The sequence below is a fragment of the Leptospiraceae bacterium genome, assembly GCA_024233835.1.
Taxonomy (GTDB): Bacteria; Spirochaetota; Leptospiria; order Leptospirales; family Leptospiraceae; genus JACKPC01.
Window position 1 is genome coordinate 117,296 of sequence record JACKPC010000004.1, and the last position, 115,343, is coordinate 232,638.

The 115,343-nt window shown below is 35.8% G+C and carries 124 protein-coding genes (2 of these 124 running past the window's edge); 20 read left to right on the top strand and 104 right to left on the bottom strand.

The window, feature by feature from the left end; genetic code table 11:
- The 18 genes from H7A25_18390 to H7A25_18475 form a co-directional block, all read right to left on the bottom strand.
- Positions 1-452: the 5' end (the start) of a DEAD/DEAH box helicase family protein gene (locus H7A25_18390; protein MCP5501876.1), read on the bottom strand. The gene continues 2,311 nt to the left of window position 1, outside the view; only the first 452 of its 2,763 coding nucleotides appear in the window; the start codon lies at positions 450-452; its stop codon lies beyond the left edge, outside the window.
- Positions 453-1,463, bottom strand: coding sequence for a hypothetical protein (locus H7A25_18395; GenBank protein MCP5501877.1), 1,011 nt, complete (start codon positions 1,461-1,463; stop codon positions 453-455).
- 1 nt (position 1,464) lies between these two features.
- Positions 1,465-3,588, bottom strand: coding sequence for an ATP-binding protein (locus tag H7A25_18400; protein MCP5501878.1), 2,124 nt, complete (start codon positions 3,586-3,588; stop codon positions 1,465-1,467).
- Positions 3,585-5,369 (bottom strand): AIPR family protein, encoded by a 1,785-nt coding sequence (locus H7A25_18405; protein ID MCP5501879.1) that lies wholly within the window; start codon positions 5,367-5,369, stop codon positions 3,585-3,587. The genes H7A25_18400 and H7A25_18405 overlap by 4 nt, the downstream gene beginning before the upstream one ends.
- Positions 5,370-5,375: 6 nt before the next feature.
- Positions 5,376-8,774, bottom strand: coding sequence for a DUF1156 domain-containing protein (locus tag H7A25_18410; protein ID MCP5501880.1), 3,399 nt, complete (start codon positions 8,772-8,774; stop codon positions 5,376-5,378).
- Between the two features lie 2 nt (positions 8,775-8,776).
- The gene (locus H7A25_18415) at positions 8,777-9,346 is read right to left on the bottom strand and encodes a hypothetical protein (GenBank protein MCP5501881.1); all 570 of its coding nucleotides are present in this window, start codon (positions 9,344-9,346) and stop codon (positions 8,777-8,779) included.
- A gap of 13 nt (positions 9,347-9,359) precedes the next feature.
- On the bottom strand, positions 9,360-9,776 hold the full coding sequence (locus H7A25_18420; GenBank protein ID MCP5501882.1) for a response regulator: 417 nt from the start codon (positions 9,774-9,776) through the stop codon (positions 9,360-9,362).
- The gene (locus H7A25_18425; protein ID MCP5501883.1) at positions 9,776-11,137 is read right to left on the bottom strand and encodes a HAMP domain-containing histidine kinase; all 1,362 of its coding nucleotides are present in this window, start codon (positions 11,135-11,137) and stop codon (positions 9,776-9,778) included. Before H7A25_18425 ends, H7A25_18420 begins: the two co-directional genes overlap by 1 nt.
- A gap of 31 nt (positions 11,138-11,168) precedes the next feature.
- Positions 11,169-11,711 carry a DUF3780 domain-containing protein gene (locus H7A25_18430; GenBank protein ID MCP5501884.1) on the bottom strand — a complete coding sequence of 181 codons (543 nt, stop codon included), beginning with the start codon at positions 11,709-11,711 and terminating at the stop codon, positions 11,169-11,171.
- Positions 11,708-14,797, bottom strand: coding sequence for a DUF499 domain-containing protein (locus H7A25_18435; GenBank protein MCP5501885.1), 3,090 nt, complete (start codon positions 14,795-14,797; stop codon positions 11,708-11,710). Before H7A25_18435 ends, H7A25_18430 begins: the two co-directional genes overlap by 4 nt.
- Positions 14,798-15,047: 250 nt before the next feature.
- Positions 15,048-15,854, bottom strand: a complete 807-nt coding sequence (locus H7A25_18440; protein MCP5501886.1) for a hypothetical protein — start codon at positions 15,852-15,854, stop codon at positions 15,048-15,050.
- A 14-nt stretch (positions 15,855-15,868) separates the two neighbouring features.
- On the bottom strand, positions 15,869-16,114 hold the full coding sequence (locus tag H7A25_18445; GenBank protein MCP5501887.1) for a hypothetical protein: 246 nt from the start codon (positions 16,112-16,114) through the stop codon (positions 15,869-15,871).
- Positions 16,068-16,406, bottom strand: coding sequence for a hypothetical protein (locus H7A25_18450; GenBank protein MCP5501888.1), 339 nt, complete (start codon positions 16,404-16,406; stop codon positions 16,068-16,070). The genes H7A25_18445 and H7A25_18450 overlap by 47 nt, the downstream gene beginning before the upstream one ends.
- 4 nt (positions 16,407-16,410) lie before the next feature.
- The gene (locus H7A25_18455) at positions 16,411-17,427 is read right to left on the bottom strand and encodes a hypothetical protein (GenBank protein MCP5501889.1); all 1,017 of its coding nucleotides are present in this window, start codon (positions 17,425-17,427) and stop codon (positions 16,411-16,413) included.
- A 326-nt stretch (positions 17,428-17,753) separates the two neighbouring features.
- On the bottom strand, positions 17,754-20,951 hold the full coding sequence (locus H7A25_18460) for a strawberry notch C-terminal domain-containing protein (GenBank protein ID MCP5501890.1): 3,198 nt from the start codon (positions 20,949-20,951) through the stop codon (positions 17,754-17,756).
- A 12-nt stretch (positions 20,952-20,963) separates the two neighbouring features.
- Positions 20,964-23,429 carry a hypothetical protein gene (locus tag H7A25_18465; protein MCP5501891.1) on the bottom strand — a complete coding sequence of 822 codons (2,466 nt, stop codon included), beginning with the start codon at positions 23,427-23,429 and terminating at the stop codon, positions 20,964-20,966.
- Between the two features lie 13 nt (positions 23,430-23,442).
- On the bottom strand, positions 23,443-23,652 hold the full coding sequence (locus tag H7A25_18470) for a hypothetical protein (GenBank protein MCP5501892.1): 210 nt from the start codon (positions 23,650-23,652) through the stop codon (positions 23,443-23,445).
- Positions 23,653-23,832 carry a hypothetical protein gene (locus H7A25_18475; protein ID MCP5501893.1) on the bottom strand — a complete coding sequence of 60 codons (180 nt, stop codon included), beginning with the start codon at positions 23,830-23,832 and terminating at the stop codon, positions 23,653-23,655.
- Between the two features lie 35 nt (positions 23,833-23,867).
- On the opposite strand from H7A25_18475, the gene H7A25_18480 reads away from it, so the two are divergent.
- Positions 23,868-24,092 (top strand): hypothetical protein, encoded by a 225-nt coding sequence (locus H7A25_18480; GenBank protein ID MCP5501894.1) that lies wholly within the window; start codon positions 23,868-23,870, stop codon positions 24,090-24,092.
- On the opposite strand, the gene H7A25_18485 is transcribed toward H7A25_18480, so the two are convergent.
- The 12 genes from H7A25_18485 to H7A25_18540 all read right to left on the bottom strand — a co-directional run bounded on the left by H7A25_18485 (position 24,063) and on the right by H7A25_18540 (position 31,633).
- The gene (locus H7A25_18485; GenBank protein ID MCP5501895.1) at positions 24,063-24,623 is read right to left on the bottom strand and encodes a lytic transglycosylase domain-containing protein; all 561 of its coding nucleotides are present in this window, start codon (positions 24,621-24,623) and stop codon (positions 24,063-24,065) included. The genes H7A25_18480 and H7A25_18485 overlap by 30 nt on opposite strands.
- A gap of 1 nt (position 24,624) precedes the next feature.
- Positions 24,625-25,191, bottom strand: coding sequence for a hypothetical protein (locus tag H7A25_18490; protein ID MCP5501896.1), 567 nt, complete (start codon positions 25,189-25,191; stop codon positions 24,625-24,627).
- Positions 25,172-25,696, bottom strand: coding sequence for a hypothetical protein (locus H7A25_18495; GenBank protein MCP5501897.1), 525 nt, complete (start codon positions 25,694-25,696; stop codon positions 25,172-25,174). The genes H7A25_18490 and H7A25_18495 overlap by 20 nt, the downstream gene beginning before the upstream one ends.
- Positions 25,697-25,700: 4 nt before the next feature.
- Positions 25,701-26,342 carry a transglycosylase SLT domain-containing protein gene (locus tag H7A25_18500; protein MCP5501898.1) on the bottom strand — a complete coding sequence of 214 codons (642 nt, stop codon included), beginning with the start codon at positions 26,340-26,342 and terminating at the stop codon, positions 25,701-25,703.
- Entirely contained in the window at positions 26,339-26,716 is a 378-nt protein-coding gene (locus H7A25_18505; GenBank protein MCP5501899.1) for a hypothetical protein, read from the bottom strand. Before H7A25_18505 ends, H7A25_18500 begins: the two co-directional genes overlap by 4 nt.
- Before the next feature lie 11 nt (positions 26,717-26,727).
- Positions 26,728-27,513, bottom strand: a complete 786-nt coding sequence (locus tag H7A25_18510) for a hypothetical protein (GenBank protein MCP5501900.1) — start codon at positions 27,511-27,513, stop codon at positions 26,728-26,730.
- Between the two features lie 8 nt (positions 27,514-27,521).
- A complete protein-coding gene (locus tag H7A25_18515) occupies positions 27,522-28,202 on the bottom strand; it encodes a hypothetical protein (GenBank protein MCP5501901.1) in 681 nt (226 codons plus the stop codon).
- Positions 28,203-28,223: 21 nt separating this feature from the next.
- The gene (locus tag H7A25_18520; protein ID MCP5501902.1) at positions 28,224-29,360 is read right to left on the bottom strand and encodes a hypothetical protein; all 1,137 of its coding nucleotides are present in this window, start codon (positions 29,358-29,360) and stop codon (positions 28,224-28,226) included.
- The gene (locus H7A25_18525) at positions 29,360-29,959 is read right to left on the bottom strand and encodes a hypothetical protein (protein MCP5501903.1); all 600 of its coding nucleotides are present in this window, start codon (positions 29,957-29,959) and stop codon (positions 29,360-29,362) included. Before H7A25_18525 ends, H7A25_18520 begins: the two co-directional genes overlap by 1 nt.
- Positions 29,960-29,962: 3 nt before the next feature.
- Positions 29,963-30,364 (bottom strand): hypothetical protein, encoded by a 402-nt coding sequence (locus H7A25_18530; protein ID MCP5501904.1) that lies wholly within the window; start codon positions 30,362-30,364, stop codon positions 29,963-29,965.
- A 5-nt stretch (positions 30,365-30,369) separates the two neighbouring features.
- Positions 30,370-31,011, bottom strand: coding sequence for a hypothetical protein (locus H7A25_18535; GenBank protein MCP5501905.1), 642 nt, complete (start codon positions 31,009-31,011; stop codon positions 30,370-30,372).
- Positions 31,012-31,072: 61 nt separating this feature from the next.
- The gene (locus tag H7A25_18540) at positions 31,073-31,633 is read right to left on the bottom strand and encodes a hypothetical protein (GenBank protein MCP5501906.1); all 561 of its coding nucleotides are present in this window, start codon (positions 31,631-31,633) and stop codon (positions 31,073-31,075) included.
- A 253-nt stretch (positions 31,634-31,886) separates the two neighbouring features.
- Between H7A25_18540 and H7A25_18545 the strand changes: the two genes are divergently transcribed.
- Positions 31,887-32,210 (top strand): hypothetical protein, encoded by a 324-nt coding sequence (locus H7A25_18545; GenBank protein MCP5501907.1) that lies wholly within the window; start codon positions 31,887-31,889, stop codon positions 32,208-32,210.
- A gap of 5 nt (positions 32,211-32,215) precedes the next feature.
- Here the strand turns inward: H7A25_18545 and H7A25_18550 are convergent, their stop codons facing one another.
- The 16 genes from H7A25_18550 to H7A25_18625 form a co-directional block, all read right to left on the bottom strand.
- On the bottom strand, positions 32,216-32,749 hold the full coding sequence (locus tag H7A25_18550) for a hypothetical protein (GenBank protein ID MCP5501908.1): 534 nt from the start codon (positions 32,747-32,749) through the stop codon (positions 32,216-32,218).
- Entirely contained in the window at positions 32,742-34,070 is a 1,329-nt protein-coding gene (locus H7A25_18555; protein MCP5501909.1) for a hypothetical protein, read from the bottom strand. The genes H7A25_18550 and H7A25_18555 overlap by 8 nt, the downstream gene beginning before the upstream one ends.
- A gap of 195 nt (positions 34,071-34,265) precedes the next feature.
- Positions 34,266-34,607, bottom strand: a complete 342-nt coding sequence (locus H7A25_18560) for a hypothetical protein (protein MCP5501910.1) — start codon at positions 34,605-34,607, stop codon at positions 34,266-34,268.
- 94 nt (positions 34,608-34,701) lie between these two features.
- A complete protein-coding gene (locus H7A25_18565; protein MCP5501911.1) occupies positions 34,702-35,193 on the bottom strand; it encodes a hypothetical protein in 492 nt (163 codons plus the stop codon).
- A gap of 81 nt (positions 35,194-35,274) precedes the next feature.
- Positions 35,275-36,798 carry a ParB N-terminal domain-containing protein gene (locus H7A25_18570; protein MCP5501912.1) on the bottom strand — a complete coding sequence of 508 codons (1,524 nt, stop codon included), beginning with the start codon at positions 36,796-36,798 and terminating at the stop codon, positions 35,275-35,277.
- A gap of 71 nt (positions 36,799-36,869) precedes the next feature.
- Positions 36,870-37,064 (bottom strand): hypothetical protein, encoded by a 195-nt coding sequence (locus H7A25_18575; GenBank protein MCP5501913.1) that lies wholly within the window; start codon positions 37,062-37,064, stop codon positions 36,870-36,872.
- On the bottom strand, positions 37,006-37,434 hold the full coding sequence (locus H7A25_18580; protein MCP5501914.1) for a hypothetical protein: 429 nt from the start codon (positions 37,432-37,434) through the stop codon (positions 37,006-37,008). Before H7A25_18580 ends, H7A25_18575 begins: the two co-directional genes overlap by 59 nt.
- A gap of 153 nt (positions 37,435-37,587) precedes the next feature.
- Positions 37,588-38,871, bottom strand: coding sequence for a hypothetical protein (locus H7A25_18585; protein ID MCP5501915.1), 1,284 nt, complete (start codon positions 38,869-38,871; stop codon positions 37,588-37,590).
- Positions 38,868-39,365 carry a hypothetical protein gene (locus H7A25_18590; protein ID MCP5501916.1) on the bottom strand — a complete coding sequence of 166 codons (498 nt, stop codon included), beginning with the start codon at positions 39,363-39,365 and terminating at the stop codon, positions 38,868-38,870. The genes H7A25_18585 and H7A25_18590 overlap by 4 nt, the downstream gene beginning before the upstream one ends.
- A gap of 100 nt (positions 39,366-39,465) precedes the next feature.
- Complete coding sequence (locus H7A25_18595; protein ID MCP5501917.1) at positions 39,466-39,906, bottom strand: DUF3102 domain-containing protein; 441 nt, start codon at positions 39,904-39,906, stop codon at positions 39,466-39,468.
- A gap of 1 nt (position 39,907) precedes the next feature.
- On the bottom strand, positions 39,908-40,849 hold the full coding sequence (locus H7A25_18600) for a hypothetical protein (GenBank protein ID MCP5501918.1): 942 nt from the start codon (positions 40,847-40,849) through the stop codon (positions 39,908-39,910).
- A 115-nt stretch (positions 40,850-40,964) separates the two neighbouring features.
- On the bottom strand, positions 40,965-41,117 hold the full coding sequence (locus tag H7A25_18605; GenBank protein ID MCP5501919.1) for a hypothetical protein: 153 nt from the start codon (positions 41,115-41,117) through the stop codon (positions 40,965-40,967).
- On the bottom strand, positions 41,104-42,039 hold the full coding sequence (locus H7A25_18610; protein MCP5501920.1) for a site-specific integrase: 936 nt from the start codon (positions 42,037-42,039) through the stop codon (positions 41,104-41,106). Before H7A25_18610 ends, H7A25_18605 begins: the two co-directional genes overlap by 14 nt.
- Before the next feature lie 193 nt (positions 42,040-42,232).
- Positions 42,233-42,472 carry a DUF1059 domain-containing protein gene (locus tag H7A25_18615; protein ID MCP5501921.1) on the bottom strand — a complete coding sequence of 80 codons (240 nt, stop codon included), beginning with the start codon at positions 42,470-42,472 and terminating at the stop codon, positions 42,233-42,235.
- A gap of 113 nt (positions 42,473-42,585) precedes the next feature.
- Complete coding sequence (locus H7A25_18620; protein MCP5501922.1) at positions 42,586-43,332, bottom strand: NYN domain-containing protein; 747 nt, start codon at positions 43,330-43,332, stop codon at positions 42,586-42,588.
- Between the two features lie 199 nt (positions 43,333-43,531).
- Positions 43,532-44,092, bottom strand: a complete 561-nt coding sequence (locus H7A25_18625) for a DUF4386 domain-containing protein (protein MCP5501923.1) — start codon at positions 44,090-44,092, stop codon at positions 43,532-43,534.
- A gap of 442 nt (positions 44,093-44,534) precedes the next feature.
- Between H7A25_18625 and H7A25_18630 the strand changes: the two genes are divergently transcribed.
- Positions 44,535-46,496 carry an SBBP repeat-containing protein gene (locus H7A25_18630; GenBank protein ID MCP5501924.1) on the top strand — a complete coding sequence of 654 codons (1,962 nt, stop codon included), beginning with the start codon at positions 44,535-44,537 and terminating at the stop codon, positions 46,494-46,496.
- Between the two features lie 377 nt (positions 46,497-46,873).
- Here the strand turns inward: H7A25_18630 and H7A25_18635 are convergent, their stop codons facing one another.
- A complete protein-coding gene (locus tag H7A25_18635) occupies positions 46,874-47,608 on the bottom strand; it encodes a hypothetical protein (protein ID MCP5501925.1) in 735 nt (244 codons plus the stop codon).
- 290 nt (positions 47,609-47,898) lie between these two features.
- Between H7A25_18635 and H7A25_18640 the strand changes: the two genes are divergently transcribed.
- Both H7A25_18640 and H7A25_18645 read left to right on the top strand, forming a co-directional pair.
- On the top strand, positions 47,899-49,848 hold the full coding sequence (locus tag H7A25_18640) for a hypothetical protein (GenBank protein MCP5501926.1): 1,950 nt from the start codon (positions 47,899-47,901) through the stop codon (positions 49,846-49,848).
- Between the two features lie 192 nt (positions 49,849-50,040).
- The gene (locus tag H7A25_18645) at positions 50,041-52,416 is read left to right on the top strand and encodes a sensor histidine kinase (protein ID MCP5501927.1); all 2,376 of its coding nucleotides are present in this window, start codon (positions 50,041-50,043) and stop codon (positions 52,414-52,416) included.
- A gap of 5 nt (positions 52,417-52,421) precedes the next feature.
- Here H7A25_18645 and H7A25_18650 read toward each other — a convergent pair whose 3' ends face one another.
- The 9 genes from H7A25_18650 to queG form a co-directional block, all read right to left on the bottom strand.
- On the bottom strand, positions 52,422-53,039 hold the full coding sequence (locus H7A25_18650) for a response regulator transcription factor (protein MCP5501928.1): 618 nt from the start codon (positions 53,037-53,039) through the stop codon (positions 52,422-52,424).
- A 95-nt stretch (positions 53,040-53,134) separates the two neighbouring features.
- On the bottom strand, positions 53,135-54,370 hold the full coding sequence (locus H7A25_18655) for a circularly permuted ATPgrasp domain protein (GenBank protein ID MCP5501929.1): 1,236 nt from the start codon (positions 54,368-54,370) through the stop codon (positions 53,135-53,137).
- Between the two features lie 47 nt (positions 54,371-54,417).
- The gene (gene trxB / locus H7A25_18660; GenBank protein ID MCP5501930.1) at positions 54,418-55,362 is read right to left on the bottom strand and encodes a thioredoxin-disulfide reductase; all 945 of its coding nucleotides are present in this window, start codon (positions 55,360-55,362) and stop codon (positions 54,418-54,420) included.
- A gap of 20 nt (positions 55,363-55,382) precedes the next feature.
- Complete coding sequence (locus H7A25_18665; GenBank protein MCP5501931.1) at positions 55,383-56,789, bottom strand: MBOAT family protein; 1,407 nt, start codon at positions 56,787-56,789, stop codon at positions 55,383-55,385.
- A complete protein-coding gene (locus H7A25_18670; GenBank protein ID MCP5501932.1) occupies positions 56,790-57,938 on the bottom strand; it encodes a hypothetical protein in 1,149 nt (382 codons plus the stop codon).
- Between the two features lie 3 nt (positions 57,939-57,941).
- Positions 57,942-58,520 (bottom strand): hypothetical protein, encoded by a 579-nt coding sequence (locus tag H7A25_18675; GenBank protein ID MCP5501933.1) that lies wholly within the window; start codon positions 58,518-58,520, stop codon positions 57,942-57,944.
- Between the two features lie 4 nt (positions 58,521-58,524).
- Positions 58,525-60,297, bottom strand: coding sequence for a UbiD family decarboxylase (locus H7A25_18680; GenBank protein MCP5501934.1), 1,773 nt, complete (start codon positions 60,295-60,297; stop codon positions 58,525-58,527).
- Positions 60,293-61,372: an A/G-specific adenine glycosylase gene (gene mutY / locus H7A25_18685; GenBank protein ID MCP5501935.1), complete on the bottom strand. Its 1,080-nt coding sequence runs from the start codon at positions 61,370-61,372 to the stop codon at positions 60,293-60,295. Before mutY ends, H7A25_18680 begins: the two co-directional genes overlap by 5 nt.
- Positions 61,369-62,295: a tRNA epoxyqueuosine(34) reductase QueG gene (gene queG / locus H7A25_18690; GenBank protein MCP5501936.1), complete on the bottom strand. Its 927-nt coding sequence runs from the start codon at positions 62,293-62,295 to the stop codon at positions 61,369-61,371. The genes mutY and queG overlap by 4 nt, the downstream gene beginning before the upstream one ends.
- A 109-nt stretch (positions 62,296-62,404) precedes the next feature.
- On the opposite strand from queG, the gene H7A25_18695 reads away from it, so the two are divergent.
- Positions 62,405-62,821 (top strand): hypothetical protein, encoded by a 417-nt coding sequence (locus H7A25_18695; GenBank protein MCP5501937.1) that lies wholly within the window; start codon positions 62,405-62,407, stop codon positions 62,819-62,821.
- On the opposite strand, the gene map is transcribed toward H7A25_18695, so the two are convergent.
- The 3 genes from map to H7A25_18710 form a co-directional block, all read right to left on the bottom strand.
- Entirely contained in the window at positions 62,818-63,573 is a 756-nt protein-coding gene (map, locus tag H7A25_18700; GenBank protein ID MCP5501938.1) for a type I methionyl aminopeptidase, read from the bottom strand. The genes H7A25_18695 and map overlap by 4 nt on opposite strands.
- A gap of 13 nt (positions 63,574-63,586) precedes the next feature.
- Positions 63,587-63,781 (bottom strand): hypothetical protein, encoded by a 195-nt coding sequence (locus H7A25_18705; GenBank protein MCP5501939.1) that lies wholly within the window; start codon positions 63,779-63,781, stop codon positions 63,587-63,589.
- 126 nt (positions 63,782-63,907) lie between these two features.
- Entirely contained in the window at positions 63,908-68,506 is a 4,599-nt protein-coding gene (locus H7A25_18710; GenBank protein MCP5501940.1) for a hypothetical protein, read from the bottom strand.
- An 88-nt stretch (positions 68,507-68,594) separates the two neighbouring features.
- Here H7A25_18710 and H7A25_18715 point away from each other — a divergent pair, with 88 nt between their 5' ends.
- The 3 genes from H7A25_18715 to pbpC are packed head-to-tail and all read left to right on the top strand — an operon-like array spanning position 68,595 to position 72,418.
- On the top strand, positions 68,595-69,389 hold the full coding sequence (locus tag H7A25_18715) for a methyltransferase domain-containing protein (GenBank protein MCP5501941.1): 795 nt from the start codon (positions 68,595-68,597) through the stop codon (positions 69,387-69,389).
- A 43-nt stretch (positions 69,390-69,432) separates the two neighbouring features.
- Positions 69,433-70,341, top strand: coding sequence for an MORN motif-containing protein (locus H7A25_18720; GenBank protein ID MCP5501942.1), 909 nt, complete (start codon positions 69,433-69,435; stop codon positions 70,339-70,341).
- Positions 70,322-72,418 carry a penicillin-binding protein 1C gene (pbpC, locus tag H7A25_18725; protein MCP5501943.1) on the top strand — a complete coding sequence of 699 codons (2,097 nt, stop codon included), beginning with the start codon at positions 70,322-70,324 and terminating at the stop codon, positions 72,416-72,418. Before H7A25_18720 ends, pbpC begins: the two co-directional genes overlap by 20 nt.
- An 11-nt stretch (positions 72,419-72,429) precedes the next feature.
- On the opposite strand, the gene H7A25_18730 is transcribed toward pbpC, so the two are convergent.
- Both H7A25_18730 and H7A25_18735 read right to left on the bottom strand, forming a co-directional pair.
- On the bottom strand, positions 72,430-73,674 hold the full coding sequence (locus H7A25_18730) for a hypothetical protein (protein ID MCP5501944.1): 1,245 nt from the start codon (positions 73,672-73,674) through the stop codon (positions 72,430-72,432).
- Positions 73,671-74,090, bottom strand: a complete 420-nt coding sequence (locus H7A25_18735) for a hypothetical protein (protein MCP5501945.1) — start codon at positions 74,088-74,090, stop codon at positions 73,671-73,673. The genes H7A25_18730 and H7A25_18735 overlap by 4 nt, the downstream gene beginning before the upstream one ends.
- Positions 74,091-74,459: 369 nt before the next feature.
- On the opposite strand from H7A25_18735, the gene H7A25_18740 reads away from it, so the two are divergent.
- Positions 74,460-76,499 (top strand): 1-acyl-sn-glycerol-3-phosphate acyltransferase, encoded by a 2,040-nt coding sequence (locus H7A25_18740; GenBank protein MCP5501946.1) that lies wholly within the window; start codon positions 74,460-74,462, stop codon positions 76,497-76,499.
- Positions 76,500-76,558: 59 nt separating this feature from the next.
- Here H7A25_18740 and rplQ read toward each other — a convergent pair whose 3' ends face one another.
- From rplQ to H7A25_18900, 32 genes are read right to left on the bottom strand one after another with little or no spacing between them, the layout of a single operon-like run.
- Complete coding sequence (gene rplQ / locus H7A25_18745; GenBank protein MCP5501947.1) at positions 76,559-77,035, bottom strand: 50S ribosomal protein L17; 477 nt, start codon at positions 77,033-77,035, stop codon at positions 76,559-76,561.
- 2 nt (positions 77,036-77,037) lie between these two features.
- A complete protein-coding gene (locus tag H7A25_18750) occupies positions 77,038-78,015 on the bottom strand; it encodes a DNA-directed RNA polymerase subunit alpha (protein MCP5501948.1) in 978 nt (325 codons plus the stop codon).
- A gap of 22 nt (positions 78,016-78,037) precedes the next feature.
- Positions 78,038-78,670 carry a 30S ribosomal protein S4 gene (gene rpsD / locus H7A25_18755; GenBank protein ID MCP5501949.1) on the bottom strand — a complete coding sequence of 211 codons (633 nt, stop codon included), beginning with the start codon at positions 78,668-78,670 and terminating at the stop codon, positions 78,038-78,040.
- A gap of 16 nt (positions 78,671-78,686) precedes the next feature.
- Positions 78,687-79,097, bottom strand: a complete 411-nt coding sequence (gene rpsK / locus H7A25_18760) for a 30S ribosomal protein S11 (protein MCP5501950.1) — start codon at positions 79,095-79,097, stop codon at positions 78,687-78,689.
- A gap of 22 nt (positions 79,098-79,119) precedes the next feature.
- Complete coding sequence (gene rpsM, locus H7A25_18765; protein ID MCP5501951.1) at positions 79,120-79,497, bottom strand: 30S ribosomal protein S13; 378 nt, start codon at positions 79,495-79,497, stop codon at positions 79,120-79,122.
- Positions 79,498-79,500: 3 nt separating this feature from the next.
- Positions 79,501-79,614: a 50S ribosomal protein L36 gene (gene rpmJ, locus H7A25_18770; GenBank protein ID MCP5501952.1), complete on the bottom strand. Its 114-nt coding sequence runs from the start codon at positions 79,612-79,614 to the stop codon at positions 79,501-79,503.
- Between the two features lie 8 nt (positions 79,615-79,622).
- Positions 79,623-79,841: a translation initiation factor IF-1 gene (infA, locus tag H7A25_18775; GenBank protein ID MCP5501953.1), complete on the bottom strand. Its 219-nt coding sequence runs from the start codon at positions 79,839-79,841 to the stop codon at positions 79,623-79,625.
- Positions 79,842-79,843: 2 nt separating this feature from the next.
- Positions 79,844-80,407: an adenylate kinase gene (locus tag H7A25_18780; protein ID MCP5501954.1), complete on the bottom strand. Its 564-nt coding sequence runs from the start codon at positions 80,405-80,407 to the stop codon at positions 79,844-79,846.
- A 4-nt stretch (positions 80,408-80,411) separates the two neighbouring features.
- Positions 80,412-81,788 carry a preprotein translocase subunit SecY gene (gene secY, locus H7A25_18785; GenBank protein MCP5501955.1) on the bottom strand — a complete coding sequence of 459 codons (1,377 nt, stop codon included), beginning with the start codon at positions 81,786-81,788 and terminating at the stop codon, positions 80,412-80,414.
- A gap of 6 nt (positions 81,789-81,794) precedes the next feature.
- A complete protein-coding gene (rplO, locus tag H7A25_18790; protein ID MCP5501956.1) occupies positions 81,795-82,349 on the bottom strand; it encodes a 50S ribosomal protein L15 in 555 nt (184 codons plus the stop codon).
- 1 nt (position 82,350) lies between these two features.
- Positions 82,351-82,533, bottom strand: coding sequence for a 50S ribosomal protein L30 (rpmD, locus tag H7A25_18795; protein MCP5501957.1), 183 nt, complete (start codon positions 82,531-82,533; stop codon positions 82,351-82,353).
- A 23-nt stretch (positions 82,534-82,556) separates the two neighbouring features.
- On the bottom strand, positions 82,557-83,066 hold the full coding sequence (rpsE, locus tag H7A25_18800; GenBank protein ID MCP5501958.1) for a 30S ribosomal protein S5: 510 nt from the start codon (positions 83,064-83,066) through the stop codon (positions 82,557-82,559).
- A 1-nt stretch (position 83,067) separates the two neighbouring features.
- Entirely contained in the window at positions 83,068-83,436 is a 369-nt protein-coding gene (locus H7A25_18805; protein MCP5501959.1) for a 50S ribosomal protein L18, read from the bottom strand.
- A 3-nt stretch (positions 83,437-83,439) separates the two neighbouring features.
- Positions 83,440-83,979, bottom strand: coding sequence for a 50S ribosomal protein L6 (gene rplF, locus H7A25_18810; protein MCP5501960.1), 540 nt, complete (start codon positions 83,977-83,979; stop codon positions 83,440-83,442).
- A gap of 19 nt (positions 83,980-83,998) precedes the next feature.
- Entirely contained in the window at positions 83,999-84,397 is a 399-nt protein-coding gene (gene rpsH, locus H7A25_18815) for a 30S ribosomal protein S8 (GenBank protein MCP5501961.1), read from the bottom strand.
- 12 nt (positions 84,398-84,409) lie between these two features.
- Positions 84,410-84,595 (bottom strand): type Z 30S ribosomal protein S14, encoded by a 186-nt coding sequence (locus H7A25_18820; protein MCP5501962.1) that lies wholly within the window; start codon positions 84,593-84,595, stop codon positions 84,410-84,412.
- A gap of 12 nt (positions 84,596-84,607) precedes the next feature.
- A complete protein-coding gene (rplE, locus tag H7A25_18825) occupies positions 84,608-85,153 on the bottom strand; it encodes a 50S ribosomal protein L5 (protein MCP5501963.1) in 546 nt (181 codons plus the stop codon).
- A gap of 2 nt (positions 85,154-85,155) precedes the next feature.
- On the bottom strand, positions 85,156-85,518 hold the full coding sequence (gene rplX, locus H7A25_18830) for a 50S ribosomal protein L24 (protein MCP5501964.1): 363 nt from the start codon (positions 85,516-85,518) through the stop codon (positions 85,156-85,158).
- 1 nt (position 85,519) lies between these two features.
- On the bottom strand, positions 85,520-85,912 hold the full coding sequence (rplN, locus tag H7A25_18835) for a 50S ribosomal protein L14 (GenBank protein ID MCP5501965.1): 393 nt from the start codon (positions 85,910-85,912) through the stop codon (positions 85,520-85,522).
- Between the two features lies 1 nt (position 85,913).
- Positions 85,914-86,174, bottom strand: coding sequence for a 30S ribosomal protein S17 (gene rpsQ, locus H7A25_18840; GenBank protein MCP5501966.1), 261 nt, complete (start codon positions 86,172-86,174; stop codon positions 85,914-85,916).
- Between the two features lie 29 nt (positions 86,175-86,203).
- Entirely contained in the window at positions 86,204-86,407 is a 204-nt protein-coding gene (gene rpmC / locus H7A25_18845; GenBank protein ID MCP5501967.1) for a 50S ribosomal protein L29, read from the bottom strand.
- Positions 86,404-86,817 (bottom strand): 50S ribosomal protein L16, encoded by a 414-nt coding sequence (gene rplP / locus H7A25_18850; protein MCP5501968.1) that lies wholly within the window; start codon positions 86,815-86,817, stop codon positions 86,404-86,406. The genes rpmC and rplP overlap by 4 nt, the downstream gene beginning before the upstream one ends.
- Positions 86,818-86,843: 26 nt before the next feature.
- Positions 86,844-87,521 (bottom strand): 30S ribosomal protein S3, encoded by a 678-nt coding sequence (gene rpsC, locus H7A25_18855; GenBank protein ID MCP5501969.1) that lies wholly within the window; start codon positions 87,519-87,521, stop codon positions 86,844-86,846.
- Positions 87,522-87,538: 17 nt separating this feature from the next.
- Entirely contained in the window at positions 87,539-87,871 is a 333-nt protein-coding gene (rplV, locus tag H7A25_18860; protein ID MCP5501970.1) for a 50S ribosomal protein L22, read from the bottom strand.
- A gap of 19 nt (positions 87,872-87,890) precedes the next feature.
- Positions 87,891-88,169, bottom strand: a complete 279-nt coding sequence (gene rpsS / locus H7A25_18865; GenBank protein ID MCP5501971.1) for a 30S ribosomal protein S19 — start codon at positions 88,167-88,169, stop codon at positions 87,891-87,893.
- 2 nt (positions 88,170-88,171) lie between these two features.
- The gene (gene rplB / locus H7A25_18870) at positions 88,172-89,017 is read right to left on the bottom strand and encodes a 50S ribosomal protein L2 (GenBank protein ID MCP5501972.1); all 846 of its coding nucleotides are present in this window, start codon (positions 89,015-89,017) and stop codon (positions 88,172-88,174) included.
- 5 nt (positions 89,018-89,022) lie between these two features.
- Positions 89,023-89,331, bottom strand: coding sequence for a 50S ribosomal protein L23 (rplW, locus tag H7A25_18875; protein MCP5501973.1), 309 nt, complete (start codon positions 89,329-89,331; stop codon positions 89,023-89,025).
- Entirely contained in the window at positions 89,321-89,968 is a 648-nt protein-coding gene (gene rplD, locus H7A25_18880; GenBank protein MCP5501974.1) for a 50S ribosomal protein L4, read from the bottom strand. Before rplD ends, rplW begins: the two co-directional genes overlap by 11 nt.
- Before the next feature lie 28 nt (positions 89,969-89,996).
- A complete protein-coding gene (gene rplC, locus H7A25_18885; protein MCP5501975.1) occupies positions 89,997-90,620 on the bottom strand; it encodes a 50S ribosomal protein L3 in 624 nt (207 codons plus the stop codon).
- Positions 90,621-90,630: 10 nt separating this feature from the next.
- Positions 90,631-90,939, bottom strand: a complete 309-nt coding sequence (rpsJ, locus tag H7A25_18890; protein MCP5501976.1) for a 30S ribosomal protein S10 — start codon at positions 90,937-90,939, stop codon at positions 90,631-90,633.
- A 7-nt stretch (positions 90,940-90,946) separates the two neighbouring features.
- Complete coding sequence (tuf, locus tag H7A25_18895; protein MCP5501977.1) at positions 90,947-92,164, bottom strand: elongation factor Tu; 1,218 nt, start codon at positions 92,162-92,164, stop codon at positions 90,947-90,949.
- A gap of 51 nt (positions 92,165-92,215) precedes the next feature.
- Positions 92,216-94,081: a GTP-binding protein gene (locus H7A25_18900; protein ID MCP5501978.1), complete on the bottom strand. Its 1,866-nt coding sequence runs from the start codon at positions 94,079-94,081 to the stop codon at positions 92,216-92,218.
- Between the two features lie 210 nt (positions 94,082-94,291).
- On the opposite strand from H7A25_18900, the gene H7A25_18905 reads away from it, so the two are divergent.
- Complete coding sequence (locus H7A25_18905; protein MCP5501979.1) at positions 94,292-95,134, top strand: hypothetical protein; 843 nt, start codon at positions 94,292-94,294, stop codon at positions 95,132-95,134.
- Between the two features lie 164 nt (positions 95,135-95,298).
- Here H7A25_18905 and H7A25_18910 read toward each other — a convergent pair whose 3' ends face one another.
- The 4 genes from H7A25_18910 to H7A25_18925 form a co-directional block, all read right to left on the bottom strand.
- The gene (locus H7A25_18910) at positions 95,299-96,195 is read right to left on the bottom strand and encodes a haloalkane dehalogenase (protein MCP5501980.1); all 897 of its coding nucleotides are present in this window, start codon (positions 96,193-96,195) and stop codon (positions 95,299-95,301) included.
- Positions 96,196-96,204: 9 nt separating this feature from the next.
- A complete protein-coding gene (locus H7A25_18915) occupies positions 96,205-96,654 on the bottom strand; it encodes a PaaI family thioesterase (GenBank protein MCP5501981.1) in 450 nt (149 codons plus the stop codon).
- 60 nt (positions 96,655-96,714) lie between these two features.
- Entirely contained in the window at positions 96,715-97,122 is a 408-nt protein-coding gene (locus H7A25_18920; protein MCP5501982.1) for a MarR family transcriptional regulator, read from the bottom strand.
- A gap of 136 nt (positions 97,123-97,258) precedes the next feature.
- Positions 97,259-98,182 carry a branched-chain amino acid transaminase gene (locus tag H7A25_18925; GenBank protein MCP5501983.1) on the bottom strand — a complete coding sequence of 308 codons (924 nt, stop codon included), beginning with the start codon at positions 98,180-98,182 and terminating at the stop codon, positions 97,259-97,261.
- A 157-nt stretch (positions 98,183-98,339) separates the two neighbouring features.
- Here H7A25_18925 and H7A25_18930 point away from each other — a divergent pair, with 157 nt between their 5' ends.
- The 6 genes from H7A25_18930 to H7A25_18955 all read left to right on the top strand — a co-directional run bounded on the left by H7A25_18930 (position 98,340) and on the right by H7A25_18955 (position 103,461).
- The gene (locus H7A25_18930; protein MCP5501984.1) at positions 98,340-99,083 is read left to right on the top strand and encodes a response regulator; all 744 of its coding nucleotides are present in this window, start codon (positions 98,340-98,342) and stop codon (positions 99,081-99,083) included.
- Positions 99,084-99,089: 6 nt separating this feature from the next.
- A complete protein-coding gene (locus tag H7A25_18935; GenBank protein MCP5501985.1) occupies positions 99,090-99,854 on the top strand; it encodes a response regulator in 765 nt (254 codons plus the stop codon).
- Between the two features lie 29 nt (positions 99,855-99,883).
- Positions 99,884-101,320, top strand: a complete 1,437-nt coding sequence (locus tag H7A25_18940) for a (2Fe-2S)-binding protein (protein ID MCP5501986.1) — start codon at positions 99,884-99,886, stop codon at positions 101,318-101,320.
- Entirely contained in the window at positions 101,307-101,831 is a 525-nt protein-coding gene (locus H7A25_18945) for an NADH-quinone oxidoreductase subunit I (protein ID MCP5501987.1), read from the top strand. Before H7A25_18940 ends, H7A25_18945 begins: the two co-directional genes overlap by 14 nt.
- Positions 101,832-101,886: 55 nt before the next feature.
- The gene (locus H7A25_18950; protein MCP5501988.1) at positions 101,887-102,789 is read left to right on the top strand and encodes a hypothetical protein; all 903 of its coding nucleotides are present in this window, start codon (positions 101,887-101,889) and stop codon (positions 102,787-102,789) included.
- Between the two features lie 174 nt (positions 102,790-102,963).
- Entirely contained in the window at positions 102,964-103,461 is a 498-nt protein-coding gene (locus H7A25_18955; GenBank protein MCP5501989.1) for a rhomboid family intramembrane serine protease, read from the top strand.
- A gap of 7 nt (positions 103,462-103,468) precedes the next feature.
- On the opposite strand, the gene H7A25_18960 is transcribed toward H7A25_18955, so the two are convergent.
- Positions 103,469-103,942: an ankyrin repeat domain-containing protein gene (locus H7A25_18960; protein ID MCP5501990.1), complete on the bottom strand. Its 474-nt coding sequence runs from the start codon at positions 103,940-103,942 to the stop codon at positions 103,469-103,471.
- 329 nt (positions 103,943-104,271) lie between these two features.
- Here H7A25_18960 and H7A25_18965 point away from each other — a divergent pair, with 329 nt between their 5' ends.
- The 3 genes from H7A25_18965 to H7A25_18975 all read left to right on the top strand — a co-directional run bounded on the left by H7A25_18965 (position 104,272) and on the right by H7A25_18975 (position 107,507).
- Positions 104,272-105,714 (top strand): M20/M25/M40 family metallo-hydrolase, encoded by a 1,443-nt coding sequence (locus H7A25_18965; GenBank protein ID MCP5501991.1) that lies wholly within the window; start codon positions 104,272-104,274, stop codon positions 105,712-105,714.
- A 12-nt stretch (positions 105,715-105,726) separates the two neighbouring features.
- Positions 105,727-105,879 (top strand): hypothetical protein, encoded by a 153-nt coding sequence (locus tag H7A25_18970; protein ID MCP5501992.1) that lies wholly within the window; start codon positions 105,727-105,729, stop codon positions 105,877-105,879.
- A 98-nt stretch (positions 105,880-105,977) separates the two neighbouring features.
- Positions 105,978-107,507: an ATP-binding protein gene (locus H7A25_18975; GenBank protein MCP5501993.1), complete on the top strand. Its 1,530-nt coding sequence runs from the start codon at positions 105,978-105,980 to the stop codon at positions 107,505-107,507.
- A gap of 17 nt (positions 107,508-107,524) precedes the next feature.
- Here the strand turns inward: H7A25_18975 and H7A25_18980 are convergent, their stop codons facing one another.
- The 6 genes from H7A25_18980 to H7A25_19005 all read right to left on the bottom strand — a co-directional run.
- Entirely contained in the window at positions 107,525-108,988 is a 1,464-nt protein-coding gene (locus H7A25_18980) for a hypothetical protein (GenBank protein MCP5501994.1), read from the bottom strand.
- Between the two features lie 15 nt (positions 108,989-109,003).
- Positions 109,004-110,803: a hypothetical protein gene (locus H7A25_18985; GenBank protein ID MCP5501995.1), complete on the bottom strand. Its 1,800-nt coding sequence runs from the start codon at positions 110,801-110,803 to the stop codon at positions 109,004-109,006.
- Entirely contained in the window at positions 110,775-112,664 is a 1,890-nt protein-coding gene (locus tag H7A25_18990) for a HAMP domain-containing protein (GenBank protein MCP5501996.1), read from the bottom strand. Before H7A25_18990 ends, H7A25_18985 begins: the two co-directional genes overlap by 29 nt.
- Entirely contained in the window at positions 112,657-113,592 is a 936-nt protein-coding gene (locus H7A25_18995; protein ID MCP5501997.1) for a cyclic nucleotide-binding domain-containing protein, read from the bottom strand. The genes H7A25_18990 and H7A25_18995 overlap by 8 nt, the downstream gene beginning before the upstream one ends.
- Positions 113,593-113,656: 64 nt before the next feature.
- Positions 113,657-115,219, bottom strand: a complete 1,563-nt coding sequence (locus tag H7A25_19000) for a hypothetical protein (protein ID MCP5501998.1) — start codon at positions 115,217-115,219, stop codon at positions 113,657-113,659.
- A protein-coding gene (locus H7A25_19005; GenBank protein ID MCP5501999.1) for a class I SAM-dependent methyltransferase crosses the window boundary here: on the bottom strand, positions 115,212-115,343 show its 3' portion. It continues 1,299 nt past the right edge of the window; only the last 132 of its 1,431 coding nucleotides appear in the window; its start codon lies beyond the right edge, outside the window; its stop codon occupies positions 115,212-115,214. The genes H7A25_19000 and H7A25_19005 overlap by 8 nt, the downstream gene beginning before the upstream one ends.

Here is a 115,343-nt window from a genome sequence, read left to right on the forward strand (position 1 = left end):
GTTTTTGTTCCATTTTTATAGGTTATCACTCCTGCTTTGCCATGAATTAAACCAAAGAAATCATCAGGTAAAATTCGGATCTCTAAAAACTTCTCTCCGGTTTGTTTGTCTTTTTTATCTAATAAATAGTATAGAGTTTCCAAAAGAGTTCCGGGTATATTTATTTTCTCCGGTTCCATTGCACACCATTCCTTCCAGATTTCTGCTTTAAAAGCAGATTCTGAAATTTTCTGATTTTCGGAAATATGGCTGAAAACGATTTGGGAGTTACACACCATTCGACATCTTTTTAATGATCCCAAAGATTCACCGGCGATTTGTAAAATGGAAGGACTAAAATATCCAGCGATCCTGTCGTAATAGTCTGCGTGCTTTAGTTTTTCATTTAAAAAACTTTGTCCTAAGAACTTCTTTTCGAGTTTGGCTATGCGTGAGGAGTATCTATTCAGCATTTAACTTAGCATATCCTGAAAAAAGTTTTCTATTTTTTTTACTACAATATTGGATTTCAATTCATCATCAGGAATCAAGTCACTTCTTTCTATTGCTACATGAACTGCGACTCCCGCATTTTTGGTTTGTCCTGCAACTCCCAGGATTGCTTTATCTTCATCATATTTATCTTTTGCTGGCTTGTATTTTTGGATTAATTCTTTAGATTCTTTTAATAATTCCGGATATTTATTATTTACCATAGGTAGCAATATATCCTCAAGATCTCCGGATTCTTGTTCCGGTTTTGTAAAAACAAAAATACCAATACTCCTTCCATCAATAGAATTTTTTTGGGAAGGCTTAAAAGAATCATCTAAGTTAAATTCATCTTTATAACATTCTATAAATTCTTTTAATCTATCATCAACCGTGTCATCGTCTGCATCAAAAAAGAATGCAAAATGAAAAGGTATATTGATTGTTTGAGGTTTATTTTTAATGAGTCGAGCCTGAGATTCGTAGTCTAAGAAAGTATCTAATAAATAAATCAGTCTTTTGTGCTTTGCTTTTGATTCTATCAAGGTTTTTATTTCTGGATTTAAATTTGGGATTTTTTCCTGAATTTTATTGAATAACCTTTCTTTAGTTTTATATCTGAGCCCTTTAATATTCTCTTTATTTTCATTTGATAACTCAGTTATTTCAGAAATTTTTTCTATTAATTGAGAACTTATTTCATAATCATTTTTCTTTTTGTTTATTATCTCAGTAATCCCGGTCATTGCATATATTGCAATCATCTGTTCTTCTTTTTCAAAGATATAAGGAATATCAGGCATAATTTTATCAGCCAGTTTTAACTCAGAAATATCTAATTGGTTTAAGTCATTTTGTATGTACTTGAATACCGGAGGCAAATCATTGATTTTGCCTTTATAGTCTTTAAAATCAAGATTATTTTTTAGTATTTTGGATAAAAACGCTCTATCATGGGGACCTTCACAAAAACAGATTAAAACTTTTTTCATGTTACTCCCCCCTCAAATCAAAATTAAATTTTTCTATGAACTTTTGAAAATCTCTACCGGAAACCCTATCTGCATTTAATTGATCCTTTTCATCTTGGTATAAAGCATAACCTACTATATCATCATTATTATAATAATTTAATAGAAAAGCGTCTATGCACTCCCGACTATGAGAAGTGGCAAATACCTGAACATTATATTTTTCTGCTAGCTTTTGTAAAAATAAAGTATATTGTTTTAATAGTCTATAGTGAATTCCGTTTTCTAACTCATCAATTAAGACTACTCCATTTTTAGAGTTAGAAAACAAGATACTGGTATAAAAGATAAATTGCATTCCAGAACCAAACATTGAAAGATCAATAGTTTCTTTTTTCTTTATAACATTAAACCTTTGAAGTTTTGGAGAGTAGCGAATATCTTCAACTTCAGAATCAATATTTTCTTTGATAAAGTCTATTACTTCAATTATAAAGCTTTCATTTGAAGGATAATATTTTTTTACAAAATTTTCTAAGTTCATATTAAATGGAGTTGAATAAGATATATTACATATTTTATAAGCATCTTCATAAAAAACTTTTGTTTCAAAGGGTTTAAATAACTGGATTTTTGAAGAAAGCTCTTCCTCATTTTCTCTTTTAGCTTTTAAAAAAATACTGGAAATATAAGACTTTTTATCAATTTCTGGATCTTTCTCTTGTTCTTGAGAAGTAGTTAATAAATAGTCGTCACCAGAGTAATTACCACTGATTGTAAGATTATGTGTGTTTTCAGAAATCCATTCACTATATGGATTATTGTAGATCTTTCCCCTGTTGCTTAAACTTTCTAAAAATTCAAATGGTTCATTTAAATTGGCAAGATAATAAATAGCTTCCAGGATACTTGTCTTACCTCTATTATTTGCACCGGCAAAAATATTAATTCTGCCCGGATTTTCAATTTTTAAATTTTTTAAAAGTTTATAGTCACTAATATGTATGTTAGTAAAATGAGATTTAGGTTTTAAAGGATTTAGAATAACAGCTTTTTGCTTGTAAGTGTTTTGTTCTTCACTGATTGTATACGAAATTTCTCTTGCTGTTCTCTCAATTTCAATAATATCTACTAAATCATTTTTCTCTAAATAAACAGAGAAGTTTTTAATACTTTCAATGTATGCCGTTGCTTTTTTAAGATTATCTTTTACATTTTCCCTCGCTGCATGTTTTGAATTATGAAGGGCTTTTTCCAAATCGTTTGAGTCTTCTAAAATATCTAATGCATTAGGATCTACAATAATTTTATTTAATTTTCCAATATCTCCAGCATCTTTTAGAATGGGATCTCTATCTACAGAGCTAATCCAGGAAAAAATCTTTTCAATATTTGTTTTATTATAATGTATTAAATCACACGCTTCTTCATTTTCAAATTCCAGACTTAACCATTCTCTTAAATCGGGTTTAGATGTAATTTCTCGAAAAATAGTATATTTCACATCTTCAATACTATCATTAAAATATTCGCTTTTTCTAAATAATTTTATCAAAGCAAGAGTTCTTAGTGAACGTCTAACTTCATGTTTGGTAATGTCAGCAAGCCTTTCAACTATATATTCCTGACTTTTATTAAGATCTTTTATTAATGAATAAAAGTATTCTGCACGATTTACGGATGGCCAATTTTTTTTTCCAGTTATATGATCAAGACCGGCAAGAATGAGATGTTCTTCCAATTCTTCATATGGATAAATTACAACAGGAACACCGTTGAATACCTCCGGATCTAATTTTCCTAATTCGGGAAATTCATCTTTTGATTTTTTTTCTAAGTATTTTAATGTTGCAACTCTTCTATTTCCCTCAATGACTAAATACTTTTCATCATTGATTTTTTTTACATAAATTTGATTTACATTTATAAAACCATTGGCTTTGAAACTAATTAGAAGATCACTTATTCCCTGCTCTTTATCAATTAGTAGGTTTAAAATTTTATTCTGAATTCTATCTGAAAACTCTTCGCCGGATTTTAGGTTATTTAATGCTTGTGCTTTTTCTTTAAAGCGAAAGTTCTTATGATCTAAAAATAGATTTTTTAATGGAACATAAATTTGTTCTATTTTATTGTCGTATATCATTTTCCTTCCATATCCTTTAACTTCAACTTATCTGGCAACAATACTTTGAGTCTCATAAATTCTTTATTTAAAAACCAGTCATCATCTTGAATTTCTTCTAATTTATAATTTTCGTGAATATAGTTTTGCATAAATTTTGTTACTTCACTTAGCTCTGTATAATCTTCTTTTTGAAAACATTTATAAATATAATCTATTGTATCAATTTCATTGATTTGAGGAAATTTTAAAGAAAGGTATTTTTCAAAAACAATTTTAAATAAACCCAAAATACTGAGTTGGAGGTTATCATAAAAACCACTCTTAGGTAATAATTTTTCAATATAAAAATATATATGTTCGGCAATCAGTAAATCTTTGTATTCTGTTTCCTTATTGAAAATCATTTCATACCAACCAAACTTATCATCTTCTTTCTTGGATAAAAATAGAGCATCATACCTCTTAATAGCTTCGTCCTTAAAAGCCTGCTTTGCGATAAAGGGAATTTGATAAAAAAAACTTATATATATTCCTGCCATTAATTTATTATCTAAAACAGTAACATCTTCCGGAACTTCAACGAATTCATCCCTTCTTTTTTGGTACCAAAATTGTGTATTATAAGACTCTTCTTGCAAACGAATTTGCACCGGGTCATTTGCCCAGAAGTCCCTGTCACTCATAGGGTTTTGAGCGTTGGTATATTTGGTAACTTTTCTATCAAAGTCTTCACCGGCAGATTTGTATAAGCGAAACGTAAGAAGAACTTCTTCGTCTATTTTTTGACGTTCTGTAGTTGAAGCTTCGCTATAAGCTTTATAAACAGCGTGGACAGTTTGTGCACCGTTAATAATTTGTAGACCTGTAATTTCAATTTCTTTGGCTTGTTTACTCAGCTCAGGAATCAGGCTGGAAATTGCTGTGATTCCGTTATTATAATACCAGAAGTATGCAGGTTCTTTGAGTAAAGTTTCCTGCATTCTCTTGTTTATATCTGAGTCTTTGATAGGATTTCTAACATTTTCTATAAACAGGCTATAGCCGTATTTATTAAATAACTCATAAACCAATTTGGGTCTAACGAGAAAAATGTAAGCATCAAATGGCTTTTTTATCTGTATCTGATTGTTATTTGTTCCGAGTCGTTCTAATTGGATTGTAATTTTATCATTGATAGGATTTGTTCTTCTTTTTAATAGATCCAACCTTTCTAACTTCTTATATCTTACATCTATGAAATCTTTTTTGATATGGTGTATATCAAAAACTCTAACAAACATATTGGGGTTTGCTTTTTCAAAACCACTTAGATTTTCTTCTACATCGGGATTATTCTTACTGAGGGTTATAAATAAAAACTCTACCTTTCCGTTTTTATCCAGATGGTTTTGTAAACCTTTGATTCTTTCATTGAATCTTTCATTTTTAGATTCTGTTTTAGAACCCCGTAAAATAGTATCAAAATCGTTCAGAGTTTTTTTTATCTCATCTGAACTAATCATTTTATTACAATTCGATTCAGAATTCCATTTAGATTGTACTACATAATAAACGGTTTCATTCTGGTAATCTACTTTGGGAAAGATAATGTCACAGGAAAAGTCACCGGGACCATCTACTATTTCTTCTCTAACTCTTGGAATTTTCCCGTAGAACTCTAAAAACCAGATCATAAAAGCATAGGCTTTTTTTTGTTCTTCTTGCTTCAGTTTAGTTCGAAAGTTTTCTTCCTCTTTGTATTTCTCTATTATAGCATCAAATTCTTGATTGATAATTTTATAAAAGTTTTCGTTTATCATCTCTTTCTACTCCAACTCACTCTCAATCATCGCTTTAACCTGAGTGGCTTTTTCGCTGTAAACCTCCCAGTGGGGCAGGCTATACTTGAACCTTTCCAGATATTCTAAGATTGCTTTAACCAGTGTTTTTTTCTGGCTGAAATTTTCCAGTTCTACTTTAAGCCAGTTGACTCCGGCTCTGGGTGATTCCTCCTTTACAGTCAAAAGGAGTGCATACAAACAATGGCGGGTGGAGGTTATGGCAAAGCCTTCTCCGGAGAGTTGGCTTGTGCCGAATTCTTCCGGTGTTTTGAGTTTTACCTGGTTGGCATGGGAACTTCCGAGTAAGTCCTTATATTCCCTGAGTCCGTAGCCGCGGGCAAGCTCCTGATAAGCACCGAGTTTATTTTCCCCTTTGGCTTCCATATCGAGTCCTTTAAGAAAGAAACGCTCTTCACCGCTGAGATCAAGCCAGTTGGCTTTATCGATTCCTGTGGGAATGAGATATGAGGCTGCAATCTTTTTGGCGTTTTCTATTGTTTTTTCCAGCTCGGAAACTTCACCTTTCTTTTTGGTTTTAGAAAGTTCCCTTTGAACGTCTATGTCTTCGATTTTTTTATATCCGGTGAGAATCCGCAGGGATGCTGCATAAGCGGCAAGCTGGTAATCTGTGTCGGAAAAGTTAGGTTCCTCTTTGTCTTCGACTTTGTGCATGGAGTCGATTTGTATTTTGACTTCGTCTTCGATGAGCTGGTTGAGTTCGTCTAAGAAAGCGGTTTCTTCGGAAGTGTTCTTACGAAGAACCAAAAGCACAGTCCCCTGAACATAATTACCTTCTTTGAGAGCCGATGTAGTTTCCGTAGCTATCGTCCACGCTGCTGTTACCTTCAATCCACTTGCCCAGAGAATCAAGGCTAAATCTGCCCAGACACTCGCATCCTGATGCGTAAACATCACCACCTGCATTCCGTTATCCGGCATATTATTTTTTAAGTTAGAGTAAGCCTCCACCATAGAAATCCGAAAACTTTCCCCCTGACCCTTAATCGCCAGAGCACGCTTGGAATCCGTATACCAATCAGGAAACAACTTCGGCAAATGCTTCTCATACCAGGCAAGGAAGAACTCTGTTAGCTCATGATAGTTGACAGCGTCGGCATAAGGTGGGTCTGTTATCCAAATATTATTATAAAAAGTATTATCACTAATGCTTTTAACAGAAACATTACATGATGATGAGAAAACAGAGTGTTCATTTCCAATTGGAAAATTAATAGAAGTAGATAATGATAATAAAGAAGCAGCTGGGAAATTAAGCATAGTATTTAATGCCTGGTTAAGGAAAGTCATTGCTGTTTTTTCCCTTGTATGATGAGGATCCCAAATACATAAACTACTATTCCAATTTGTTGCTCTACCAATAATTAATTGAATTAATACTACAATTTCTTGTTTTTTAAAATTATTAACACAACTCATAATTAACCCATTTACCAGCAACTGTCTCGGATTGAATAATTGGTGCCAGTGGGTCCAGCCTTTTTCGCGTTGAAGTCTTGAGGTTTCGTCACCCGGCTCTATTTTCTTAGAAGGAATATAACCTTTTTCTTGCCAGTCGGAAAAGCGTTCTTTTATGAGTTGGTAGGCTTTCTTTTCTCGTTCTATGTCTTCAGGGGTGGGGGTGGTATAGTAGCGGTAGTCTGAAGATTTCGCATTAGATTCTAATAATAGTGCAATGGCTTCTTCGGGTGTTTTATCGGTAATTAAATCCTCACTTCCTTCTTTAGGTTTTGCTTTCTGAATTGTAAAATCCAATAAAGCTAACTCGTCTGTCCCATAGCTAAGTTTAACCTGTAATACAATACCATAAACATTTTTTTCAAAATATAAATATTCTTCTCCATCCTCACGAAGCTCAAAATGCTTACAGGATTCGAGAGTATAAAAAGCTAACACCAAATTTTCTGTAGTAATAGCTATTTCTTTTGATTTATCAGAAATAAGCTCTTTAATTTTCTCTGTATCAATCGAAAAAAGAAAATTATCAGATACGACTTTCAGACTAGTTGCCATTTTTTTTAACAACTCTTTTTTGGGTTCCAAATAAATCTTCTTATAGATGGAAAAATCGGTATCTTTTGCAAACTTGCAAAAATCCCAAATCCTTTCTGATAAAGACTTCACTACATAACGAATACAATACAACCTTTCCTGAAACACATCGTCAGGACGTGGAATTATATCATCATTCTCCCAGAGACGTAAACCGCCTTTGTTTTCTCTTCGCACCAGATCCATAGGAATCCGATTGGGATTTTTTGGATGAATAACATAGCCCTTTACAACAGTTCCCTGCTTGGCTGCTTTCATTTCCGCAGGAGTAGCATCCATTTTTACCTGAATCTCATAACGCTTGTTTTTCTCGTCTGGAACAAGAATTGCCACCGTCTTTGTCTTTTCTCCAATTACCCAGCTCGGAGCCAGTGGCACTTTCCAGCCTGTTTCGGGGTCTTCCACTTCCACACAATAGAGGTAAGCATCCGCACGATGGAAAAATTCGTTGTGCTCAATGCCCCATTCTGTTACCTGTTTGTCTACAGCCTCATAGATTTCTTTTTGTGCTTCTTTGACCTGTGTAGCAACTTCTTCTCCACCACCAACAATATTCAAAGCTGCCCAGGTCAACAGTGCTGCCACCGGATTCAAATCACTGGCATAAACATCACAACCCATTCTTGCTGCTTCAAAAGGAATGCTACCACCACCACAAAACGCATCGCCCACACGCGGAATAGAACCAAATTGCTTTTTGCCAAGCTCTTGTGTAAGTTCTACAATTGAATTCGCATTGGTTCCGAGATGTTTATTAATCTCTTTCCATGATTCTTTGGAAGGACCTTCGATTTGTTCGGGTCTTGCACAATAATTTAGCTTTTCATCATAATAGAGACAGTCAAAAGCAAAGCGTTCCAGACTTAGCTTTTCTTTTTTATCCAGCGATTTAATCCATCGATACGAACCATTTTTCTCAGTAATATAACGACTTAAAAAAGCCTCCCGTGATACTTCTTTAAAGGTAGGAAACACATCGGAATAATTATCTATTTTAATAAAAACTCTACCTTCGTGAAATTCATCAGTTAGAATATTATAAACTTCTTTAGCACTTAAAGGTTTATTTTTCCTCTCCCAGAGACCATCTTCATCCATCGTGAGAATTTTTAAGAAAATTTCTCTATCTCGAACCGGATTATTAGAAGTAGGCATCAAAAGACCTAAAAGGGTAGCTCGCACAAGAATCAAAGGCTTACGTCCCCACCACTTGCCAAGACCTGTCAAAGTCTGGCTGTAGTTTGCCATACGCTCTTTGTAGGATTCTTTGGAAACCCGTGAAACGGGGAATTGTGTTTCGATAAATGAGTTCATGGTTAGATCGTTGTTCCCTTTAGGGAGTCATAGATTGTTAAATTTTCTTGCTTTAGAACATTCTGCAATTTTTTATCTGAAGTAACAATTGTCCAATCATCATCTATTTTTGCTTCTAAGAAAGAGGCTGTTACCAAAGAGTCCAATGATTGAAAATCATACTGACCGGCATATTTTGTTAAAAGGTTACGGCTTTTAGTAATGGTGCTTGTATCTATTTTTATTATATTCGTTTTTATAAATCCTCTACCTGCTTCCATATCATGAATAAGCTTCGCGTATTGTTGTAATAAAGGATTTGAAATCTTTTTTTTAGCTAACTCAAACCATTCTTGACCACATTCTATGCTTCCATCACTTTTTAATTTACGAGTGCAGATATTTTTTTGTAAGGAAGAGCCTCTTCCATTTTTTCCTAATACAGAATATATTTCCAGAGAAGTAATTTCAGAGATTGTAAAGGTGTAATTTCCATTCTCATCTTTTAACATAGGCTCAAGCGGTATATTCTTCGATTTGCTTATACTATCTAATAAATACCAGAGAGAATTTGTATCTAAAAAGTAATTCATTTCTTTAACCTTCTTAGTTCAATATTCTATTTAAAATTTCTTTTGTTTCTTCTGGAGACAAAGGCATTAGTTTTGCTCTTATGAAGTCCACAAATTCCCATAAGTCTGAATCTGCACCTTTTTTATAAAAACCAGTAGTATGTAAGTTTATTAACTTAGCCATAATTGGTGGTTCATCATAATTCGTATAAACTACGACTTCTATATATGGATCCATTTCTCTGATTTTTTTCAAAACTTCATCACCTGTAAGTTCCGGTAATTTTAGATCTAAGATTACTAAATCGTATTTATTGTTTTGGAAATATTCAACTCCCCTTTGACCATCACTGGCAATATCCGAGTCAATTTCTTTATCTTTTAGAGCCTTTTGTAATATCTCTCCTGTTTTTTCTTCATCTTCTACGATTAAAACTTTATAGTTTTCCATTATAATTCCTCTTGATTCTTTGGTATTGTAATTTTAAAAAGAGCACCATTTTTATAATTTGCATCCAACGAGATATTTCCATTCATGATTTTCAATAAGTTAAAGACTATATATAAACCCAAACCTTCTCCTTTACTTTTCTTTTTCGTGGTATGATAAGGAATAAAGATTTTCTCTCTTTTATCTTCAGGTATACCGATTCCATTATCTCTAAAAAAAATAGAAATATCTGTAACCAATAGTTTTATTGATATATGTATTTCTCTATTCGGAATATCTTTCTCAATTAAGGCATCTATCGAGTTTAAAATAAGATTGTTGATAATCTGTTCAAATTTAATTTGATCCTGGTAGAGAGAAATTTCATCAGGATTAGAGTGTATTTCATATATAATATGATTTGCTTCCATTGTCTCTTTATAAGCATTGAATCTTTTTTTGATAACATCCACAATATTAAAAGTTGTTTTGGTCGCTTTTGAAGATGTTATTGGGGCAATCGTTTTTACCAGTTGGTTAAGCCTTGATGTTTCCTCCAATACTAAATCAAAAATTTTTATTACTTCTTCTTTTGCGATTGGATCCTGCAATGTTTTCTTATAATATTGAAGCCTCCAATTGATGTTTGTAATAGGTTGACCGAATTCGTGCGTGATTCCGTTGATAAGTTCTGAAAGAAGAGCTTTTCTGGTCTCTTCTTCATTTTTACGAAATAACTCAATGAATCTATCATAAACTTCTTTTTCAATTTGTTTATCAATTGTAGTTTGACTTACATCTTGTAGTTTTAACCTTTTGTCTAATTTATTCTTTATGCGATTTGCATCATCAATTAAACCATACTTTAAATAAAACTTTAACAAAGTTTCTTGGATAGGTTTACTGTTTCCATATCTTTCTTCAGTTACACTTAAAATGTGCTTAAGTTTTTCTTCCTCACCTCTATTTTCAAAATAATAGATAGCTTCAAAAGCTATAAAATGATCCATTTTGGATAAAAGTTTAGAGTTAATTAAATTATCAGCTATAGAGTAATCATTTAATTTCCTGCAATTCCTTAAAAGCCCGCTAATGGCAAATTTAGGCACAGGCTCTATATTCTCAATAACTGATTTTGCAAAGTTTATTCCTTCATCAAGAGATATAGTCGAATATATACTGAAGACAATTGAAAGTAAATGTGTTTTAGAAAAATCTTTTGTTCTCAAATGTCTTGGACTAAACAAGTTATTTAGTAATGACAATAGTTCATCAGTTAAAGAGCTTTCAATCATATCATTTGCAAGTTCTTTAATTTTCTTACTGGACTCTGAATCGATTTTTCCAGTGAGTAAAATTTCTAGTTCTTGTATATCATTCATTTTCTTCATTAGTGGGTTATGATTTTACTCTTTATTCCGACACCGGATTTTCTGTTAGAGCGTATCTCACCGCTTTTCGCCAGCCTCTACTCCTATCCTTGACAGCCTGTCCACTTGCGGCATTGGTCATAGTAAAAAGCCACCAGCGTTCTTCCGGTTGCAAGCCCTGCCAATTTCTAATAGCAATAGGGATTAAATCCAACTCTACTTCTTCTATCGCCCAGCAGAGTAAAATCACTTCTTTACCAAGGAGTCTTGGAAGAGCATTAATACCGGCTTTAAATCTTGATTTTTTTAATCCTGCTCGCTTTAAGCTCTGGTTCAATGTGAAACAAACTGGTTCTTCAATTTCCTTCCATTTGTCATAGGGAAGCACTACTTTCATTTTTGGATCTTCCGGTTTTAAGGTGTATTCCAATTTTCTTCTTTCTTCATTCTCAAATACTTCAAAATGTTCGCTAATATACACAAAAGGACCACGACGATTCCCTAAATTGATAGCAAAATGGTGTGTTATTTCTTCTATCCTGGCACCAAATTTTAAAAAGGATAATGCTGATGCTTCTTGTTTCATTGTTGGATTTCCTCTGCTTTGTATTCTGCCTTTTCGCTATTCACCCAGTCCAGAAAAGATTGTCCATCTTTAAACTTCATATGAAATACATCGAGCGAAACCTTACTAAATCCTCCATTCAGCGATTCTCTAAGGGCATTCACTACCTTTTCCAGCTTTTCTCCGGATATAAAACTTCTTTTACCATAATTTATATCAATCCAATCATCAGAATTTTCTGTACTAATATAAATTTCCACTCTGGAAACTAAAATACTCTCTTTTTTTAGCTTATCGATATAAGCAAAAACTTCAGATGTTTCAGTAAAAGAATATTTCTTATCCCATAGTAGTTCTTTTGTTTTATCAATTTCAAACTCATCCTGATTGGTAGCCGGATCTAAGCGAACAGATAGGTTATTTGATAAAATTCCATCTTTTTTTGCTATAGCCAGCAAAAGACAACTGGATTCAATTTTGAAAGGTTCAGAATATGTTGTGCCTAATTCAAGTGGATTCGAACCATCTAAAGTATAAGTAATTTCTGAAGATGATGGTATTGATTCTAATTCTACTGATAATAAACCACCGGTTTGAATTTTTTTATACTTCAACTTCAATTCGTTTTGCCAGTGTTCTACCTTTCCCTGGGGATGTTTGCCATAAGAGTCAATACATAAGAAATACACATTCATTTCTGATGTAGGAAATGCAGTGAAGTCTATTATTTGACTGGATGAGCTTGTTGGTTCTTTATTGTATTCATAATAAACTTTATCACCATTTTCAGGTTTTAGTTTCAAGGTACATGCACCTGTTTTTTCATCTCTTCTTACTTGTTCAACAATAACTCGAGTTTCTGGTGGAGGAAACGGTCCTTTATCTAAGTATTTCCCCTGCAATCTCCATTTGTCCTGGCGAAGCATTTTATCTTTAAGCTTGTCAAGAGTATCATCCTTATGCCATTGCCAGCCTGTTTGTGTGGCTGCCCGATTTTTTATTTCCTTCCATTCCATTTGCTGATGGGTAAAAAGTCTTGTCTCACATTTTTTTCTAAATGTATCACTATCAATATCATTGGTAAATTTTTGCTTTTCTAAAAGAACAGAACGGATTTGCTCCTCGCCATTATACTGGTTTTCAGAAAATTGCATGGTAATGTCCGCATTACGTAAACCGGTTGAAAAAGGGAAAATCAACAAGGTAAAGGTTTCTCTTGTTGCACTATAGAAATTAGCATAAAACTTGTCTTTTAATTCGAAAGCATCTTTATATTGGGGATCTGTTTTAGGAATGCTTTCTCTATCCATATCATCAATCACTTCATGAATTGCTTTGACTCTTGCTGCTTGTTTTAATAAAGAATCCATTCCGGATTTTTCACCTGTAAGGAATAACACTCTATTTTTAAATAACTGATTTTCATAAAACTCATTAATGTCAGGATGATTTCCACCTTCCGGTTTGGGTTCACAAATAAGTAATGATACTTTTTCAGAGTTTAGTTGAATACTGGTTAAATCTTTTAATTCATGAATTTCTTGATAAACATCACCAACTTCTGGATTGAATAGTTTTTTTAACATTTTCCGTAGTTCTTTTCGGTTTGTTTCCGGATTATAGCTCTGTATTCTTGTATTGATACCTGCCAGAATGTTCTGAGTATCTTTGAATAAAAACCTTCCTTCCCTGTCTAAATGTAAATACCAGCAATTCGTTCTTAGTGCCGAAAGAACTGAGTTTTTTATAAATGTGATGTCTCTTTCAGGTTCACATAGATAAAGCAAAACTTCATATTCATGTAATCCACGAACAGCATTTGGAATATTTGCAAGTGAAGAAATAAATATGATTGTTGCAGTATCTTTATGATCTTTTCTATCCTTACCGGAGTCCAATTCTTCTGCTTGAGAATTTCCTTTTGCTGCAATATCTTTACTAATCGCATTATTCAAAGATTCATTAATGTTAACTACCTGATTATATATAACATCATCATTGAGATCAAAATGTTGAGGAGAAAGTAAATATATTTTTTCATTTTTTCTTTTTTCGCTAAAAATAGAAGCAACAACAGAACGTAATAATTTTATTAATCCTCTTGTCTGGTTAAAGCCTGAGTTTTCTTTAAACCTTGCATATAGATCCTTAACAGATGGATGAAATGGATAAGACTGTTCCACATGAGCAGAGAATTCATGGTATGGTCTGGTAAGATACTCCATCTGATATGCTTTTTGAATTTCCTTCCCATAAGCATTCGCAATTTCTTTTATTTCTGCAATGTCTGGAATTGTTTGAAAAAGTTTTTTTCGTAGAATATGATAGATTTCATCTGTGTTGAGTTTTACAGGTTCTAAATTTAATGCCGTTCTACCAACTTCTTTGGAAATATTTGCAATTGCAGAATTGAGCTTTTCAGAACCACCCTCATAAGATGCTTTTAAATCGGAAATTACAATCAATACATTGGATAACTCGGACTTAGTAACTGCTACCAGAAGGTTTGCAATAGCAGCAGTTGTTACTACTCCTAAATCAGAGTTTCCAATTACTTTCGATGCTGCTGTTTCAAAATAGGGGGGTAACTCATCGAGTAATATTAGAAGTGGTTTTTCATCCTGTAAGAGCTTTGTCCAGGTTGCTTCTCCGGGAGCCTGTAAGGGAGAATAATAGTCATTAAGCTCTTCAAATTTCCCTAATTGTCTGGCAATTTCACCCCAGATTCCATATTTAGCATCGGTTTCCCTACCGGAAAATGCTACAACACGAACATCATCTTTATATTCTATAGTTTTGCTATTAACTGTTATATTCTTTCTTAATTCCGGATTTTTAGCAAGTAGACCCAGAGCAATCATATTATGCGTCTTACCACCACCCATGGCCTGAGTTAGTTTAATTAAGCCAACATCACTCTTTTTTTGAAACCTTTCTATAGCATTTTGTAATAATATTTCCATGCCACTTGTTATATAATTCTCTTCAAAAAAGGTTTTTGTATCAATTTTGTTCTCAATTAAATCTCTTAGATTTAGAACATCTTCACGATTACTAGAATGAAAAACTGTTTTTCTTGGGGTGCATAGGTGTTGGATTGTATTCATATATTGATTTTCCAGTATTTTAGTCTGATTAATACTTTTCTTTATATTTTATTTGTATGAGAAAGAGCTCTAAAAAACAAGTATTAAATGCAAGAAAATTTTTCTAAATTTCTTAAAATATGTAATTATGATCAAAAACTATACCTTTTCTTGAAAACTTCCCTATATAATTTACAAATTGCCTTTTAATCCTACCTTCCCCGCAGGTGCTCAATACCAAGCCTTCCGGAAGTAAATATCCTCATACAATTCAAAAAATCACACCCGCATAGGCAATGTATTTTCTATTTATGAAGTTTTCCTTCAGTGCTTCTTTGTCCATAATAGAAAAATTCACCGATTGGTGTGTGGTATCGATGAGCTTGATATGCTGTCTGTCTATGGCCATACAGGAGATAGAATGCGGACCCCGTTTCGTTTTCAAATCCCTGTATTTCCGCAGATGAATCACACGACCTTTGTATTGATTGGCAAAATCAATTAGCTTTTCTCCTGGCTGTGAGATTTCATCGTAGGAATAGTTTTCGCCCAGGAAAAAATCAAAGAAGGGCTTTGTATTTACCGAGGTAGTTGTGTATTGATTATCGATAAATAACGTGAGTTTGTTTTTAATTACGGTTCTGTAAAGCTCCGGAATCGAAAGAACCTCCTTTCCCTTCAAAGCATAGTGATTATTAAGAAGGAAAAACAGGGTTAGCAGCTTGCAGGCTGTATCAGCAATATAATTATTTTGCGAATACGTATATACCTTTAAATCAAAAGCTTTATCTTTGGAAGTTAATGTTCCTGTCTTAATTTCCTCTCCAACTTTCCAGCAAATAGAATGAAAGTCAAAGCGGGTATCATGCAAATTTGGTCTTTTGGTCTTTGCCAGATTTTGAAACGCTTCAGTGGAAGCAAGGTAGCAAAGACCATTGGCGGATGTATACATATCCGGATTCTTTGAACTCAAATCAAAAACCGGTAATGTGAGAGAGGGTTCCGTCTCCCCCTTTGGTTTGGATGAGAAGAAGTCTATGAGTTCCTGTAAAGTGGTTTCGTTCGATAGTTGCAACATTATAAAATCCTTTATTAATTTACTGGTTTTGCATTATCACAGGCTGTAATATCTTCCATTTCTGATTTTGATACTACTTCTACAGGGTGTTTCTTCGTCCCGGGTAGATTATCAGAAATGAGATCAATTATATTCTTACTATGCTGTATTGCCTTTCTGTAATTCTTCTCCGAGTAGGCTTTTTTAGCCTCCTCATAATCATGTAAAAATAGTTCAAGACTTATGAATACTTTCTGAATGTCTTCTTGGTTCAGTGCCATTGATTGCCTCTTTCCATGAATTAAAATTATTCACTATATCATCCAGAGTGGAATTGATTTTTGCAAACTCTTCGGTCTTTGCAAAGCTTTTCCCTATATAAGAATTGAGAAACATTTTATGCTGGGATATAAAGATGTTCGCAAAGTTTTCAGAGTTCTGAAGAAGGAAACAGGAATTGGGTATCAATTCATCGTTCACTTTTTTAATAAATTCTCTGAACTGGCTTTTTAATAATGTATTTTCTCTCTTTAAATTTTCTAACTCTTCTTTTATTTCAGTAAGTTCTTCCATCCTGTTATCCTATCTTTAGATTATTTGCATGTTTTTGAATTTCTTCAAACTCTTCATTGGGTAAAGTTTTAGATTCTCCTTTGAAAGCAAAGCTTCGAGCAATGCTTATACCTGCATCGAGAATATCCGGCATTTTTTCAGAAACCGTTTTCTTAAAAGAGTAATCAAACTCGCTATCCACTTTCCCTGCCTTGAATTTCTTTTTAATATCTTCAAGCTCTATCTGGTATTTCAAATTACGATTTTCATCTTTTAAATCTTCGATTTCTTCCTGCTTCTTTTCCAATTCAAGTTTTAGATTCTTGGTGGAAATATCGGTCTTTTCTGAAAGCACAAGTTTCATGTTCAATTCCTGAATCTTATCTCGAAGTTCTTCTCGTTTCTCTTCTGAATACTTAGAACTTTCTTTCAGTTCTTTTTTTAATTCTTCATTTTCTCTTTCCAGTTTTTCAATATTTTTCAGTAAGGTTTCTCTGTCTCTTTCACTGAATAAGTTTTCCCTGCTTTCCTGTCTGGGGTTTAAGGATTGAAAGAGTTGCATCTGTTCTTTCTGTGCAGAAAGAGATTGTTCCAGAAGCTTATTAATATCTACAGAAAAAGAATAAGCCTCTGAGCTTTTCGGACTTTCGTTTCGTATTGTTGGAACTTCTTCAAACTCTTCTTCCGGTTCTTCATCCTCTTCCGCTTCATTATCGCTGTATTGATAAAAGTGGCCATCCCTAATGTTTTCCTGAATCTTATCTACAGAGCCATCTTCATTCACAACGGTAGCAATACCTATGAGTTCATATTTAATGTCTGTATACTCTGCTTCCGGAAAATCAGATATGAGTTTTTTAAAATTCATATCTTCGAGGTCTTCTTCACGATAGGTAATCCTTCGAAGATTGGAAGATACGATCAAGCGGATGCTTTCTTCTTTTTCCAGATCCTCATTTTTAGATTTCCTTCTGGATATATTAGACATTATACCTGCAAAAGTATTGCCTGCTTCACTTCTCTTACTTGCTTCTACTCCCATATTATCTCCTTCAAAAAATTATAATCGCAAAATATACGCAAACTCACATGTAAATTTACACAGGATTTGCAGCCAGTTTGCAAAGATTTTACTCCAATTTTACGTTGTAAAGTCCGGTGAAAGGATAAAATAAGAGAAAAGAAACATACGAAATTTATACTTTTCAACCGGAATCAACAAACACCAACGTAGTATTTTACGTTTTTAAATCATTACAGTACCCTTATTTTACGTTTTCAACAGGTACTGAAAACTTCACTTTCATTTTTCAACATACATCGACATAGAGTTTTACATTTTTCGACAATCAATCTTCCATATATTTTTCATTCATCTGCTTTTTTACTTGCTTTACTAACTTTGAAGACAGCCTGGGTGGGCATTCCAAGTTCTATCAATCTTTCAATTACAGAGCGTAAATGTTTACTCTCGAAATAGGTATAAAAGTTTGTATTCGTATTCGGAGACACAAAACCATCAGAGTTGGAAAGACTATTTAAAACTTCATCCTGGTAAAAACGGGAAAACTTATTGGCTCTCGGAATAGTCACGAATATAGTATCATCATTGGTTTTTGTAAAATAAATACTTCCGAGAGTTAAAGGCTTATTCTTATCCAGAATAAAACTTATAATATCATCCACACTGAAGTTTATGAGTTCAAAATCAAAACTTTGAGGTACAAGGATTCCCTGCTCGGCTCTTCCATCATCAAGAGTAAAGGTAATATATTTTCCTACCTCAAACTCTCCAATCGCTTTGAGTAGATTCCCGGTTAGAACTTTTCGGTTATTGCCCTTATCCATATATTCAAAAAACTTATCTTCAAAGTCCGGATAATCGTATTGATTCATTTTTTGCAGGGTTTCCTGACCGGCAATTAACCTGAGATAGTTATTCGTGTTTAGAGTTGCGGTTCCTACAAAATGGAAAGCAAGAGCCGACGGATTGGCCGGAAATTGTTTTTCTTTGGGTGAATAGTCTATATGCAAACATCGTAAATATTCAATCTGGTTTGTATCCTTATCAATTAGAATATAGTTAAAACCCGGTCGGAACCTGTTCAGAACATCTCTGTAGATTTCAAAATTAATTTTATGTCTTTCGCTTTCCTTAATTTCCTGATTATTACTGTAGTATTTTTGAATATTACTCTGCACCCTATTCAATAATTTGTCTTTATCAAATGCGACATCAGTTCGCAATTCCTCCTGGTACTTCTTTTTGTCATAAGGGATGGTATAGACTCCCATAAAGACGGGATGATTCAGAACATTCGGGTCATCGGCATCACCTTCAATGATTGTTTTTGAATCAATAAGTCTTGCATTCCAGTTTAAGGTTTTATTATCCAGAGATTTGCCGGAAGCTTCAAACTCGGCAAGCAAGAGCTGGTATCTGTCTTCTAAATCAGAGTAAATTTCTTCCTGCTGTTTTACAGTAAGTATGGGAAGCCTGCCGGTAAATTTCAAAAATTGATTTGTTAGAACTTCTTTCTCGGTTCCGAGCTTCAGAGGATTTCCAAGAAGATTGTTAAGATGAGTATTTTCTACATCATCAGCAAAATCTTTAGTAGCCTTATCTCCTATTTTATTGGCCATGTCGGTAACTCCAAGTAAAGCCTGATCTTCCTTGTCTATATCTCCCTTCGTATTGGCATTTAAAGAAGAGAGTTTCTTTCTAAGCATTACAGCAAACCGTTTTGCTGTAGGAATGGGAAGATTCAGCATAATATATTCCGGAAGCTTTACCTGGCCGGTCCGGTGAATACGTCCCATCATTTGCACATAAACATTGATGTCCCAGTGAGGTTGAGCCATAAGCATAACTCTCTGCTTTTTATTTGCAAAAGTTTCGGAAGCATGAAGAGAAATGCCCGTCGCTCCGGAGACATTGATGATAAGAACATCCAGATCTTCATTGTTAAATTGCTTTGTGATTTTTTCGGTTCTCTCTCGTTTACGTTTTACATAGTATCCTTTATCGTTAATGTGCATTTGACGGCCTGTAATTTCATCCGCCTCTATTCCCGATCTGATAAGCTCATTCTTTACTGTATCAATTACAGAAAGCTTATCATCTAATTCTGTGGTTTTTATATCTTTTAAAATCTCATGGTAGAAATCATAGGCAGATACGGCTTTTGTAAACTTTCTAACAAATCGAAAAACATCTTCTTTTAAGTGACTTGGAAGAATGAAAGCTCTGAGTTCATCTTCTGTTATTCGCTTCTTCTCAATTCCTTTGCGAGTTTTCACATTATAATCGGGAAGCTTCTTCCATGTTTTGATAAACACGAGATTAAAAGAATCATCTGCTTTGTCATTATGAGCATACAGATCACTGAAGAAGGAATCGTTTGTAGACATCAAACCTATTACGACTTTCTTATTTTCTTTTTTTACCAGCTCTTTCGTTTTTTTAATGATAGATTTCGTTTTTAATACGAGATCAATCTGGCTTACCATATTGGTAATTCTTGAGGAGAAAGGGTTGGATGTTGCCCTTGCCATTTGCGTGTCTCCACCCGAACTTACAGTTCCCGTATCATCCTCTTTCATGCCTTCATTGATTCCCCCAATGATTCTTTGCTTAACAAAAATATCAAAGAGTAAAATCTTTTGCAGGATTTTAGAAATCTTAGTCCACTCGCTATTTACTCTTTCTTCTTCCCCCGCTAAAATCTGGTTAGTAAAAAGAGTATCAATCTTTACACCTTCAAAGGAAGTTTCTCTTCGTAAAAGCTGTCCTTCCTGCACCAGCACATTAGAAAGAATAGATTGTCCGATAGTTCCTGTTTTCTTTAAAATGTTTACAAGCTCCTTTGTAGAAAAAAGGTTCATTACAGTTTTCGGATGATACAAAAGCATATTGTCCGGACGCTTTGCCCAGGTAGCGGAAAGGAAAACGCAGTTTAAGGAATCTTCTATTAATTCCCGGAAGAAGAAAAAAGAGTTACTCATGTTTCCCGCAGCATTATGAGCTTCATCTAAGATTAAAATTGCATCTTTAGCTAAATCTAATAAGAGTCTTTTTTGCCAGTAATGCTTGTCACCGGGTTTATAAGGTTTTTGTATATGTGAATTAAATTCAGGGAATTCACGCTGAAATTTTTTTGTATTGAATATATCAATTTCTTTTTCTTGATCATTATTTGTATTCAGGTTGGCTTCTTTGATGGCACTGTAAATTTCCATAAACCGTCTTCCACCGAAGCCTCTGTTCACCTGTGAGTAAGTGCAGAATAAGACCGGCTCTTTACTGTAATGGGATGTCTTTGAATTATTTGCAAAGTTTACATTGTTATACTGGATTCCTTTTTTATTGATTTCAAATATTTTGAGCTTTTGACTGGATAGAAAGCCAATGCCTTCTAAGTCACGAACCATATCTGAAAAAAGAGTATTCTTTTCAGTAAAGAACATTACCTTTTTATTATTTAATAAAGCATAGCGTATGATGGAAGCTGCAATCCTTCCTTTTCCTACTCCAGTTTGATCCGCTATAATTACCGAGTTTCTCAAAAATATTCTCCTCTAAGCTGCATTTATGTTTCTGATTTTTTCTGAATAACCGCAGTGATTATAAATAAATAAGGCTATTGCATCCTGCTGAACTTCTGTTAGGGCTTTGCGTAACTCTTTTGCATTTTTATAACTCAATTCTTTAACCAGAAATTCAGAGACTGTAGTATCAATAGCCGTTCTAAGTTTTGTATGGATTTCTGTGGTTGAATTAAGATAAGCCGATGGAATGAGTTTATCGCTTCTTATTCCATCAGCAGAAATATAGGGAAGCTGCTTTTCTTTTAAGGAAACAGGCTCTCTATTATATCCGATAGGAGTAGATCGTTCTCTCTGTGTCTTTTCAGAAGTGCCTGCATTTCCAGAAGGTTCAGTTTCTTTCCATGATGGATGAGAGTCATCGCTGCCGATGTTGGTTCCTCCGAGTCCAGACTCACCGGAATCCCCAGATCCTCCATCGTCCTGTCCATCACCTCGTCGAACTGATCCAGTCCCGTCTCCATCTCGTACTGGTATCTCTCTATCAGGTTCTCTATCATCGTCTGAAACTTCATCTCTATCGTCTGTTGTATCTGGTTCATGGTATCCTCTTTTGTAATGTGGGTTTCTATCATCGTCTATATCACGTATGGGAATCTCAGTATAATGAAAATCTAATTCAAGAAAATTGAATTTTCCGAGTGCCGGATCATCGAACAAAGAAAATAATTGTTCGGGTGTATAATAGCCATGTTCAAATTCTCCATCCTCCGGAATGGAACCATAGAGCATTAACTCTTTATGCTTCTTGTCATAATCAATGAGATATAATTCAACGGCAGGTCTTGCAAAGAAGCGAAGAAAAGCAGGTCTATTTGATAGTTCTTTGTAATTATTATCTCTCTGACTTTTATTGTATTTTGGAATTCTTTCATCCAGTATATAAGAAAACTCTTTTACTTTATCAACAAAGAATGCAAAGTCTTCTGATTTCTCTTTCTGTAATTGTTTTATAAAATCTTTTTGTTCCGGAGGTATAATATTCCATCCTGAGAAAGAAGAGAGTTTTATTTTATATATATTTTCTTCTTCGGAAAGTTCAGTTGAACTTTCCTTTTCAGATTGTAACTCTTCCTCATCTTCTGAAAGTTCAGTTGAACTTTCAGGAATATCGCCATCTAAGGTTTTATACGGGTAGTGTGCAATTCTCCCTCGTAAAGTGGCAAAAGCTGCCAGCACATCTTCCCAGTTTTTACAGCGAAGAATAGTCCCGTCTCCAATTCTTAAATCAGCAATCGAGGAAGCATGTTTAAAAGGTTTCTTATATCGAAAGCCTTTGAAATCATTTCGTTTGAATGCAAGGATTACATGAATAGGATAATTGGCTCCCTGTTTATTATAGATTTTCCCATCGATTTCTATATTAGCTAATACAGAACAATTTGTATAAAGCCAGTCATAGAAAGTTTTATGTTCGTATTTTAGTTTTGTTCCGGAGATACTATCTTTTTCTAAAACCCAGTTTCCGTGAATCATCACAAGAAAAGAACCATCGGCCATATTGTTCGTAATGTTGTGATAGGCAATCGCCTGTTCTATTTTTGGAAGAACTTTTTTATCTATCTTTACCTTATCTTTATATCTTCCAAAGGGAGGATTCGAAACATATACAGCCTGTCTTTCATCAACTAAAAGCTTGAGTGCATCTTCATTGGTAACGGTTTGAATCCAGGGAGAATTTTTCAGATGTGTAGTTCTATACCCTGTATCAATTTCATTCGCCCAGACTTTTACATTTTTCTCGGTTCCGGAAACAAGCATTCCATTTCCCGCACTAGGCTCTAATAGTTTAAAACCACTTTCTGTATCTAAAACATCATGTATGAGACAGTTGATTAGAAAAGCAAGGGGTAAGGGGGTTGAATACTGCTGTAGTTTTGTAGACTCTGCGGTTCTTGCTGTAAGTGGGGGCTGATTTTCATAAGCCTTTAAAGCTTTGTTTCTGAAGAGTTCTAAGATTGAGCTTTCACCTTTATTATAATACTCAAAAGTTATATCACGCAAATAGTTTACAAGAGCATACTCAAATACTTCCTGAATGTATTTAATATTGATAGGACTATTTTTACTAAAATAGCTTTTAGAGATTTCTATAATCTGTTTGTTCTTCAGTTTTATGTTTTCAGATACACTTTTTTCTATCAGGTCTATGAAATCTTTAAGAAGCCACGCAGGAAACCTTGTTTCATTGTTATTATCAAGACTCTCATCAACAATAGGAGGGGACTTAATTTTTTCTCTCTCAGGTTTAGGTTTTCGATGAGTGCTTCTTTCTGGTTTCTTCCTATCAGTTTTTTTAGGTTTTTTATCTTTAACTGTTGTTGCTACAGGTTTTTTTACGTTTGGTTCATCTTCATACTTATAAATTGTAAAACCATTGTTCAGCCTATCGTTATTTTTAAAAACATCTGTAGAATATCTGAAATCGAAAAAAGCCATATGTTTAACCTTCTTATTTGTTCCTGCTTCTTTTTGTCTGCTGTGTTTTGTTATAGTCTTTTATCCAGGTTCTAAATTTGGTTGAAGACTCAAAGCTGTAACTGATTCCAGCATGTTTGAACATCAGGACATAGTTTAGATCCTTGCAATGAATCTGGCTTTTAGAAATAACAGGATGTTCCTGAAACTCATCGATAATGGAATTAATCTGTGGTTCTGTCATCTAAGTAAGCTCCTGAATAAGATATTTATCCCGGTTGGAAACTTTTATTGTATCCAGAGAATACAGAGCAATTCCCACACACGGGCTATTTTCCAATCCACATACCTTATATTTTCTCTTTGCCGTTTTCCTTTTCTTGTTTTTTCTGCTTCGTTTTTTTCCCTGTGTTCTTTTTTTCATTGCAATAAAATCCTTAAATAGTAAATATTTTATTTATGCCTGTTTCAGAAGAATCAAAGACCTATCATAATAATTACCTGAGAGTTCAATGCTATATCACCGACAGAGAAAGTGCGGAGATATGGAGAGCCATAGAGAAACAACTTACAGAAAAGAATATTGAAGTATTCGGGAAATCCGAAAAAATCACATCTTTGAAAGTCATTACATTTCTTTTGAATCATTATAGCTTAAACTCCTCTTCCGGTAAGACTGTTTAATTCCGAGTTCCATCTAGTATAGTAAGCTCTTGCCTTATCTATATAGTTACCACTCTTCACGTTACCGGCTCCCACATTGTAAGCCATTACTCCTTTCTTAATATCACCACCGAAGAAATCATAGTTTTCTTTTAAGAGTCTGCCCCCGAACTTAATCGAGACTTCCGGAATCCAGAGATCATCGGGCTTATGTATAGAGTTAAAATATTTAGAATTCAGATAGCTGAATGTGTTTTCTGTGATTCCAAGAATCCCTCTCTTTCTTCCGGTACCTAAAATTTTATTCACGACAAAAGAAGAACGGCCATAATCGGACTCCACACCGATTAAAGCTTTTAACCAGAGCCAGTTTGAAAGACCGAAGCTTGCCGAGACCAGTTTTATAGTTTTATCCCACTTATCTTTATATGAAGGATCGGGTCTAATTACATCATCCGGTTCCTCAACCGGCTTTGCATTCAGGAGACCAAAACCGAGAGCGATTAATATAAAGGCAGGTACCAGCGATTTCTTCTTTTTTCTTTTAGCCATGTCATTCTCCTTTTACCTTCTTTAGGGCTTCTGTCTTCTTACGAACTGTTTTTGCATCTTTATAAATCGTGTAGGAAACATATAAACCGAGTCCGATAGCAGACCACATTACAAGATTCATCGAGTTACCAAGAATCTTTTCTATCTTATCGAGTGTAGATTTTGAATTACTGCTAACTTCTATGCCTTCTTCTGAAGGAGAAAGAATCGCATCATAAGTTTTTAAATTCATTCCAGCAAATGCTCTGGGATTATTTAATATAAAAAGATTATCAAACTTCTTTGTATTCGGATCTTGAGATATTACTTTCTGGTTAATCTTTGGAATCCCTTCTGAACAGTAAGGAGATCTTCCTGTTAAAAAGGAGAGCCTTCTTTTTGCTTCGTTATGAACAAAGCGATGATAGGCATAGAGTTTATCCGGGATTTTAATTTTTATATCTGCGGGAACAAGGCTATAATCCAGAAAGTGTCGTATTAGTACATTTGAATCCTCTGATTTGAGCATGTATCCGGCAGGGCATACATCTCCCTGCAAGAATGAAGTTTTAAGCCTTATTCTTTGCATAATAATATATCCCCCCTACGAGTAAAATAAACGGGATAAATCCGGACCCGGCTTTTCTGATTATGATCCTGTATGTGTCTGTAACTCCGATGTGCAAGTGTGTCGTGTGTTCATTTTCTAATTTCACATCGCTTCTTTGCAGGTTTACTCTGTTTGTGACTCCTTTTTTATATAGCCATGAAGGCGAATAAACTGCCGAGTCATACCCTTTCATTTTTTCTATAAGCTTCTTAGTAAAATCTTTCTCCCTTGTTTTATTGTATAAAGAATCTCTTATGTGAAAATCTATCACGTTTCCATTTTTTAAGATGACTCTATCTATATCGATAGCCTTTCCTGCCTGATGATTACTATTCGCATTCGTTGTTCTATACAAACTATTCACATGAACCGTTTTGACATTCAAAGAAGATAAAGCATTATCCAGAATACGCTTGAATCCTTTATCCCAGTTCCAGTTTATCGACCAGGAGACTCCGGGAGTTTTGATGTATTCCGGCGACATCGTTTTACACGACTCCTGCATAAATCACTTTATAGCGATTGATATATTCCCATGTAGCAAAATCCCAATTGCCAGCTTTCGCTTTTTCAGAATCACCATTTTTATAGTAAGCGAGAAACTTGTTTAAGTCTTTACCTACATAGTTATAATAGAAAGATAAAAGCTTTGCAGCAAAGCGAACATTCTTTTCCGGCTCCCACATTTCCGAGAAGTCATTCACTTCTGAGCCGAGTTTATCCCGAACCCAGTTGAACTCTACTTCTTTAAGAGGGATAAGTCCGAGTCGACGTGGTGGAAGTGGAATTTTATTTTTGTAATGGGAAGCCATTCCAAAGTTAGTTTCCTGACCGGCTAAAGCTTTTAAAATTTTCCAATCTATCCCGTATAACTTTCCATAATCCTGATACAAGCCATCGTATCTATCTCGTTCTTCGGTAGAACCAGGGATGGGTAAGGGCTTTGGCTCTTCCCTTTTTTTAGTATCTTCTTTACCATCATCGGGTTTTGGAGGAATGATTAAGTCATTCGGATCAAAGTCTTCCTTGCCCGGATCTTTTTTGGTATTGTCAGAAGAAAAATATAAATAGCCCGCAAATAATAATACCAGTGCAGTTCCTATAATTTTTCTGTTTGTCTTTTTCTTCATTTTCTTAAATCCTCATTCGGGTTAAACTCTAAAGGTTCAACTGAACTTTTAGAGTTTCTGGATTCGATACCGAGTTTCTTTTCTATGTAGGGAACAATGAGATAGAGTAATTCGGTGGCGATTTTCAAAAGCTTTCCGGCATAGATAGAGATGAGCATAATAGCAAAAGCGGAAAAGATTGTAAGATGATAGCCGGGAATTTCATCAATAGGCGAATTTACAATGTTTAACTTTATGTATTTCACATCTTTCGTAAATGCCTCTTTAAAAATCACCGGTATTGTAATAATCGAGCATACAAATATTGTATAAAAACTAAATGTCTTTTCCGAATCTGTGAATGTGTTTTTAATAATCTCAAGAAAAGTTTTCATGCTGATTACTCCTAAATTTTAGTATATAAGCTCATTTTTTTAAACGTAATATTTTTCAATCTTCCGTTCATTGTATTCCAATCCAGTATGTGCTTTTTCTTATGCCCGATTATCAGGACTTTCATAAACTTGAAAATTCCCATTATATCATAGTAGGCACAATTATCCGTATAAAAAAGAGTATCATCTATATACGATTCTAATTGCACCCGCATGTATTGCGTTTTTTCCAGATATAATCTGGCTAAATATCGGGAATCGATAAGATTGCATTTTCCATCTCTATCCAGATAACGCATAAGCTTGTAATAGATTTTCCTTCGAGTAACCAGAAACATATTAAGGAATTTCTCAAGCTCATACTTGGATCTCAAATTCCAGGATGTTTTAAAGAAGGAATAAAAATTCCGGTATCTTCTAAATACCTTCAGATCTTCATAATCCCGGATTCCGTATAACTCGAAAAGATAACCCTGAAATAGATTAAAATATTCTAAAGATTCAATAATATGAATCTGTCTGAGTAGTTCGATCTTTGCAACATTACCCATTCCTACATACGCATCATTATCACGAGGTAAGCGTTCTATTTCCTGAAAAACTCCATGATTAAAGACTTTTTGAAAGTTTACAAAAAACTTATACACAGAATAGATCTTGGTCTGCTTCAGTCTGAAATAGGCTTTGATAGATGCAAAAAATATAAACACAATTCCACTCGAACCGGATAATATAGCTATTATGTTCTCAATGAAAATATTGATTAAGTATTTTGTTATTAAATAGCTAAGATCCATGTTAACCTTTAAGGTTGCTGCCTTCTTCCTGACCAGGTTAAGCGGTAAATTTTTCCGTTTGCGGGGGCTTCTGAAAAATCAAGTCTTACCAGATTGTAAGAATTTAGCCAGTCATAGGTAATATCTACCATAACAACTTTATTGCTGTCATTATCAAAAACCTGAAAAATTGGAGCTAAAATCTGAAAACCGAGGTCTATAGTAAAAGATGAATTTACTCCATCACCTGTAACGAGACGCATACCGCAACTCATGGTTGCTCCAATCAGTATTTTCTTAAAACTTGGTGCATCAACTCCTATAGTACCGTTCTTTGGCATGTCTGATCTATAGCAGTCTCCTGTTTGCAAATCCAGTATCTGGCAATCTACCATTTCTTTCCACACGTCTGCATCTGAACTTCTGATTAAACCTATACCGGAAGAATCGATCTCATAAATTCCGTTTTCTGTTGGAATGCTTTGCCCATTTACCAGAATACGATCACCGGGTTCAAGACCTGCACCTGAAGCGGAGAATTTTGAAATGTTGAAATCTGCATTCAGTGCCAGCTTTGTGGGGGCTTTAATTTTTATATTTTCCAGAGCTGCCTGAAATTGCTGAAAGGACACCACATCACCCGAATCCTGTCCATCTGCAATTCCAGTAATACGATTGCCCGACATGTTTATATCGTTTTTAAAATCCATAATATCTATCTTCCTTATTTATTATATTAAAACTATCCCTGTCTGTTTTGATGAAAAATCGACTTTCACATTGTTTTTATCAACATGTTCTACATCCGTTAGAACTATTTTATTATTTATTAATACTTCTATATGAGGATAATACCCCAGTTTATGATTAATTGTTATTGAAGACATATTCGAAAAAGGGTATTCCGCAGGTTTCGCAGATCCCCCTGAAGGTGGAGTCCCTTCTATATCAGAATAATTATGCTTGTGATTATATAGTGAATATCCCGGAGGTTTGTTTTCAACTAGGACCGGATTTTGTGGATCGGTAGTATCTATTTTTATCCCGGTATTGGGTAGAGCTTTGATACTGGATAGCTTTTCAGCTAATTGATTTTCTAATAAATGAAATTTTTCATTTAGATCATCTACTTCATCGAGAGAAGTAAAGTAATAATATTGATAGGCGAATACTCGTCTTCCATTCAATTCAGAAGTATCTAAATACGGAACAGGGTTTAAAGCCTTATTCAACCTGTCCGATAAATCTGTAATTGCCTGTGTTACTTCCCCAAATGAAGTTTGAACATCACTCGAAATACTTTCACCGAGTTCTAAAGCTGATTTCTCTATTTCCCCCTTTACTTTTGTTCCCGGAGGATTAGTTGTAAAAGAATGTATTACTTCTTCAATAGATGAAAAATGATAATAGGTTTGTCTTAATACAGAATTATATTTTGTCCCGATGTTGTAGCTGTAATGATAATCTGCTTCATTTAATCCAATTCTTTGTTCTTCGTTTATCTCTCCAATAAACCCGTATCCGGGTTCAAGAGAAAGTCCAATATCAGGAGAATGCAGATTTCTTTCATTGTCCTGTTCTACTGTATAGCCAAAAATCTTACTTACTATTCCTGGAATAAACGCTGTGAATGTAAGTTCTCTCGCCATTGGTTCAATGTTATACAGAGTAAGCGAGACTGTTATATACTCCCCAAAAAGGGCATCTATAATCGCTTTATCATATAAGTTAGAGTTATGCTGTATGTTCTCTATTACAGGTAGAAGTCCATCCATATATTTTGTGAACTCTTCTACTGTCATATTTGGAGGAGGGGGAGGAAAGATTAAATCCCAGTATTCAATTAAGAGCGAAGGATCTATGGCCATTATATTCCTCCATACAATTCAAACTGAATGGTTCCTGAGCCGTAAAACTCTGTTTGTAAAAGAGAGGCACAATACGGAATTATGTATAGAAAATCAGAAGCACTATCATTTTTTAGCTCAATATCACCCACTTCTGAGTTTACCTGTGATACCGGGAATTGAAATTTTTTTATAGATGCAATTTTAAAAAAGACACAATCAGAATAAAAGTCCTCAAGAGATTTGATATATACTTCATAGTTAATAAATCGTATGGGAAGCTCTGATTCTATTGCAGGTGCATAAACCAGATCTTCAGGACTTGAAGGAGTAATAAGTTCATAACCGGATGGATTAATTCTTAAATACTGATTAAAAAAGATTTTTTCAACTTCATTTCCGAAAACAAAGGAGAGTTTCGGAACAACATCGGCAGCTTTTTTCTTCCAGATAGTTTCTGTAAACTGTCTGATATTTTTTATCGTGATAATATCATGTTTGGCTATATTGACTTTTTGAACCGAAAAGCCTTCCGAATACAGTTCAGGATCACCGGTAGTTTCACTTACTTTATAACTCTGTGAATAAGAAAAAGGTAAGGATACATACCGACGTTCCATTTATTAATCTCCCAGTAATGGACTTTCCCATTCCACTGACATAAATATTTTACCCGGAGGAAGATTAATCGGGCAGGCAGAGACAAAAAAAGAAATCCCCTGGGACTTTGGAATAATTATATTAGATTTTACTTCAATAATCCGTTCCCTTGATAATCCCATAGGATTTCCTTCAGCCCCTAAAATTAGATTTCCAAGACAGAGATTCAAATCATTACTGCTCTTTGCCCGAATAAACTGAAATTTCAATAATTCAATTCCGGGCACACTCGAATCATATCGTATAGAGATAGTCTTTAGAGAAAGATCACCTTCACTTGTATTGGATAAAACAATAATCTCACCGCTCTGTGTTATGTTCAAAGCGAGATTTGTATCACTCTGTCTCAGATAAACATCCGGCATAGTTTCTAATTATCCTCTTCAAGAATTTCCAGATAGAGTGCCATAAGGAAATCCTGAACTACATTAGAGAGCTGGGGAGAACCATTGGGAAGTTTACCGAGGATTTCTATAGTAGAAGTTTTTTCGGCTTCCATGTTCAAAATCATCGGACGGGTTTCTCCATTCCCAATAACCGCAGCCGGAATCACCGTATCCACAACATTGCCTTTTTGAAAAGCAGGAATGATTTCGGGTAAGGGTCTGTGGATTTCAGAGAGAAGAATGTCCTTACGCTTCCGGTTATCTTTTTGCAGGGTCAATTCAAAGGAGTTGATAATGCGACCGATTTCATAATAAGTATCATACGCATTTGTCCCGGCCTGATAGGGAATCGGTTTTAAATCCGGGGCTGAAATCTCAGCAAACACATTGGAGATTAATCCCGTTGGAGTTGAGATTATCGCTCCTTTATTGTAGTTTGCATAGTCCGAAGCTCCCGGCTTTTCTGCATCCGCAAAAAACTTGAAATCCCTGGAATTGTTTGCCGGATCAAGTTTCATAATGGAACGAACAATTCTTGATCTATATTTTTTTCCTGTTTTCTGTGAAAGGGCAAGTGCAGCCTGTCTTCTCATCATATCGAAAGTTTGCTTATCTCTTCCGCTCATATATATTTCCTCATTTATTAAGATTGCTTTTTATATTCCTGAAAGTTCAGTTGAACTTTTACTAATTCAGATATTCACCACCGGATAAATCAAACTCGCCGGACAAATCGAACTCCCCAAACATCTCTCTTCCCGCTCCGGAATAATCCAGACTTGCAATCGGGATATTGTTTCCTGCTGTTCTTCTTCCTGCGGGTGAAGGTAAATGTCCTGATACCTGTGCAGCCTGAATTTGTTCATAAATGGAACGCTCAACCGCTCTATTTACCTGTTGTTTATATTGTTCCGGAGTTAGTTCAATCACATCCGAACCAAGCAGGTCTTTCATCTTCTCCGGGAGTTTTTCATTGATTGCAGGAATTTTTAATGTCTTTACCAGTGCACAGGTTCCGGAACCTATTATTACTCCGGAAGCAATGGCATTGGATGGAAAACTGTTATGAAAATATACACTTCCCAGTGTTACACCTGCTGCTATTGTGGCAGCGATGATTTCCTTCTGTTCTAATGAAATCTTTTCACCGGCCATTTCAGATAAATACGATACTCCAAGATAACCGGCAATTGCAGAACCTCCCTGTATTGCAATTTCTTTTAAGGGTAATTTACTCATGATTCCCATATTCACTTTCTCCTTTATGAATTAGCGACCTTTGATATAGTCTAAATAATTACTGAATTTTTCTTTAACAGTTCCGGATTTCGCTATGCGAATATTATAGTTTGACCTTTTGATCCCGGATTCTTCTTTCTCCACTTTCCTCTCCCATGCTCTTTTTGCTTTAAGATACTTCTTATATTCTTTTTCATATCGGAGATGTTCTTTTAAGCCTGCGTTCTTACAGGGTTTCTTTGGTTCTTTAGGAGCCTTACCTTTGATTCTTGTCGAACAGGTTTTTCTTTTAGATGTAGTGCTTCCTGTCCTTCGCTTTCTTCTTCTTGATGAAGTAGTTGTAGCCGTTCTTCTATTCCTTCTCCTTGTAGAAGTAGATTTACTTGTAGTAGTATTCCTTTTTTTCTTTCTTGCTGTAGAAGAGGATTTGGCTGCACTACGTTTTCTTTTCCTTGTAGAAGTAGTTGCTGCGGTTCTTTTTTTCTTTCTCGTTGTGGAAGATTTCGCTGTCGTACTTCTTCTTTTTCTCGCAGTGGAAGTCTTTTTCTTAGAAGTTCTTTTCTTTCTGTTTTTCGTAACCATTTAATTCTCCTATCTCCTTTTCCGTGAGGATGATTTCATCATGAACACAGCGATAACAACTCCTCCCGCAATCGCATATATTAGATAATTATTATCATTAGATTTGGTTTTAAGACTCACCGGATTTGCAGTTAAAGCACCAATATTTCTCGGAATGTAGGATGAACTTCTTGCACTCGGTCTCGGAGGAAGTTGTATTCTCGGTATTGATAAAGATGTTTTTTGAGGTGTAAAATTCAGGCTTGGTTTTTTGTTCAGGATTGAGGACAATTTATCTTTTATTATATTCGATGTATCAATAGGAGGCTGCCTATTGACCGGTTGTTGTTGTGAATTAACTAAACTTAAACCAGTTCTTGCAATTTGTCCCGCTCCCGGCATAAGTGCATCTAAGCCAAAACTGGCAAGATTTAATAGCCCGGATGTCCCTCCGGATTGATATGTATTGGCTCCGGTCGAAAATAGATTCGCTACGCTGGACAGATCAAAACCCAATTCCTCTGCTTCTTTTCTATTTTTGCATTTTATTATAATCTTAGACATTGGCTAATTGCTCCTGAAGGTCTTTATAAGCCTGCTCATATTGTCCTTGTAGTTGTTCCATATTGGATGTATACTGTGAATCGAGTTTCTCAAACTCGGCTGTAAATAATGGTTCAAGCTGTTGATACTGCTCAAGTAAGGCATCGTAATACGCATCTAATTCCGCTGCCTGTTCTTCTGTTTCTGGGGTGGGTAAATTTTCAAGCTCTGTCAAAATCGATGTAGACTGACTATTATATTCAGCTTGCAGAGCTTCTATTGCTTCTGTATGATCTGCTGTAAGTGTGTTTTTTTGTTCTTCAAAATCTCGGTCTAACTCTTCAAGTGATTCATTTGCCTGTTGCTGTATTTGTTCTGCATCCTGTTCTACCTGCTCATAATCTCCCTCAGCTCCATTCTGATCATATTGCCCTGCCTGTCCGCCACCTGGGCCTAGAATCCCTGTGACTGCATTCAAGGTACTATCCCACATCTGGTTCTGATATTCCATGTATTGCTGAACTGCCTTGCCCGCATTGTCTCCAAATTTCGCAAGACCTTTACCGGCATCGTTGAAAATTTTAGCAGTCCCTTTACCGAAGTTGGTTATGCCCTTTCCTATTCCGGAAAAATCAATTTTAGGAAGTTTGATTTTTGGCAGTTTAAACTTTGGGAGCTTTATCTTGGGTAGTTTTATTTTGGGAAGTTTAATCTTCGGTAATTTAATCTTAGGAAGCTTGATTTTCGGAAGTTTAATCTTAGGAAGCTTAGGCATTTTGATTTTAGGTAGCTTTGGCATTGTAAGTTTAGGCAGTTTGAATTTTGGCATTTTAAAACCTTTAAACATTTTACCCAGATTAAAGCCATTCAGAAGAATCGGATTATAATCAATTTCAGCCAGGGGGACAATACCATTTATTGTGCTTCTAAAGATATGTCCATCTTCAGATATGAGTAAGTCACTATCTCCCGAAAGACTGTTAGTATTTCCTGCCAGTCGAGATTGAAGCCCGGCAAGCTCCGGATTATCATCAAGTAAATCAGATAGAGAATACAGGTTTATATACTCAGTATCTGAGCCTAAAAGTTCACTTGAACTTTCAAAAGCTATTTCTCCTTCTAATTCTGCAATAGGAGCAAAACCGGCTTCAGTTCTCTTTACTAATATACCTGCATTAGAAACATATAACTCGTCATCTCCCGAAAGGGTGATTCCATATCCGGATAGACAGGAATGTATTCCGGCTAAAGGAAGAACATCACTAAGATCTTCGAGGGAATATAAATAATCATAATCTTCTGAAGCTTCCTCATCACCTTCTAATGTAACCAATGCAACCACAAAAGAATTATAACATAATGCTTCGATTCTTTACATCTATTTTTTGTTATAAAGGGAAACTTAATATAATTGTATACAATTATATCTATTTATCTATAATTATAGATAAATTCAAATTGTTTATTAATAGTCTTATTGGATAGGTAGGGTAGGGATTTTAAGTGTTATAAAGAATCTTTTTCTTCTTCGATATTGTCACCCATAAAAAAGCTCTCTTTCAAGATCTGGATTTTCAGCTTTACATTGCTGTATGAATTCACGAAGTTTCTTAGACTCATTTTCTCCGATTCCAAGATCTATTTCTTCAGACTCTAATTTCTTTATGAATTCACGAAACTCTTTTAATTCTTCTTCTCCGGGTTCATATTCTGTTACTGTATATTCTTCATTTCTGGATTCGGAATCATCATCAAACTGGTGTTCCATAGCATGTCTCATATATTTAAGTAAGTCACCCTCAAATTCTGAAAGTAAAAGCCTCTGGCATTCTCTTTTTTGTCTTATCCCTTCATATAAAAATTCATCTAATTCATCCATTTTTAAATTCTCCAATTAGAAGCCTGATTAATATTTACTTATTTTAGACTTTTCCGGATTCTTGAATGCTATAAAATTTAAAGAAAATATAAGTTCAAACCAGTCTTTCATATTCATAGCCCGGTTTGAAGAGTTCAAGTCCATAAACATTTCTTGGATAAGTAGGATCAAGTGCTATCCAATCGGTAATGTTAGGAATTCTGTAAGAAGCAAATACATGATGCGGCCTGTCATTTCTGCCGGTTACTCTGATTTTAGTTTGAAAAGGTTTTTTGGTGTCACCTGATAGCTGATGATTTTTAAGTTTAAAATAAGAAAGCACAATAACCGTTCTGTCATCACAATCAAACGGTATCCCCTGACCGGCAAACTCAAGGAGTATTTTAGGTCGAGATACATGTTCGATCCCTTCCGGGTCTTTTTCGTAGGGAATGGATTGGATTGTATTAAATAATTCCTGCGGAGATAGTTCTTTAAAATTTATCTTTAATTTATTAGGAAGTAAAAGATCAGTCCAATACTTATCGCTTAATTCTACTATTTTTCCAACAGTCTCTTTAAAAGAATGTAAGGGTTTTTTACTCAAGCGGATACGCATTGAACAATGTCTTACCATAGAATAAAACATTGTTCAAGAAACTTATTTATAGATAATTGTATTATTTTTCTATGTTCCAAAAAGCTCCAGTGAATCAACATTGCTGTAATATCCATACACGGATTTAAACTCTTTGCTCAGACTGTTTAATTGCTTTTTTAAAACTTTCTCTTCCTTTTCTTTCTCCAGTAGAATTTCATCATACGCATCCTTTACACTGCCGGTTACGAGTAGCTTCAGAAAAAAACGATCCGGCATTTCCTTTTCAAACCCTGCTTCTGATTTCAAAAACTTGATTAATTGCAGTACTTTGTCTTTTTTAGTTATATACGTTTTCTTATATATCTCAGGTAGGATATTCTTAAAGCCTAGCTGCAAGGCTAACATTACATCTTTACTCCTATCAACATACATCATCGGATTTGGAGATGAAATTGTCGTCGAATAATATCTACAGGAATAAGCGATTTCTCCATTTTTGAAATTAGCTTTTTCCAGCATATATCCTTTACTTTCGTATACTATAGACGGATTAATTACGATTCCATTCTGATTAATATAGTATCCATTATTTTCCTCATACTGAGAAAAAACGATTTTATTGTCTTTCTTAATGCTAACAACCTCATCCATCTTGATTTCACATTTCAGGTATTCTAAAAACTTATGATCTCCGTACCAGTGCTTTTCCGGATCTTTAAAATCATATTTAGAAATGGGAACATCCTCGCAATACAGAGCATTCTCTGTGATTATCTCCATTTTTTTGTTAAATCTTTCCTGATAGAAATATTTGATTTCTATCTCGTGTATATATTTCTTTCCTCTATAATATGTATAAAAATCCTCTATCAATTCCTTATCTTTTTTAATATCATATCCTAAAGCATCGCAGATTACTTTTATATCCTTTCCGGGTATTTTTTCAAATACGACATCCATGTCGCATTCTTCTTTTTTCAGAGGTTCATCTATTTTTTCTTCAGAAGGCACAGGCTCTAGCCTGGTTACATTTTCGATAATCTCTAATTCTTTTTTTTGTGAATCTGTATTTTCTGTAAGTTCACTTGAACTTTTCACTTTTCCGTTACAGGCTGCTTTTGCCATCTCAGCCAGATCTCGTTTTATAGTTCCTTCTTTTATAAATGTAACACTGGATAAGTATTTTGCTTTATTTACTCCCCTTTTCTTTTTTGAGAACATATCGCTTCCGAGTATCTTTGCATACATTTCTTTTCTCTCATCCGGTGAAGGAGTCTTTCGGTTCAGGTTATCTCCGTTTAAAATCGCCATCTCTTCATCCAGGCTAATCTCTGAAATAACTTCCCGGCAGGGAACTTTTTCAAAGCCAAGTTCTTTTGCAATTCGATAGCGGTCGTGTCCCTGTATGATATAGTTTACGCCTTCCCGAAACTTAAACACCAGGGGATTTATGATTCCATTGATGCTTATATCTTCCTTTAAAGATTCATACTTATCCGGATCTTTGACAGACAGACTATCGAAAAAATTATAAGGATTTTCTTTAAGCATAGAAAGATCCAAATCCACTATGACTTTCGATATTTCCAATTTTAGTAAGTTACGATCCATGTTTTCCTCCATGTTCTATGACTCTTATATATTATTTTTATTTAAACCTATAACTGCTTTTAAGAGTTCTCTTATCTCTGTTTTTCTCTTCTTGTTTCCTGTATTTCTTTTGCCCTGGCTTTTCGTATTTCCCTGTCTTTCTCGCTTAGATTGGATTTAAAGGAGTATCTTCCATATTCATATTCTTTCTCTTTCTTCTTTGAATACCTATATAAATAATATAGAATATATAAGAATAATGCTATCGATACAATTATATAAAGCATCCTCTAAACTCCCTGTTAAAATAACTTCCTTCCAGTATTGCATGAGAAGATACACAAAGCTATAAGACAGAAATGAAATTTGAAGAATTCCGCTTGTAAGTATAAAATCCATTACTATAAACTTCTTACTCAGTATTCTTCCTTCTGTGTATTTTTTAAGTCTGGATTGAATGATTCTGTAATTCTCTTCTGTCTTATTTTTTGAAAGCCTCTGCATAAACTTGTTTTTCTCTTTTTCGGTTATGGCTCTGCACCTGCGTTTGAAACGAATAATAGACAGAGTTTTTGAATAAGTTAATATTATAGCTGCCTTATCACTGAAGAAGTTCTTCGATTTATATTCCTGCTTTCTGAGTTCCTTAGTTGCCATTTCAGTTAAAAATCCTCCTGTGTGATTAAAATTTCCGGAATCGAGCTAACAATTTTCAGTTCTCTCCTACACATGCACAGATCCAGGCAGGCTTCTAAGCACCAATCCAGGCATGTGTATGGAGAGAAAGCACATATATACGCAGGTATTTTATTATCCGGTTTGTTTTTTCTTTCTGTTATTCCTTTTCGTTTTTTTAGGTAACTCTGCGAATATAAGGTTATTTAAGATCCCAAACTTTGAGGCCTGTTGCTTTAATGACTGCTCATCTAATTTATAAAAATTAGAAAGTTCTCTGAAGTTTAAAATCTTCCTTGGCTGAATGGCTTCTTCAGGTTTTCTTGTTTCCAGAGGGATTTCTTTTTTAATTATTTTTACTGTCTCAATTTCCTTCTCAGATAATTGATTTAGCTTTATATCCCCTGATAAAAACTTTTCCGGTAAACCGGCTTTTCGGAAAGCATCGAGCAGTAGCAATCTATGCCGATTTCTGATTTCTTTATTGACGGGTTTTAATTTGGCAATCTCTATTTGATACCTATCATGTTGTTCTTGCAGCTTAGGTAACTGTTTCTTTGCATCGCTAAACACCTTTATCAATTGTTTTTTCCGTTTACCCGGAAGAACATGCCACTTAACTTTATACTTTTCAAGATAGTCGATTTGTAATTTTATCGATACAGCTATGGCTCCAACGTATGGAATTAAACCAATCAAAGCTCTCATGACTGCGTTATAGTTCCCATTATCAGAATTCAGATATTGCTCTATTCCTGATATGGCTATAACTGCAAGTGTCATCAGATGAATCACAAAGCTGGTCTTTTTCATGAAATTCAAATACATCAGGATTGCTGTTGATTCCATCAAAGTAGCTAAGCCAAGCCCAATCCAGAATCCATTTCCAAGATTCATCTTATTAGCCAGATGTGTGAATACTCCCTGATGCAAAGCAATAGATATTGATAAAGCAACAACCAGAACTATAGTAAACATAAAGTTTTTCCTGATCTGGTCTTTGAAAAACTCGAACTTATCTCCGATTATTTCAAACCATGAAAGTTTCTTTGCTTTGGCAATTTTCCGTTTATTCTTCCTCGCTGCTATCACTCGCTTTGCTTCAAGGTCATCGAGTTCTTTCAAAAGCTTTTGCTTTTTTGCCTGTTTCTCAAGTTCTGTGAGCTGCGGATCTTCATCTATTTCAAGAAGTCCCTGAAGTCTGGCATTCCTTAAATCACGCTTTAAATTTACCTTGTCCTCGGCTTCTTCATATATAGCAGAAATCTTTACCCGTTCTGCTAAATTTTTTAAGCGTTCTTCTGCTGTCTTTTTTTTATCCTCATTTGTCTTTGGCTTCTCAATGGTTGCTGTTGAATTTCCATTTCCTTGAGTTGGTCTTTGCTCATGATGGTTCTGCTTTTTATTCCTCTTTCTCATCCTTCTGTCTCCTTTATAGTTTCCTTTTCTTCTATTAAAAGAGTGCGGGGAGTAATGTCTTTCTCCTGCACTGATTTGTCCTGATGGCTATTTACTCTGTATCCATATACCGGAAAAGTCTGTGGATGCTTCGAAAGGATATAATATTCATTCACTATCTCTGGTTTGTTTTCATAATGCAGATAAACTACAGTACAGGTTGCGATTACAATAAAGAGTAATACAGCAAACTCAAACATAGAGATAAAAGGAACATCAGGTGCTTGAATCTTATTCCTTTTCTGCTCCGGAACTGGAATTAAAAGTTCAACTGAACTTTTACTTTTGCAGCAAAGTACAGGTGTTCCATTTACCGGATCAGGGCAAAGTGCTAACTTTCCTTCATGGCATATCTCAGCAAATGCAGGAAAAGCATGGAATAAAAGCAGTGAAGTAAATAATATTTTTACTACTTGACTTCTACTGCCAGTCTGCATAATTATTTTAAGACTCATAGGTATCTCCTTTGGGTTTTACTTAACATTCCCCTGCCTGTCCTTCCGGTTTGGTCACTTGTGAAAGGCCAGTCAGGGGTCTTATCATTCGGATTTATTTTCATAGTTTATCCTCCGCTAAACTTAAATCTAATAGTTTTGCTGACATTTTTGCTTGTGATTCTGTAATTCGTTCACGTTCAATTTTTATAAATTTTATAAGCTGAGTTTTTTCCGCTTTGTTAAGTTTCTCACCTGTTAAAACTCTTTTCAAAAGAACTTTCCCGACTTTAAATTCTTCTTTTTTAGCTTCTTTTCTACTTTCCAATTCCGGTTCATTTACAAATTTTATATATCTTTGAGCCTGGCGAATTCCGAAATTCAAGCCACTATTCTCAATCCATTCTATAAATTTTCCGTGTTCTAAACTCTCCTTTATCTCTAGTAAAATTTTCCCAATATACATTTTATCTTTTGTTACACTTGCATGTAAGCCATTGAGTTTATTAACCAGCTCTTTATCGTTCCATACTTTTCTTACATCTACTTGCTTAATCCCCATCTCATTTGTCCTTTTTGATTATTTCCAGACTGCATTCATTATTTGTTAAACTCTTAAATGTCTCTTTTATCTTAGTTCCTGCCGGACCGTTAATTGCCTTGTAAAAAGGTTTATCTATAGTTATAAACAAAACGGAGTTTTCATATTTAACTATACTACATTTATCTTTTGCTATAGCGGTAATAGTCTTTAGGGGTGTGCTTTCTTTTGATTCAAGGATAGTATTGCAGGTTCTATTCCAGAGTTCTTTAACCTCTTCGCTTACTTCTGCTATACTGGCTGCTCCGGCAGGGGTATCTTTTTGTTCCGGAGGAATTATTGTATAACCTTTTAATTCTAACCTTTCAACAAATTCCTTTTCATCTAAATTTGATTCTAAATCAAACTTCATACCCGATCTCTCAAAAATATATTTAGTGTATGGTTCAGGGTTGTATAAGTAAGAATTCTTAGTAGAATCTTTTATTAGATTTGAATATACTTTTAAGAAACCTAAGTTTTTTAATTCTTCTAAGTGCAGATAAATTTTTGACTTTTTAAATACATTTCCCGTCCCTTGCATTATCTCATCAATTTTTAGATGAGACATTTTTTTAAATTCATAAGCGTATTGATTTGAATGCTCTAAGTTTAACAACTTCCAGTTTTCTTCTTTTCTGTATTTATCGATATTTAATAAATCAGCTTTCTTATAATCAATAATACCGTTAAAATTTAATTCTTTAAGGTTAATGTAAAGCTTTGCTTTTTCATGCAGTTTCTTTAGTGATATAATTTTTCTTGAATTATGCTCATACCAGTAACTAAAAAAAGCGAGAAATACTGAGTATAGAAAAGGTTCTTCTATATTATAAGTACTGCGTAAAAAGTCCCAGTAAAGATAATCAATCTTTAAAAAAGCTAATTCCTTACCTTCTAAATTACCAAAATTCGATAATTGCATTTATTTTTCCTTTGTCAAAATTTTAAAAATTTTTAAGTTTTTCTTGACCTTCTTCGCAATTACCGGAATGCTGTTAAACGAGATTTTATTTTTTACATTCCGGTGGTTTTGCAGTTTAGGCTGTTAAAACTACCTTGTTTTTTCTCACTTCATCTAATAAAATTAGAAGAGGTAAAAACTTTTCTTTGAACTCTTTCAATAAACAGCTTTTGCATTTATTATATTGATAAAGTTCACCCACGCTATTACATTCTTTACATTGTTCCATTTCTCCTTTCTCCTATAATTACTTTAGCTAATAAAACTAATGCTTCTGATGGGTTAATTGAAAGGGCTTGCTTTGCATCAATATCTGTGTGCGTATAAACCTTTGAGAATGTATCAGGAGAATTTCCTAATAACTTTGCACCATTTACTGTATCTAAAGTTTTGTTGTAATAAGCAGTTGCCCAGGTATGACGGAATAGATAGGGATAAAACTGTTTCCCTAAGATAAAACTACAGGCATTTGAAATATTCGTTTCTATCCATCTGACTGAATAGCCTTTACGATCTCCAGATTTTTTCCGAATTGGCGACTCAAATAAAAACTCTTTACCGTTAAAGTATTGCCTATTGATTTGATATAATTCGACCGGCATTATTATGAATCTTTTAGATCCATTTTTCTTTGAGTAGACTTCTACTTTATAAAATTCTAAACTTTCTTTGTTGTTACTAGTTTCTTTAATTTTTACACAATCCGAAAGTTTGATTTTTACAAGTTCACCAGGTCGTATGGGTAAAAATCTAAGGTTGATTGCAAGTAACGCAGTTAAGTAATTTCCTTTTTTTATAAGCTTTCTTATAAGAAAATTAAATTGCTCATCTGTGACTAATTGATATTTAGAAACCTCAGTCTGTGAAGCTTTCAGCTTTATATGCTTGAACAGTGTTTCCCATGCTAGTATTTCCGTAATCCTGTTTTCGTTTATAAGCTGTAAGCGAATAGCTGAAAGTAGAGATGTTTTCAGATTTTTGATATATTTAACCTTATGTAAAGGTTTCTTATATTCAAAATATTGTCTGACCGCTATAGGAGTTATCTCCGAAATATTATTCTCAGATAAGTATCTCAGGAATAGCCGATTATTGCTATCCTGTTTATAATTACCTAATTCGGGAAGGTTGTTTAGTTCTATTTTTTTCATGCAAATCATATAATTACATGAAAAATCTTGTAAATAAATTTCCTTATCTTATTTTTGGGACATAAACACTTCGTCGTGTCCAGTCATCCCGATACCACCTCTTTCCTAAACCTACCTTCAAAAGCGTGCTACTTCAATTTTTCAAAGCAGCACAAGAAAGAACATCTTATAAGCAGCATAAACTCAGCTTATTCTATTCGTTTTCAGGTAATGCTTCAAATTCTTTTCTTCTATTTTCAAACCACTCCTGCATTTTTTCAGGAACCTGCATAAGTTTTTTCATTTCAGCCATAGCTTTTAGATGAGCTTCATCACCTTTTTGAAACATCTCTGCACCATGATTTTTGCTCATCTCTGCAATCTCTTCAAAAGAGTTTGCCTGAAATATTTTATCACATGCTCCGCCTAATTGTTTACATGTCATTGTTTTCATATTAACCTCCAAATACATTGTTTTATAATTTATAAAATAATACTTTTTTTATTTAATATAATAACTTATACATGAATATATTATTTTAGAAAATAAAATTGAAAACCATAAAATCATGCAATTCTTTTCCTGACAAAAACGTGTTTAACACTTTTATTATTGGTTTTTCTCTCTTCAACTTCAAATTGAGGTAAACTCTTTATTAAAGGAGTTAGCTTATCAAAACCAAAGTTTCTCGGATCAAAATCCGGTCTTTTCTTAGTAAGCTGATTGCCAATATCACCCAGGAATGACCAACCATAATCATCAGCCAAATCCTCCACGGTTGAAAAAATTAAGTTAAGTATTTCTTCATTAATCTTTTCAAACTCATGAGATTTCTCCGGAGCTGCTACTTTACTATTTCCATCAAGATTACTGTGGATGATCTCAATATAAGTAAATTTATCACAAGCAACAATAAAAGCTTGTGGAGTTTTCTTCTCTCCAAATCCGTATACCTTCATCCCGGACTCTCTTAGTCTTGTTACAAGTCGTGTAAAATCACTATCACTTGAAAGAATACAAAATCCTTGCACTTTTTCAGAATATAAAATATCCATAGCATCAATAATCATTGCAGAATCTGAGGAGTTCTTCCCTGAAGTATAACTATATTGTTGAATTGGAATTATCGCATTTGTAAGCATTACATTTTTCCAGCCAGAAACATTTGGTTTAGTCCAATCAGCATATATTCTTTTTATTGTTGGAGTTCCATATTTGGTTATTTCATCGAGAATTCCTTTAATATTACTATAAGGAACATTCTCCGCATCAATTAACACGGCTAATTTTATTTCATTACTGTTTTCAGACATACTATCATTCTCCCTTTATTGTAATTGATAATAATATAATTAAAAGACTTACTTTTTCATTTATTCTTTCCTACATTTTAATTTTTCAAATAATCATTTAACATCCTGGTGTATGAGAATCCTTCCATCCTTGTTTAGATTAAACCGCATAGTCTCTGTTTCGCAAAGTATCTGAGATATATCTTTGTTCTGTTTAGTTTCATACTTCTTGATGTTTATTAAATCCCTTAGTAATTAACCAAAAGGCTAAAAATAGTTCATTCAAAATCATAGGAGCTAAAGATATATTTAAAACTTGATTTTCTATCCCAAATAGTTTAATTATTGTAACCATAAAAAGTATAATTGTAGCTACGGTTCCCCAAATAGAAATAAATTTGGGTAACATTTCTGAAGTGTAGAGTAAGAAATAAAAGAATAGAGCTCCAAAAATGAAAAAGTAAATATGGATATATTGATAAATGAAAGGTCTGTAATGAATGAATGTCGGTACTAATAGGAATATTCCAGTGATAATCATTAATAATCCTTCAATACATCTTAAAGTCACATACAATATATTAATGATTTGCTTATTTTCTTTTTTAAATAAAGGATACATCAGCAAGGAAATTAAAATTACAGCCAAACCACTTAAGATATCCGCAATAGCTCCTAATTCTATATTTTTAGAAATGTCATAGGTAAGCATGCTGTATGCAACAAGTATAAGAATTCCTACAATGATTGCAATGGTTCTATTGGATTTCCAGTTTTTCATTTAAACTCCTTTTATTTAATTTAATTAAAAATTGCATTTTAGTATTCTATTTGTTCATAATTTATTCCAATACGAATTTTCACAAACCAAAACTAAAAATACAATCAAATTCATACAGATATATTATTGCGAAAATTTTAATTTTGCTTTAGGAGCTGATAAGAAAGCGACCAGGAATTTTTTTGGAATCCTTCAGGCTTAAAAAATAACAGGATATTTTGCCCTGATGAGATGTATATTCCTCTCCCTGCTGTTAGATGGCAAGCTTATGAAATAGCTTTTCTTTTGGATGTTGTTGGAAGCTTCTTCGCGATGATGAAGCCTTTTTTTGCATTTTTTTTGAAAAACTGTAAATTTTTTAGTCAAGAAATTTCTTTTTCAGGGTATTCCCTGAAAACCGCTTCTTCCTGAACCCGTCAATAGGTTTTAGGAGAGAAATAGTATGGAGTTAAAAAGAATTCATATTGGATTTTTATTCAGTATTCTGGTATTTGCAGGTTGTTTAAAAGATGTGCCTACCAGGCCCAGTAACGAACTGGAAGCCCTTTACAAATGCAAGGCAGGTGTAGACACTCAATCCTGCGAAAAAGAGACACCCTGGTGGTTATTTGGTTTATATCAATCCCAGCAGTCTACTGTAAGCGAATCTACATATAACAACGGAAGTTCCATTACCCTGACAGCAGGTACTGCTGTAAAACTGAACCCGCCGAGTCATATAGATGGTTCCAAGTATACAGTGAGTCCCGCATTACCCACCGGTTTAGATCTGGATGGAAATACCGGTGTTATCAGCGGCACACCAACAGTCACAGTGGCCAGTACACAGTATACAGTCACACAGACAAAGCCGGATAGTACAAGTGCAACATTTACTTTCACTATTGTAGTGAATGCCAGTGGTTCAGGTGGAACAGGAACGGGAACCGGAACAACAACAGCAAGCTATGCAATTAGCGGAACGATTTCCGGACTTACAGCCAGTGGACTTGTTTTGCAGAATAATTCGGCGGATGACCTGACAGTGGCTGCCAATGCCACTACATTTAGCTTTGCTACAAAAGTAAGCGGTGCATACTCTGTCACAGTAAAAACGCAACCCTCGGGTCTGATATGCACAGTAAGCAATGGTAGCGGAACTGCTACAGCAGATGTAAGTAATGTAAGTATTACCTGTGCGTCTTCTTCGTGGACAAAACAAATAGGAGTAGCTTCAAAGTTTACTACCGGAGCTAGAATTACCTTAGACTCCAATGGTAATATTTATATGACAGGAAATACAAGTGGTGCCCTGGATGGAAATACCCTGACGGGTTCACAGGATGTATTTGTTATTAAATATGACAGTAGTGGAACCAAACAATGGACTAAGCTTATGGGATCTGTATCGCAATTTACCGCAGGAACTGGAATAGCCACTGATAGTACCGGAAATGTATATGTAACCGGAAATACAACCGGTGCTCTGGACGGAAACACCCAGACGGGAATAAGGGATGTATTTGTCATTAAGTATGACAGTAGTGGAACCAAACAATGGACAAAGCAGATGGGGGTAGCTACAAAAAATACTCAGGGGCAAAGCCTGACTATTGATTCCAGCGGTAATATATATGTAACAGGAGAAACTGGTGGTGCCCTGGATAGCCAAACTTTGAATGGTAATCAGGATGGCTTTATCATTAAATACGATAGCAGTGGAACCAAACAATGGACAAAACTATTCGGTGTAGCCGCAAAAAATATCGGTCCATTTGGAATTTCTGCTGATTCCGGTGGAAATGTGTATGTGACAGGAACTAGCGACGGTACTCTGGACGGAGAAACTCTAACAGGAACAATGGATGTTTTCGTTACCAAATACAATAGTAGCGGAACCCGGCAATGGACCAAACAAATGGGGATTACAATGGCGACGATTAATGGTAGAGATGTTTCGGTAGATTCCAGTAGCAATGTCTATGTAACAGGATATACCGAAGGTGGCGATCTGGACGGGAATACCCATATTGGAACAAGAGACGCTTTTATCATCAAGTATGATAGTAGTGGAACCAAACAGTGGACAAAACTATTTGGTGTAGCCACAAAAGACACTTACGGTATGAGAGCAGCTACAGATTCCAGTGGCAATATCTATATCAGCGGAAATACAACCGGGGGTCTGGATGGAAATAGCCTGACAGGTACAGGTGATGCCTTTGTTGCCAAATACAATAGCAGCGGAATAAAACAATGGATAAAGCAAATGGGAGTGGCTTCTGCCAATACCCAGGCAAACGGAATCGCTGTTACTTCTGACGGTAGCAGTGTTTATACAGGCGGATACACTCAAGGCGGTCTCGACGGTAATACTCTAAGCGGAACAACGGATGCGTTTCTAACCAATAAACTAAAACAGTAAAATAAATTTGTGCGAGGATGATATAGTATATTATCCTCGGGATTATCTCTCTTTTACCGCCTCTCTACCTTACCGCTAAATTCCTATCCTGTAAGGCAGAGGGGTCGTTTTTTATATTTACATTCTTTCAGGTTATCCCTAAAACCCGGCTACTTCATTTCTTCTTCATTGTATCTCCCCGGCATGTTTTCGTGAAGAAACCCATTCTCTCAGAAGCAAAAATCTACGGACAAGAAAAATAGTATCATCAAAATATTAGTAATATCATTAATTCTAATGATGGGATTTTTTTCTACAATTCCCAAAACAAAAAGATATGTATCAGAAAACAATGAAGAGTTTGCAGCAAACGACTCCCTGCGAAAAAAGCTAAATATTTAATTTTCTATCCGTAGTATTTTTTTTTGGAAAGCACAATATTCTGGATACTTTGTTGCATACTGAATCCAAACTAAGTCTCCTTTTTCTAAAGATTTTATATTGCTATTAAAAATACTTTCACTATTTGTACATTCTAGCTCCTTACCATTTTTCTCAGTATATCGGTAAGTGATAAGAAAATCTCGGTTACTACCTTTTTCTTTTTTTATGATTTCTCCTTTAGTGACAAATCTATATTTCTCAATCATAGCACTTGCATAAGATCTACCTTGAGGAACAATCCTAAAAAAGACTACAGTAATTATAAAAACATAAAGAATACCTGTCATAATCTCTGAAACCAAATTTTCCGGAAAAAAATTTTTCACTAAATAATTTGTAGCAAATGTCCAAAAGCTAATAAAAACTATTGATAAAAAAAACAACTCTATATTCATTTTAAAAAGAATAATTGTAATGAGTACATGGGCAAATAAAACAAATGGAATATAGAAAATTGTAAATAAAACTACACCTATTTCTTTATTATCAACTTTTGTAAAAGCAAAGGAACCGCCTGCAAAAAACAAGAGTAAACTTATGTAATAGAAAATACTATCTTCCCAGAGGTAGATTATTCCGTATCCAAAAAACTCTTTTACTTTAGACGCGAAAAAAAGCATAATCAACGCAACTGAAAAAAATATAATCATATTTCTTACATTGCTATTTTTAGAAGAATCTATTGCCAAAATTATTCCCTTCCTTCATTATTCTTATAGATATCATAAACCTGGCCTACCGCTAAATGCCGGAAAAACCGATTGTATAAATCAACGGCTCTGTTCCAGTGGAATTGCGATTATCACGATCCAATTGTATAAGAAGCGGGATGAGTTGTAAAGAAAGATTTTAGCTTCCCTTTTTTGAATTTTTTTCCAAAAACTATAATTTTTCAGTCAAGAAATTTCTTTTTCAGGGTATTCCCTGAAAACCGCCTATTCCTGAACCCGTCAATAGGTGTTAGGAGAATAAACAAAAGATGAAACTCATATTTAAAACTCTACTGATACTCGGTCTTTTCTGGTTCAGTGTAAATTGTAAGAAAGATAAGGATGACAACATATTTTTATTGGGTGTTGCGGTATTAGCTTCCCAACCACAAACCTCAGGAACAAATACGGATACCGGCACCGGAACCGGCACCGGAACCGGCACAGCTACAGGAACAGGAACAGCTACAGGAACGGGAACCGGCACAGAAGCTACTTATAGCATCGGTGGCACAATCACCAGTCTAACTGCAACCGGTCTTGTACTACAAAACAACGGTGCAGATGACCTTACAGTAGCAGCCAACGCTAGCACATTTAGCTTTACTACCAAAGTAAGCGGTGCTTACGCGGTGACAGTAAAAACGCAACCAACCGGACAAACTTGCACTGTAAGTAGTGGTAGCGGAACAGCCAGTGCTGATGTGAGTAATGTAAGTATAATATGTACGACTAACACCTATACAATCGGTGGCACAATCACCAGTCTAACTGCAACCGGTCTTGTACTACAAAACAACGGTGCAGATGACCTTACAGTAGCAGCCAACGCTAGCACATTTAGCTTTACTACCAAAGTAAGCGGTGCTTACGCGGTGACAGTAAAAACGCAACCAACCGGACAAACTTGCACTGTAAGTAGTGGTAGTGGAACAGCCAGTGCTGATGTGAGTAATGTAAGTGTAAGCTGCATGAATGCCTATACCATCGGTGGAAATATTACCGGGCTAACTATAAACGGACTTGTACTACAAAACAACTCGGCGGATGACCTGACAGTGGCTGCCAATGCCACTACATTTAGCTTTACCAGCAAAGTAAGCGGTGCTTACGCTGTGACAGTAAAAACGCAACCGGTAGGTTTTTTCTGTGCAGTAAACAATGGAAGCGGAACGGCCAGTGCTGATGTAAGCAATGTAGGAATCAACTGCCGTTGTATATATGATACAGCCTGTACAGCCTTGACCTTAAGCGCTTCAGTAACAACCTTAGCCGGAAGTGGCGCCACCGCCAGTACAGACGGAACAGGAACTGCAGCAGCCTTTAGCAGGCCAGCCGGTATAGCAACAGATGGAACAAACCTTTACGTTCCGGATCAAAATAGTAATAAGATACGTAAGATAGTCATTGCCAGTGGAGTTGTAACAACTTTAGCCGGTAGTGGAACGGCTGCCAGTACAGATGGAACGGGAACTGCTGCTTCTTTTAATGGCCCAATCAGAATAACAACGGATGGAACGAATCTTTATGTAACAGATGCGGGAGGTAACAAGATACGTAAGGTAGTAATAGACAGTGGAGTTGTAACAACCCTGGCCGGTAGCGGAACTGCCGGTAGTACAGACGGAACGGGAACTGCAGCTTCCTTTAATAGTCCGGTCGGTATAGCAACAGATGGTGCTAACCTTTATGTGGCTGATTTTGGTAGTCGCAAAATACGTAAGATAGTTATCTCCAGTGGAGTTGTCACGACCCTGGCCGGTAGTGGAACTGCCGGTAGTACAGATGCAACCGGAACCGCAGCTTCCTTTAACCAGCCAAATGGAGTAACAACAGACGGAGTTAACCTTTATGTTACAGATTATGGTGCTCACAAGATACGTAAGATAGTCATAGCCAGTGGAGTTGTAACAACCTTAGCCGGTAGTGGAACTATCGGTAGTACAGATGCAACAGGAACTGCAGCTTCTTTTAAAAATCCAGCCGGAATAACGATGGATGGAACAAACCTTTATGTGGCTGATAGCGGCAATCACAAGATACGTAAGATAGTTATCTCCAGTGGAGTTGTCACAACCCTGGCTGGTAGCGGAACGGGGGCAAGTACAGATGGAACAGGAACGGCAGCTGCTTTTTATGATCCGGTCGGAATCACAACAGACGGCACAAAGCTTTATGTCGCTGACTATAGTAGTAACAAAATAAGAAAAATTGAATAGGAACAAACCTCTACGTTACTGATTCTAATGGTGATAAGATAAGACAAATCAAATAAGCTAAATTTTATCCGGTGATAGGCTTTTTAAAAGCGTATCATCGGATAAAACAGGCTTTACTTGTAGAGTTTATAAATATTGATGGATATACTTAAAAAGACTATACTTATATTTCGAATAAAATACAAAAGCACTATGCTGAAATATCTTCTATTCATAATGATTACTCTGCTTTCCCAATGTGCGAAAGTGAATTCACCTAAAATTTCAGCAGGAGTCTTAGATCTATCCAAATGGGATTTTACTCAGAATACTTTACTTAGCTTAGATGGAGACTGGGAGTTTTATTGGGAAGAGTTTATAGAGTCCGGGGAACCCGAAGAAGAGTTAAAAAAGAAAAGAACAGCTTATCTCAAGCCCGGGAATCGTTGGCTTGACCAATACATTCAGGGTAAGAATTTAAGCGGAACAGGTTACGCCAGCTACAGAATCAAATTTATTTTCCCGGAATATATGTTGGGAAAAATGATGGGAATTCGCTTCAAAACAACAGGAGGTTCCGCCTATAAGATATTCATTAATAAAGAAGTAATAGAAGAATTAGGTAAAGTAGGAAAGAGTAAACAATCTATGAATCCTACCCGTAGAACTGCAAATGTATATTTTAAAGTTGAACATACAGAAACTATTTTACTTATCCATATATCCAACTTCTATCACGCAGATGGAGCCTTCTGGTACAGTCCGGAACTGGGCACAGCTTCTAAACTTCATTTCTTTTCCAAACGAAAGCAGGCCTTGGACTCTTTTCTCTTAGGTTCTATAATTATCATGGGTCTATATCACCTTTCCCTCTACTGGTATAGAAAAAAAGATAAGGTAGCTTTAATTTTTGGATTGTTCTGTATCACAATTTCCATTTATAATATATCGGTAAACGAAGTTTTTATTTATTACTTATTACCTGAGCTTCCTCATAAACTGACTTATATCTTACTTTCTATATATTGCATTATGATACCCTTATATTTAACCTTTCTAAATAATCTATTTATAAATACTTTTTCAAATAGAGTAATACAAATTACCTGGGGAATTTTTATTCTTTCCTATACATTTATACTATTCAGCCCTACAGAAATCGGTTCAAGCATAGAAAGAAAACTCCGTTACCTGGTTGTTTTTTCAGCTTTATATGCTTTTTGGGGAATATTCAAAATTAGCATAAAAAGAAATACTTCAAAATTACTTTTAGTACCAAATTTTCTTATCATTGGCAGTATTGTAAATGATGTTCTGTCCATCTATGAGATCATTCATACACCTCTCATATTTAGTTATGCTATTTTTTTATTTATTATTGCCCAATCCATACTCCTATCCCGACATTTTTCTATGGCATTTCATAATGTTGAGCTCCTTTCCGATAAATTACAAAAAATAAATGAAGAACTCGAGTACCTGGTAGAAAAGAGAACTCTTCAATACAAACAGGAAAAGCAAAAAGCCGAAGATGAAAATGCCTGGAAAGATAGGTTTATTGCACTTGTATCTCATGACTTACGCTCCCCCCTAACCGTGATTTTAAATATACATGAATTTCTATTAAATACAGAAACAGGAGTTTCTAAGGAGATTAAAGATTCCTTAATTACTGCCAAGAGAATTATCATTAACTCCCTATCTATGATAAAACATTTACTAAATCTAAGTCGCTTTCAGACAGATTATCATAAAATAGAATATAAGGATATTGAACTAAATGAAGTATGTGAAAGAGTAATTGAGCATTTTTCCTTTGAATCTTTAAAAAAAAATCTATCTATTCAAGCTGATATTGAAGAAAACATTCTTTTAACGGTAGATGAAGCCATCTTCATGGAAATATTACGAAATCTAATTATGAATGCAATAAAATACTCCCATAAGAACGGAGAAATCTGGTTAGAATATGCGGAAGATGAGATATACCAAAAAGTAATAGTTAAAGACTCAGGCCTTGGAATCCATCCAAAGGTTCTAAACTCCTTATTCACCAAACAAGTTCTGGTCAAAGAAGGAACGAAGGGAGAAAAGGGATTTGGTGTTGGTCTAAATCTCTGCCAGGAATTGATTGCCTTACACGCAGGAAAGATAGAGGTTGAATCTATTGAAGGACTGGGAAGTAGCTTTACTATAAATATTCCGAGCAATCGTAATACTGTTCTAATCATAGGAGTATCGATACAGGAAAAAATGTTAAGAAGTCTAAGAGAAGATAAACTATTACCCATCTATGTAAATAATATAGAAGCTTCATATAAAACCTTAGAAGAGATAGAATTTAAAGTAATCCTAATTTATTTGGATTATCCGGAAAATATATTAAAACCATTACTGCAAAAATTAACATCGGATTTCTTATATTCCGCTAAACCTGTTCTTTTTATTGGTTCTTCAGAACAGATTATAAAAAATCAAGAATTTCTATCTCAATACTTTCCAAGTAAAGAGAAAGTTTATTACCTGGAAAGAAAAGAATCAGAAAAAAAGCTCGGAGAGTATACAAGGACAATACTTAAAACAGATTGATCCTTTTACATAAAGTATTTATTCTTCATTTTAAAAACCAACTCGGCGGTAGTTTTCGAATCAAACATTTTCCTGATTTTCTTCAACCTGTATTCTATAACTTTTCCTGAAAGATTTAATGTATTTCCAATTTCTTTTAGTGACTTACCCTGAGTAAGTAAATTTATAATTTCATGCTCTACCGGATTTAAACATTCAGTATTTTGGGTAAAACGCAAATACTTATTTATTTCGGGAGAAACATAAAATTCACCGTTCATCACTCGAAGAAAAATTTCGGGAAGAAAAGCATTCGGTTCCGTTTTGAGTATATACGCATTGATGCCAAGCTTATAGGCATCTTTAAAGTAAGCTTCTCCTTCATGCTGCGTAAAAACTGCGATCTTCACATCCGGTAATTTAGTTTTTATTTCATCGATAATGTAGAAACCATTTTTATCCGGCATAGTAATGTCGGTTACCAGCAGATCAATCGAATGGATTGTTAAATATCCCTTTAATTCTTGATAACTGGTGAAAAAAGTGATATTCTGAAAAAAAGAATATTTTTTAAGGACTGTCTGTATACCCAGAAGCAAAATAGAGTGATCATCAATAAAGGCAATATTATACTTACCATTCATATTATTAGCTTCCAGTACGTGGTTCCAGATTAATAATTATGAATATAGAGTCAAGTTGTTTTGAGTATTAAATTATTCTCTCCTAAAATAAACATTTAACTTAAAATATAAACCGGAGCAAAACCACCATTTACTGTGCGAAAATTTGTCGTCTGCCCCCTATAGTATCGGACGGCAAGACCTAAAATATTTCCCTCGTAAGTATAAACTCTTACATCATATTTCAAAGAATCACCTTCTGCAATTTGTCTGAGAGATGGAGGAATATAATCCTGGGCAATATACTCTGCTTCTAATATTTCAGAAAAAGTTTTCTTCGTTAGCTTATCTCCCCTGTAAGCTCCCCTACCTGCGTAACCGCTGATCGGCTTAAAAAATAAATTTTTACGTCTACTCCAGAGTTCATCTGCATTTTCCGGTCTTACGATAAGTGTAAAAGGAACAACCTGTTCTAATATGTCTATAGCAGTTTTCGTTATATTTAAAGAAGAAATAAACTCAGAATCCCGAAGTAATGCCAGATTAGTTTTCTTGGCATAAATAGTATGGTGATAAGGATTCGGACTTATACAGACATTCTGAGATAAAAATGCTTTTCTTAAAATACTATGATTCTCTTTCTCAAAGTAAAAATCTGTAGAACGGTTATAAACAAAATCTATTTGTATATCCTTAAAAAACAGTTTTTTTTCTCTCCAGCCTAAGTCTTCCGGTTCTGCTATAAACACCTCGATTCCATCAGACTCAAGCAAAGCCTTATATAACAAAAACTCTGAATACAAAAACTGTTCTTTCGGTTTTTCATCTACAATTAAAAGTTTTTTTAACTCTCTTTCCGGAAAACAGGTTTTATACTCATCTCGAAACATAGAAAGAAACGCTTTTTCTGAATAAAAATCTCGGTTTTGATGCAAAGATGTAAAGGACTCTTTACAACACTGAAAAATATTTTGAGATAGAGCCATATTTAGCATAGCTCCACCCGCATTAGTGTTAATCTCAATCAACTTGGGAAAGTCATCCAAGAGATGAAAATCATAACAGCAGAGGATACCCTTTTCCCTTACGGTTATAGTAGAATATTCAGACTTTCCTACTTTTTCTAAATATAAGGGATTTTTTAGTAAACTCTCATAGATTAAGATAAAGCCCTGAATTTTTTCCAAACTCTTTTCTGAGATAAAAAAAGGATAATCACTAAAAAGAGAAGAAGAATGATTCTTTATAGGGTTGAAATTTTCATCAATCTTCTTATAAAAGTATTCATGAAGGCTATCCCAATTTAAAGCCTTGCAATGACAAATCTCATTTAAGGTATTTGCAAGATTCATAATATTCCACAGGACGGGTCTATAACCCGTCTCTGCATAAGTTTGATTTATTCCCTGTTTTCCAACCAGCGTTCTGCATCAATTGCTGCCATACAACCCGAACCGGCAGCACTTATAGCCTGACGATACACCTTATCCTGAACATCCCCCGCAGCAAAAACTCCTTCGATACTGGTACGGGTAGTTCCGGGTTTTGTTTGAATGTATCCGGTTTCATCAAGCTCCAATATCCCCTCGAAAATTTCTGTATTGGGTTTATGGCCTATAGCATAAAATAAACCCCCTACAGCTAATTCTTTCACTGAATTATCTACCACATTTTTTAGAACAAGAGAAGTTAAAGATTTTCCATCTCCTTTAGCTTCTTCGACTACCGTATTCCAGATAATTTCAATCTTGGGATGATTCATAGCTTTATCCTGCATAATCTTGGAAGCACGAAGTTTATCCCGTCTGTGAACTAAATAAACTTTAGATGCAAATTTGGTCAAATGTGTAGCTTCCTCTACCGCTGAATCCCCTCCACCGATCACTACGAGTTCTTTATTTCTATACATAGGCAATGCTCCATCGCAAACCGCACAAGCAGAAATTCCCCTCTGCCAGTATGTATCTTCACCCGCAATATGCATCCTCCTCGCTGTAGCACCGGTTGCAATAATTACAGCCTCAGCTTCTCTTTCTTCCTCGTCTGTATAGATCTTAAATGGATGCTTCGTAAAATCTACCTTTGTAACGGTTTGAGTCAGTATAGTTGTCCCATATTTCTCTGATTGCTTACGAAAAAGCTGGGTCAATTCGGTTCCATCGATTCCATCGGGAAAACCGGGAAAGTTTTCAACTTCTGTAGTAGTTGTTAACTGTCCGCCTGCTGCAATTCCACCCGCCATAAAACCTTCATACATAATGGGGGAGAGATTTGCTCTCGCTGTATAAATTGCTGCGGTATGCCCGGCTGGGCCTGAACCGATAATTACAACCTTATCTGCCATTTTAGTACCTTCCTATATTCTTAAAATTGAAAATAATAAAACTGTGGACTAACAGTAACCGAGTATATTAAAAAACACAAAATAAGCACAGTCAAAACAGTCACATTCTTTAGTGTTTCATAAAAAAAAGTTTTTGGAATTGTAAAACTACTTTCTTCGAATATTTCATAAATGATTAATAAGGCTACCGGTATAAGCACCGCGTAAGGTAGCGAAACCATTTTTCCATCTGCAAAAGTAAAAGCTTTTTGCAAAGAAATCATTACACTTCCCATATCCTTAGAACGAAAAAATAAAGCTCCGAGAGAAAAAAGGGAAAAGGTATATAAAATTCCTATAGGTCTCGGTATACGCTGAAAAAAAACAGACCAACCTTTTCCTATAAAAAATCTTTCTATAGCAAGAAAAACTGCGTGAAGTAGTCCCCAAAAGAAAAATGTCCAGGCCGCTCCATGCCAGATTCCTCCGATAACCATAGTTATCATAAGGTTATAATAATTACGAAATTGACTTACCCTGTTCCCTCCAAGCGAAATGTAGATATAATCTTTCAACCAACTCGATAGAGAAATATGCCAGCGTGTCCATATTTCGGTATTACTGGCTGCTAAAAAAGGTCTTCGAAAGTTTTCCGGAATGTAAAATCCCAATATTTTTCCTGTTCCTATAGCAATATCAGAATAGCCCGAAAAATCACAATAAATTTGTATCGAAAATAAAGCCATAGCTAATATATTGGAAATTCCATTGAATGAAGCCGGATCGGCATAAACCGGATCGATTAAACCGGATAAAGGATCAGCAACTATTGTTTTCTTAAAAAAACCCAGTGCCATGATTTCCATACCAGTTATAAAATTCTCCCGTTTAAATTCTTTCCTTCCTAAAAACTGCGGAATAAGTACAGATGCACGGATAATCGGTCCGGCAACTAATTGAGGAAAAAACACAAGAAAGAGAGTGAACTTAAAGAAATTCTTTTCAGATGGGATCTGCCTTCTATATACATCCACTGCGTATGCAATTGCCTGAAAGGTATAAAAAGAGATACCCAGGGGCAATACGAGGTTTAAGGCTTGAAAACTATTCGAAGGTCTTAAGCCAAATAGATACAAACTATCATAGTAAATAGATCGAAGAAAGTCTGTGTATTTAAAAAAGAGCAAAAGGGATAAATTAGAAACTAAGCATATAATCAGCCAGAATCTCCTCTGGTGAAGTTTATCCGCTTTTTCAATTTTTAGAGAAGTATAATATGTAAAGAAAAGCGAACTTAACAATAAAGGTAAAAAAGCAAGTTTTAATGCCGAATAAAAATATAGGGAGGAAACTAATAGGATAATCTTTTGCTCCCTTTCTTTTGCTCGAAAATAGAGCAAAAAAACAATGGGTAAGAATATTAGAAAATGCAGCGAATTAAATAACATTTATGGTAACACTTCCCTGGTTTTATTAAGCAATAATTTATAAATCCATTCATGTCCGAGTTTGGTATAATGCTCATCTCCGTAAATATAATAAGGCCTGGCATTCCTTCTTCCCTCTTTATCTAACATTAGATGCGTATATTCGTTTAAATCTATTATATCTACACCTCTTTTTAGCAATTCCTCTTTTAAGGAAAGTAAATAAGCATATCTATCATGATACTTACCCTGTTGCGAACAGGTTGCTGTCTGATTTCCAATAGAGGTAAGAGGCATCACCAGTTTTATTTTGTGTTTTTTCGTAACATCTATAATAGCGTCTATTGATTGCAAAATATAGTCCGGAATAGGGAACTTTGTAGGCGTATTTTTACATTCTCCTTCTGGAAGTTCTACTGGTGTATTTTGTAATTCTTGAATACTTATATTCTTCTTCATAAGAAACTCAGAAAAGAAAGAGTAATCCTTCCAGCTAAATAAGGTTTTTTTTATATTTAAAATTGGTTCAAGAACATTAGTCAGGAACCGATAACGTAATTGCTCCTGACTCAACTTCAAAGCCAGTAATAAGTAACTATTCTTCGTCATAAAAAATTGATATTTAAACATATTATAATGTTTTTTAGATTGAGTTCTTTTTTGAAAATCCAGTTCATCAATATCATCTCCGGGACTCGGCAAATAATATAGTAATTTGACATTTAACAGTGGAAGCTGTTTTTTTAACTTCAAAGCAATAGCACTCGGACCATAAGCATCTACAGCCAAATTTACAGACTGGTATTTTATTCCATTAGAATCCTTGTATGAATTTAGTTTCTGACAAAATGTATCTTCATCATCGACACCAAAACCCATAGTGATAGAATCTCCGATACAGGCAATTTGAGGCAAGGTATTATCTACTTCTTCGATTCCTCGAAGTCCCATTTTATTAATGCTCACCTTCATCGTAAAGTAGTCCATAAAATGTTTTACTCTTACACTAACTCCCGGTTCAAAATCTACAAAATATTCCGGATCAAACCTGTGATAAGCTTTTTGAATCCAATAATATTGCAGGGCTTCCGGCTGTATTAGTCTCAAAGAAAATTCTGTAAGAAAACAGGCAAGTAGTAATAGTAATATGATATAGGCTGCTTTTCTCATCTGTTACTTCCCTTCCTTTCTCTTTTTTGCCAGGGATAGGGCTTTATCCGATAAATTCTGTGATTGTAAACATAATAAATATGGTCGTGGAAAAATTTTAAAATATAGATTTTCTTTTTCCTCCATGAACACTTTCATCTGTTTAGCATTCTTGGATCCCGGCTCAGAAATGCAGTCCATAAGCTCAGTTATCATAGTAGCTTCATCCTGACTTAAACTTTTTCTTGCATCATAAAGCATTTTCTTCACTTTTTCAGTTTCTCCAAGGATAAGATAAAGGTCAAATAATTTTGCAAGTATCTCTTTATCATCAGAATTTTCATGCCTTGCCTTTTCAAGGTAAGAAATAGCCACCTGCAAAGAATCTATACTTTCAGAAAGAATAAAACCCAGCTTTTTATTTGCTGAAAAAGATGAATCATTTATTTTTAAAATTCGGGTATAATAATAAAAAGCTTCTTCCTTCTTCCCTTCCTTTTCTAATTCCAGGGCATTCTTTTCCAGGGCTTTTTCTCTTCCACAATAGCTGAGCGAGCTAAAAAGTAAAATAAACACTAATAACTTAAATTTTTTCTGAGGCATATACTTAACCTATTGAATCAATAATTTTCCCAAATCGTTCTTCCACCTTTTTCACAATTCCCAAGTCTTCCCGGAGAACTTTTGGATACCAGTCTTTTAACCTGCAATCCACAACAATAGGGGCTTTATACGAAAGATGGTTTCGAATCACTTCATAACGAGCATACACATCCCCGGCCGGCTCAAACCTGGTGAAAATAGTCCATAAAAAACTATGTGACGAATTACAGGCTTCTTCTACATCATCTACAAGAAATACAAAAATAAACCCCTCTATACATTTTTCTTCTAACAGCTTATCGGCCATCAAATCTCCTTTCTTGTAGATCTCTGATGAAACGCATAAAACACCGGGACAAAAAACTTTAGCTCTTTTAAAAACATTAGATTGAAAATTACCCAAAAACTCCTCTTTTAATACATTACGTTTTTCTCCAACTCCCAAAAGAAGCATTTTACTTCCGCTATTAACAGCCGGGCCGGTATAGTCAAGTGTATCCTGAGAAATATTAGCAAATATATGAATGTCTGTTGATACATTGATTCGTTCTAATACAGTAATAAAGGCTTTTTTGAAATCTTTCAATTCCACATTTACGTTAGTAACCATTAAGCATTTTGAAAGTGATAAATGTCCTTCGCCTAAAATTCTTAAGGCTGCGGTAAATGCTTCTTTAGGATAGCGCTCTTTTACTACAGCAGCAGCAAGGGTATGAACCCCGGACTCCTCATAGGCCCATACAGATAAAACTTTTGGCATCACAAGAGGAAACATGGGGGAGAGCAAATCCTGTAAATATTCAGCTATATAATGGTCTTCCTGGGGAGGACGACCGACCACTGTTGCAGGCCAGATTGCATTTTTTCTGTGGTATATATTTTTTACCTTAAATACGGGGTAATCATGCCGGAGAGCATAATAGCCGTAATGGTCTCCAAATGGCCCTTCGGGTCGCAATTCATCGGGTGGAATCTCTCCCACCAACATGAAATCAGCATCTGATACAATAGGTAGAGAAGATATAGCCAAATCTTTTGTAGTTTTTAACTTTTCTCCCAGTAAAAGAGAAGCAATTAGAAGTTCACTTAATTCTTCCGGAAGGGGGGCTACCGCGGCTATAGTTAGGGCCGGAGGTCCTCCTACATAAATATGACAGGGCAAACTTTCCTTCTTTTGTTTGGCTTCATAATGATGAAAACCTCCTCCGCGATGAATTTGGATATGCATACCGGTTGTGAGTTCATCATGAAACTGAATCCTATACATACCCAAATTTCCCTTACCATTATTCGGGCTCTGGGTATACACTAAAGGAAGTGTTACAAAACGTCCTCCATCTTCAGGCCAGGAACGAAGAGCCGGGAGCTTAAAAACATTGGGGGGATCTATTTTGCTTTGTAAAATTTCCGAAGAGATAGGCGAAATTTTCTTTGTTCCTACCCGCAAGCCTTGCAGCGCCAGATTACGCGCATTCCATAACTTCTTAAAACTGGGTGGCATAATTTCAGAAGCGAGTCTTGCCAGTTCTTGAACCAGTTCTATAGGTTTTCGTCCAAAAGCCAGTTCAATCCGTTTTTCTGAGCCATATAAATTTGTAGCCACCGGAAATTCAGAACCTTTCACCTTTAAAAAAAAGAGAGCCGGTCCTTTCTTTGCCACTACCCTTCTCTGTATTTCAGCAATTTCCAAATCCGGATCCACTTCCTCTTCAATTACAAGAAGTTCTTTTTCTTTGTGTAAGACTTTGATAAAGTCTCCGGTAGAACGTAACTTAATCATTTGCACTCACTCCTTTTCCCTGGAGTTTTATTATTTTTTTGGCTATTGATGAAGGAAATTCATTTATAAGATCTTTTTTATCTATCCATTTATAATCTATGCTTTTTAATAATTCTTTCATAAACTGAATACTGCTTGCCTGAGTAGTATAAACTTCTGTTTGAATATCATATTTAGTAATGGAATGTTTAAAAAAACCTTTCATTTTATGAAAAGAGAAACTCTTCAGTAATTGCCTGCAGGTTTCTGTATTCCGATAAGCTTCACCTTCTTTCTGATTTTGAGCTAAGAAAGGTAGAGAATAAATAGTTTTAAAAAACATTCGTTCTCCCTCTTTTAAGAGTAATAGTTTATTCGAATATTCTATTATATAAAATTTTAAAACCAGAGCTATTTTTTCTTTCTCTTTTTTCGTTACAGGTAGAAGATGAGCTTTGCTCTCTTTTTTTGCCAGACAATCCCGTTTTAAAGGGCAGTGCTCGCAAGTCGGAGTTTGCGTACAGACAAGAGCACCGAGTTCCATCATTGCCTGATTGTGATCCCCCGATTTAGCCTGGTTTAAAAAACTATCAGCCAGTTCTTGCAATTCTTTATGAGATTTTGGTAAAGTAATATCTTTTTCATAAAGAAAAAAACGAGACAGAACCCGCTTTACATTTCCATCTAACACAGCATAAGGCTTATCTAATGCAATGGATAATACAGCTCTGGCTGTATAAGGACCGATGCCCGGAATTTTCAGGGCTTCACTTAAAGTTTCAGGAAAAACTCCTCCGCAATCTTTTTGTATATACCTGGCAGCCTTATGAAGATTTAAAGCCCGGCTGTAGTAGCCCAGACCTTTCCAGTATTGCAAAACTTCCTCTTCTTTGGAGTTCGCTAAAGTTTGTATAGAAGGAAAACGCTGCATAAAGTTTTGATAGGAAGGTAACATATGGGCTACACGGGTTTGCTGTAACATAATCTCACTTACCCATATGCGGTACACTTCAGGGTTTTTTCTGAAAGGAAGTTCTCTTCGGTTTTCATAAAACCATTGTAATAATTTATCCTGTATGATCTCTTGTTTCATTCTGATTTCAGATTTCTTAGAAATTGCTTATATGAAATTCTTTGCATGGCTGAGGTCCGGACCAGGTTTAAAAATTCTTCTTCAGTAAGCTTTTTTAGTTTTTCACGGCTCATCGTTTTCCATTCTGATTTGACGTAAAAATCCTTTTCTTCTGTAAACAATTTACTTCCTCTTTTTTCCCGGTTCCAGGGACAAACTTCCTGACAAATATCACAACCATATACCCAACCGGATAAATCTTTTTTTGTTTCCTTTGAAAATTCTTCTTCTTTATTTTCGATAGTCAAATAAGAGATACATTTCCTGGCATCTATTTTATATTCTTCTAATGCACCAGTCGGACAGGCATCCACACACTTGCGACAGGTTCCACACCTATCAGGATGTAATTGATTTGTTTTTTCAAGTTCCACTTCAGAAAGAATTACACTCAAAAAGAAAAAAGAACCTCTATCCGAATGAATCAGGTTGGTATTCTTACCAATCCAACCGAGTCCCGCTTCCCTGCCTAAAATTTTTTCTGCAACAGGTAAGCTATCAACGCCCTGTCTGAATTTTTTTTCAGGAAATCTTTCTCGTAGAAATTGAAGAATAGGAAGAGATTTTTGTTTGATTATAGTATGGTAATCTTTTCCCAGAGCATAGGAAGAAATTTTAAAATCCAGCGTTTGTTTTATACGAGAATACTGAACGTCTCTATATAAAATTCCGAGGACAATCACCGAGGCCACTTCAAAGCCGAGAGATTCAAAATTAAGTCGTAAATGCTTATTTTTCTCAAACCAGGACATAGAACCATAACGTTTTTCTTCAATCCAGAGATTAATATTCTCCTTATCTTTTTCAGGTATCACAGCAGGGGCAATACCAAAAAGTTGAAAGCCCCGGGATCTGGCTAATTCTTTTAAAGTGTTTATTTCCATAAAAACATCAATACCGAGAATTACTAATTATCCGGTTTCTATTCATAATAAATAGCTTGTCAAAGCCCGAAAAACCTGCAAGAATAATAAACTAAAGAAAAGGCAGAAAATGGACTCTTCAGAACTCGAACAATTCCTAAAGAACTTAAAGTATAGCGAACTCGATACCGAAGGATTTCTTCTACAATTAGAAAAGAAAATCATAGAACACCAGAACATTTTGCATAAACTATTTCAAATGGTTTCAAAACATTTACCCGGCTCAAAAGAAACTTCTTTCGAAGAAGGAGCTCTTGCAGCTTTACTTGGATGCTTGCAGGGTTTCGCAGAAAGAGAACTAGATCCATTAACAAAACAGCATATCTCCATTTTCCGAGAAGTATTAGGGGAGATTCATGAAGTCTATACAGACATACAATACAAAATTCCGGACAGAGAAACCTGGCTACAAGAATGCTATGACTATGGAATCAAATCAGTATACTACCTTGATTGGAAACTATACCTCAGCCAAATTTTATACTAAGAACTGAGAGTTAAGACCTCATAACCGGATTCAGTCACCAGAACCGTATGTTCAAACTGAGCCGAAAATTTTCCATCTTTTGTACGGACAGTCCACTTATCCTGCTTATCAAAATCAACCTGCCAGGTACCCAAATTTACCATCGGTTCAATGGTAAAAGTCATGCCAGGACTGAGTTTCGGTAAAAGTCCTTTTTGCTTAAAATGGGGAATCTGAGGGTCTTCATGGAACTTACGTCCAATCCCGTGCCCCATTAAATCTCTTACAATCCCATAGCCTTTCGGGGTAAGATATTCATCAATTGCATTAGATATATCGTTAATACGATTACCGGGTTTTACCTGCTCTATTCCCAACCACATTGCTTTTTTTGTATCTTCGACAAGAAGTCTTATTTCATCCGGAACTTCCCCAATAATAAAAGTTTTAGAAGTATCTCCATGATAACCATTCACAATAGGAGTAACATCAACATTAATGATATCACCCTCTTTTACGACTTCTTCTTTTTTGGGAATTCCATGACAGACAACATTATTAATGGAAGTGCAAATTGCTTTAGGAAAACCCCGGTAATTCAGGGGAGCGGAACGAGCACCCCGCTTGGTTGTATACTGATGGCAAAGGTCGTTTAATTCCTGGGTTGAAATACCGGGTTTTACAAAAGGTTCAATATATTCCAAAAGCTGTGCAGCAAACTTTCCCGCTGCACGCATTCTTTCAATTTCAGCTTTATTTTTTATGTGAATCAAAATCCTACTTCAATTACAGATCAGCAGCTTTAACAGTACTTCTTTTATTTGCTTTTGTTCTTTCAAGGGCTTCATCGATAAGTTTGTATACTTTTTCGTTTAAGCCTTCTATTGCTTCAGCCGAAGTCATAAAGTCTTTTGACTTTATATAAGCTTTTACTTTACTTGCAACCAGTAGTGCATCTCTCTCAGTTTTTTCTTTAGCCATTTAAATTCCTCACTCTTCTTAATGATTCCTGCTACTTAATGCAGCCATTAGAGTTAAACTACGAACCAACCTAAAAACAGGTATATATTTAGAAAACCAAAATTTCTGTTTAAAAGGCCTTATTCCTTAAAAGGAAGCAGATTTCTTACTATTATTTATAATAGCTTCCACTAAAGAACGCTCTAAATTTAACTTTTCTGCTATAGTATCGGTATTCCAACCGAAGTTTTCATATAAATTTAAGACTGTATTACGTTTTCGCCTCATAAGTTCACCATTTTCTTTTGGATTTACTCTCGGACGCGATACAGGACGTGTACTGGCCGAAGAGCCGGTTTCAATCACTGTATCCACTACTTCCAGAAAATTACCCAATTTATCAAACCTATCATCAGCTTCTGTAATTAAATGCTCCAGTCCTTCTTTTATACCTTCTGTTTCGGATTTCAGTTCACTTATACGTCTATGCAAACTTGAAATCTGCTTATGCCTTGCAGCTAAATCCTCAACCAAATTCTCAACTTTATTAAATTTGGATTCTAAGGATTTAATATCTACATTCCTTAAATTCAAATCACCAGTTTTAGCATCCAAAACTTCCAGGGTTTCCTGCAATTCATCTTCCCTGGCCCTGAGCATATCCAGATCTTTAAGAGCCATAGATACTTTTTCCCGGATATAATCCGCATTTTCACTATGTTCAGCAAGCGTAATCGCCAGGTTTTCTATTTTATCATTGGCCGCTTCGGCTTCATTCAGCTTACTCTCCAGACGCTTTTGAATATTTTCAATGTTTTGAAGTTTACCATCCAGCATATTCAAAATGCCGATCTTATCCTTAATTTCATCGGTTCTCTGGTTAATTAAGATACAGACCTCGTTTGCTTTGTTTAATTCCCTTTCCAGCACTTCGATCTTATTCTTCTGACTATCCAGAAGCTTAATTTCATCTTCCATATTTGTCTTGGTTGTTTTGATAAACTCGACATTACGAAGATAAATATTAACTTCTTCTTTTTCAGTCTTCATACGTTCAATAAGAGTAATCATATCTTCAATTTTTCTATCCGATTCCTGAATCACTCTTTCTGTATTGTCAATTATATCCGTATAACCTTCGAGGTTATGAACTTTCTCGGCTATTGTATCTACAGAACGCTTCATGCGATTGCTTTCCTGAGAAAGTTCACGGAAAAGTTCCTGCTTAATCGTTTTAACCCTTTCCAAATCTGTATCGAGAGTACTTCGAATTTTCAAAAATTCTTCTTTTGTTCTATCGAATTCATTCTTCATCCTGGAGTAATCATCTCTGTGTCCTTCCATAAACGAAGAGTTCATTTTCTCAATTTCCCGGAAGTTTTTCTGCATTAGAGAATTAAAATTATCCAATTGTCTTTCACTGTCTTCCCTTGCTTCATTCAGAGTATCTTCCAAATTTGACTTAACATCGTGTATATAACTTCCAATTCTCATTTCGAGCTGGTCAAGTTGAAGTTGCCCCTTATCCAGAAGTACAGTTAGCTGTCTGGAAATCCTTTCATCAAGAGTAGAATTAAACTTTTGCATCTTTTCTTCTTGCTTTTCTAACAGTTCATCTCCTGACTCTTTGAGTTCGGAAAGAAGCTCTTCTGTTTCTTTTTTCAATCTACCGAGACGTACTTCTGTTTCCTGTATAAACTTCTCATTAATGGTAGATGTAAAGCGACTAAATTTCGTTTCCTGCTCGGAAATAATATGCTCTCCTGCCCGCTTGATTCCTTCCAAGAGTTGAATTCCTTCTTCTCTCGCCTTATCCAGCTTAGAATGAATGTCTTTTGTAAAGCGATCATCAATGATACCGGAAAGCTTATTAATCTTTTCCTCATGCTTTTCAATAATTCCGTTTCCGGACTTATGAATATTATCAACCAGAGATTCTACATCGTGTTTCGCTTTCTCAAAACGAAGAATTAACTCTTTATATAATTTTTCTTCAACTATAGTTTTAAAATTAGCGATTTCATCCTCATGCTTTTGCCTCAATTCAAAGCCGGAACGAGAAACCTCCTCAATCAAGAACTCCGAGTCAGCTTTCACATCCTCAAAGCGATCCTTAAGTTCCCGGAAAAGTTTTTCATCAATTTCGTCCTGCAAACGGCCCACACTATTTTCGAACTTCTCAAAGACATCTTTGTTCTTATTTTCAATATCCGAAAGAAGTTCTTTAGACTCAGAACGTAGTTTTTCCAGCTTGAATTGCAGATCTTTAAAAAGCTTCTCATCGAGAGTAAGGGTAAACTGACTCAACTTTTCAGAATGCTTTTCAATAATCTCGTTTCCACCCTTATGGATCCGCTCATAAATTTGTTCTGCTTCATCTTTCACTCGGCTGAGCTTGGTAAACATTTCATTATATAACCTCTCATCTACCGAGTTCTGGAATTTTAAAAGTCTATCTTCCTGCTTTTGTATTAAACCCATACCGGTTTTCTGAATTTCCTGTAGGGTCCCTTCCGCTTCTTTTCTTACCTTATCTAACCTTTCTTTTAAATCCTTACTCAGCCTATCTGCATATTCAGAAAGAATTCCTTCCTGCTTCTCATAAAGGCCAAGTCCTGCTTTCTGGATTCGATTCATAATATCTTCCGCGTCAAGTTGCGTTTTCTTCAAGCGGGACTGAACATCTTCCACCACATTTGTTCCTTTCGAAGCAATATGATCCAGATTTTTTTGTAGCTGTATTTCCATCTGGTTTTTTACATTCTGGAATTCGGCACGGAAAGTATTTGCCAGTTCATTTCCTTCCAGATGTATATCCTTTAACCTTTCCACCAGATTATCGATGTCTCGATTCGTGCGGGTTTTAATTTTATCCAGCTGTATAGACCAGGCTCCCGCCATCTCATCAATCTTCTCATCGATCTTGAGTTTCTCCCTATCGAGACTGGCTGCGAGCTGACTTACATCCACTTCCACCTGGCCGATGATGTCTCTTGCACTCTCCATTAAAGCTTTTTTCAAATCAACAAAATGCTCATCTACAGACTGCATTTTATCAACCACATTATGATTCAGCTTTTCTATCTTTTCTTCAATTCTACCTAACTCAACAACAAACTCACTCTTCTTCTTGTTATGAAGGTTTTGTAGACTATCTTCCAACTTATCTTTCAGTTGATAAAAATCGTTTAACTTCTGATCAACACGAACCTTTTCTTCATCGAGACTTCGGGCAACTTTTCCCACATCTGTCTCAACCTGATTCATAATATCCCTGGCACTTTCATTCAGAGCATTTTTTAGATCAGAGAAATAATCATCAACCGATTTCATACGCTCTACAGTTGTCTTGTCCAGGATACTGACCTTATCTTCCAGTCTTGAAATTTCCTGACTTACGCTTACTTTTTCAGAATCGTAAAAAGCTTTCAAAGAACCTTCTAATTCTGTTTGAATTTTGAAGAATTTTTCTTTTGTAGAGGTTTCCGAACTATGGAAGACTTTCTCCAACTCGGTCTGGAAACTTTTCAGAGATACTTTTACCGAATCCCTGGTCTCTTCGGTTTCTGTTTGTAAGATGTCGCTAATTCGCTTAAATTCTTCTTCGAGAATTTCCATGTCCCTGATTAATTCAGACTTCTTAGTATCGGCTTGCTTGATAAGCTTATTTTCAGCCTCTAAATATTTCTCCTGGAAAACAATGATGGACTCGCCTATATTTTCCGCCTGTCTTCTGGTCTCGTTTAAAATTTCATCTCTGCGGGTAAGCGTCTCCAGGTTCATATTTTGAATTTCTTCTCTAATTCCGTCCATTTCCGCCTGTAGACCTTTCATGTAGGATTCCCTGGATCCATTCACCTGAGTAATAATTTGTTCAAACTTATCCCGGAATTTTTTATCGAATTGAACTAATTTCTCTTCAAAGCCCTGCCCTACATCTTCAAGTTTTTCTTCAAATTGTAGGTCTAATTTTTCTACCCTATCGGATATGGACTCGGTAATATCTTTAAAACGATTAATCCGACCATCCATAGCTCTTTCCGACTCCCTAACCTGTTCGAAGAAAGTATCCATCTTATCATTTACAATTTCAACTTTCCCTATGGTTTCTTCAATCAGACGGTCTACATTTTCATGTAATTTGTCCTCATAAGAAGTGGCGATTATCTGCAAAGATTCATCCACCCTATCGGATTTCGATTCTAATAGGGATTCAATTTCTACGATTTTATTGGCTAAAGAATCTACCAGGTCACGGGTTTTAAGGTTAATGTCATCTGTATATTTCTGGGACATAAGCGACATATCTTTTCGCAATTTCCCGATTTCGGACTCTACCCTATCAATTTCCTCCCGATGTGCCTGTAGAACGTGCAAACCTTCCTGCACATATTCTGATTCTTTACGAATTTCCGAGGTAAGTTTTACTACCTGGTTTAGGTCACCCGAAAGAGAATCCAGATACTCCTTATTCGCTTTTATGGATTCTACGAGAAGACGGGTATCCGAGAATTTTTCGTTCATCTCAGAAATTAACTTTTTCGCCTGCTTATTCAGGATTTCAAGGTCGATATTTGCATCCTTTACCGCTTGAACTCCATTCAGAGCAACCTGGTTAATTTCTTCGCTGAGTTTATGAGTAAATCGTTTAATCTGACTCAGGCGATAATTCGATCTGTCCAAACGACGCAAAAAAATGATGACAAGTACACTGGCTATGAAAGGTATGATTAATTCTATTCCCATGTTCGATTCTTTAATTAAAATTATGTCCCATTAGAATTATAGAGTCTTATTAGCGGCTGAAAAAAATACAAGAATTTTTTTTTAAAATATGAATTTAATTACTCCCTACAGCCATTTTTCTAAAATTTATGATAGTGTAATGAGCCATATCGACTTTCAAAGCTGGGCAAATTTCATTTTAGAAGCCAGTTATGGAGACAGACCTCATGACCTGAACTCTATTCTGGATCTGGGCTGTGGAACCGGAATCCTGCTTTCTCACTTTCCTAAAAATCTTTCTCTAAAAGTTGGTTTGGATATATCTTCAGAAATGCTTAAGATTGCCCGGAAAAATCTTCCTGATGCAACATTTTTCAGGGGAAACCTGATTAATTTTCAGTTTCCTGACCAATTCGATCTAATAACTTCTACCCATGACAGCTTAAATTACATTCCCAGCGAGGAAGAACTGGAGCAACATTTCTTTTCTGTCTTTCAAAACCTGAAACCGGGAGGATACTATTTTTTTGACCTGAGTAGTGAATATAATCTCATAAAAAATTTTCATGGCAATACCTTCCGGGAAACACATGGAAAAACGGAACTCATCTGGGAAAACCTGTATGACCCCAAAAAAAAAGAGATTCTTTCCAGCCTCCTCTTCCGCAAAAAAAACAAGAAAGGGGATATAATTGAAAGTCTCGAACACCATACCCAGAAATACTATTCCCCCGAACTCATCCAGACCCTTTGTCAGAGATCCGGTCTTTCCATACTGAAAACCGGATATGACTACAAGAAATGGAATAAAAGCTGGAAATGTTCCTTAATTAATTTCCTGTGTATAAAGAAAAGCTTTCCAACAAAAATGGGGATAAGAAAAGATAAACACTTCCTTCAATAATTTTTCACATTTTTATTTGTAATTTTATCAAGGAGAAAAAATCATGATATTTATTAAGATCTCAGTTTTCAGGATTTTCATGAAGCCAAAAATATTCATTTCTATTCTCATTTTTCTTGTCTCCTGTTCCACCCAGGTTCAGAATTCCAAACCCACCAAAACCGGTTGTGTTTCCGGGGATTGCCAGAATGGTTCCGGATCCATGATATTTCCTACAGGTGAAAAATACGTGGGAGATTTCAAAGAGGGCAACTTTCACGGAAAAGGTAATCTTGTTTTTCCGGAAGGAGAACGCTACGAAGGAGATTTTATCGAAAATAATTTCCATGGAAAAGGTCTATTAATCCTGCAAGATGGAGAAAAATACCGGGGGGATTTTCGATTTAATAAATTTAATGGAAGGGGAAAGCTCTTTCTACCCTCCGGAGAGGTTTATGAGGGAGAATTCAAAAATAATAACTTCGAAGGCAGTGGCAAATTAACCTTCCCCAATGGAGATATCTACGAAGGAGAATTTCAAGAAAATAAATTCCATGGTCTCGGCACCTATACCTATAAAAATGGAGATGTTTATAACGGACATTTTAAAAATGATAAGCGAGATGGTCAGGGCACTATGACCTTCAAATCCGGTGATAAATACATCGGAAGTTTCCAACAAAACCAATTCCATGGAAAGGGAATTTATATTAAAAATAATGGATTCACTTACAATGGAGATTTTAAAGAGGATCTGTACGATGGAGAAGGTTCTATTGTTTTTAAAGATGGGAAAAAATACCAGGGTTCTTTCCGAAAAGGGCTTTTTCATGGACAGGGAACCCTTATTGATACAGATGGCTCCAAATATGTTGGAACTTTCAAAGAAGGAGAAACAGCAAAAGGAAAATGGACTTTCTTTGAGGGTAATAAAGCCATAAACGTAGAGGTAGATGATATACAGGCTAACTAGAGACAAAAGCATCGGGAGGAAAAAACTTACCTCCCTTATCTTTCTTTTCTTCCTTTTTCCTATATCCCTTTTTTCTGAAGAAATCCCCTCCTTTGATAGTATTCGTAAAAGTTATCTGAATAGTGATTTAAGTTTATATGATTATAACGGTTTCAAACTCCATACAATTCGCATCAACCCCCAAAAAAGACAGTTAAACTGGATACCTGTAGAAAAAATTCCTTCTCACCTTACTGCAATACTCATTCTGGCGGAAGATAAACGCTTTCATGAGCATGAAGGTGTCGATTATATTGCCCTGCTTTCCGCTTTTAAAGATATGCTACTCTTACGAAACAAACGTGGAGCCAGTACCATCACCATGCAATTGGTTTCTTTTTTATTTCCTTCTCTTATTTCCGGTTCATCGGGAAGAAGCATCTCTCAGAAGCTGAAACAAATAAGTCTTGCGAAAGCCCTGGAAGAGAGATGGTCCAAGCGTGGTATTTTGGAAGCCTATTTAAATTTGGCCAGTTACAGAGGGGAATTGAAAGGTATAGACGCCGCTGCGAGAGGCCTTTTTCGAAAAGATTCCTCTTCTTTAAATCAATTAGAATCTATTATTCTGATCTCTTTATTGAAAAATCCTCAAGCCTCTCGAAAAAGAATTACACAGAGAGCCTGCTATATTGCTTCCAAATTAGAACAGGCTCCTTCCTGTGCAAAGCTTCAAGAGAAAGTTCATAAAATTAAAAAGAACTATTATATTCCACAGGAAGAATTTTTTATTCCGCATTTAGCAGAAAGAGTCAGGCAGGAACACAAAAAGTTTTTATCCCAAAAAAGGAAACTCTATTTAAGTGTAGACAGAAAAATTCAAATTTATGCATTAGAATTAGTTAAACAACACATGTTCTTTGTAAAAGAAAAAAATGTAAACGACGCCGCTCTATTAGTCCTGGAAAATTCAAGTGGGAAAATACTGGCCTATGTGGGAGGAAGCGGAGAATTTTCTGAAGCAAAATATGTAGATAACATTCTAACCAGAAGACAGGCAGGTTCAACTCTTAAGCCTTTTCTTTATGCCCTTGCTTTTGAAAAAAATATTCTGACACCAGAAAGTATATTAAATGATACACCAACCGAATTTCAAACGGAAAGAGGAGTCTATAAACCCGGTAACTACCAGAATTCCTTTTTCGGAAAAGTCTCTGTAAAAAAAGCACTTGCCTCTTCCTTAAACATACCGGCAGTAAAAACTTTAAGTCTTGTAGGAGAAAGAGATTTTAACATAACTTTAAAATCTTTAGGATTTTCTAATTTAGAAAATCCTGAATTTTATGGTTTGTCTGCTGCCCTGGGTTCTCCAGATATAAGTCTGGAAGAGCTTACAAATGCTTATAGAGTCCTTGCCAACCGGGGGAAATATTCGCCGGTTCATTATCTTCGAGAATCAAAACAGGAAAAATATAGCATGGTATTTTCTGTTCAAAGCAGCGAACTTATTTCAGAAATATTATCCAGCAGAGAAAATAGGGCATTAACATTTGGTTTGGAAAACCCTCTTTCCACCCGTTTTTGGAGCGCTGTAAAAACCGGAACCAGTAAAGATATGAGAGACAATTGGTGCATCGGCTATACAAAAGATTATACAGTTGGTGTATGGGTAGGAAACTCTTCCGGAAAACCAATGTGGAATGTAAGCGGAGTAACAGGTGCAGCTCCTCTCTGGATAGATATGGTCAACTGGTTAAGTTCCCGGAAACATCCCAATTCTCTCTCTGAAAATACAACTATAAATTCTACAAACGAGAACGAACAAAAAAAAGCTATTCCAAAAATTCCCTTTCAAAATGGAATTGAAACACCGGTAGATAATACTATTATTGCCATCGATCCGGATATACCGGATGAAAACCAGAGAGTTTTCTTTAAAAGTGTTTTTCCGGATCCTTCTTCCTACTGGTATTTAAATGGCAAAAAACTTGGAGATGCCTCCTCTACCTATTTCTGGAAACCCGAGCGAGGTTCTTTTACCCTTGAACTCTACACAAAAGATAAACAGCTTTTATCCAGGGTAAGTTTTTCGGTAAGGTAGGGAGAGATAATTTATAACTTTGATTGTGTATTATTTGTCATGTGTGATAACGAATTAATATGTAAAAGTAAATACATTACTAATAAAGTTGGAAAAGTTTGCAAATTTATTCGTATGTAAGCTGTATTCAAATGCCAATCTATGTTGAAAGGGGTTAAAACCATAGAGAGATAATAAAAACTCAGTATTCCAACAAGAGGGAAAATATAAGACAAAAATAGTTTTTTTTCTACCCGGATTTTAATAGGTAAAAAGATAAACGCAAAAAAAGTAATAAGAAAAAACAGACCTAAATAGGAGAAGACCTTCATATGCCTTTCCCAATCAAGAAAATTACGAAAAACAGTTACTGGATCTAATTTATAAGTGGTGAATTGTTGGGTAGAATATTTGTAATAAATAAACAGAATAGCTCCAAAAACAGTAATAACTAAAGAAATCAAATGGATATTCCTAATTCGAATCTTTAGTTCACTAAAAAATTGTTTAACTATAAATACAATTAACAGTATTATTGAAAAAACACCACCTTCTAACTTCGTATTTATTAAGAAAACAATACTTAACAAAAATAAAGATAAACCTTCTTTTATTTTAAACTCAAAATAAAAATATATAGCAAGAAAGGAATGTAATAACAATTGACTTACTATTAAATCAGCACACTGATCACTTGCAATATTAATATATAAGGGATGAGCTAAAGATAATAATAGTATATAGTGTTTCAATAATGTAGTATTACTCACTCGATTTGCAATGCTACTAACGATAATAAAAAGAAATAAATAGTATGAATATCCTAAAAAAATAGGAACGAAAGGAGTCCAATGTCCTAAAAAAATAGTAAAAAAAGATATTTGAAGAGGTAGTATTATTGGATACTGAGGATTTAACCAATAATCTCTATACAAAGCAAAATCATATCCCCTCAAAAAAGAAAGAGATAGATCCTTTGCTTTTGCATTCCATGCAGCCCAAGCATCCCACATTCCCTCCGGCTCATAATAAAATCGAAACCAAAACAACAACGAACCTAAGCCAAAATACAATAATGCAAACTTATCAATTTTAATATTTATATCTTTTTCAATTTTCCAGTTTTTTAATATAAAATAATTAACAAGAACTATTAAACAAAAACTTATAAACCTGAATTTACTTATTGATGAAGGTTGTAAAGTAACTAATAATCCGAAGGTAATAATCGGCAACAACATCATATTCAATGTAAATATTAGTAAGATTTTAATCATTTTACAAAAACTGAAAAGAAACCATCACTATATTTTTCAATTCCATTTTTTTTAAACCTTGAGTAGTGTTCACTATTTTTCTCTACAATCGTATAGTAATACTGTTTTTCATTTATTCCAGTAATAGAAATATCAATTTTACATGGTGCAAATGCAAACCTTGATTTTTCTTTCAACTCAGCAAGCTTTACCGGATCATTATTATATTTATGAAGATTGTAGATGAACAATATACTATGATTACAATTAAGTTTTTCGGAAAGAGCTTCAATAGAAGAAATGAATGTGGTAGTTTCCAAAAAAGACATTTTTCTTTTTTCCTTAATCAATAGTATTGCCTTAAACGAATAACGATAAAGAATTAAAAAAGCTACTAAAAATGATATAAAAAAAAACCATTCAATTCTCTTTTTCATTCAGAAACCTTTCTCAGGATGAACCTTAAAAATCAACTTATTTATTGCAATTACCTAACCTCGATTTTAAATTGAGTTAGTCTCCATGCTATCGAAAAAAGAAGAATAAAAAACTCCAGCAATTAAAACTGATATTTTTCCTTCGGTTCCAGCACTGAGTTTATGAAACGCATACGAATTTTTTTTAGATTACCCTATGGTTAGTGGATATATAGGTATACCTTTTCAAATAACAGCTTTCAGAAAAACCGAAAAGAGTCCCCATCTTGAAAAAAAATGCTGGAAATGCACATAATTTTTCAGAAGATATAATTTGCATAAGGGTAAAATACAGAAAGTATCCTTAAAACACAATAAGAAGGTTGGAGAATGACCGAAAAAGAAGCAACTCTCGGAAGATGGCAAAAAGAATTTTTTGAAAATATTCATACTTTCATAAAAAGTGGTATTTCATACGACAAAGCAAAAAGTATTCTGGAGAAGTTTTTATACCTGTCCAGCACCACCTCAAAACCGGAAGTAATGAACATTTTCAAGCACCCGGAGCAGTTAGATGAAATAGGTGTACATACAAAAAGCAAAGAAGATTTACGCCAGTTCATGATGCAGTTTTTAACACCCATCATGAAAAATTTCAAGGTGGAAGGAACAGAAAACCTGAAATTGGTGAAAAAGATAATGGGAAAAGTTCCGGTTACCCTGATTTCTAACCATTTAAGTCACCTCGATGCTCCGGCAATTTTTCAACTCCTCTATAACTCCGGACACCACGGAAAAGATGTAGCGAATAATATTGTATTTATCGCCGGAAGACTGGCTTTTGAACCGGATTTTACTCGACTCGGTCTTTACATGTTCGATACACTTCTTGTTTGTTCAAAACGGGATATGGCTGATAATCCCAGTCTTTCCGACCTCATGACCAAGATAAACATGAGAGCTTTCCGTGCCTCCCAGAAGCTTCAACAAAGCGGACATATCCTTTCTATTTTTCCGGAAGGCACTCGCTCCAGAGATGGTAGACTCATGCCCTTCGTTGACACGGTATACCACTATGTAGCCAATAAGGTAGTTCTTCCCATATCCCTGGAAGGAACAGATAAAATTCTTCCTACCAGCGGTTTTCTTTTTAATCCGGCTAAAGGGAAATTAGTTATTGGAAAACCGGTTTTAGTGGGAGAACTTAGTCCTAAATTAAAAGAACACCTTCCTAAAGACTTTGATGAGATTCCATTCCCGAGTTCAGGAGATAAAAAACAGTTTCTGATTGATAATCTCGCTCTCCTGGTAGGCTCCAATCTGAGTAAACACAAACATGGAACTTATAGGAACCTGTATAGCGGTGACAAACATAAAACATCGGAAAATGTTCTAATCCAGGTACCGGAAAAACCCAAAGAAAGAGTAGTAGCCATTGGTTCCAGTAACATGTCTATTGCCATTTCCACGGTAATGTCTAATAAAAATGCAACGATTACCATATACGATCCGAATGAAGACTATATAAAAAAATGCTCAGAAGAAAGACGGGATATTGAGCATTATCCCATTTTCAAGTTACCACCTAATATACTTTTCAGCTCCGATCCCTCCGTGATTGATACAGCAAGTATTCTTATCCAGGGAACCAATCCCTGGGAAATGGATAGGGTTTATCCACAGATCAAAGACAGGGTAAAAAAAAGTGAAGCTCCGATCGTAAATATCATCAAAGGTTTTACCAGAACCGGAAATGGCTTAATCATAGATGAGCTTATTAAAGACTATGGTATTTCCGAAGAAAGATTAATAGCCGCCGCAGGAGCTGGCTATCCTGACCAAATCATGGAACGAAAAATTTCCGGTTTTGAAGTAGCTGCAACAAATACAGAAAATATTCCAAGACTAATGAGATTACTTTCGACCAGCTACATTTTTATTCGACCGGCCATGGTGGAAACAGACATTCGTGGTGTTATCCTCGGTGGTTCTTTAAAAACAATTTATGCCCTGTCTATGGGAATCGTTGAAGGAATCTATAAAGAAAATCTGGGTGGAAATGTGGATAATACTCTCTTTCATCTATCCAATCGATTTTTCAAAGAGCTAGTCAAAGTCGGAGTAAAACTGGGAGGGAATGAAAAGACGTTTACCGGGCTTTCCGGTTTAACCGATTTTATGCTGGCCTGTTTTGGTACTGATAACAGGGACAGGAAATATGGTTATGATCTGGCGACAGGTTATGAAGTAGGATATGAACCAGAAAAGAAATCCAGAGGTGTCTACAGCCTGGAAGCTATTGAAAAAATGATAAAACTTGATTTTGATGAACTTCCAATTCTTACCGGAACCTATGAATTAGTAATCGAGCACAAGCCATTTGAAGAAGTAGTAGCAAAATTACAAAGCAAATTGACGAGAATTTACTAGAAACAAAAAAAAGCCGGTAGAACTACCGGCTTCTCGATTACAGGAAAAGATGGAAAAATTTACTTTGCAGCTGCGGCGACTTTCTTCTTCTTTTTATCTTCTTTTTCCAGTTGAATTTTCTTTTGTTCTTCTTCCTTTAAAACTTCAGGTGTTTTTCTATCTACAAGCTCTAAAAGACAAACTTCAGAATTATCAGAAGGACGATTAACCAGTTTTAAAATCCGGGTATATCCCCCATTTCTGGATTCATATCTCTTGGCTAAATCTTCAAATAACTTTACTACGATATCCCTATCACCAATAAGTTTCATAACTTCGCGTTTGTTATGAAGTGCTTTTTCAGGCGAAATTCCTTCTATGAGGTTTTTCTTTCCTCTTGTAATTAATTTTTCTGCCAGAGAGCGCAGAACCTTGGCTCTGGCAATAGTAGTCTCAATTCTTTCATATCTGAAAAGACTGGTTACCATATTTTTTAACATGGCTTTTCTGTGAGCACTATTTTTATTTAGCTTTTTAAGTTTAATTCTCTTGTTCATTATTAAAAATCCCTCATACCAAATGAAAGGCCTAATACAGCCAGTTTACTTTTAAGTTCATTTAAACACTGATCACTATAATGTCTGGACTTCGTCATTTCTTCTTCAGTACGCTTAACCAGATCACCTACAAAATCAATTTCAAGACTTCTCAAAACATTTAATGTTCTGACAGACAGATCCAACTCCTCTACGTGACGAGAAAGAGATTGTTTAAGTTTCTGATCAGCTTCATCCATTTCATCAACTTCTTCTTCAACTTCTTCTTCAAAATTGATGAAGATAGTTAGATGATCTTTTACAATCTTAGCTGCCTGAGCCAGAGCATCTTCAGGAGAAATAGATCCATCTGTCCATATCTCCAGACTCAGCTTTTCAAAATCCGATCTTTGGGCTACCCTTGCTTCTGTTACATCAAAAATAACCTTTTGAACCGGGGAATAGAGAGAGTCTATCGGAATGGTCCCTAATACTTCAATATCTTTCTTTTTTTCTTCTGAAGGATGGTATCCGCGTCCTCTCTGGATCTCGATATCAATCACCAGATTTGCATCTTCATTCAGGGTTGCAATTACCAGATCCGGATTCATAATTTCAATGGATGAATCAACCGCTAAATCGCCGGCTGTAAACTGACCTGCCTGATTCAGCTCAAGATGTATTACTTTATTTTGCTCTCTATCTTCAGGTTCATACTTGATACGAACCTGTTTTAAGTTTAAAATAATCCTGGATACATCTTCCGTAACCCCTGTGATATAGGAAAACTCGTGAGTAATGCCTTCAATACGAATAGCTGAAATCGCAGAACCTTCAATAGAAGACATCAGGGTTCGGCGCAGAGCATTTCCGATGGTAGTAGCAAAACCTCTTTCAAAAGGTTCTGCTATAAACTTTCCATAATTTGGAGTACTAACTTCGGTTTGATACTCAATTTTTTTGGGCCTTTTAAAGCCTTTTAACAGGTTTTTATGTGACAAGGTCGCTTCCCCTATGAATTGATTATTTAGAATACAGCTCTACAATGATCTGTTCTTTAATTGGCATATCCACATGCTCTCTTTGAGGAAGAGAACTAACTTCACCTTTAAAATTTGTGAAATCCGGAACAACCCATGAAGGAGCCTTATTCATAGATTGAGCCAATTTAATATTTTCATCAAATCCGGGAGATTTGGAAAGATTTGCATCAAAGCTTACCACGTCTCCAAGTTTTACCAGATAAGAAGCAATATTTACTCTTTTACCATTTACCAGCACATGTCCATGACCGATATATGTTCTGGCCTGAGCTCTGGATGAAGCAAAACCCATTCTATAGATAGCATTGTCCAGACGTCTTTCTAAAGTCTGCAGTAAAAGTTCACCGGTTATTCCCTGAGCATGACTGGCTTTCTCGTAATAAAGTCTGAATTGTTTTTCCAGCACTCCATAAATTCTCTTAACTTTTTGTTTTTCTCTAAGCTGAATAGAATAATCAGTTACTTTCCCTTTTCTTTTAGGAGGAAGGCCGGGGGGAGTCTTTCTTTTTTCAAATGAACATTTATCTTTGTTCATGCAACGACTGCCCTTTAAATAAAGTTTCAGTCCTTCTCTTCTGCACAATTTACAAACAGGTCCTCTATATCTAGCCATTTTACTCTCCTAGTCCTTACACTCTTCTTCTTTTTCTCGGTCTACATCCATTATGAGGAAGCGGAGTGACATCTTTTATCATCTTTACAGCCAGTCCTTTTCCTGCCAGAGCCCTGATAGCAGATTCCCTGCCAATTCCAGGACCAGATACGAGAATATCTACCTCTTTTAGACCTGCAACTTCGATTGCTTTATCCGCTGCATTTCCCGCTGCAATCTGAGCTGCATAAGGAGTTGACTTTTTAGAACCTCTGAAGTTCATCAAGCCTGCGGAGGACCATGAAATAACATTGCCAGCCATATCAGTGACTGTTACAATTGTATTGTTAAAAGAAGCTTGAATATACACCTTACCACGGGGTACATTCTTCTTTTCCTTCTTTTTTACTTTTTTACTATCTTTCTTGCCTTTCTTATCTTTTTCCATTCACTCTACCAAAAGAACCTAATTATTTCGTTGCTTTCTTCTTGTTAGCTACAGTTTTTCTCACACCTTTGCGAGTTCTGGCATTTGTCTTAGTACGTTGACCGTTAACCGGAAGTCCTCTACGATGCCTTAATCCTCTATAGCAACCGATATCCATGAGACGTTTTATGTTAAGGTTTATTTCAGAACGAAGATCACCTTCAACAACAACCTGCTCTTCAATCACTTTCCTGATAGCCGCTTCTTGTGACTCATCGAGATTCTTAACTCGAATACTCTCATCTACACCGGCTTCTTTAAGAATCTTTTTTGATGTAGCCAGGCCAATACCGAAGATGTATGTAAGCCCAATTACTATTCTTTTTTCCTTTGGTATGTCTATACCAGCAAACCTTGCCATATCTTATCTCTGCCTTTGCTTGTGTTTTGGATTGGTGCAAATTACTCGAACAACTCCTTTGCGACGAATAATCTTGCAACTGCTACAAATTTTCTTTACTGAAGTCCTAACTTTCATCTTAATCCCTATTTTTTCCTGTATGTAATCCGACCTTTGGTCAAATCATATGGAGACAACTCCACAGTAACTTTATCACCAGGCAAGATACGAATGTAGTGCATCCTCATTTTGCCTGATATATGAGCAAGAATCTTGTGTCCATTTTCCAACTCTACTCTAAACATAGCATTTGGTAATGGCTCCACTACTGTTCCATCAACTACAATCGCTTCTTCTTTTGCCAAGCTTAGTTTAATTCCTTTTTAATTTTATTCGTTATTTCATCTATCGTTCCATGCCCATCTATCGCAGCAAGGAGTCCTTTAGATTTATAATATTCCAGCAAGGGAAGAGTTTTATCATTATAGTTCTTTAAGCGCGTTTTAATTGTCTCTTCATTATCATCTGCGCGACCTTCTATTTGAGCTCTTTCTAAAAGGCGTTTAACTAATTCATCATCAGGAACTGCAAGATTCACCACTGAATCTAAACGAAAGGATAACTCTACTAATATCTTATCCAACTCTTCAGCTTGAGGAATAGTTCTGGGAAATCCATCTAAAAGAAATCCATTCTTGCAATCAGCCTGCTTTAGCCTGTCTTTTATAATTCCAATTACCACTTCATCCGGAACCAGGTTTCCTGCATCCATAAACTTCTTAGCACTCAAACCTAACTCAGTCTGGTTTTTAATAGCTTCTCTTAATATGTCACCAGTTGAAATCTGTGGAATTTTATATTCCTGACAAATCCTTTTTGCCTGTGTTCCCTTACCTGCCCCGGGAGGACCCATAAATATCAGTTTTTTCATTGGCTTACTTTCCTCTGATTTTTGATTTCTTCATGAACCCTGAATAATTTCTCATGATAAGCTGTGCTTCGATTTGCTTTAAAGTTTCCAGAGCCACACCCACCATAATCAACAAAGAAGTACCACCAAAAGTGTAAACGAGTGCCCCTCCTCCTGTATTAGCTCCCAAATTCAAGAGTTTAATTAGAAGGTAAGGAGCGAGAGCAAGACCTGCTAAGAAGATAGAACCCGGCAAGGTTATCCGATTTAGCAATTTCTCGATATATTCCTTTGTGTGAGTTCCTGGACGAATTCCGGGGATAAACCCACCATATTTCTTCAAATTATCAGCCACCTCAGAAGGATTAAACTGGATAGCCGTATAAAAATAAGCAAAGAAAACAATTAAGCTTGTATAAACCATGTAATAAAACAGGGATCTATACCAATGAGCTGAGAAAGGGTTAAAAAAGTCAAGCAAAATTCCCCAACCCTGCCATTGAACGCTCTTTGTAGAAAGCCATTGCACTATAGTCTGTGGGAAGAGTATCAAACTGGAAGCAAAAATGATTGGCATTACGTTTGCACTATTCACTTTAAAAGGTATACTCTGGCTTCTGGCCTGTACCATCCTTCTTCCTACCATCTGCTTACCGTATTGAACCGGAACTTTTCGAACACCCTGAGTAAGAACAACTGTTAAAGATATTAAAAGAACAAACGCAAAAAACAAGATTAAAACAGACAGAGGATCCACTTTATCAGTAGTAAAAAGCTGATAAATCGAATCCGGCATTCTTCCTATAATACCTGCAAAGATTAAAAGAGAAATTCCGTTCCCAATTCCTCTCTCGGTGATCTGTTCACCCATCCACATTAAAAGCATGGTTCCTGTGGTTATGGTTAAAATGCCAAGAGCGACAAAAAATGTCTCTACAGAGGGGCTAATAAGTCCTGGATACTTCGCCGGAGCAGTAGCTGTATCTGTAGACCAACTTTTTGCCAGATAAATAACGGCCAAACTCTGAAAAACACACAAAGCAAGAGTTCCGAATTTGGTATACTGATTTATCTTTCTCCTACCTTCTTCTCCCTCTTTCTGCATCTTCTGCAAAGATGGAATTAATACCATCACCAGCTGCATAATAATGGAAGAGGAGATATAAGGCATAATCCCCAGGGCAAAAATGGAAAACTTCAATAGGGCACCACCAGCAAAGAGATCAACCATGCCAATAAATCCCTGTCCTCCTTCCGAGGTAATCCCAGCAACCACAAGGCTGTTAATCCCAGGTATAGTAACGTGAGTTCCCATGCGAAATAGCAATAACATGACAAGGGTAAAGATAATTCTTTGCCTGAGTTCCGGAATTCTAAAGATGTTCGAAATTGTTGAAAGCATATTTATCTAAGCTTCTGTCTTTGTAGCTGTGGCTTTTAGTTCTCTAACTTTAAAATCGCCACCGGCTGCTTTTATCTTTTCAAGAGCTGAACTGGAACACTTATCAGCTGAAACATGAATAGTTGAACCTAATTCACCTTTTCCAAGAATTTTTATCAATTTAGAGACATCACGAATTAAACCTTTCTCAAAAAGTAATTCCGGAGTGATTTCTCCACTTAAATTTTTGGAATTTAGATCAGATAAATTTACCGGTTGATAGTATTTGTGATTTTTTGAGGTAAAGCCCCTTTTAGGTAGCCTTCTGTGCAAAGGCATCTGCCCACCTTCAAAACCTCTGGGAATCCCGGTAGCTCTTGCTTTTTGTCCTTTTTGACCACGAGAAGAAGTTTTTCCACATCCCGAACTAGTTCCCCGTCCTACTCGAACTTTATCTTTCTTGGAACCTTCCGGAGAGTGTATATGAAAAAAAAGAGGTTCAGCACTCTTCTTCTTTTCTTTCTCTTTACCAAAAACTTCGGCCTGTTTATTTCTTTCTCTTCTTTCTACTTCTGCTGACATTTCAGCCCGCCTTCTCTACTTTCAATAAGTATTTAACTTGATTAACCATCCCCTTAACCTGGGGATTCATTTTATGCACCCTGGAACTTCCTGTTTTTCTCAAACCCAGAGCAGCCAGAGTTTTTTTATGGATTGGATTTATTCCGATCGAACTTTTAATTTGTGTTATCTTAATTTCTTCCATATATGAATCACCTGTATACTTATCTATTCTTCGTGCCCAAAAAGCTTATTTAAGGAAATGCCCCTCTTTTTAGCAGCAGTTACAGGGGTTTCAAGTTTTTTAAGAGCTTCATAGGTTGCTTTCACAATATTTAAGGGATTTGAAGAACCATATGTTTTAGAGAGAACATCCTGAACGCCAGCTTTTTCTACTACTGAACGAACAGACTCTCCTGCAATAATTCCAGTTCCCGGTGTAGCAGGCTTTAAAAAGACCTTAGCAGATTTGAACTTTCCATGCACTTCATGAGGAATTGTATGTCCTAGAATGTTAATCTGGGTCATATTTTTCTTAGCTGATTCTATAGATTTCCGAATCGCATCCGGAACCTCATTAGCTTTTCCAAAACCGATCCCTACTCTATTTTTTGAATCTCCCACAACAGTTAAAGCATTAAAAGAGAAACGGCGTCCGCCTTTAACTACTTTCGCTACCCTGTCTATCTTTACTACTTTTTCAGAAAACTCTTTTTTCTCTTCTTCAAAAACCGACATATTAGAACTCCAATCCTACTTCTCTGGCTGCATCAGCAAAAGCAGCAATTTTACCATGATAAAGCATACCGGATCTATCCAGCATTACCTGCTTCACACCTTTTTCAATGGCCCTTTGAGCAATTATTTTTCCCATTTCTTCAGCTGCTTTTTTATTTTTTCTGGAGCCACCGGTTTCAGGAAAACTTTTTTCGTAAGATGTAGCATAAGCAAGAGTAACTCCCTGCTTGTCATCTACAACCTGGGCAATCAAATACTTATTAGTTTTGTTAAAAACAAGTCTCGGACGCTCACCAAAAGTTTTTAACTTATTTCTTACCCTGAAGGTTCTTTTTCTTGAGACTTCTTTCTTCTTTTCTCTATTTATCATGGCTTATTTCTTACCTGTTTTACCTGCTTTTCTTCTGATGTATTCATTAGAATACTTTATACCTTTCCCTTTATAAGGTTCTGGCATCCTGAAAGAACGAATATCTGCAGCTACCTGGCCAACCTGTTGTTTATCCGGTCCAAATATACGTATTTTATTAGCATCCTGAACTTCTATTTTGACCCCATCAGGTTCATGAAAAACAACTTCATGAGAGTAACCGAGGTTAAGAACAAGGTCTTTTCCTTTTTTTGCTGCTCTGTATCCAACACCAGTGATTTCAAGACGCTTCTCCCAGCCCTCAGAAACACCTTTAACACAATTATTAAAAAGAGCCCTAACTAATCCGTGTAGAGCTACAGTCTTCTGCTCTTCATTTTTGCGACTGAAGACCACTTTTTTTCCATCGACTTTCACTTCAATTCCTTCATACAAAGGAGTTACCAGGGTTCCTAATGGTCCTTTAACTTCAATAGCGGAAGCAGCCGGTTTTACCTCAACTTTTTCAGGTAATGTAACGGGGTTTTTACCGATTCTTGACATAGCCTTACATCATGTAGAATTAAGAAACTCTACAGATTACCTCCCCACCTATTTTTAATTTCATTGCCTTTTTACTGGTCATAATACCTTTAGAAGTAGATAATATGGAGATACCAAGATTATTTTTAATAGGCTTTACATTATCGGATTTAATATAAATCCTTCTTCCGGGTCTGGAAATTCTTTTAATTTCAGAAATAACCGGTGTTCTGCGTCCTACATATTTTAAAGTTATCTCATAATCAGTAAAGGATTTAACTTCTACAGGTTTATAGTCCTTAATAAACCCCTCATCTTTAAGAATACTCAAGATTTCTTGTTTAATTTTACTTCCACTGATTACACAGGTAGCATGTCCTGCTCTTCCTGCATTACGAATTCTGGTCAACATGTCTGCAATTGGATCTGATAAACTCATTCTTTCCTCTTCCTACCAGGATGCCTTGATTACACCGGGAACTTGCGCGGTGCTGGCAAGTTTTCTAAAACATAACCTGCACATATCAAACCTTCTGAGGTATCCGCGAGGACGGCCACAGAGGGGACACCTGTTGTATTCTCTAACTTTGAATTTTTTAGGTCTGAGATGCTTAGCTCTCATTGACTTCTTAGCCATTCGTTTTCCCTCTTAATTTTTTCTATATGGCATGCCAAGAGAAGCCAGTAAGTCGTATGCTTCCTTGTCTGATGCAGTGCTTGTAACGATGGTAATATTCATACCATGTACTTTAAAAATCTTATCAAACTGAATTTCGGGAAAAATAATCTGTTCTTTGATACTTAAATTATAATTCCCTCTTCCATCAAAACCTTTTGGGCTTACGCCTTTAAAGTCACGAACCCTGGGAAGGGCAATATTGATGAATCTGTCTAAAAACTCATACATAATAGTTCCACGAAGAGTCACCATACATCCAATGTTCATCCCTTCACGAAGCTTAAAGCCAGCTATTGACTTTTTGGCTTTCGTCTTTACAGGTTTTTGACCTGTAATTAAAGCCAGAGTTTCAAGAGCAGAGTCCATTGCCTTCGGGTTTGTGTGTCCCTCTCCAATTCCCACATTAATTATAATTTTCTCAAGGCGGGGAACTTGCATTTTAGACTTAAAAGAATACTTCTTCTCTAATTCAGAGACAACTTCGTCGCGGTATTTCCTCTTTAACCTAGATTCCATTCTTAAATTTCCCTCTCATTAGATTTAGGGCGTGTCACTCTGACTTTACCTTTTGCCATTTCCTTGGAGCCCAGGCGAACACCTTTCTTTTCTTTTGAATCATAGAACTGAACATTAGAAATATGAATCGGACGCTCAATTTCCATAGCTCCACCCTGAGGATTCTCCTGAGTCGGACGAACAAACTTACGAATTCTGTTGATTCCGGTTACGATTACTCGGTCTCTCTTTTTGTCAACAGCGAGTATTTTACCTTTCTTTCCTTTGTCCTTACCTGCAATGCAGATAACCTCATCTTCCGGTTTAAGCTTAATTTTTTTAAACTTCGTGTAAGCTGAACCTCTGTAAGTTAGCTTTTTACCCATCTTATAATACCTCTGGAGCAAGTGAAATGATTTTCATATATTTTTTATCGCGCAGTTCCCGTGCTACAGGCCCAAAAATCCTGGTTCCCTTCGGGTTACCTTTATCGTCAATAATAGCGACAGCGTTATCATCAAAACGAATATATGTTCCATCTTCTCTTCTGATTTCTTTCTTAGTACGAACCACAACCGCACGTTGAACGGCCTTGTTGTGAACCTTTTTCCCTGAACCGTCTCTCAAGCCATATGCTGGCTGTGAAGATTTTACAGCAACGATAATTTCGTCGCCAACAGTTGCATATCTTTTCTTACTCCCACCGAGCACTTTGATACACATAACTTTTTTGACGCCGGAATTATCGGCAACCTGTAGAATAGTTTCCTGCTGAATCATTTTATTTCGCTCTCTCTACAATTTTTAAGAGTGTATGTCTTTTTTCCTTAGAAAGTGGACGAGAATCCTGAGCGATGATAATATCACCTTCTTTGCACTCATTCTTCTCATCATGAACTTTTACCCTTTTACTGTGTCTGGTAATCTTTTTAAACTTAGGATGGTTCCTTCTAGTTTCTACCAGTATAACGACAGTTTTATCCATTTTATCGGATACTACTTTTCCCTGAATTGTTTTCTTCTTATTAGCGGGTTTTTCCATACTTTTTATTCCTCTTCAGGACTCAAGCTTTATTTATTAGCTTTTTTCCTTTCGTTCTTCACAGTTTGGAGTAATGCAATTTTTTTTCTCAAATCCCTCAGGATTTTCGTGTTTTCAAGAGCTCGATTCACAACTACCTCAAAACGTTTTTCCCTGAGTTGTTTATAAGAATCTTCTAATTGTGTTTCTATCTCAGAATCACTCAGTTCATGTGCTTTAATCTTCTTCTTCATACCAGTGTTCTCTTTATAAATTTGGTTTGAATGGGCAACTTGTAAGAAGCAAGATTCAGAGCTGTTTTTGCATCTTCTTCACTTACTCCAGACATTTCAAAAAGAATCCTTCCCGGTCTGATTTCTGCAACCCAGAACTCAGGACTTCCTTTTCCTTTCCCCATCCTGGTTTCAGCAGGTTTCTTAGTAATCGGGATATGAGGAAAAATACGAATCCATAATTTCCCCCCTCTTTTTACCCTTCTATTAATAGAAATACGAGCAGCTTCAATTTGCCTGGCAGTCAGTCTTCCTGAAGTAGTAGCCATTAAGCCATATTCGCCAAATGCTACATAGTTGCCTGTTTCATCATTTCCTTTCAGGCGCCCTCTTTGCCTTTTACGGTATTTAACTCTTTTAGGTGATAACATAATCTATACCAATCCGTTTTCTGTTCTTAGCTGGTTTTTCTTTTTACAGTGTACTTATCTTCCACTTCTTCTTTGGAACTTGGAAAATGATCACCTGAATAAGTCCAAACTTTCACTCCAATTTGTCCAAATGTCGTTTTGGCTTCTTTAAAACCAAGATCTATTTTAGCACGAAGAGTATGAAGTGGAACTCTTCCATCCATATAATTCTCGGTTCTTGCCATATCAGCACCATTCAATCTTCCGGAAATAGAAATTTTGATTCCTTCTACTCCACCACGCATTGCCCTTCTAAGCTCAGACTTCATTACTCGTCTAAAAGGCATACGTTGCTCGATCTGAGTAGCAATGGTTTCGGCAATCGCTTGAGCAACCGTTTCCGGCTTTTTCACTTCTATTATGTTTATGTTAATTGGTTTTTCAGAAAGTGGTTTTATTGAATTTTTCACACTTTCGATGTTCGCACCTTTATGACCAATAACAACACCCGGTTTGGCAGTATGCAAATTTACATTGATTTTTTCCGGAAACCTTTCAACGACTATTTTTACTACTGCAGCACTTTTAAACTTGCTATTTAAGAATTTTTTGATTTTAAGATCTTCATGCAAATTCTTTTTATAGTCTTCTTTGGCGAACCAGATAGAGTCCCAGGTTCTTGTTATTTTAATTCTCAAGCCGATTGGATTTACTTTTTGACCCATGTATATTTCCTGCCTTATTAGTCTGAAAGAACAACTGTGATGTGGCTCAGTTTTTTCTGAATCCTGGAAGCACGTCCTCTTGCTCTGGGACGAAACCTTTTCATAGAAGGGCCTTCGTCCACATAGATCTTTTTAACATAGAGTCTGGCAAGATCCACATTTTCATCCAGGTATTCAGCATTTGCAGCAGCTGAATTTACAAGCTTAAGTATGTCGGCTGCTATTCTTTTTTTAGTAAACTTTAAAATATCAACGGCTTCTAAGTAGTCATATCCCCTGATCTCATTCGCGACGAGTCTTGCTTTTCTTGGAGACACTCTTATATGCCTGGCTATTGCTTTAGCTTCCATATTATCTTCTCATCACTCCCTATTTCTTAAGCTTTTTATCCTGGCTGGTATGGCCTCTATAATTTCTGGTGGGAGCAAATTCTCCCAGCTTATGACCTACCATGTTATCGTTGATATACACAGGTATAAACTTATTTCCATTGTGAATCATCACAGTATGCCCGACCATATCAGGAAAAATTGTACTTCTTCTTGACCAGGTTTTAAAGGGTTTCTTAGTGTTCTCTGCATTGTATTTGGTGATCTTCTTCATCAGGTGATCATCAATAAACGGGCCTTTTTTTAAACTTCTAGCCATAATTAGTTCCCTCTACTCCTATTACGCTTTCTTCCCTGAAGGATGAATTTACTACTGGTTTTTGACTTTTTCCTGGTCTTATAACCTTTTGTCGGAACACCTGTTGGACTCACCGGGTGACGGCCTCCGGAGGTTCTACCTTCCCCACCACCATGCGGGTGATCGATAGGGTTCATTACCACCCCTCTTACTTTCGGACGTCTACCAAGCCAACGACTCTTTCCGGCTTTACCTATACTTACAAGGTTCCAGTCTTTATTTCCAATAACCCCGACAGTTGCATAACATTCTTTACGAATTTTGCGAATTTCACCGGATGGAAGCTTGATACTTACATAATCTCCGTCTCTACCGGAGATAACGGCATATGTTCCGGCAGCTCTGGCAAGCTGTCCTCCCCTACCAATTTGAAGCTCGATATTATGGATGTTAGTTCCCGGAGGGATCATATCCAGAGGCATTGCATTTCCAAGTTTTATCTCTGATTTCAGACCGGATTGAACTACATCACCTACTTTTAAGCCTTCCGGAGATAAAATATAAGAATAAACACCATCGGCATAACAGATTAAAGCCACATTGGCACTTCTGTTCGGATCATATTCGATTGCTTTTACGGTAGCCTGAATATCAGTTTTTCTTCTTTTAAAATCAATAATTCTGTATTTTCTTTTAACTCTTCCACCTCTACGGCGAACAGAGATTTTTCCATCATGGCCTCTACCGGCTTTATAATTTAAAACCTCAACAAGAGACTTATGAGGTTTATCTGCTGTAATCTCAGAAAAATCAAGGGTAGATTTGAATCTGGTAGAAGAAGTAGTTGGTTTAAACTTACGAATACCCATTTACATTATGCTCCTTTGGTAAGTTGCAATTCAGCACCGTTATTGAAAGTTACTATAGCTTTCTTCCAACGCGGGCCTCTCGTTGCAATGTTCCTGAATTTTTTATTCTTACCCCTGCAATTCACTATATTAACAGAGTCAGGTTTTATCTGGAACATTTTAAAAATAGCCTGTTTCACCATAATCTTATTAGCATCAGGATGAATACGAAAGGTATATTTTTTCATTCTCTTCTGGTTTGCTTCACCAATGGCTTCGGTTTGTTGACTTTTTTCAGTCAGCAATGGAGAGATAATCACATTCTCAAGATGCATTTTTATTCACCCCTTTATATTGCTCTATTATTTCATTCAGAGCACCTTCTGTAATAATTATATTATTGTTATATAATAAATCTCTACAGGCTATTCGTTTTGAATTGATATACTTCAAAGTAGGAATGTTTCTTGAGGAAACTTTTAAATGCTTACTTTCTCCGCTTATAACCAGGGCAAAAGCACCAGCATTTACTACTTCAAGATTTTTAAAAACGTTAAAAACTTTTTTTGTACTGAACTCTTCTATTTTCAAATCTTCGATAATTTTAATTCTCGAATCACTTGCTTTTTTATTCAGTATAGAGACAACTGCTTTGCGTTTAACGTTTCTTGATAATTTAATGGAATAGTCTCTTTTCTTAGGGCCGTGTACAATACCACCACCAGTCCAGTGCGGTGCTCTGCTGGAACCCTGTCTGGCACGACCGGTTCCTTTTTGAGCCCAGGGTTTTTTACCCCCACCACTCACTTCACTTCTATCTTTCGTTGAATGGTTTCCGCTTCTTAAATTGGCGTTTTCGGCCTTGATAGCGTCATATATAGCACCTTCACTCACGACGCTATTAAATATCGAAGGTGGAAGTTCTACTTCCCCAATCTGTTTTCCTTCTGCAGAATACTTCAGTGCTTTCATTTTTTCTTATACCCTTGCGTTTCTTTACCTATCCCTGTTTTGTGATAGTCACAATCGATCTATTTTGACCGGGGACAGAACCTGCTACGAGGATGATGTTCTTGTCCTCAATAATTTTCACTACTTTCAGATTACCAACTGTTCTTTTCACTCCCCCCATTCTACCGGGAAGTTTAATTCCTTTAAATACCCTGGATGGAGTTGAACAGGCTCCTATGGAACCCGGGTGTCTCTGGAATCTGGAGCCATGAGATTCGGGACCACCGCTGAATCCATGCTTCTTAACCACACCCTGAAAACCTTTCCCTTTTGTTACACCCGAAACTTTCACCTTATCAGAAATCGAAAATATATCAGAAGCTTTGATAACAGAACCGGCTTCCGGAGCGTTACCTTCAAACTTAAATTCTTTCAAATATCTTTTAGGGCTAATTCCACATTTACTTAAGTGTTGTTTTTCGGGGTAAGTGAGTAAAGATTCTCTCACATCTCCATAAGCAAGTTGTAATGCAGAGTAGCCATCTTTTTCAACAGTTTTAACCTGGGATACAGCACAGGGCCCTACCTCAAGTACAGTAACGGAAACCATTGCTCCGGTCTCATCATAAACGTGAGACATCCCAAGTTTTCTTCCGATTAAACCTTTACTCATCTACCTTACCTCAAGATTTTATGTCAACCGATACGCCTGCAGGTAGTTGCAGCTTCATAAGTGCTTCTACCGTATCTTCGTTTGTATCCAGTATGTCTATGAGCCTCTTATGAGTTCTCATTTCAAATTGCTCTCTTGATTTCTTATTCACATGTGGAGAACGCAAAACAGTAAATCTCTCTATCTTAGTAGGTAGAGGAATAGGACCGGAGACAGTTGCCCCAGTCCTTTTAGCTGTTTGGACGATCTCATGGGTTGATTGGTCAATCAACCTGTGATCAAAAGAACGAAGTTTTACTCTAATTCTTTGTCCTGCCATGCCCGTCTTACTCAATTATATCCGCAACTACACCGGAACCGATGGTTTTTCCACCTTCACGGATAGCGAATTTAAGCCCTTTATCCATTGCTATTTTATGAATTAATTCAACAGTAACAGATACGTTATCTCCAGGCATAACCATTTCTACACCCTGTGGAAGTAATACTTCACCGGTAATGTCAGTAGTTCTAAAATAGAACTGCGGACGATACTTATTAAAGAAAGGTTTATGACGTCCACCCTCTTCTTTAGTAAGAACGTATACCTCAGCAGTAAACTTCTTGTGCGGAGTAATAGAACCTGGCTTCGCCAGAACCTGACCTCTTTCGATATCTTCTTTTTTAACACCACGAAGAAGAGCACCGATGTTATCCCCAGCTTCTGCTTGATCCAGAAGTTTACGGAACATCTCGATACCTGTAACAACAGATTTTGAAGTCTGGTCTTTAATACCAACGATTTCAATTTCTTCGTTCAGTTTTAAGATACCTGTTTCCACACGACCTGTAGCTACAGTTCCACGACCTGTAATAGAGAAAACGTCTTCTACCGGCATAAGGAAAGGTTTATCAGTAATCCTTTTGGGAGTTGGAACATAACTGTCAACAGCTTCCATAAGCTTAATTACTGCTTTCACTCCAAGCTCAGAATCGTCTCCTTCGAGAGCTTTCAGAGCAGAACCATGAATGATAGGAATTTCAGGCTCTCCTGCTTTCGGGAATCCGTAAGACTTTAATAAGTCGCGAATCTCTTCTGTAACGAGTTCGATCATTTCTTCTCTTTCATCGTCACCTAACTGATCTGCTTTGTTTAAGAACACAACGATATACGGAACACCTACCTGTCTTGCAAGAAGGATGTGCTCTTTAGTCTGGGGCATAGCTCCATCGGGTGCAGATACAACAAGTATCGCAGCATCCATCTGAGCAGCTCCGGTAATCATGTTTTTTACATAGTCAGCGTGTCCCGGACAGTCTACGTGTGCGTAGTGCCTGTTAGGAGTTTCATACTCCTGGTGAGAAGTTGCAATGGTAATCCCTCTCTCTCTTTCTTCAGGAGCGTTATCAATCTGGTCATATGCAACAGCTTTGTTTTTACCGCCGTATGCTTTTGCCAGTGTTGTTGTAATAGCAGCTGTCAGAGTGGTCTTTCCATGGTCCACGTGACCTATTGTACCAATATTTAAGTGTGGCTTACTTCTATCAAATTTTTCTTTTGCCATCTAAAAAAAATCTCCTTACATCTAAACAAGAATTCTTAAAGAATCTTTAAATTAAACATAACTAAAGTTCTTTGAATCGAATCGGGTAACCATGGATACAGTTCCCTTACCTTTTGTCATGTTTCTTAGAATGCTTGCGAAGCCAAGCATCTTTTCTGCAGGAGCTTCGCCTTTAATATAGGAAACGTGGTCTGATGCAGAATCCACTTCCGTTATTTTCGCTGAACAAATCTGAACTCCGGCCAACACCTGCCCCAAAAATTCCTCCGGTGCCAGAATTTCAAAAAGAGTAATAGGACCTACCTGAACCGTGCCACTTTTAAGAAGTTGTTTCACACCACTTATCACTGCAATCTTAAGTAAACTCAACCTGTGCTCACTCAGAATTTCCGGTTCTGTATAGGAAATTACTCTCAGTCTAAGTCCTAATATCCCATGGCCATAAAGACCACTGAATAGCCCCTCGTTAAATCCAGCTTCTACAGAAGAACATAGTTCCTCAGAGAGATTTACATCAAAAATAACCGACCTGTTAAAATCAAGTGTTTTTTCAAAAATAACCTCTAAAACTCCACTTTTATCCCTTCCACCGTAAATGGAGTGCTCCAGATTTAAGGATGTTTTTGCAATGTTTTCTATAAGCTCGTATCTGACAACCTTTAAATTGCCATAAGAAAAAGTTTTCCCTACAAATTGACTTAAACGGTTCAAAGAAACCTCTATATGCAACTCTCCACACCCCCATAGCTCCACCTGACCGGTTGCATCCTCTATCTTATAACGCAAACCATGATCTTCCCAAAGCAGACTATCCAGTCCCTCCAAAAGTTTTTCTCTGTATTCTTCTCTCAAAGGCTCCAGAACTACAGCAAACTGTCGGGATTCATCCTCACCTAATAGCTCTTTATTTAAAGTTTCAGGCTTTTTATATAAATAATCCCCGATGCGGGCATGGGACAGATTCTGGCTTATCACGACAGAACCTTCCGGATACTCATCCAGCCAGACTTCCCCCGAAAGTCCCGGCATTCGAATATCCTCCAGAAAAAAAGCGCGTTTATACAAAAAAGCTTCCGATCCCTTTTTTACAGTTTTATACAGTCGAATATAAGAAATCTTCCCGTATTCCGGATGAATCTGCTTTTTAAAAATACATCCGAGCTTATTTTCAGCGTAAAAAACTTCTTTGCACTTCACATATTTTAAGAAGCTTAAAAATTCTCTTATCCCGAGGCCCTGCTTCGCACTTCCTGCAAATACCGGTATGAATTTTGATATATAAAACCCTTCAATCAGGCCCTTATAAGCAAATTCTTCCAATTTTTCTGGGTTTTCGAGGTATTTCTCACTTAGTTCCTCACTCCATTCTAAAAAGGGAATCAGGACACTTTCCGGAGTGTTTTCTTTTCCATAAGTATGATTCATTACATCCCCTTCCTCCGTCCTGTAAAATAGCGATAAAAGAGGTTTTTGAAAAAAAGAACGTATATTATCCGGGATCATTTCGAAGGTGGGAAATAAATCCACCTTATTTATGAATAGAATATAGGGGATTTGGATTGCATTTAATTTTTGCAGAATGAGTTCTGTCTGGGATTTTATACCTGAAATGAGATCGATTAAAACAATGGCCAGATCCACTACCGGCATAGAGTCATCTACCTGCACATGAAAATCAATATGCCCCGGCGTATCTACAAGATTTACATAACTCCCTCCAACAGGAAAACTAACAACCGAGGCCAAAATAGAAATTCCCCTGCGAATTTCTTCGGGAAGAACATCACTTTCCGTTGTTCCATCTTCTATACTTCCCGGTGCATAGATCTGACCGGCTTCGTAGAGAATCCTTTCTGTAAAGGTAGTTTTTCCGGCATCGATATGCGCAAAAATGCCTATGTTTATTACAGATTTCATATAGATTTTAACCGTGGAGATTATGACAGTCCCATACAGGCGAACATTTCTGCATTCTTTTTTTCTAAAGAACTGCATCACTTTTTTTAATTAAGACTAGTAATCTTACTAGTAATTGAAAATTTTCTTCTTGTAAAAGGATATTTATACATTACTTGATAGTTAATCCTTATAGTATATAAGGAATTTAAAAATTAGGAGAACACACTTATGAAAAAATATATTAGATTTTTATTATATTCTATTCAAAATCACAAACGAAAGATCTTGCTTTTAATGATACTTCTATTGTCCTTGCCTACATTTTCAGCCCCACCAGGAAATGAGTATTCTATAAAAATAACAAACCCGGAAACCTTAAAAAAACTTAGCTTCTACAATTATGAAATGAGTATTCGACAGGCATGCGATGCCAGGGTAATTACCGGGATAGAATTAATAGCAGATGGAGAGTCTGTCCATAAAATTACTCATAACGATAGTCGTTCTAGAGTGAAAGTCTCAGGTAATAACCCAGGACCCTATAAAATCATAACGGATCGTTGCCGAAAGCATCCCCAAATTGCACATACTGATAAACGAGATTTACTCAGTAGTGTAGTAATAAGTTTCCATAAAGGTGCAGATGTTTATCCCTGTGGAACTTTCGAAGTTGAAGAAATTATGAGACAGAAAGGATCGGAAGTAAAATATCATGGAAGCACAAAACATTATACAGTAAAAATGGAATACAATCGTAGTTGTGCATCTATGCCAAATGCCACTTCAGGTTCCGTTTGTTTTTACCGCGACAAGAATTTTAAAGGAAAGAGTGACTGCCTTCTTTCAAGAAATGGAGCTAATGTAGAACAACGATCTTTTTCCTTTGAACCAAGTTCGATTGATATCCCTAAAGGTTGCACTGCTTTCGTATGCAATAAAAAAGATTTTGGAGGGATTTGCACAACTTTCAATCCCCAGTCTTCAAGCATGAACCAGTTAAGTAAAAATACACAAAATAATAAAAAGAACTGGAACGATGAAATTAAATCGGCTCGTGTAAGCTGTAGATAGAATAAGAAAATAAAGACAAAATAGGATAAAAAGGTGAAGAAAAAACTTCACCTTTTTATTAAAGATCCCCAACATGTACGCGTTTTTACTACCAGTTCTGATTAGGAATCTCCCCATAGTGAGGATATATAACCTTGTATACTTTACAAAGATATCATAATTTTTTAAGTATTTCTAATAAACTCAACCATAAGCTCAGCCAACTCGTTTCCCTTATCTTCCTGTGAGAAATGGCCGGCATCCTGAATAATGATGTGTTTCATACCTTTCGTACCGGGAACTTTACGTTTAAAAATAATCTCTCCTTTACTGGTAACCGGGTCTTTATTGCTAAATGCTGTAAGAAAAGGTTTCCTCCACTCAGAAAGAACCTTCCATGCTTCCACATTTTTCTTTCCTTCCGGGTCTTCTTCTTCCACAGGAACCAGCACAGGGAATTGTCTGGCTCCCTCCTTATATGCCTCGGAAGGAAAAGGTGCCACATAAGCTTTCATAGCTCCGGAAGATAAGGTCTTCACACATCCTCCCTGAATAATCTTTCCTATTGGTAAACGCTTCACTTTTTGTGAAAAATTTCTCCAATCCAAGAAGCCCTGACTCGGCTTCCCCTCTCCAGTCGGCAAAAATGTATTGGAAGCCATAACGCGCGAGAAGCGCTCTGAATTTAAGGCAACAAGACGTAGGCCCAAAAGCCCACCCCAGTCCTGACAAAAAAGATTGATTCTATCCAGGCTTAACTTATCAATAAAAATTTGTAACCAATCCATATGAGCCTGATAGGTATAATCCTCCCGCCTAAGAGGCTTATCCGATTTACCAAAACCTATTAAATCGGGAGCGATTACTCGGAAACCGGCAGAAGCCAACACAGGAATCATGTGCCTGTATAAGTAAGACCAGGAAGGTTCACCATGTAATAAAAGAACGGTTTCTCCACTCATATTTCCTTCCTCTACATAGTGCATACGCATACCATCCCCACTAACTTCCAGATAATGAGGAGGAAAAGGATAATCTTCCAAATCTTGAAACTCTTGTTCCGGGGTTCTTAAATATTCCATTATATACTCCTATTTTGTATTCAAAATCAACATATTGGTAGTAGCAGTAGCCATGAGTCTTCCTTTTTTATCATAACATTCAGCTGCCATATTCATTGTGCTAAATCCCCTTACAATAAGCTTTCCTTCAATCGTTATAGTTTCTCCTACAGGTATGGGTCGAATATAATTCACACTCATATCCAGAGTTGTAACCGGCCTGGCTGCAATCAAATAGCTTAAAGGACCGAAAACACAATCAAAGGCTGTTGCAATCATCCCTCCCTGCATGTTCATCATAGGATTTGCATACCATTCTTTTACCGGAAATTCCACTTTCAAAGATTTCTTCCTTTCATAAGCAATAAATCTGGCATCCATTTCCCGAAAAATTTTGGGTGGAATTTCAATAAACACTTTTCCTGTAAGCTTGGAAAAATCATCACTCATCTTCTTATTCAACATTTCATGAACATCCACAAGTAACTCCTTATAAACTTGTATACAATTTACTTGTATACAAGATATTTAGCAAAAAATTTAAATCTTTAAAAAGAAATTCCTTATATTCTTTTCTTCTTCCCGGCTAAAAGCTTGCAAAAACTCAATATTGGCTTGATACGTTTCTTGATATAACTTATCTGCCAGTTTCTTACCTTTTTTGCTTAAACAGACCAGAATCGCCCTTCTGTCATCCGGATTCGGTTTTCGTTCAACTATCCCGGAACTCTCAAGCCTGTCTATAATGCCGGTAAGAGTAGCACTATCCAACATAGCTTTTCGACCCAACTCTACAGATGCTATATTATCCTCTTTATTTAAAAAGTTGATAACCATTGCCTGGGGAGGAGTTATTTTATACTTCCGTATCCGTTTATGAAAAAACTTCAAAGCAGAGCGCTGTGCTCTGGTAATTTGAAAAAATATACAATCTTCAGGTCCTAACATTTAAAATACTCGTCTACAAAATACTTGCATACAAGCATTTTAATAAAACAGGAATAAAAATCAAACACTTTTTGGCGAACCCGAAGGTTCGCTTATAATTTTTCTGCTTCTTAAAAAACGTCCGGATAAAATAAACTTAATAAACAGGACTCAACCAGTGGCGATATTTCTCTTCTCGGTTATTGACAATATTAAAAAACAAAGACTGTAGCTCAGAAGTAACTTTTCCGCAGATAGCATCCCCAACTTCCCTCTGGTCAATCTCTTTCACCCAGGCCACCTGCACACCTGTTCCGGAAAGAAAAACCTCATCAGAAGTATATAACTCACTGCGAATAACATCCCGCTCTCTTACTTTAATATTTCTATCTTCAGCTAATTGCATGATAGAACGTCTTGTAATCCCTTCCAACACAGATGCACTCAGACCCGGTGTTACAAGTTCTCCATTTTTAACAAGAAAAAGGTTGGCCGCAGATGCCTCAGAAACCATCCCGCGAGTATCCAAAAAGATAGCATCATCATACCCTTCCTGGGCCGCTTCCGATTTAGCCAGTGCCGAGTTTACATAACCTCCGGAAGCTTTTGAAATAGTAGGTATTAGGTTATCGCTTAATCTTCTCCAGCTCGATACCTTCAGGCGAAGCCCCTTCTGGGTATCCAGGTAATCATCTAACTGGATGATATAAATCGCAATCTCGGTAGGCACAATTTTAAACCTTGGAGACAATTCAAGAGCAGAAGTATACACAATCGGTCGAATATAGATATTTTCCCTACACTCACACTTTCTAACAAGATCCAGGGTTATTTCAACCAGCTCTTCCGGGCTTTTTTTAAAATTTAGCTGCATAATTTTTGTAGAATTAATGAGCCTTTTATAATGTTCCAGGATACGGAAAATGTATAGATTATCATAATCAGGATTGTAATATCCCCTGATTCCACCAAAAACGGCCGTTCCGTATTGAAAAGCATGGGTTTGAATGCTTATTTTAGCGTCTTCAGTCGGAACTATTTTACCCTCAAAATAGGAAAAGCGTTTATATTTATTCTCCATTTCAGAAACTAAGTGTTTTTATAGGGAAAAAAAGAAAAGGACTATTCTATTTAAAAATCTGTATTTTTTATTAGAGGTCTTTTTCTTTTCTAAAAAAAAATCCTCTTGAAATAATTTTTTCTTTCATACTATTATCTTTTTGGGATAAAGAAATCAGATGAAGAAAATATACAGGGTACTTCTTGTAGAAGATGATTTTGCTTCTGCAAAAGTTGTAATACACACTCTTAATAAATATAATTTTGAAGTTACTCACGCTATAGAAGGAAATTCTGCTCTAAATTTTATAGATTCTGAAAGTTACGACTTACTCATTTCAGATATTATGATGCCGGGAATAGACGGTTTCCAAATGTTAGAAAAAGCCGGTGATAAACTAAAGAATACTCCGAAAATCATGCTCACCGCCGTTGGTGATAGGCAGAAAGTTCAAAAGGCAGCACAATTTAATGTTCAGATGTTTCTCCTGAAACCCATTTCTTCCAACAAAATTGTAGAAAAAGTCAGAGAGGTTTTACGGCTTGATGAGAGTGACCTGGTAAATAAAAAATCATTTCCTTTCAAAATGGATGTGAAAGTGATTGATAAAAAAACCTTACAGATTACTCTTTCCGGTGTTCCGGAAGTAGATTTTTCAAAAGAGCTTTTCAGGGAAGTAGAAAGGGTGATACAGGCAGGCAATCATAACCAAATTGAGACTATTCGAATTTTAGTAAATACCGAAGTTGCTCTACACAAGCAAACGGCTACTTATCTCGAATACGCGATAGAACCAATTAAAAAACTAACCTCGGTTAGCCCGGAAAAAATCAACTGTTATGGAGGATTTTTTAGAGAACTCACTGAAGAACTATTTTCCGGCTTGAAAAGTTTAAACCAGTGTAACATACAATATAAATAAGAAACAATGAAAAAGATCTATAAGGTTTTACTCGCAGAAGATGATCCCATTTCCGCTAAACTGGTGAAGCATACCCTCGGAAGATACAATTTCAAGGTTGAGCATGTGGAAGATGGTCGAATGGCACTCGGCAAAGTCAAGCTATACCAGTATGATCTTGCCATAATCGATATCATGATGCCGATTATGGATGGGCAGATGTTTGTAGAAAAAGGCAATGATGAATTAAAAAAAGCCGGAACAAAAGTCATAATGCTTACGGCTTTAAGCAATAAAGAAAATGTTTTAAGAGCTGCTACAAATAATGTAGACCTCTACCTTTTAAAACCCATCACCCAAAAAGTTCTTTTTGAAAAAATTAGGGAAACAATGGGACTGGAAGAAGAAGATTTAATAGATAAGAAAGAATTTCCCTTTCAAGTTCGAATTCAAGGTCGCTCCGAATATGAAATAGAAATTTTATTCAGCGGGATTCCTATTGATGAAATTACCGACGAAGTCTTTAATGCTTATTCTGCCCATTTTAATCACTTTTTTACACAGATTCCGAGCAGTGTAGAGATTAAAGTCCCCGAAGACTTTTACTATTGTTCGGATGCACTAAAATATCTGGAATCGGCAATTGACGAACTGACGAAAAAAGCCCGGCTTAAACTTTCTAATGTGGTTTTTTCAGGTGACTTTTTTGCTTATTATAAAAGAACGGATATAGCGGCATTACCAAACCTTTCAGCCTGTAAAGTTCTTTTCCCAAAGAAGAAGGATTCCTAGCTGGGGTTTAATTCGCGGAGGTTTTAACATTGGTTACTATCAAAATAGATGGTGTAGAATACCAGGTTGATGAAAAAAAGAATTTAATTGATGCGACGAAAGAAGTCGGAGTTGAAATTCCCTACTTTTGTTACCATCCTGCATTACGAATTGTGGGAATGTGCCGGATGTGCCTCATTCAGATTGAAGGTGTTCCCCGTTTACAGGCGGCCTGCAATACACCGGTAAAAGAAGGTCTGTCCATCATTACCAAAAGTGACAGGGTAAAAGAAGCCAGACAGGGTACCATGGAATTTATTCTGGCCAACCACCCTCTGGATTGTCCGGTCTGTGATAAAGCCGGAGAATGCGACCTTCAAGATAATGCTTTTAACTCAGGACAATCTGCTTCTCGTTTTTCCTTTCCCAAAAGGGAAGTTCCACAGGAAGAAATTGGAGATAACCTGATTATTAACCATAATCGCTGTATCATTTGTTACCGTTGTGTGAGGTTTGAAGAAGAAAAAGTAGGAGAATCCAACCTCGGTCTTTTTGAAAGAGGCTATCACTCCCTTATAGGCCTTGCAAAAGAAGAGAAAATAAAGCATAATTATCAGGGTGCCCTTTCCGATCTTTGCCCAACGGGTGCCTTATTAACTAAGAAAAATCTGTTTAAATCCAGAGTCTGGTGGTTTAAAAAAGCTAAATCGGTATGCCACGGTTGCAGCACCGGTTGTAATATTGAAACCAATGTTCGTGATAATAAAATGTATCGTTATATTCCAAGAGAAAACCCGGCAGAAGGTATGTATTTTCTCTGCGATACAGGTCGTTTCGATCTGGATTGGTTAAATGAAAATCGTCTGAATTCTTATTTTGTAAAAGGGGAATCCGGAGAAAGTTCTTATGTGGTTTCTGAGCTTACTGAAAAATTAAAAGCCGCCAAACAGGTTGCTTTAATTGGAGGAGGCCACGAATCGAATGAAAACCTTTTAAAGATAAAAGAAGAACTTCAAAAAATTGCAAAAAATGTGATTCTTGAAGCACGAGTTGATGATTCCCAGTATAAACCTGTAGAGCAGGTAGATTTTCTGCTTACAACTGACAGACACCCCAATACCAGAGGAGCAACAGATGCAGGCTTCATCTATGATAAAGGCCTTGATGGTATCATTCAGGACTTTAACAGCGGTAAAATCGAATTGCTATTTGTCCTAAAGGAAGAAATTCCAGCAGACCTAAAAGGGAAAGGCACTATTGTAGTACTGCATACGAACCTAACAGATTCTGTTAAAAAAGCCCAGTTTGCAGTTCCAATCAAGGCATTTACCGAACAGGCAGGAAGCTTTACCAATAAAAAAGGTTTAAAACAAGATTTCGAAATGGCAATGATTCCTCTACAGGGCCTTCCCTCTTCTTCCGAGTTTTTTACACGTCTAAGAAGAGAAAGCATGATGAAACAGGAGGCTGGCGTTGGCAACGGTTAATGTAGTGAATGTAGCAAAAAAACATCAATTTAAGTGGTACCAGAGAAGTTATTTTTATTCTCTTCTGGTTGGTTTAAATATCACTATAAAACATTTCTTTCGCACCCTTATAGGAAAGGAATATACTCTTGAATATCCGGAGAAAAAAAGAAAATACTCTTCACGTTACAGAGGAATGCATTCTTTAAAAAGGGACGAGAAAGGCAGAGAGCGCTGTACATCCTGTTTTTGTTGTATGTGGATCTGTCCGGCAGATGCCATAACCATTGAAGCCGCCGCCGTTCCCCCGGAAAGACAACACCTTCATCCGGAAGATAAGTATGCAAAACGTTTTGAAATAGATCTTTTACGCTGCATCTTTTGCGGTCTTTGTGAAGAAGCCTGTCCGAAAGGGGCCATTTATCTCGATGGTCCGGGAGAACTTGCAGCCGATAACCGTCAGGATCTCATTCTTACCAAGGAAAGGATGACTGAAAAATTCGGAGGACCTATCATAGGCAGAAGAATATAAATACTAAAGATAAATGATTTTTCAGAAATATCAGTTTTTTCTTAAGGCGGGGTCATTGGGTCTCGCCTTATTTATATTCTGGGCTCTTTCTTTTTCTCCTACTACTCTATACTCCTGGGAAAAAAGGATTTTTGCTACCGACTATGGTGAAATCATCATCGAAAACCTTAAAACAGCTCCATTTCCACATGAGACTCGTGAAAGTGGTTATACCTACAGAGGACAATTTTTCAGCAAAGAAAAGCATTATAACGATAACTCTGTTTTTATATTCATTCCCAAACAAATGGATAAAGTATCTGATATAAACTTTGTCTTCTATTTTCATGGTTGGAATGATAGTCTTGTAATGATTCCTCCCAAGTATAAAATCATCTCCCAGTTTGCTGCCAGTCACCGAGATGCTATCCTCGTCATTCCCCAGGGGCCTCTCAATGCTCCCGATTCTTCAGGAGGAAAATTGGAAGATGTAGATGGTTTTAAGGAATTTGTAGATGAACTCCTTTTGAAACTATATGAAAAGAATAAAATTCAATCCAAAAGAGTAGGTTCCATTGTTTTAAGCGGACACAGTGGAGGATTTCGTGTAATGTCTTATATTTTGTTACATGGAGGCTATGCCAGAAAAATTAAAGAAGTATATCTCTTCGATGGTCTTTATTCCCAATTAGAGAAATTCGTCTATTGGATCAACTATTACGAAGGAAAGTTCATCAATGTTTTTACCCGAAACGAGTATACTCTCGAAAATAGTCTACGATTAATTGAAGATTTTGATGGATGGAATATTCCCTACTTACTAAAAGATGAAGAAGGTCTCACCAAGGAAGACCTTCTTAAAAACCGTGTTTTCTTTATATTTACTGAAAAAGACCATAACGAGGTGATGCATGATAGCTTTAAAAAGTTTCTCTATTATAGTTGCCTGCCAAAATTAAAACCTTCACAGGGTAAGTAAAAAAATAGCTAAGCCCTCTTTTTAGCGAGCCAGCGATGGCCCACCTACGATTAAAAAATAAAACTCCTTTTTCAGCTTTTCAAAAAAAGCTTTTCTTTTCTTATCCCTTAACCTATACCTGAGCTTATGAAAAAAGATCTGCAAATATCTCTCTCTGTTCTGGGCTTGCTCTGGCTGGTATATATAATTGATCTCATTCTTCCCCTGCCTTTAAATAGTCTCGGGATTATACCGAGAACGTTTCGAGGAATCTTTGGAATTCCCTTATCTCCCCTACTCCATTCAGGCCTATCCCATCTCATCTCCAATAGCGTTCCCATCTTTATCCTGAGCCTACTCTTACTTTCTACCTATCGCAAAATGGCTATGAAGGTTTATATCTCCGTTATTTTTCTCGGAGGCTTGTTGGTCTGGATATTCGCAAGGGGAGGAAATCATATTGGAGCCAGCGGATTAATCTATGGACTGGCCGGTTTTCTTGTTACCTGCGGAATTTTATTTAAAAATCTTAGGGCACTTTTCATTGCTCTCATTACCATACTTCTCTATGGAGGTCTAATCTGGGGAGTTTTGCCGGGTGTTTTTAACAGTCACATTTCCTGGGAAGCCCACCTTTTTGGTGCCATAGCAGGAATTTTTACTGCTTATGCTTATAAGAAAAACTTCCTGTAAATAATGCTTAAAATCCCCACTTTTTTTCTTCCACTCGTTCTTTTGGAGCCGGATAATCCACGGCTCCTGCTTGTTTTAGAAGCTGAATAATCTCGACACGATTCTTATCTTTTGCAAACATCAGGGCCGTTTTTTTATAAACATCTTTCTGGTTTACACTGGCTCCTGATTCAATAAGCTTCTTTACTATATCTGTATACCCCTCAAAGGCAGACCACATTAAAACAGTATTACCATATTCATTAGCAGTATCCGGATTGGCTCCATCTTTTAATGCCTGTATAACTCCCTCATAATCAGCAAGCCTTACACTTTGCATTAAAAACTCATCAGCATTAGAGTTGTGAGAAGATTCCTGCTTTTTTTCCGGTATTTTATTTATGGGTCGATCCTCTTCTTTGGGTATATTGACAACTGGCTTTACCTCTTTGGTTTTACAGTAAGAGAAAAATAAAATCAGAAATAAAACAAAATATTTCATTGTGACCTCTTATTCAGGAGTATTATTAAAAAACAAATGTTTTGTAAGCTGTTTTTCCTCAATATTAAAAAAGAAATGAATCAGAGAATACGAGCCGCTCGTATTTGGTGTGTGAGCCGCTCGTATTTGGTGTGTGAGCCGCTCGTATTTGGTGTGTGAGCCGCTCGTATTTGGTGTGTGAGCCGCTCGTATTTGGTGTGTGAGCCACTCGTATTTGCTGTGTGAGCCGCTTGTATTTACTGTGTAATTCTCTGTTGGAATCAAAAAGTAAGTATAAAAGTATATATAAAATCCTTTACATCTCCGTTCAAACAGAAAGCCTGTACGCCATGTTGCGGTATAGTATATATGGAAGCATTCTTCTCCTTTTTATATTCATTCTGTATTTGCTTTTTTCTACAGAAAAAGGTTTAACTATAAAACCCATTCCAGCGGAAAATCGTAGTCTTGACTATGCCAACTTAGCCGAAGAAGCAGCCCTGGATTTACAAAAATACATTCAAATTCAAACTGTTCGCGGACAAGAAAGAGAAGCTGCTCTTTTCCTGAAAGCTATTCTGGAAAAAGAAGGTATCACTGTTCGACTTTTTGAATACCCCAACAAACCGGAACGAGTAAATCTGATAGCAGAAATCAAAGGAACTGAAGAAAAAGGAGGGCTTATTCTATCCAATCACATGGATGTAGTAGAAGCCGTACGTTCTGAATGGTCTTTTGAGCCTTTTGAAGGTTTTCGCCAGGGAGACAGGATCTTTGGTAGGGGAGCTATTGATATGAAGGGACTCGGAATCATGCAATTATATGCTTTTATCCTGGTAAAAAAAATGAATTTACCCCTGAAATATAACCTGATGTTTTTGGCCCTGGCCGACGAAGAAACCCGCTCTCAACACGGAGCCCGCTTTCTATTGAGCGAATATCCGGATCTCTTTAAAGGGTATGAATTCATGCATAATGAAGGAGGAAGTGGAACTAAAGATGTCATCCTAAAAGGAAGTGAAATATTCAATATTCAGTATGCAGAAAAAGGAATCATCTGGTTAGAAGCCTATTCCGAAGGTGAATCCGGTCATGGAAGCACACCTCACCTACAGTATGCAGCAAAAGATATGCTAAACTTTTTAACTGAAATACAGAATGTGGAAACAGAATTTACGATCAGTGATGTAACCGCTTCCTTCTTCTATCAGATGGGAACCATAAGTCCCTTCCCGGCTTCTTTCGTTCTGAAACGAAATCGAAATTTTTTCTTAAAACCTTTACTTGATTCCCAAATTCAAAAAAATCGCCATCTTCAGGCAATGACAAAGAATACCATCAGCATCACCGGAATTAATACATACCCTAAAGGAATCAATGTAATTACTCCCCAGACCAAAGCCATGCTGGATATTCGAATTTTACCGGGAGTAAAACCGGAAGAATATTATAAAAAGCTGGAAAAAATAGCTAAAAAATATAAAATAAGACTTAAGGCATTACACATGGAAGCAGCTACAGTTTCAGCTATTGATTCAAAATTCTTCAAAGTTCTTGCAGAAACAGTCAGCACTGTAGTACCTAAAGTTCTGGTAACACCTTTCATGTCACCGGCCACCACCGATTCCTCATATTTTCGGAATATTGGAATTAAATGCTATGGTTTAATTCCTGCACTTTTAAACGATAAAGAAATAGACGGAATTCATGGAAAAGATGAGAGTATTCGGGTAGAACATCTAAAAACCGGAATCCAAATTCTTTTTGAATCGATTGTAAATTATAATAAATAGGAGTAAAACATCATGGGTACAGAAAAAAACTACGATAAAAACTATCAAGATCAAGAACACTACAAAGCATATCATGAATTTGCTACACAGACCAATATTTTTGTGGTTGAATACAATAGTTTCTGGAAGCAAGTAATAGGAAGCATAACCTCTTTTTTTAAGTAGTCCTAAAGAATTTCTCCTCAGCTAAGAATAGTTAAAACCCATTCTCAGCTGTGTTTCAACTTGACATAATCCGAGAAAAACTGGATTCTAACCAGAGTATGCAACCATTATCCATAGGGGTTCAAACTTTTCGCAAAATGATTGAGGGAAATTTCCTCTATGTAGATAAGACACGTAATATCTATGAACTGGTAAAACACTCCGCAGGAGCTTACTTTCTGTCCCGTCCACGCCGTTTTGGAAAAAGTCTTCTCATCTCTACTCTCGAAGAAATTTTTCTCGGTAACAAAGAGCTTTTCCGGGGACTATGGATATACGAGGCAGAATTCCCATGGAAAAAACACCCCGTTTTACGCTTCGACTTTAGTAAGCAAAAGGCAAAAACTCCGGAAACCATGATTGAGTTCATAGAAAATGAACTCAATGATATAGCTAAGAAATTTTCACTCAAGCTTGAAAAAAAGCAGTATTATGAAAAATTTCAAGAACTCATTACCAGGCTGGCTTCAAAAGAAAAGGTCGTAATTCTCATCGACGAATACGATAAAGCTATCATCGACCACATTGATAATACTCCACTCGCTGTTGAAATGCGGGAAGTTATGAAAGGGTTTTTCACCGTTTTAAAAGGAAATGACGAACACATTCGCTTCTTATTCCTCACAGGAGTCAGCAAGTTCTCAAGGGCAGGTGTTTTTAGCAATTTGAATCATCTCAATGATATTACACTGGATAATGCTTATTCTTCTCTTCTGGGCATTACCAGGAGTGAATTAGAATATTTTTTTTCTATTTACTTGCAGGACTTTTCAAAATGTGAAAATACATCCTTAGAAAAACTTTTGGAAAAAATTCAATACTGGTATAATGGTTATCGATTTTCAAGAAAAGGTGAGAAAGTATATAATCCATTCTCTACACTCTTACTTTTAAATAAAAAAGAATTCCAACATCATTGGTTTGAAACAGGAACACCGGAATTTCTCATTAAGCTTATATTACAAAAAGACTATGATATTATCAAAATTCCTATACAGGTAAGTGAACTCTCCTTTTCCAGTTATGAAGTGGACGACCTCAGTCTTACTCCCTTACTGGTTCAGACTGGCTATTTGACTATTAAAGACTATGATGAAGAAAGAATGTTGTATACTCTCGACTATCCAAACTTTGAAGTAAAGAATGCCTTTCTCGCTTATATCGTTAAAAAGCTACACCGCAAAGAGTTTTCTGAATCCATTCTTTACTCTATTATCGATGCACTGAACGAAGATAATCTCGATGAGTGCATTTCCCTTCTAAGAGAAATCTTCTTTAGTATCAACTACGACATCCAGATACCTCTCGAAAAATACTACCAGACTATCTTCTATCTTATTTTTACCTTACTCGGTTTCAGGATACAAACTGAAGTCAAAACTAATCGTGGCAGAATCGATGCTGTCATCGAAAGCAAATCCATTTATATCTTTGAATTCAAACTCAATGGCACTAAAGAAGAGGCCATACTACAAATAAGAAATAATAAATATTACGAAAAATACTTAAACAAAGGAAAGGACATCTTTCTCATCGGAGCCGAGTTCAAAGACAGAAACATCGGAGAGTATCTCTTAGAGACAGCCTGATCTTTTTCGAAATTCATCTAAAACTTAATTTGATATCCGAGACTAAATTGTCCTTTAGACTTAAAATTTGCAGGCGAATAACTTTCATTTTCATAATTCATAAAGAAAGCCGAATCTTTAAACGAAAAACTTGAACCCGGATGAAATAAATAGGCATCACTCAGGTTCCAGAGATATATCCCCAGACTCAAACCCAATACAGCTTTAGCGGTATTTCTCTGATTCTGAACATCTGCTTTTTTTTGCTGTGTTTGCATATAAAGTAACAAAGCATATTCCCGTATAGGAAGTGGTGGTGGATTAGCTGGAGGAGGTGGACTTATTTGTCTGATACCAGGTGAAGCTTGAGCAGGTAGTGTATTAGGAACCGGTGCTATAATAAAAAATATTTCCATAGTTTCTTCATTCAATAGATTATTATAATCTTTTGATGCTTTAGAATTTATTTGTGTACCATAAACCAGACCCGAAAGAAATAATCCCGAATAGGCCAACAATTTCCAGGATTCATTCTTTGTATATCCCTGCTCCGTTCGATAAAACTGTCCGTAACCCGGAACTAAAGCGGAGCGCCAGAGGACCGAATATAAATCCTTCTCCTTCTGTTTTATAATATACTTTTCCTTATTTGCAGCATCCCGAAAAGAAAGAGTAATGAAATCTTCAATTATAACAGTTTCCATATCCTCCGATTCCAGGCTTAATTGGTATTTTCCTTCTTCTGAATCTTCATAATTCAAAGCTATCGATAAATTCGCCTGATCTTCGTAAGTCACAATTTCAGGGATTATCCTGGAAGTATCTGAAAATATCTTCATGCGAAGATCTTTCCTTAAACATTTTCCTTTTATAATTATTTGTGAACGACTATCTTCGATATAATAGGTTTGTTTAGACCTTTCAAGTTCTGGCTTACACTTAGTTCCGGTGATACTTAAATATTTCGCTATATTCAGAATTTCTTTATCTTCGTTTATAAGCTTTATATTATATTCTCCCGGAATAGAAGAATCAACATTAATTTTTAAGGCATATGTATTAAAATCTATAAAGCGAAACTGTTCTATAGGTATCCTCCCTTTTTCCGATTCAAAAACAATATTCAAATCCTCTGAGAGATTTTTCCCGAATAGAAGTGCCTCTCCGGAGGAATCCTTTTTGATAATAAGCTGAGTTTCAGTTAGAATTGGTGGTTTTTCGGATTTAAATCTAAAACGAACTTTATCAGTCCAGGCAGCTATATTTCCACGACTGTTCACTACAGCCACTCTGAAATAATAATCACCACTATCCAGATCCGGAATATAAGAATTCTCTTTTATTCGTTCTTCTTTTAAAACTTCTCCTTTTAAATTTGATATTTCCAGTTGATAGGCTGTTGCAGTTCCAACTTTTGACCAATTTAGAATCTTAACAGTTTTCTGTGCAGATAAACCTATAGTTAAAAAAAAGCCTATCAGGCAAAACAAGAGGAATTTCATATCTGTCACTCCTTTTTATTGAAGATTGATTGTAGGTAAAAGTTTTTTCTCATAGGTAAAAAAATTTAGCATAGGAGATTCCGCAAGAATTTCATTTTTTTCATTCAGAACAATTATTTTCCACCTGTATTCTCCAGTCTCTCGAATATCATGTTTATATAGATTTGCATTTTCTAATATTTTTTCAAAATAGGGTTTTGTGTCAGTCTGTTTATAAAGCATAAATTTATATTTTCCCATAACTGCCGGATTCTCCCATTTAAAGGAAACAAGATAATCAGGATATAAATTTACTTTTGAAAAATTTGTAGGATAAAATACTTTTATATCCATTCTATCTTTTAAATAAAAAGAAGAAGAAGAAACAATCTCTTTTTCCTTCAAACCCGGTTTTAAAATTCCTTTTAAAGTCCAGTAATATTTTCCGACAGTTGTATTAAAAGAAGGTAAAATATAAGAAAGTTTTGTATTTGCAGTATAAATGTTCTTGGTGAACTCAGGATCCATGCTTATTTGAATAGTATAATATTCTACTCCCGGATGCTTTTTCCAAATAAAGTAATATTGATTCTTCTGTATATCTTTTAAAAGGATTTCTTCATTTGCTACGGGTTGAAAAATTTTTAGTTCCGGAATTTTATCCTGATTTTGAATTCGAAATTGAAGTGGTTCACTTAATAAGGAAAGTCGCTTATTCCAATTTATGACAGAACGCACACGCACATAATATTCACCTTGTTCATTAAAAGAGAAATTGGAAACAGTAAAATCAGTTTCTTTTCGAAAGATCGAAGAATTAAAATTCGGATTCTTTGCTATTTCTAAAGTATAATAATTAGCTAAAGGATCTTCCGTCCATTCCAGAAAATAACTTCCCTGTTTCCCATAAATCGGAAGAGTTTCTCCTACAGACGGTTTTAATATTTTTAAAATTCGTTGAGGCAAAATATAAAAACTGCGTATTTCAGAAAAACGTCCATTTGCTTTATTTAATATTCTCCAGTAATAAATTCCTTCGGTTAAACTAATAGTAAAATTCCTTGATTCTGTCTTTTCTCTATAAATAACTTTTTCAAAAGTAAAAGAATCAGATAATTCTAATATACTTTCAACAAGAGGGTTTTGGTTCTCCCATGCAAATTGAATTAACTGCATTTTAGAAGTACCAGCAATAATCGCCAAATTTTCCGGTGTTAGAAGTTTAATACCGGTATTCAGTTTAGATATAAGTTCATTCTCAAAAACTCCCGTCTCTCCGGAAGTAAAAGTAAGGTTTTTAGTTTGGGTTTTAAATTCTGCTGTTCCTTTTTGCACTGTGAATTCCATTATTCGTTTCCCTATACTTCTAAGGTGCACAATTCCATTTTTTAATAACAAAAATCCTTTTCCTAAAGGTGAATTGATCTGTAAGGGAATATTTATACTTTCCGAATTAATTTTGAAATCACCATAATAAAAATCAATACCTAATCTCTCAGTACTTGCATCTATAGTAAACATAGTATTTTCCTGAACCTCAAGGTTTATACTTTTACCAAGATTTATTAGGAGAAGCGATTTGGAATCGGTTAGAATACTATCTTTATCGAATAAGGGAGAATTTTTTTCCAGTTCCTGCCAGACTACACTTTTAGAAGTTTTACGGCTAACCTTATTATATATAAAATCTACACTACCAACCAGCCTCTCTCCTTGAATTTTTGAAATAAAAGAAAAATCTAAAATAAGTAAAATAGAAAAGACAGTAAGAATAAAAAAAAGCAGAAAGGGAATAAGACTTCTTTTTTTAATCAAGAACATCATATTTTTCTTCATGTCCTTCTTTTAATTTTTCTTTTTCTTTTTCGGATAGTCCTATGGAAGTAATTTTTAATAACACTCTAAGACTATTTAAATCAGAAGGACAATCCGGATCATCCATTCTTCCCAGAACTGCATATACCTGCTGTTCTTTCTCTTTTCCTTTCACCTTCACCGGCTTTAATTTTTCTAGTTTGTAAATGCCTTCTACTTCCTGTTTGGCTTCTTCCGAAATGAGAATGTCGGTATCAAAAGCTTTATTCAAAGACTCCAAGCGGGACGCATAATTAACCGTATCACCAATTAAAGAATACTGCATTCTATCAAAAGAGCCTACCATTCCGGAAATAACCTCTCCATAATTGATACCACAACCAATTTGGATAGGTTCATCTCCTTCTTTCTCTCTATAATTATTATACTGAATAAGTGTTTTTCTCATGGTTAAAGCAGAGTTAATAGCGTTTTCGCAATCATTTCCTGCCGTATAGGTAGCTCCCCAGGCCGCATAAATTCCATCTCCCATTAAATCCACCACAATACCGTGATGTGACCCGATGCAAGATACCATTAGCGAAAGATAACCATTTAAAAATAAAATCAGTTCTTCCGGAGAAATTTTTTCCGCAATAGCTGTAAATCCTCTAACATCAGAAAAGAAAATAGCTGCTTTACGCAATTCGCCACCAAGAGATATTTCTCCTCTAATTACCTTATTTACAATATCCTTATTAATAAAGCGGGTAAATGCTTCCTTGACTCTCTCCCTCTCATCAAGACCTCTAGCCATTTGTATAAAATATTCACTTAACAAACCTACTTCATCTTCTGTCTCTTTTTCAATGTTAACCTTAAATTCCCCCTGACTAATCTTTATGGTTTCAACAAGAAGCTTCATCAGAGGTCTTGTAATTTTTTCTGTTAAATAGTATAAGATTAAAAGAGAGATACAAAGAGCAATAATCATAATATACAAATTTCGTCTCTGTATATTATAGACCTCTTCCATAGCTAAATCTTCATTTATAAAAGAGATAACTCCGGCATTACCAAAAGATAGTTTCTTATATGCACCTATATAAGATTTCCCCTCAATATCTTTATATAACTTAAGTCCATTCCCGAGCTTATTATTGAACATAAATTTCACCATTTCATGACCGGAGTAATCAATGGCTACCTGACTTAACTTATCCTCCGAGTGAGCAAGAATAATTCCTTTCCCATTAACCATAAAACTGGTATTAATGCTCATTTTATCGAAAGCTAATTGAATTTTTCTCAAACTTGAAAGTGCGACTAAAAACACACCTTTTTCAGAAGGAACTCCTAAACCAACTATGGGCTCCCTTGAATGTAAAAAGGAAGATGGATTAAATATACTTATTTTATTATTTCCACTTAAAAAAAAATCAATACGATTTTCTTGCAGAAAACTCAGAACCTGTTCCTGTTTGAATCCATTTTTGGAAAATAGGGTTTCGTTATGGGTATAATCAATTACTCTGGCCTCCGTATCTGAAAACTGAAAAATTCCAACGAACAAAAACTCGGAATTATTCTTATAAAATAATTCTTCAAATTGCTTTCGATTTACAGAACCGGGTTTAATGTTTTTTAAAGATATAGCAGCCTGTCTTGTTTTATCAATAATGGCTTCGAGATCAGATTGAACCTTTTGTCCTACAAGCTCCACTGTTTTCAGGTTCAAACTCTTTACCCGTCTTATATTATCCTGTTTAAAAAAATAAGTGGCTAAGACTATGATAATGCCCACAGTACTGATAAACAATAAAGATACCAGTCCGAGAATTTTGAGTTGTAAAGGCCTTCTCGGTTTAACTTCAATTTTCGAAAATTCCTTTGCTCTATTCACCCGGTTCCTTCTTCCTTACAGTCTTCAAATACGTATCCTGAAAGATAATTAAGTGTATAATAAATAACTTATAAGCATTATAGAATAGTTCAGGATTCAAGCGAGCTATCTTAAAAAAGATTTCCTGATTCAGGATGGCAAGCCTCGCACCTCCGGAACCGGCAATAGCTGTATAATTTCGAACGTAGGAATCATTAATATCATGATAACCAAATATATCACCGGTTTCCCAACATCCAATTTCGACTTCGTCTTCTTCTATTTCTAAATATTTTTCAATATCCATAAAGCTATCCATGTGAAAAACAAGCTCTTCATCTTTTTCAATTTCTTCTCGCTTTGGCTTACTCTTCAGGATTCGAACTTTACCTTCTAAGATCAGAAAAAAATTATTATCACCATATTCTTTTTCTTTAAACACAATATTATTTGCAGCAAAGAATCGTTTTTGATTGCTGTTAATTAGATTTCCTATCTCTATATTTTTCAATCGGGTTTTTCCCAGTTCAGATTCCAATTCGGGGATTGTGATTAGCTTTGGAGGTGGAGTAATAAGATTAATAAGGTTCACAAACCGGCGAGTACGATTTCTTGCTGCATTTATTAAGGTTTGAATGAACTTAATATTAGAGGCAATGATTTTTATAAAGGAATCCCGGTTTATAGCTACCAACTTCGTATTGTTTTCGAGGGCAACCACTGCTGCGGTTCTTTTCGTATTTAAGACAAGTGCAAATTCTCCAAAAAAATTTCCCTTCGTTACCCGATTTAAAAGTTCTCTTTTGGAACCTATCATTTTACAGGCAGCCACTTCACCACTTAATACAAAAAACATTCCTTCTCTGGCATCATCGCCTTCCTGAAAAATAAAATCTCCTTCCTGATATGTATGAACTGTTGCAACCTTTAAAATATCTAAATATTCCATATAAACCACCTCTTCCCAAAATAGTATTTTGCATTAAAATAGCAAGAAGGAATTCAATTCGCGTTCAGGTCAACTTAAAACCTGAAAGATTTTTATCCAATTCGCCCACCAACTCATCCAGATTTGTTGTAAAACCATTTATTTGAGCCAGAGAAGCTGTAAATTCCCGGTTTATCTTCTCGATTGTTCTAATATTTTCTCCAATTCCCTTTCCGGACTCAATCTGCTCTTCTCCAGTTTTTACCAGAATTTCAATAATCTTATCCATCTTATTGAAAACTTCATGAACTTCGTTTAAAAGACCACTGGTTTCCTGAACTAACTTCTGAATACCCTTGGATTCAGAAGTAATAGCTGAAAAACTCTCAATGACCTCCCTTACATCATGACTGAGATTTTTAATAATAGAAGTAGTCTGTTGGGTAGCTTCTGCGGTCTGTTCTGAAAGTTTTCCAATTTCCATGGCTACTATAGAAAAACCTTTTCCCTGTTCCCCTGCTCTTGCTGCTTCAATAGAAGCATTTAGAGACAACAAATTTGTTTTTTCTGCAATGTCAACTATCGTTTGAATAATATCACTAATCTTTTCACTCGAATTCTTCAAATCCTGAATTTTTTTTGAAGAGCCTTCAATTACATTTTTTATATTATCAACACCTATACTGGAACGTTCTAATATTTTTGTGCTTCGTTTTGTAACCTCAATGGCATTAGAAGCAATAGTAGATGTTTCAAACATTAGAGATGAGTTTCTTTCGATCTTCTGTAACATTAAAGAAATACTTGAAACTGAGTTTTCAGTGTAAGTTAACTGTTTTTGGGATCCGTTTAAAAGAACTTCTGTATTATTACGTATGTTCTTACTCAGCCTGGATACCTCAGAAGAAATAGAGCGAATCCCGATCAAAGCTACCCGGATTTCTGTCATCATCAGGTTAAAAGATGTAACTAATTTATTCTCTTCCTGTTTCTCGGAATCTAACTGAATTTCAACACGTAAATCTTTTTTTGTAACTTTCCTGGCCGCATCACTGAAAAGATCGGTTTCCTCATTCTGCAATTTTTTTAGAAAGTCACTATGATTAAACTCTTTCACACTTAAATTAAAATGCAAAAATTTAATAATGCCAATAATAATGATAGTTCCTAATATAAAGAAAAGATTATTTAATAATAATTTAACTTCAAATTCAGCTCCCCAAATAATATTTAGAAAAATATACAAGAAGAGAGTAATAAAAGAATTTATAATTGAATGCTTAAACTCCCAGGGTAAAATTAAATTTGTCGCAACCATTACCAGGTTCAGGCCTGCATAATAGGCAGAATTAAAACCACCTAAGAGCACAGTCATCCAGACAATGACAAAACTCACCGTAAATGAAGCAATGTATCCATGTATAAAAGAGTAGTTTCCGGGTTTTGTCTTTTTTAAAATAACAACCTGCACCATAGCTACGAGGGTAAAGAATAACCTCAACCCTAAAAACATAAGCAGTTTTTGTTTTGAAACTACAAAGTAATCCAAAACAAAGAAAATTGGCACTAAAGTTCCTGCCAGTAAAATGAATGGGATAGACCAATTATGAGTATGTTCGTTAATATATTGCTTGAGTTCTTTATTCATTTTTTGTGACTCTCAAAAACATCTGGGAACCTGATTCCTCAAAACCAATTTCCACGTTTTTAATATCTTTGAGATTTTCTGTAAGTTCAAGCATTTCTTCTTCATCTCGGTAAATTAATTTCCA

What these genes read in the sequence shown, in the direction of transcription:
- H7A25_18395 (MCP5501877.1), bottom strand. Translation starts at nt 1,463, where the DNA reads ATGAAAAAAGTTTTAATCTGTTTTTGTGAAGGTCCCCATGATAGAGCG.
- H7A25_18400 (MCP5501878.1), bottom strand. Translation starts at nt 3,588, where the DNA reads ATGATATACGACAATAAAATAGAACAAATTTATGTTCCATTAAAAAAT.
- H7A25_18405 (MCP5501879.1), bottom strand. Translation starts at nt 5,369, where the DNA reads ATGATAAACGAAAACTTTTATAAAATTATCAATCAAGAATTTGATGCT.
- H7A25_18410 (MCP5501880.1), bottom strand. Translation starts at nt 8,774, where the DNA reads ATGAACTCATTTATCGAAACACAATTCCCCGTTTCACGGGTTTCCAAA.
- H7A25_18415 (MCP5501881.1), bottom strand. Translation starts at nt 9,346, where the DNA reads ATGAATTACTTTTTAGATACAAATTCTCTCTGGTATTTATTAGATAGT.
- H7A25_18420 (MCP5501882.1), bottom strand. Translation starts at nt 9,776, where the DNA reads ATGGAAAACTATAAAGTTTTAATCGTAGAAGATGAAGAAAAAACAGGA.
- H7A25_18425 (MCP5501883.1), bottom strand. Translation starts at nt 11,137, where the DNA reads ATGAATGATATACAAGAACTAGAAATTTTACTCACTGGAAAAATCGAT.
- H7A25_18430 (MCP5501884.1), bottom strand. Translation starts at nt 11,711, where the DNA reads ATGAAACAAGAAGCATCAGCATTATCCTTTTTAAAATTTGGTGCCAGG.
- H7A25_18435 (MCP5501885.1), bottom strand. Translation starts at nt 14,797, where the DNA reads ATGAATACAATCCAACACCTATGCACCCCAAGAAAAACAGTTTTTCAT.
- H7A25_18440 (MCP5501886.1), bottom strand. Translation starts at nt 15,854, where the DNA reads ATGTTGCAACTATCGAACGAAACCACTTTACAGGAACTCATAGACTTC.
- H7A25_18445 (MCP5501887.1), bottom strand. Translation starts at nt 16,114, where the DNA reads ATGGCACTGAACCAAGAAGACATTCAGAAAGTATTCATAAGTCTTGAA.
- H7A25_18450 (MCP5501888.1), bottom strand. Translation starts at nt 16,406, where the DNA reads ATGGAAGAACTTACTGAAATAAAAGAAGAGTTAGAAAATTTAAAGAGA.
- H7A25_18455 (MCP5501889.1), bottom strand. Translation starts at nt 17,427, where the DNA reads ATGGGAGTAGAAGCAAGTAAGAGAAGTGAAGCAGGCAATACTTTTGCA.
- H7A25_18465 (MCP5501891.1), bottom strand. Translation starts at nt 23,429, where the DNA reads ATGGCTTTTTTCGATTTCAGATATTCTACAGATGTTTTTAAAAATAAC.
- H7A25_18470 (MCP5501892.1), bottom strand. Translation starts at nt 23,652, where the DNA reads ATGACAGAACCACAGATTAATTCCATTATCGATGAGTTTCAGGAACAT.
- H7A25_18475 (MCP5501893.1), bottom strand. Translation starts at nt 23,832, where the DNA reads ATGAAAAAAAGAACACAGGGAAAAAAACGAAGCAGAAAAAACAAGAAA.
- H7A25_18480 (MCP5501894.1), top strand. Translation starts at nt 23,868, where the DNA reads ATGCCTGTTTCAGAAGAATCAAAGACCTATCATAATAATTACCTGAGA.
- H7A25_18485 (MCP5501895.1), bottom strand. Translation starts at nt 24,623, where the DNA reads ATGGCTAAAAGAAAAAAGAAGAAATCGCTGGTACCTGCCTTTATATTA.
- H7A25_18490 (MCP5501896.1), bottom strand. Translation starts at nt 25,191, where the DNA reads ATGCAAAGAATAAGGCTTAAAACTTCATTCTTGCAGGGAGATGTATGC.
- H7A25_18495 (MCP5501897.1), bottom strand. Translation starts at nt 25,696, where the DNA reads ATGTCGCCGGAATACATCAAAACTCCCGGAGTCTCCTGGTCGATAAAC.
- H7A25_18500 (MCP5501898.1), bottom strand. Translation starts at nt 26,342, where the DNA reads ATGAAGAAAAAGACAAACAGAAAAATTATAGGAACTGCACTGGTATTA.
- H7A25_18505 (MCP5501899.1), bottom strand. Translation starts at nt 26,716, where the DNA reads ATGAAAACTTTTCTTGAGATTATTAAAAACACATTCACAGATTCGGAA.
- H7A25_18510 (MCP5501900.1), bottom strand. Translation starts at nt 27,513, where the DNA reads ATGGATCTTAGCTATTTAATAACAAAATACTTAATCAATATTTTCATT.
- H7A25_18515 (MCP5501901.1), bottom strand. Translation starts at nt 28,202, where the DNA reads ATGGATTTTAAAAACGATATAAACATGTCGGGCAATCGTATTACTGGA.
- H7A25_18520 (MCP5501902.1), bottom strand. Translation starts at nt 29,360, where the DNA reads ATGGCCATAGATCCTTCGCTCTTAATTGAATACTGGGATTTAATCTTT.
- H7A25_18525 (MCP5501903.1), bottom strand. Translation starts at nt 29,959, where the DNA reads ATGGAACGTCGGTATGTATCCTTACCTTTTTCTTATTCACAGAGTTAT.
- H7A25_18530 (MCP5501904.1), bottom strand. Translation starts at nt 30,364, where the DNA reads ATGCCGGATGTTTATCTGAGACAGAGTGATACAAATCTCGCTTTGAAC.
- H7A25_18535 (MCP5501905.1), bottom strand. Translation starts at nt 31,011, where the DNA reads ATGAGCGGAAGAGATAAGCAAACTTTCGATATGATGAGAAGACAGGCT.
- H7A25_18540 (MCP5501906.1), bottom strand. Translation starts at nt 31,633, where the DNA reads ATGGGAATCATGAGTAAATTACCCTTAAAAGAAATTGCAATACAGGGA.
- H7A25_18550 (MCP5501908.1), bottom strand. Translation starts at nt 32,749, where the DNA reads ATGTCTAAGATTATAATAAAATGCAAAAATAGAAAAGAAGCAGAGGAA.
- H7A25_18560 (MCP5501910.1), bottom strand. Translation starts at nt 34,607, where the DNA reads ATGGATGAATTAGATGAATTTTTATATGAAGGGATAAGACAAAAAAGA.
- H7A25_18570 (MCP5501912.1), bottom strand. Translation starts at nt 36,798, where the DNA reads ATGGATCGTAACTTACTAAAATTGGAAATATCGAAAGTCATAGTGGAT.
- H7A25_18575 (MCP5501913.1), bottom strand. Translation starts at nt 37,064, where the DNA reads ATGCTTTATATAATTGTATCGATAGCATTATTCTTATATATTCTATAT.
- H7A25_18580 (MCP5501914.1), bottom strand. Translation starts at nt 37,434, where the DNA reads ATGGCAACTAAGGAACTCAGAAAGCAGGAATATAAATCGAAGAACTTC.
- H7A25_18585 (MCP5501915.1), bottom strand. Translation starts at nt 38,871, where the DNA reads ATGAGAAAGAGGAATAAAAAGCAGAACCATCATGAGCAAAGACCAACT.
- H7A25_18590 (MCP5501916.1), bottom strand. Translation starts at nt 39,365, where the DNA reads ATGAGTCTTAAAATAATTATGCAGACTGGCAGTAGAAGTCAAGTAGTA.
- H7A25_18595 (MCP5501917.1), bottom strand. Translation starts at nt 39,906, where the DNA reads ATGGGGATTAAGCAAGTAGATGTAAGAAAAGTATGGAACGATAAAGAG.
- H7A25_18600 (MCP5501918.1), bottom strand. Translation starts at nt 40,849, where the DNA reads ATGCAATTATCGAATTTTGGTAATTTAGAAGGTAAGGAATTAGCTTTT.
- H7A25_18605 (MCP5501919.1), bottom strand. Translation starts at nt 41,117, where the DNA reads ATGGAACAATGTAAAGAATGTAATAGCGTGGGTGAACTTTATCAATAT.
- H7A25_18610 (MCP5501920.1), bottom strand. Translation starts at nt 42,039, where the DNA reads ATGAAAAAAATAGAACTAAACAACCTTCCCGAATTAGGTAATTATAAA.
- H7A25_18615 (MCP5501921.1), bottom strand. Translation starts at nt 42,472, where the DNA reads ATGAAAACAATGACATGTAAACAATTAGGCGGAGCATGTGATAAAATA.
- H7A25_18620 (MCP5501922.1), bottom strand. Translation starts at nt 43,332, where the DNA reads ATGTCTGAAAACAGTAATGAAATAAAATTAGCCGTGTTAATTGATGCG.
- H7A25_18625 (MCP5501923.1), bottom strand. Translation starts at nt 44,092, where the DNA reads ATGAAAAACTGGAAATCCAATAGAACCATTGCAATCATTGTAGGAATT.
- H7A25_18630 (MCP5501924.1), top strand. Translation starts at nt 44,535, where the DNA reads ATGGAGTTAAAAAGAATTCATATTGGATTTTTATTCAGTATTCTGGTA.
- H7A25_18640 (MCP5501926.1), top strand. Translation starts at nt 47,899, where the DNA reads ATGAAACTCATATTTAAAACTCTACTGATACTCGGTCTTTTCTGGTTC.
- H7A25_18645 (MCP5501927.1), top strand. Translation starts at nt 50,041, where the DNA reads ATGCTGAAATATCTTCTATTCATAATGATTACTCTGCTTTCCCAATGT.
- H7A25_18650 (MCP5501928.1), bottom strand. Translation starts at nt 53,039, where the DNA reads ATGAATGGTAAGTATAATATTGCCTTTATTGATGATCACTCTATTTTG.
- H7A25_18655 (MCP5501929.1), bottom strand. Translation starts at nt 54,370, where the DNA reads ATGAATCTTGCAAATACCTTAAATGAGATTTGTCATTGCAAGGCTTTA.
- trxB (MCP5501930.1), bottom strand. Translation starts at nt 55,362, where the DNA reads ATGGCAGATAAGGTTGTAATTATCGGTTCAGGCCCAGCCGGGCATACC.
- H7A25_18665 (MCP5501931.1), bottom strand. Translation starts at nt 56,789, where the DNA reads ATGTTATTTAATTCGCTGCATTTTCTAATATTCTTACCCATTGTTTTT.
- H7A25_18670 (MCP5501932.1), bottom strand. Translation starts at nt 57,938, where the DNA reads ATGAGAAAAGCAGCCTATATCATATTACTATTACTACTTGCCTGTTTT.
- H7A25_18675 (MCP5501933.1), bottom strand. Translation starts at nt 58,520, where the DNA reads ATGCCTCAGAAAAAATTTAAGTTATTAGTGTTTATTTTACTTTTTAGC.
- mutY (MCP5501935.1), bottom strand. Translation starts at nt 61,372, where the DNA reads ATGAAACAAGAGATCATACAGGATAAATTATTACAATGGTTTTATGAA.
- queG (MCP5501936.1), bottom strand. Translation starts at nt 62,295, where the DNA reads ATGGAAATAAACACTTTAAAAGAATTAGCCAGATCCCGGGGCTTTCAA.
- H7A25_18695 (MCP5501937.1), top strand. Translation starts at nt 62,405, where the DNA reads ATGGACTCTTCAGAACTCGAACAATTCCTAAAGAACTTAAAGTATAGC.
- H7A25_18705 (MCP5501939.1), bottom strand. Translation starts at nt 63,781, where the DNA reads ATGGCTAAAGAAAAAACTGAGAGAGATGCACTACTGGTTGCAAGTAAA.
- H7A25_18710 (MCP5501940.1), bottom strand. Translation starts at nt 68,506, where the DNA reads ATGGGAATAGAATTAATCATACCTTTCATAGCCAGTGTACTTGTCATC.
- H7A25_18715 (MCP5501941.1), top strand. Translation starts at nt 68,595, where the DNA reads ATGAATTTAATTACTCCCTACAGCCATTTTTCTAAAATTTATGATAGT.
- H7A25_18720 (MCP5501942.1), top strand. Translation starts at nt 69,433, where the DNA reads ATGATATTTATTAAGATCTCAGTTTTCAGGATTTTCATGAAGCCAAAA.
- pbpC (MCP5501943.1), top strand. Translation starts at nt 70,322, where the DNA reads ATGATATACAGGCTAACTAGAGACAAAAGCATCGGGAGGAAAAAACTT.
- H7A25_18730 (MCP5501944.1), bottom strand. Translation starts at nt 73,674, where the DNA reads ATGATTAAAATCTTACTAATATTTACATTGAATATGATGTTGTTGCCG.
- H7A25_18735 (MCP5501945.1), bottom strand. Translation starts at nt 74,090, where the DNA reads ATGAAAAAGAGAATTGAATGGTTTTTTTTTATATCATTTTTAGTAGCT.
- H7A25_18740 (MCP5501946.1), top strand. Translation starts at nt 74,460, where the DNA reads ATGACCGAAAAAGAAGCAACTCTCGGAAGATGGCAAAAAGAATTTTTT.
- rplQ (MCP5501947.1), bottom strand. Translation starts at nt 77,035, where the DNA reads ATGAACAAGAGAATTAAACTTAAAAAGCTAAATAAAAATAGTGCTCAC.
- rpsD (MCP5501949.1), bottom strand. Translation starts at nt 78,670, where the DNA reads ATGGCTAGATATAGAGGACCTGTTTGTAAATTGTGCAGAAGAGAAGGA.
- rpsK (MCP5501950.1), bottom strand. Translation starts at nt 79,097, where the DNA reads ATGGAAAAAGATAAGAAAGGCAAGAAAGATAGTAAAAAAGTAAAAAAG.
- rpsM (MCP5501951.1), bottom strand. Translation starts at nt 79,497, where the DNA reads ATGGCAAGGTTTGCTGGTATAGACATACCAAAGGAAAAAAGAATAGTA.
- rpmJ (MCP5501952.1), bottom strand. Translation starts at nt 79,614, where the DNA reads ATGAAAGTTAGGACTTCAGTAAAGAAAATTTGTAGCAGTTGCAAGATT.
- H7A25_18780 (MCP5501954.1), bottom strand. Translation starts at nt 80,407, where the DNA reads ATGAAAAAACTGATATTTATGGGTCCTCCCGGGGCAGGTAAGGGAACA.
- secY (MCP5501955.1), bottom strand. Translation starts at nt 81,788, where the DNA reads ATGCTTTCAACAATTTCGAACATCTTTAGAATTCCGGAACTCAGGCAA.
- rplO (MCP5501956.1), bottom strand. Translation starts at nt 82,349, where the DNA reads ATGTCAGCAGAAGTAGAAAGAAGAGAAAGAAATAAACAGGCCGAAGTT.
- rpmD (MCP5501957.1), bottom strand. Translation starts at nt 82,533, where the DNA reads ATGGAAGAAATTAAGATAACACAAATTAAAAGTTCGATCGGAATAAAT.
- rpsE (MCP5501958.1), bottom strand. Translation starts at nt 83,066, where the DNA reads ATGTCGGTTTTTGAAGAAGAGAAAAAAGAGTTTTCTGAAAAAGTAGTA.
- H7A25_18805 (MCP5501959.1), bottom strand. Translation starts at nt 83,436, where the DNA reads ATGATAAATAGAGAAAAGAAGAAAGAAGTCTCAAGAAAAAGAACCTTC.
- rplF (MCP5501960.1), bottom strand. Translation starts at nt 83,979, where the DNA reads ATGTCAAGAATCGGTAAAAACCCCGTTACATTACCTGAAAAAGTTGAG.
- rpsH (MCP5501961.1), bottom strand. Translation starts at nt 84,397, where the DNA reads ATGAGTTTATCAGATCCAATTGCAGACATGTTGACCAGAATTCGTAAT.
- H7A25_18820 (MCP5501962.1), bottom strand. Translation starts at nt 84,595, where the DNA reads ATGGCTAAGAAGTCAATGAGAGCTAAGCATCTCAGACCTAAAAAATTC.
- rplE (MCP5501963.1), bottom strand. Translation starts at nt 85,153, where the DNA reads ATGGAATCTAGGTTAAAGAGGAAATACCGCGACGAAGTTGTCTCTGAA.
- rplX (MCP5501964.1), bottom strand. Translation starts at nt 85,518, where the DNA reads ATGGGTAAAAAGCTAACTTACAGAGGTTCAGCTTACACGAAGTTTAAA.
- rplN (MCP5501965.1), bottom strand. Translation starts at nt 85,912, where the DNA reads ATGATTCAGCAGGAAACTATTCTACAGGTTGCCGATAATTCCGGCGTC.
- rpsQ (MCP5501966.1), bottom strand. Translation starts at nt 86,174, where the DNA reads ATGGAAAAACCCGCTAATAAGAAGAAAACAATTCAGGGAAAAGTAGTA.
- rpmC (MCP5501967.1), bottom strand. Translation starts at nt 86,407, where the DNA reads ATGAAGAAGAAGATTAAAGCACATGAACTGAGTGATTCTGAGATAGAA.
- rplP (MCP5501968.1), bottom strand. Translation starts at nt 86,817, where the DNA reads ATGTTATCACCTAAAAGAGTTAAATACCGTAAAAGGCAAAGAGGGCGC.
- rpsC (MCP5501969.1), bottom strand. Translation starts at nt 87,521, where the DNA reads ATGGGTCAAAAAGTAAATCCAATCGGCTTGAGAATTAAAATAACAAGA.
- rplV (MCP5501970.1), bottom strand. Translation starts at nt 87,871, where the DNA reads ATGGAAGCTAAAGCAATAGCCAGGCATATAAGAGTGTCTCCAAGAAAA.
- rpsS (MCP5501971.1), bottom strand. Translation starts at nt 88,169, where the DNA reads ATGGCTAGAAGTTTAAAAAAAGGCCCGTTTATTGATGATCACCTGATG.
- rplB (MCP5501972.1), bottom strand. Translation starts at nt 89,017, where the DNA reads ATGGGTATTCGTAAGTTTAAACCAACTACTTCTTCTACCAGATTCAAA.
- rplW (MCP5501973.1), bottom strand. Translation starts at nt 89,331, where the DNA reads ATGCATCTTGAGAATGTGATTATCTCTCCATTGCTGACTGAAAAAAGT.
- rplD (MCP5501974.1), bottom strand. Translation starts at nt 89,968, where the DNA reads ATGAAAGCACTGAAGTATTCTGCAGAAGGAAAACAGATTGGGGAAGTA.
- rplC (MCP5501975.1), bottom strand. Translation starts at nt 90,620, where the DNA reads ATGAGTAAAGGTTTAATCGGAAGAAAACTTGGGATGTCTCACGTTTAT.
- rpsJ (MCP5501976.1), bottom strand. Translation starts at nt 90,939, where the DNA reads ATGGCAGGACAAAGAATTAGAGTAAAACTTCGTTCTTTTGATCACAGG.
- tuf (MCP5501977.1), bottom strand. Translation starts at nt 92,164, where the DNA reads ATGGCAAAAGAAAAATTTGATAGAAGTAAGCCACACTTAAATATTGGT.
- H7A25_18900 (MCP5501978.1), bottom strand. Translation starts at nt 94,081, where the DNA reads ATGAAATCTGTAATAAACATAGGCATTTTTGCGCATATCGATGCCGGA.
- H7A25_18905 (MCP5501979.1), top strand. Translation starts at nt 94,292, where the DNA reads ATGAAAAAATATATTAGATTTTTATTATATTCTATTCAAAATCACAAA.
- H7A25_18910 (MCP5501980.1), bottom strand. Translation starts at nt 96,195, where the DNA reads ATGGAATATTTAAGAACCCCGGAACAAGAGTTTCAAGATTTGGAAGAT.
- H7A25_18920 (MCP5501982.1), bottom strand. Translation starts at nt 97,122, where the DNA reads ATGTTAGGACCTGAAGATTGTATATTTTTTCAAATTACCAGAGCACAG.
- H7A25_18925 (MCP5501983.1), bottom strand. Translation starts at nt 98,182, where the DNA reads ATGGAGAATAAATATAAACGCTTTTCCTATTTTGAGGGTAAAATAGTT.
- H7A25_18930 (MCP5501984.1), top strand. Translation starts at nt 98,340, where the DNA reads ATGAAGAAAATATACAGGGTACTTCTTGTAGAAGATGATTTTGCTTCT.
- H7A25_18935 (MCP5501985.1), top strand. Translation starts at nt 99,090, where the DNA reads ATGAAAAAGATCTATAAGGTTTTACTCGCAGAAGATGATCCCATTTCC.
- H7A25_18960 (MCP5501990.1), bottom strand. Translation starts at nt 103,942, where the DNA reads ATGAAATATTTTGTTTTATTTCTGATTTTATTTTTCTCTTACTGTAAA.
- H7A25_18965 (MCP5501991.1), top strand. Translation starts at nt 104,272, where the DNA reads ATGTTGCGGTATAGTATATATGGAAGCATTCTTCTCCTTTTTATATTC.
- H7A25_18970 (MCP5501992.1), top strand. Translation starts at nt 105,727, where the DNA reads ATGGGTACAGAAAAAAACTACGATAAAAACTATCAAGATCAAGAACAC.
- H7A25_18975 (MCP5501993.1), top strand. Translation starts at nt 105,978, where the DNA reads ATGCAACCATTATCCATAGGGGTTCAAACTTTTCGCAAAATGATTGAG.
- H7A25_18980 (MCP5501994.1), bottom strand. Translation starts at nt 108,988, where the DNA reads ATGAAATTCCTCTTGTTTTGCCTGATAGGCTTTTTTTTAACTATAGGT.
- H7A25_18985 (MCP5501995.1), bottom strand. Translation starts at nt 110,803, where the DNA reads ATGAAGAAAAATATGATGTTCTTGATTAAAAAAAGAAGTCTTATTCCC.
- H7A25_18995 (MCP5501997.1), bottom strand. Translation starts at nt 113,592, where the DNA reads ATGGAATATTTAGATATTTTAAAGGTTGCAACAGTTCATACATATCAG.
- H7A25_19000 (MCP5501998.1), bottom strand. Translation starts at nt 115,219, where the DNA reads ATGAATAAAGAACTCAAGCAATATATTAACGAACATACTCATAATTGG.